We start from the raw sequence: 113,454 nt of genomic DNA, 5'->3' as shown, positions 1-113,454 counted from the left end.
TTCACCCACGCGATGGATCACTGTTATCTGCTGCAATGGCCAGCGCTGCCGGGCAGCCTCAGCGATTTCCGCCAGCGCTTTTTCCGTCATACCCGGATAGTGCTCCAGCGTCAGCGCCGCTACGTCGGCGCCGAGGTTATGATTGCGCACTTTACCGGTGAAGGTAACGATAGCGCCATCCCGATCGTCTGCGGCCAGCAGCCGGTATTCAGCACCGGTATCAAACGGCTCGGGGCCAACGCGAATACGGGTTGTCATGGTTAACCTCCGGTGACCGGCGGGAAAAAAGCCACTTCATCACCCGCCTGCAGCGGATGCGTCATGGGGACCAGCGTCTGATTGACTGCGGCCAGCAGCCTGCCCGATTCCAGCGCCAGCGCCCAGCGGTCGCTGCGCTGCGCCAGTGCAGCACGCAGTGCCGCCACGTCAGGATAGGCTTCCGGCAGCGTCAGTTCGCTGGTGCCGGTCAGCTCACGCACCTGGGCAAAAAACAGGACTTTAATCATGGCTGACCGCCCTGAAGTCACCTGACTTCCCGCCGCTTTTGCTCAGCAGGCGCAGCTGGTCAATCACGATATCTTTCTGCACCGCTTTGCACATGTCATAGATGGTCAGCGCCGCCACGGAGGCGGCCGTCAGCGCCTCCATCTCTACCCCGGTTTTACCGGTCAGGCGGCAGCGCGAAGTAACGCGTACCCGGCTCTGCGCCGGTTCCGCTTCCAGCGTCACTTCCACTTTACTCAGCATCAGCGGATGACAGAGCGGTATCAGCTCCCAGGTGCGCTTCGCCGCCTGAATGCCGGCGATACGGGCCGTGGCAAAGACATCGCCTTTATGATGGCTGCCTTCCATGATCATCTGCAGCGTGGCAGGTGACATTAAAACCAGCGCCTCCGCCTGCGCTTCGCGCACGGTTTCATTTTTGCCGGAGACATCAACCATGTGCGCTTCGCCAGCGGCATTAATATGCGTTAACTGATTCATACAGTGACTTTCTTCAGATGAGAGACAAAATTACAGGGCCGGGTGCGCGCATCCAGCTGATCGGCGATGATGCGTTCCCAGCCGCAGCGGCAGGCGCTGGTAGAGCCTGGCAGGGCAAAAATCAGGGTCTGATTGGCGAGGCCGGCAACGGCGCGCGACTGCAGCGTTGCGCTGCCGATATCTTCATACGAGAACATACGGAACAGTTCGCCAAAGCCGTCAATTTCGCGGTCAAACAGCGGCAGCAGCGCTTCCGGCGTACTGTTTTTACTGTTAAAGCCGGTGCCGCCGTTCACAATCACCACCTGGATATCGTCGCTGGCGATCCAGCGCGACACCGTGGCGCGAATGCGGTAGCGATTGTCAGGCAGAATAGCGTGATCCACCACCTGATGCCCCGCGTCCGCCAGCGCCTCACGCAGATAGTCTCCTGAGGTGTCATTCGCCGCATCGCGGCTGTCGGATATGGTCAGCACCGCGGCAGTCAGAGCGGTAAATTCGCCGGTTGGTTTAGCCATGGCTGTAACTCCTGTGTTTAGCCACCAATGAAAGAGAGATTTTGCGTAATACCGGTCTGGCCCTGATGCAGAAAATGGGTCTGCTTTTTCTGGCCAAGACTATGGGCGATACGCGCCTGCAGCTCGTCCTGCTGTGCATCGGAGGCGAGCAGATCGCGCAGCTCTACCCCACCGTCACCAAACAGGCAGAGGTGCAGTTTACCGGTGGCCGAGACGCGCAGCCGGTTGCAGCTGGCGCAGAAATCTTTTTCATAAGGCATAATCAGACCGACCTCACCCTGATAGTCGGGATGACGAAATACCTGTGCCGGCCCGTCGCTGCGGCCGCGCGGCTGCCGCTGCCAGCCCTGCACGATCAGCCGGTCGCGGATCACCTCACCGGAGATATGGTGACGCCGGAACAGATCGCCCCCTTCACCGGTTTCCATCAGCTCAATAAAACGCAGCTGAATCGGACGCGTGCGGATCCAGGCCAGAAACGTATCCAGACTCTGGCTGTTAACATCACGCATCAGCACGCTGTTAACTTTGACTTTTTCGAATCCGGCGTCAAACGCGGCGTCGATACCGGCCATCACCTCAGCAAATTTGTTCTGCCCGGTGATGGCATGAAACTGCCGCGCATCCAGGCTGTCCACGCTGACGTTAATGTGCGTCAGCCCTGCATCGCGCCATGACTGTACGTCACGCGCCATGCGATAGCCGTTGGTGGTCACCGCAATCTGTCGCAGCGCGGCGTTTTCACGCACGGCAGCGATGATGTCGGTAAAGTCGCGACGCATCGAGGGTTCACCGCCGGTAAGCCGGATCTTCTCCGTTCCCGCCGCGGTAAAGGCGCGGGTCACCCGGCGGATCTCATCCAGCGAGAGAAAGCTTTTGTTGCGGGTACTGCCAGGCTTGTAGCCGTCCGGCAGACAGTAAGTACAACGGAAATTACATACATCCGTGATCGACAGGCGCAAATAGTAGAAGCTGCGCGCCCAGGCATCTGTAAATTGTGGCACCTTAACACCTTTCCAAAGTCGGGAGATGCAGGCATTTCTTTCTGCACCCTGGCAGCATGACGCTGCGGCCAGGCGGCCCTATCATTTGACTTAGGCGCGCAAGGCTTGGGAGTTTGTTGTCATTGAGGACAACTCGGTCTCTGGATGGTAGCGCGCTTTGCGTCAGTCAGCCAGTCACTGCGTGCGTTGTATAACATGATATATAACGATTTTTCGCGGCATTATCGCAGCAGAATAGGCTAAACTGCGCCACATGACGCTGCCCCCGGCAGCAAAGAATTGGCTTTCAGCGCAGTGGACCGATAAGGAGTAGCATGAATCGAACGCTGGCAGATTTAGATCGCGTGGTGGCACTGGGCGGCGGACACGGCCTGGGCCGCGTCATGTCAGCGCTGGCGCCGCTGGGCTCGCGACTCACCGGTATAGTGACCACCACGGACAATGGCGGCTCCACCGGACGTATCCGCCGTTCAGAGGGGGGGATCGCCTGGGGAGACATGCGCAACTGTCTTAATCAGCTGATCACCGAGCCCAGCGTCGCTTCCGCGATGTTTGAATACCGTTTTGCCGGTAACGGCGAACTGGCGGGCCACAATCTTGGCAACCTGATCCTGAAAGCGCTGGATCATCTCAGCGTGCGTCCGCTGGAAGCGATTAACATTATCCGCAATCTGCTTAAGGTTGATGCGTTTCTCATCCCGATGTCAGAGCAGCCGGTTGATCTGGTCGCGCAGGATGCAGAAGGCAACATGGTGTATGGCGAAACCGCGATTGATGAGATGCGTCAGGCGCCACAGGCGCTGATGCTGCATCCGGCGGTTAATCCCACCCGCGAAGCGCTGGACGCCGTGGCTGAAGCCGATCTGATCCTGATTGGCCCGGGCAGTTTCTATACCAGCCTGATGCCGATTTTGCTGATGGAAGAGATGGCGCGCGCGCTGCGGCGTACGCCCGCTACGATGGTATTTATTGGCAATCTTGGCCGCGAGCTTAGCCCGGCAGCCGCCCGTCTTAGCGTGGCAGATAAGCTGGCCATTATGGAGCAGGCGATTGGTAAACGGGTTATTGATGCCGTAGTGATCAGCCCGACTGCCGACACGCAGGGTCTGGCGCAGCGCATTATTGTGCAGGAGCCGCTGGAAGCTGAAGATATCCGTTATCGCCACGATCGACAGCTGCTGCGCCTGGCGCTGGAGCACGCCATCCAGGCGCTTTAAAGCCGCCAGCCGTATAAATACACCAGGGCCGCATAAATACGCCAGGGCCGCATGAATGCGGCCCCTACAGAGATTTGCGTAGAGGCGCCATTAATGGCGCCCTGGTCACGTATAAACCCGGTGGTGAATGGATGCGCCAGGGCCGCATAAATACGCCAGGGCCGCATAAATGCGGCCCCTACGGGGATTTGCGTAGGGGCGCCATTCATGGCGCCCTGGTTGCGTATAAATTCGCGGAATAAACGTAGGGGCGCCATTAATGGCGCCCTGGTCACGTATAAACCCGGTGGTGAATGGATGCGCCAGGGCCGCATGAATACGCCAGGGCCGCATAAATGCGGCCCCTACAGAGATTTGCGTAGGGGCGCCATTTATAGCGCCCTGGTTGCGTATAAAATCCGGTGGTGAATGGATGCGCCAGGGCCGCATAAATGCGGCCCCTACGGGAATTTGCTTAGGGGCGCCATTTATGGCGCCCTGGTTGCGTATAAATTCGCGGAATAAACGTAGGGGCGCCATTCATGGCGCCCTGGTCACGTATAAAATCCGGTGGTGAATGGATGCGCCAGGGCCGCATAAATACGCCAGGGCCGCATAAATGCGGCCCCTACGGAGATTTGCGTAGGGGCGCCATTCATGGCGCCCTGGTCGCGTATAAATTCGCGGAATAAGCGTAGGGGCGCCATTCATGGCGCCCTGGCCACGTATAAACCCGGTGGTGAATGGATGCGGCCCCTGCGGAATGCAGTACGGGTTGGTGGTTACGAGGCGGCGATAAACAGTTCGCGCAGCTCATGCAGCCGGTCGCGCAGGCTGGCGGCTTCTTCAAACTCCAGGTTTTGCGCATGCTGCTGCATCTGCGCTTCCAGTTCGTGAATTTTCTTCTGCATCGCCTGTGGCGTAAGCGCCAGGTAATCAGCATCATTCTCTGCTGCCGTGCGCGTGGCCGTTTTGCCTTTGCCGCGCGTTTTCACCACGTTTTTGCCCAGCTCAAGAATATCCGTGATCTTCTTATTCAGCCCCTGCGGCACAATGCCGTGCTCGGTGTTGTAGCGCTCCTGCTTCTCGCGACGTCGCTCTGTCTCTTCAATCGCGCGTGCCATAGAGGGCGTGATTTTATCAGCATAAAGAATCGCTTTGCCGTTCACGTTACGCGCTGCACGACCAATCGTCTGGATCAGGGAGCGTTCTGAACGCAGGAAGCCCTCTTTGTCGGCGTCGAGAATCGCCACCAGGGAGACCTCCGGCATATCAAGTCCCTCACGCAGCAGGTTAATCCCTACCAGCACGTCAAACTCGCCCAGGCGCAGGTCGCGAATAATCTCCATGCGCTCAACGGTATCGATATCAGAGTGCAGATAGCGCACCTTCTCACCATGCTCTTCAAGATATTCAGTAAGGTCTTCAGCCATACGCTTGGTCAGCGTCGTCACCAGCACGCGTTCGTTGATCTCCACGCGTTTGCGGATTTCAGAGAGCAGGTCATCCACCTGTGTGCCGACCGGGCGCACCTCAAGGATGGGATCGAGCAGACCTGTCGGACGCACCACCTGATCGATCACTTCCGTGCCCGATTTTTCCAGCTCATATTTACCCGGCGTAGCTGAAACATAAATGGTCTGCGGAGCCAGCGCCTCAAACTCTTCAAACCGAAGCGGACGGTTGTCCAGCGCGGACGGCAGGCGGAAGCCGTACTCCACCAGCGTCTCTTTACGCGCGCGGTCGCCGCGATACATGCCGCCAATCTGCGGAATCGTGACGTGCGACTCATCCACCACCAGCAGACCATCGGCCGGCAGATAGTCAAACAGGGTCGGCGGCGCTTCACCCGGTCCGCGTCCCGAGAGATAGCGGGAGTAGTTCTCAATCCCCGAGCAGTAACCCAGCTCGTTCATCATCTCCAGGTCAAACTGGGTGCGCTGCGTAATGCGCTGCTCTTCCAGCAGCTTGTTGTTTTCCAGCAGCACCTTACGGCGCAGGGCCAGCTCATCTTTGATCTCTTCCATCGCCTGCAGGATGCGCTCGCGCGGCGTAACGTAGTGCGTTTTGGGATAGATGGTAAAGCGCGGGATCACTGACTCAATTTGTCCGGTAAGCGGATCAAATAGTGAGAGCCGCTCAACCTCTTCATCAAACAGCTCCACCCGCAGAGCCATATCGTCGGACTCCGCCGGGAAGATATCGATCACCTCCCCGCGCACGCGGAACGTACCGCGCTGAAACGCCTGATCGTTACGCGCATACTGCAGCTCAGCCAGACGCCGTAAAATACTGCGCTGATCGATGATCATACCGCGCGTCAGATGCAGCATCATTTTCAGATAGAGATCGGGATCGCCCAGACCATAAATTGCCGAGACCGACGCGACCACGATGACATCGCGTCGTTCCAGCATCGCTTTGGTGGCGGAGAGGCGCATCTGCTCAATGTGCTCGTTCACCGCCGCATCTTTTTCGATAAAGGTGTCAGAACTCGGCACATAGGCTTCAGGCTGATAGTAGTCATAGTAAGAGACGAAAAATTCTACCGCGTTGTCCGGAAAAAACTCTTTCATCTCCCCATAGAGCTGCGCCGCCAGCGTTTTATTAGGCGCCAGAACCATCGTCGGCCGGTTGAGATCGGCAATCACATTGGCAACGGTAAAGGTTTTGCCCGATCCCGTTACGCCGAGCAGGGTCTGATGCGCAAGGCCATCTTCCAGCCCCTCCTCCAGACGGCGGATCGCTTCAGGCTGATCGCCTGAAGGCTTAAAGGCGGAGTTGAGTTTAAAGACTTTGCTCATGATTTCAGAATTCCTGCTGAAGAAAAGGGCTGGCAGGCTGATAATTCTACTCTGCTATGGCGATTTTGCCAGAAAAAAACACTGGATATATTTACAGATAAACGCCACGATGGTCCTGCTGCCCGTGGCGCCGCTTCAGAGGCATTAAAGCGGCAGCTGGCTAAAATATGTCGCGCCAGGTTATCCCCAGGCGGGCCGGGCTTTTAACAATTGTCAAGAGAACGTCATTAAAATGCAGCGGTAAACTTCAGCCGGAGTTTTACAGGCTTGCTTTTAGATAACATACTGAATTTAATGAAAATAGACCAAAAGCCCAGTTTCGCAGCATAATGTATCCAGGCCGCGTATTTCCTCGCTTGCGCCCGGTTTTCAGTCGCTAATGCACAAGGTTATCCACAGGAATAGTGGATAAGTGAAGCCAGCCCCGAGCCCGCAGGCTGTGTATAAAAAATCCCGCCCTCTTCTGCGCTAACAAAAAAATTTTTTTTATGATTATTTTTCCAGCAGGGCTGGCGCAATTAACTATTCTTTTTTGATTCCACAGCGCCGCCACGCCTGGGCTGCGCTGTTTTCCTGCACTGGACCGCTGCCTTATTAATGAACAGATGCACCAGAAAAGCTTAGTAATCAGCACCGTCAAAGTGCAGCAGCTTAATCACCCCTTTTCACAGTTAAGATTTCCTGATGTGTAAGGCACAATTACGGGCATTTATTAACGACAGAAACGCAGGATTATCGATCTGGCCCGTTGATTGCATCTCTTTTCCGGCGGCAGAACATTCAGGTTTAACAGGGACGCCCTGATGTCTGATACCACCGCGTTACTTAATCTGTCACTGCATGCCAGACGACACAGAGCGGGTGCATTCAGGCTAACTATCTGTAAGGAGAAGATCAGATGCTGAGTTTACGTTCGGTGAATCAGTTTTATGGCCAGAATCAGATTCTGTGGGATGTCGATCTTGATCTGCCTCCGGGATCCTGCACTGGCGTGCTGGGCAGTCCGGGGATGGGGAAAACCACGCTGGTAAACTGCATTATGGGCCATCTGCCGGTCAACAGCGGCTCTATCTGCTGGCAGGAGGCGGGCTATCCGCCGGAGAACCTGCTGCTGCAGCCCGCCGTGCAGCGGGCGCGGATGGGCATCGGATATGTGCCGCAAAAGCGCCATATCTTTACGCAGATGAGCGTTGAGGACAATCTGCTGATCGCCCTGCTGGCGGCTGAAGATGAGCGCAACCGCGCCATTCCGGAGATGGTGTTTGAGCTGTTTCCCGCGCTCTATTCACTGCGCCATCAGCGCAGCGGTGAGCTGCCGGTTAATCTGCAGCAGCAGCTGGCACTGGCGCGCGCGCTGGTGCTGAAACCGCGCCTGCTGATCCTCGATGAGCCTTCCGGTACGATGTCGCCGTGGCTGGAGGAGGAGACGGGCAACCTGATCCGGCGGCTCAACCGGGAGTATGGCCTGACCATCCTGCTGCTGGAGCAGCACGTCTCGTTTATACGCCGCGTCGCCGACTACTTTCTGCTGCTGCACCGCGGACGTAATGTGGCGCAGGGGCGCGTTGCGCAGCTGGACGATCTTACCGTGAACAAATGGCTGACGCCGGCCTGATCTCTTAAGGGATGCTTATCGCTCAGGGCAGCGTCAGGTAGCGTCCGCAGGTCGCCTGCTCCGTCCCGGACGCCAGCCAGGGGATTTCGCCCAGAAACGGCGCGTCGATGCGCTGGCGCAGCGACGCAATATATTCACGATGCCGCTTGCCCGGCGGCTGAATATCGTTTGCGATCCAGCCTGCCAGTGGTAAGCCGGCTGCCTTGATCGCCGCAGCGGTCAGCATGGCGTGATTAATACAGCCCAGCTTTACGCCCACCACCAGGATCACCGGCAGCTGCTCTGCGATGACCCAGTCCGCATAGGTCTGCGTCTCAGAAAGCGGCGTAAACCAGCCGCCCGCCCCCTCAACCAGCAGCCATTCAGCCTGCGCTTCCACGCTGCGCAGACCCGCCGAGAGCTGTGCAAAGTCGATCGGCCTGCCCTCTTCTGCGCTCACGATATGCGGTGAGGTCGGCTCCATAAATGCCAGCGGGTTAACCTGTTCATAGCGCAGCGGCACGCTGCTGTAGCGCTGCAGCGCCAGCGCATCGCTGTTGCGCACGCCCTCCGCCGTCATCTCACAGCCCGACGCTACCGGTTTATAACCTGCCGTACGCAGCCCGGCAGCGCTGGCCGCCTGCAGCAGCGCGCCGCTGGCAACTGTTTTTCCCACTTCGGTGTCGGTTCCGGTGATAAACCAGCGTTTCATTTTTGCAAAACTCCATACATCAGGTGATAAGTGAGGCGATAGCCCTGTTCATCCTGCGGCCAGTGCCGCTCAAGCTGCGCCAGCTGCTGACGCGTCAGTACGCTGTTGCTGCGTCCGCCGTGCAGGTGGGTCGCGCCAATTCCCTTCAGCGAGCGCATCGCACTCAGCGCATCCGGAAAGTGCAGCGTGATGATCTGCTGCGTGCTGCGCAGCGGCTGCGCCCGCGCGGCAGCGGTAACCTCACCGGCCTGAAGAAAGCGGTTGGCGTGACGACGGGAATCTATCGCTGCCCATGCGCGATCCACCTCCGGCAGCGATCCCGCCAGCAGCGTGGAAAAAAGCGCGGTGCCGCCGGGCCGCAGCACGCGATAAAATTGCTGCAGAGCCACGCTCAGATCGCTGCTCCACTGCACCGCCAGGTTGCTCCAGACGCCATCCACGCTGCCGTCCGCCAGCGGCAGCCGGTCGATATCACCCTGCAGATAATGGTGCGCCGATCGCTGCGCGCGCGCGGCGTCCAGCATCGGCAAAGAGAGATCGAGCGCGGTTACCCGACGGTCGCGATCGCGCCAGTACCGGCTGTACCAGCCGGTGCCGCAGCCGGCATCGAGCAGGTGCGGACCAAATCCGGCTGGCGCACAGGCCAGCAGCGCATCGCCGCTCAGGCGCTGCAGCGCGGCGTGCTGCTCATAGTGTGGCGCGGCGCGGCCAAACGCCTGCGCCACCGCCTGCTTGTTAACCTGCAGCGTCATACAGCGCCTCCAGCAGCGCGTCGATATCTTCCGGCTCATGCGCCGCCGTGAGGGTAATGCGCAGCCGGGCCGTACCGGGCGGCACGGTAGGCGGGCGGATGGCGCTGACCCAGCATCCCGCCTGCGCCAGCCGCTGCGAGAGCGCCAGCGCGGCCGCGTTCTCCCCCACAATCAGCGGCTGAATGGCGCTCTCTGAGGCGGGGAGGCTCCACGGCAGCTGCGCTGCGCCGGCGCGAAAGCGGCTGATATTGGCCCGCAGTCGTGCCCGCAGCGCATCGCCCTGCTGCACCTGCTGCAGCGCCGCCAGCAGCGCGCAGCACTGCGCCGGCGGCATGGCGGTAGAGTAAATAAGGTGGCGCGAGAACTGTTCAACGTAATCGGCGGTCGCATCATCGCACAGCAGCGCTGCGCCGCTGACGCCAAAGCCTTTGCCAAACGTCACCACCAGCAGCTCAGGTTTCACCTGCTGCTGCCAGCAGCTGCCGCGCCCCTGTTCACCGCTCACGCCAATGCCGTGCGCGTCATCGACCAGCAGCCAGCCGTCCGCAGCCCGGGTCGCCGCAGCAATCTCCGCCAGCGGTGCGCTGTCACCATCCATGCTGAAAACGCCTTCGGTGACCACCAGCGTGGCGCCCGCCCCCGGCTGCGCCAGCAGCTTTTGCAGACTTGCCGGCTGATTATGCGCAAAACGCCGCAGCGTGGCCGGGCTGTGACTGGCAGCATCCAGCAGCGACGCGTGCGCCAGTTTGTCCGCCACGATGCGGTCCTGCTTCTGCGCCAGCAGATGAACAATCGCCTGGTTGGCGGCAAAGCCGGAGATAAACAGCAGCGCACGTGAATAGCCGAGCCAGCCTGCCAGCTGCTGCTCCAGCTCTGCATGATAACGGCTATAGCCGGTCACATACGCGGACGCCCCTGCCCCGGCTCCCGCCTGCGCCGCACCCTGCTGCCAGGCCGCAATCACCGCCGGATGCCGGCTCAGCCCGAGATAGTCGTTACCGGAGAAGTGGCGATAGCGCTGACCGTCCAGCGTGATTTCCCGCACGCTGTTCTGCTCAACACAGCGCCGGTAGCGCCAGCCATCCGCGTCCCGGCGCGCCTGCAGCGCCCCGGTAATACGTTCAGCCCACATTTACACCGCCGCGTTGTAAAACTGCGGCGTATCGGCCTCAGCCAGCTGCGCCTGCAGCTGATGCTGCTGTGCGTTATCCCCGCTCGCGGTTGTGGTATGTTCCGGATTCAGCCCCAGCTTGCGGAACAGGATCAGATCTTTATCCTCCTCCGGATTGGGCGTGGTCAGCAGTTTGCAGCCATAGAAAATAGAGTTAGCGCCCGCCATAAAACACATCGCCTGCGTCTGCTCGCTCATCTGCTCACGCCCCGCTGAGAGACGCACGTGCGAAGAGGGCATCATGATGCGCGCTACGGCGATAGTGCGGATAAAATCAAACGGCTCCACGTCAGCGTTATCCGCCATCGGCGTGCCTTTGACTTTTACCAGCATGTTGATCGGCACGCTCTCTGGCGGCACCGGCAGGTTTGCCAGCTGCACCAGCAGTCCGGCGCGATCCGTCACCGTTTCACCCAGACCGACAATGCCGCCGGAGCAAACTTTGATACCGGCATCGCGCACTTTATCCAGCGTATCGAGACGCTCCTGGTAGGTACGGGTCGTGATGACGCTGCCGTAAAATTCCGGTGAGGTGTCGAGGTTATGGTTGTAGAAGTCGAGCCCGGCCTCAGCCAGACGCTGCGCCTGGGTTTGCTCCAGCGTCCCCAGCGTCATGCAGGTTTCCATGCCGAGCGCTTTCACGCCCTGCACCATCTGCTCCAGATAAGGCATATCGCGTTCGTGCGGGTTTTTCCATGCGGCGCCCATGCAGAAACGGCTGGAGCCGGCCGCTTTAGCTTTACGCGCCGAGGCGAGCACCGCCTCCACCTCCATCAGCCGTTCTGACTCCAGTCCGGTTTTGTAGCGCGCGCTCTGCGGGCAATATTTACAATCTTCCGGGCAGGCGCCGGTTTTAATCGACAGCAGCGTGCTGACCTGTACCTGACGTGGGTCAAAATGCTGGCGATGCACCTGCTGCGCCTCAAACATCAGTTCCAGAAAAGGTTTATCAAACAGGGCCTGGGCCTGAGCCAGTGTCCAGCGGTTAGCCATTACATACTCCAAAAAGGGGTTCATCCCGACAATGATCGTGGTTATACTTGTAAACTAAATCTTTTCAAAATGGTTTACAAGACAGATGTTCACGCCTGACGACCTCGATTTTGACCGCCAGCATATCTGGCATCCCTACACCTCAATGCGCGACCCGCTGCCCTGTTATCCGGTGGTGGCCGCCCAGGATTGCCAGCTGCAGCTGGCAGATGGACGCGAGCTGGTTGACGGTATGTCGTCATGGTGGGCGGCGATCCACGGCTACAATCATCCGCGTCTCAACCAGGCACTGCAGCAGCAGATGGCGCAGATGTCACACGTGATGTTCGGCGGTATTACCCATCCGGCAGCAGTCGCGCTGAGCCGTCAGCTGGTGGCGATGACGCCTGAAGCGCTGGAGTGCGTGTTTCTGGCTGACTCCGGATCCATTGCGGTGGAAGTCGCCATGAAAATGGCGCTGCAGTACTGGCTGGGTCGCGGCGAGAGGCGCCAGACATTCCTGACGCTGAAGCGCGGCTATCACGGCGATACCTTTGCGGCGATGGCGGTATGCGATCCGGAAAACTCAATGCACAGCCTGTGGCGTGGCTATCTGCCGGAGCATCTGTTTGCCGCTGCGCCGCAGTGCGGTTTCACTGATGCATGGGATGACGCCGATTTCAGCGACTTTGCCCGGCTGGCGGAGCAGCACCACCGCGACATTGCCGCGGTGATCCTCGAGCCGATTGTGCAGGGCGCGGGCGGGATGCGCTTTTACCATCCGCGCTATCTGCAGCAGGTACGGGCGCTGTGCGATCGCTACGGGCTGCTGCTGATCGCCGATGAGATCGCCACCGGCTTCGGCCGCAGCGGCAAGCTGTTTGCCTGCGAACATGCGGGCGTGACGCCCGATATTTTATGCCTCGGCAAAGCGCTGACCGGCGGGATGATGACGCTCGCCGCCACGCTGACCACGCGCGAGGTGGCTGACACCATCAGCCGCAGCGCCGCTGGCTGCTTTATGCATGGCCCGACCTTTATGGGGAACCCGCTTGCCTGCGCGGTCGCGGCTGAAAGTCTGGCCATGGTGGCGGAAGGCGAGTGGCAGACGCAGGTCGCGGCCATTGAGCAGCAGCTGCAGCGGGAGCTGCTGCCGCTGCAGGCGCATCCCGCCGTGGCGCAGGCGCGCGTGCTGGGTGCCATTGGCGTTATCGAAACGCATCAGCCGGTGAATATGGCCGCGCTGCAGCAGTTCTTTGTTGAGCGCGGCGTCTGGATCCGCCCGTTTGGCCGGCTGATCTATCTGATGCCACCTTATCTGATTTCTGCGCAGGCGCTGAGCCAGCTCACCCGCGCCATTCGGGACGCGCTGGATCACGCTGGCCATTTTCAGCCCTGACGCCGCTGGTATCTGCTGCGCTTTTGCACCATGATGACCTTCCGCGATTAGTAAAAAAGGAGGAGTTATGCGCCTGTTTAGTCAGGATTTTAACGACGGCGATAAGATGCCAGAGCGCCACGTGTTTAACGGCATGGGTTATCAGGGCGATAACCTGTCGCCCCATCTCGCCTGGGATGAGGTGCCGGAAGGGACAAAGAGCTTTGTCGTCACCTGCTACGACCCCGATGCGCCGACCGGTTCCGGCTGGTGGCACTGGGTGGTAGCGAATATTCCGGCTGAGGTCACGGTGCTGCCGCAGGGCGCCGGTTCCGGCGTGGCAGAGCTGCCTGAAAGCGCCATCCAGACCCGTACCGACTTCGGCCAGACCGGCTACGGCGGCGCCGCACCGCCGCAGGGTGAATCACACCGCTACATTTTCAGCGTGCACGCGCTGGACGTGGAGACGCTGGATGTGGATGAAGGCGCCAGCGGCGCAATGGTCGGCTTTAACGTGCATTTCCATGCGCTTGCCAGCGCATCGGTTACGGTAAAATACGCCTGATCGCACCGGGCGCGCTTCGCTGCGCACCCTGATAAAGGTCGCCTCTGAGGGCGACCTTGCGTGACATCATCACGCCAGCGCGAGGATCGCTACCCACATCGGCCCCTGCCCGACCGCATAACGCGCCAGCGGCTGCAGCAGGCCACGCTCCGCAATCCGGTACACTTCAATATGATGCGATTTCTGTCCCGCAGCCACCAGGTAAGCGCCACGGCTATCGATATTAAAACCGCGCGGCTGCGTTTCCGTTGGCTGATGGCCCTCAATGGTCAGCGCATCGCCCGCTTCACTGACGCTGAACACGGTAATCGTGCTGCTGGTGCGATCGCAGGCGTAGAGCGACCGGCCATCCGGTGTGATATGAATATCTGCCGCCCAGCGTGTGCCGCTGAAATCAGCCGGCATCATATCCAGACTCTGTACGCACCTCATCTCGCCCTGCAGTGACCAGACATCCACCGTGCTGTTGAGTTCATTGACCACATAGCCATAAGCGCCGCCGGGATGAAACGCCATATGGCGCGGGCCTGCGCCTGCGGCAGTATTGACGTCTGCCTGCGCGTGCGGCGTCAGCGTGCCATCCTGATGCAGCTGAAAACGGCAGATACGATCCTGCTTCAGCGCCGGCACCAGCAGCGTCTCGTTATCCAGGTCGATGTTGGCGGAGTGGCATCCCTCAAGGCCGTTGATCACCTGCGACGGGGCCTGCGGCAGTCCGTTCTCATCCAGCGGACTGATGCTGACGCAGGCGTCGTTATAGGAGCCGCAGAAGAGAAACCGGCCTTCGCGATCGGTGGAGATATGCGTCGGGCTGCCTGGCAGCGGCGCTTCACCCGCCAGCGTCAGCGTTCCGTCTGCGGCGATGCGGTAGGCGAGCACGCGAAAATCGGGACGTACGCCCACATAAAGAAAATCTTTTTTCGGGCTCACCACCATTGGCTGCACCTGACCGGCCACATCGGTAACCTGCAGTAGCGTCAGCGCGCCATCTTCCTGAAGCTGCCAGGCGTGGATCTGCTGGCTCTCGGGACTGGCGGTATACACGACTTGTTTCATGCGTTTTTCCTTATTCGCTGCCTGATGAAAGGGATAACTGTAGCCTGTTTCAGCCGGCTACGCTGGCGGGATTTTTGCCCGCTTTTTTGTCTCAGCGCGGCTGGCAGGTGTAGACTTGATGCCTGGTTATTCAAAGACGGAACCCGTAATGAGCTATCGCGTAATCGCCCTCGATCTGGATGGCACCCTGCTGACACCCAATAAAACTATTCTGCCTGAATCGCTGGAGGCGCTGGCCCGCGCGCAGCAGGCGGGCGTTAAAGTGCTGATCGTTACCGGTCGCCATCACTGCGCTATCCACCCTTTTTATCAGGCGCTGCAGCTTGATACACCCGCAATCTGCTGTAACGGTACCTATTTGTATGATTATCAGGCAAAAAAAGTGCTGGCCGCCGATCCGCTGGCGAAAAGTCAGGCTGCAAGGGTAATAGAGATGCTTGACGAGGAGAACATTCACGGTCTGCTGTACGTCGACGATGCCATGCTCTACCAGGAGCCGACCGGTCACGTCACCCGCACGCTGAACTGGGCGCAATCGCTGCCGGAAGCGCAGCGCCCGCTGTTCCTGCAGGTGCCCAGCCTGGCGCAGGCGGCGCAGGATGCTGAAGCGATCTGGAAGTTTGCCCTGTCACATCCGGATACCCGCGCATTACAGCAGTTTGCTGAACGCACCGAAGCGGAGCTGGGCCTGGCGTGTGAATGGTCATGGCACGATCAGGTTGATATCGCCCAGGCGGGTAACAGCAAAGGCAAACGCCTGGCGCAGTGGGTGGAGAGCCAGGGCTTCAGCATGCAGGAGGTGCTGGCGTTTGGCGATAACTATAACGACCTTAGCATGCTGGAGCAGGTGGGGCTGGGCGTGGCGATGGGCAACGCCGATGACGCCATCAAAGCGCGCGCGGCAGAGGTAACCGGCACCAACCTTGAGCCGGGCATTGCAGAGATTATTCGCCGGGAAGTGCTGTGACGGCAGCCCTGTTCGTCAGGCGATAACTGAAACGCTTTTGAGCTGGACATAGAGCCACTGATCGACGCGAATGCCCAGCTCATCGCGTGCCCACGGCGTGATGCGTGCCCAGAGCTCGCTGCTGCCGATGCGGACCCTGACTTCGACCTGATCGTCAATATCCAGCAGCTCCATGACCTGCGCAGGCAGAATGTTACGCACGGAGGTATGCTGGGCTGGCTGCAGCGCCAGTGAGACATCGGCTGACGCGATGCGAATGCGCAGCGTGCTTTTTGCTGGCAGGTTAACGCGACTCACCCAGATATGCTGATCGCCCAGCAGCAGTGCGGTCATGGGATAGTAAGGATGCTGCTCCAGCACCTGCACGCGCAGCACGCTGGTGCGTTCGCTGACCGGCAGCCAGGGGCGCATTGCGCTGCTGCTCCAGACTTTCTCCAGCGGGCCTGCCGCTTTAACGCTGCCGTTATCCAGCACCAGCACGTTGTCCGCGAGCTGCACAATCTCATCCAGGCTGTGCGAAACGTAGAGCACCGGCACGGCAATCTGCTTTGTCAGCTGCTGCAGCCACGGCAGCAGCTCACGCTTGCGCGGCAGATCCAGTGACGCCAGGGGTTCATCCATCAGCAGCAGATCGGGCGCACTCAGCAGCGCCCGGCCAATCGCCACGCGCTGTTTTTCACCGCCTGAAAGCGTGGCCGGAAAGCGATCCAGCAGCGCATCCAGTCCCAGCAGCGTCACCAGCTGCGCAAACTGCGGCTTCATTGATGCGGCCATGCTGTACTGCAGATTGCCGCGCACCCGATAGTGCGGAAAGAGTCGCGCGTCCTGAAACACATAGCCGATACGCCGCTGCTCCGGCGGCAGATTGATGCCGCGCGCGCTGTCAAACAGCAGCCGTTCATTGATCTGTATGCGGCCCTGCTGCGGCTGTGTCAGGCCGCTGATAGCGTTGATCAGCGACGTTTTACCCGCGCCCGAGACGCCAAACACGGCGGTAATACCGTGCGCCGGCAGCGTCGTATCCAGCTCCAGCAAATGATCACCCAGCCGCTGGGAAAACTGCAGCGTCAGCATCAGGCGATCCCCCAGCGTTTGCGGCCCCAGCGCGCCAGTAATTCTGACGCCACCAGCGACAGCAGCGCCAGTGCAATAGCCACCGCACAGAGCCGCGCGGCGGTGCTTTCTGCACCCGGCGTTTCAATCAGGGAAAACATCGCGGAAGGAATGGTACGGGTTTCTCCGGGGATATTGGAGACAAAGGTGATCGTGGCGCCAAACTCCCCCAGCGAACGGGCAAACGCCAGCACGGTACCGGCAATAATGCCCGGCAGCGTCAGCGGCAGCGTAATAGTAAAGAAGACCCGCCAGCGCCCCGCTCCCAGCGTTCGCGCGGCCTGCTCCAGCCGGGTATCCACCGCCTCCAGCGCCAGCCGGATGGCGCGCACCATCAGCGGAAATGCCATCACCGCCGCCGCCAGCGCCGCACCGCGCCAGCTGAAGGCGAAGGTAAAGCCAAACCACTCCCAGAGCCAGGCACCGATCGCGCCGCGACGTCCCAGCGCCAGCAGCAGCAGATAGCCCACCACTACCGGCGGCAGCACCAGCGGCAGATGCACCAGGCTATCGAGCAGCGTTTTACCCGGAAAACGGCAGCGTGCCAGAATCCAGGCCATGAGAATGCCAAACGGCAGGCTGCACAGCACCGCCACGCAGGAAACTTTCAGGCTGAGCGCAACAGCCTGCCACTCGGGATCGCTCAGTATCATCTTTTTGGCGTAAATCCATACTGTTTAAAAATAGCCGCGGCCTCGGGCCCCTGCAGATAGTGCCAGAAGGCGGTGACCGCCGCGTTCTGATGCGCGTTAACAATTGCCATAGGATACTCTACCGGCGGATGCGAGTCGGCGGGAAAACGCCCGGCAACCATCACCCCTTTACTTGCCACGGCGTCAGATCCATACACGATGCCATAGGGGGTTTCGTTACGCTCAACCAGCGCCAGCGCGGCGCGCACGTTGCTGGCTGGCGCAAGCTGTGACGCGAGCTGCTGCCAGGCGCCCAGCTTCTGCAGCGCTGCTTTGGCGTAAATCCCGGCGGGCACATGTGCCGGATCGCCCACCGCCAGACGCTGCCCCTGCAGCAGATTTTTCCAGTTGGTGGCGGCAGAGATGGTTACGGGTGCCGCGCCGGCAGCTTTAGGCGCGATCAGCACCAGATCGTTACCCAATAGCGTTACGCGCGTCTCCGCTTCAATGCTCTGCTTTGCCGCCGCGTCATCCATCCACTGCTGATCGGCAGAGATAAAGAGATCGGCCGGCGCGCCCTGTTCAATCTGGCGTGCCAGCGTGGAGGAGGAGGCAAACGAGGAGACCACTTCGGTCCCACTCTGCTGCTGATACCGGGTAGCGATCTCCTGCAGCGCATTGGTCAGTGATGCTGCAGCAAACACCGTAATTTTATCAGCCGCCACCGCCTGGCCCGCCAGCGAAAGGGTCAGCGTAGCCGTAGCCAGCCAGTAAGAAGATTTGTTCAGCATGTCAGACTCCCTGTTTCGTTGTATACCGAATGATACAACGCCTGGGCAGATGCCGCTATGCGCAGCATGCGGATAAATATTATCAGAGTGGGTATCAGCAGGAGCGGGCGGAAATTGATAAAAAAACGCCCGCAGCGTGCGGGCGGGTCAATCAGTGCTGTGAGCTTTTCGCCGGGCGGTCATTGCGGCGGCCAAATTTGGAGATAATGTTAAACACCTCTCCGAGGCCGTAAATCAGACCCAGCATAATCGCCATCACAATCGGCACCATGATGACCGCGACGGCCAGGCTTTTTATCAGTTCCAGCATGGAAACCTCACGCAGAATTTAAAAAAGTGATTGTAGCGGCAGCGGAAAAAAAGGCACTGCCCTTTTCGTGCTTTTACTTTACGCCGTACACTACCCGCTTCCGACTAAAGGAGCTGACATGCAAGCCGATCTCTCACTTCATATTCGTCTTCAGCAGAAACTGTTTGCCGATCCGCGCCGTATTGAACTGCTGCGGCGGGTTGCTGAGACGGGGTCAATCAGTCAGGGTGCCCGGCTGGCGGGCATCAGTTATAAAAGCGCCTGGGACGCCATCAACGAGATGAACCAGCTGGCGGATGAGACGCTGGTTGAGCGGGCTACCGGCGGCAAAGGCGGCGGCGGCGCCCGTCTGACGCGCTATGGCGCACGACTGATCCAGCTGTTCGATCTGCTGGCGCAGATCCAGCAGAAAGCGTTTGATGCCCTGCAGCAGGATAACCTGCCGCTCGACAGCCTGCTGGCTGCGATTGCGCGCTTCTCGCTGCAGACCAGCGCGCGTAATCAGCTGTTTGCTACCGTGCGCAGCCGTGATAACCGGCCGGTGCAGCAGCATATTGAGGTGGTACTGGCCGATGGCGTGACCCCGGTTAACGTGGCGCTGACCGCGCGCAGCGCGCAGCGGCTGCAGCTGGTACCCGGAAAAGAGGTGCTGGTGCTGATTAAAGCGCCGTGGATCCGGCTCGGTGACGAAGGAGAACCCGGCGATAACGCCCTCTCTGCTCAGGTCAGCGCCATTGAAGAGGGAGAAGAGATGAGCGAAGTGCTGCTGACGCTGAGCGGTGGTGAAACGCTGTGCGCTACCCTGAGCGCAGCGCAGCTGGCGCAACAGCCGCTGCGGCCAGGCGACGCAGTCACCGCCTGCTTTAGCGCTGAACAGGCGATTATTGCCACGCTAATCTGACGCCTCTGCCCTGATTGACTTCCGTAGCAGCGGCCGTTACAACAGTAACAACGATGCACAAACCGGAATACATTATGTCTTTATTGCAAATTTCGCAAGGCACATTTCATCTTAGTCACCATCGCGCGCTCAGCATTAACGCGCTGACCGTTCAGCGCGGTGAGAGCTGGGCCTTTGTTGGCGCTAACGGCAGCGGTAAATCTGCCCTGGCCCGGGTGCTGGCAGGTGAACTTAACGCGGGAAAAGGCCACTTCAGCAGCGATTTTCGCCGGCCGATCCGCCTCTCATTTGAGCAGCTGCAGCAGCTGGTGAGTGAGGAGTGGGAGCGCAATAACACCGATATGCTCAGCGAAGGGGAAGAGGATACCGGCCGCACCGCTGCAGAAATCGTCCAGGCGGACGTCAGCGATGAAGCCCGCTGCCGCGCGCTGGCGCAGCAGTTTGGTATCCAGGATTTGCTGGATCGCCACTTTAAATATCTCTCTACCGGTGAAACCCGCAAAACTCTGCTTTGTCAGGCGCTGATGGCAGAGCCGGATCTGCTGATCCTTGATGAGCCGTTTGACGGGCTGGACGTCGCGTCGCGCGCCAGCCTCACCGCGCTGCTGCAGCAGCTGCATACGCAGGGCTATACGCTGGTGCTGGTGCTGAACCGGTTTGAAGATATCCCCGATTTCATTCAGCAGGCGGGCGTGCTGGCAGAGTGCACCCTGACCCACGCCGGTGACCGCAGGACGCTGCTGGCGGAAGCGCTGGTGGCCCAGCTGGCGCACAGCGAACGATTGCAGGGCATGGCGCTGCCGGAGGCAGATCGCCCCGATCTGCTGCCGGCGCTGGCCGTTGACACGCCACGCGTAATACTGCGTCATGGCAGGGTCGCCTATGATGATTGTCCTATCATCGATAACCTCAGCTGGCAGGTTAACGCCGGCGAACACTGGCAGATTACCGGGCCAAACGGCGCCGGCAAATCCACCCTGCTTAGCCTGGTGACCGGCGATCATCCGCAGGGCTACAGCAACGACTTAACGCTGTTTGGCATCCGGCGCGGCAGCGGCGAAACCATCTGGGATATTAAGCAGCATATCGGCTACGTCAGCAGCAGCCTGCACCTTGACTACCGGGTAAGCTGCAGCGTGCGCACCGTGGTGCTCTCCGGCTTTTTTGACTCGATTGGCCTTTACCAGGCCGTTTCAGAGCGGCAGAAAGCGCTGGCGCGTCAGTGGCTGGCGCTGCTCGGCATGGATAACGCGCTGGCAGATGCCCCTTTTCACAGCCTCTCCTGGGGTCAGCAGCGGCTGGTGCTGATTGCGCGCGCGCTGGTTAAACATCCCGCCCTGCTGATTCTGGATGAGCCGCTGCAGGGGCTGGACCCGATTAACCGTCAGCTGGTACGCCGCTTTACGGATGTGCTGATTGGTGAAGGCCGCACCCAGCTGCTGTTCGTCTCGCACCACGCTGAAGATGCGCCGCGCTGTATTACCCATCGCCTCAGCTTTGTCAAAACCCCGCAGGGTTACTGTTATCAGCAGGAGGCGTTGCGCACGCCGCAGCCCTGACCGCGTTCTGCCCCGCTTACTCTGCCTTGCCGATCGCCTGCTCCGTCAGGCAGGCGACCGGTGCCTCACCTGCCAATGTAATCGCTACCACTAATCTGTGCTAAATTTGAATCCATCTGTTTCACAGACCGCAAAATTAAGAATAAGCGACTTGTGTAAACGATACCATTTATCCAGACTTGATCACGCTTTTGCCTGCGGGCATATGCTAGTTTGAGCGCAGAAAACGTTTACTGTTTGCCGTTACCAGGACAAGTTATGCAAAAATTTAATCCGGTGGATCATCCGCATCGCCGCTATAACCCGTTAACCGATCAGTGGGTCCTGGTGTCACCGCACCGGGCGAAACGCCCGTGGCAGGGCGCGCAGGAGACGCCAGCGCGTGAGACGCTGCCGGCGCACGATTCCGACTGCTTTCTGTGCGCGGGCAATACCCGTATCACCGGTGATAAAAACCCTGATTACACCAACACCTATGTCTTCACTAACGACTTTGCTGCGCTGATGGAGGAGACCCCGGATGCGCCGCAGAGCGACGACCTGCTGATGCGCTGTGAAAGCGCCCGCGGCACCAGCCGGGTGATCTGCTTTTCGCCCGATCACAGCAAAACGCTGCCGGAGCTGTCGCTGAGCAACCTCGAAGCCATTGTTGCGACCTGGCAGCAGCAGAGCGCTGAGCTGGGGCAGCACTATCCGTGGGTGCAGGTGTTTGAGAACAAAGGCGCGGCCATGGGCTGCTCCAATCCGCATCCGCACGGTCAGATCTGGGCTAACAGCTTTCTGCCTAATGAAGCGCAGAAAGAGGATGATAACCAGCGCCGTTACTATGCCGAAAAAGGCATGCCGCTGCTGCTGGATTACGCGGCACGCGAGCAGCAGGACGGCAGCCGTACCGTCGTGGAGACGGCACACTGGATCGCCGTGGTACCGTGGTGGGCCGCCTGGCCGTTTGAAACCCTGCTGCTGCCAAAAACGCACGTAAAACGCCTGACCGAACTCAGCGCAGAGCAGAGCAGCGACCTGGCGCGCGCGCTTAAGCTGCTGACCAGCCGCTATGACAATCTGTTCCAGTGCTCATTCCCCTATTCGATGGGCTGGCACGGCGCGCCGTTTACCGAAGAGGCCGGCGATCACTGGCAGCTGCATGCGCACTTCTATCCACCGCTGCTGCGCTCGGCAACGGTGCGTAAATTTATGGTCGGCTATGAGATGCTGGCTGAAACCCAACGTGATTTAACGGCGGAGCAGGCAGCAGAACGTCTGCGCTCTGTCAGCGATATCCATTTTCGTGAGGCGCAATAAATGTCTTTGAAATCGACTACCCGGCAGCTGTTCGCTGACACCTTTGGTTATGCTGCCACCCATACCATTCAGGCGCCGGGCCGCGTCAATCTGATTGGTGAACACACCGATTACAACGACGGCTTTGTGCTGCCGTGCGCTATCGATTATCAGACGGTAATCGCCTGCGCACGCCGCGACGATCGCCAGGTCCGGGTGATCGCCATGGATTATGACAACCAGCAGGATAGCTTCTCGCTGGATGCGCCGATCGAACCGGTAAAAGAGCCGATGTGGGCCAACTATGTGCGCGGCGTGGTGAAACACCTGCAGCAGCGTGACGCCGGCACCGGCGGCGTGGATATGGTGATCAGCGGCAACGTGCCGCAGGGCGCCGGCCTCAGCTCCTCTGCGTCACTGGAAGTGGCCGTCGGCACGGTATTCCGTGAACTCTGGCAGCTGGATCTCGATGGCGCGGCGATTGCGGTCAACGGCCAGGAGGCGGAGAACCAGTTTGTTGGCTGTAACTGCGGCATTATGGATCAGCTGATTTCAGCACTCGGCAAACAGGATCACGCCATGCTGCTCGACTGCCGCACCCTGGCGACCCGTGCGGTGCCGATGCCGGACAACGTCGCCGTGGTTATTATCAACAGCAATTTCCGCCGCTCGCTGGTAGGCAGTGAATATAATACCCGCCGCGAGCAGTGTGAGACCGGCGCGCGCTTCTTTAACAAACCGGCGCTGCGCGACGTCACGCTGGAGGAGTTTGAAGCACGCGAGCATGAGCTGGATAAGCTGGTGGCGAAGCGCGTGCGTCATGTTATTACCGAAAACGCCCGGACGCTGGAAGCGGCCGACGCGCTGAGTCAGGGCGATCTTGAACGCATGGGCGAGCTGATGGCGGCTTCACACGCCTCTATGCGCGACGATTTTGAGATCACCGTGCCGGCAATCGATCAGCTGGTGGCGATTGTTAAACAGGAAGTGGGTCCGCACGGCGGCGTGCGCATGACCGGCGGCGGCTTTGGCGGCTGCATCGTGGCGCTGATGCCGGCAGAGCGGGTAGATCAGGTCAGAGCGGCCGTGGCGGAAAAATATGAAGCGCAGACCGGTATCAAAGAAACCTTCTACGTCTGCAAGGCCTCAGAGGGAGCGGGTCAATGGTAAGCGACGTCAACTCCCATGCGCCAGACGGACAGCCGTGGCGCATCACGGTTCTGCGCAACCGTCACGGCATGGTGGCCACCTTTATGGACTGGGGTGCCACCTGGCTTTCGGCGCGCGTGCCGATGCGGGATGGCAGCGTGCGTGAAGCGCTGCTGGGCTGCGCTACGCCGTCAGATTATCTGCATCAGGACGCCTATCTCGGCGCCACGATTGGCCGCTACGCCAATCGCATCGCGCAGGCTGAGCTAAAGACGCTTAATCTGAAGCTGGCTGCCAATCAGGGGCCGCATCAGCTGCACGGCGGGCCGGAAGGGTTTGACAAACGCCGCTGGCAGATTGTCAGCCAGAGCGACAGCAGCGTGCACTATCGGCTCGACTCGCCGGATGGCGATCAGGGCTATCCGGGTAATCTTATCGCCTCCGTGACCTATGAACTGACGGAGGATAATACGCTGGCGATCCGCTATCAGGCGGAGACCGATCGCGCCTGCCCGGTTAACCTGACTAACCACGCCTACTTTAACCTTGATGCGCATCATGGCGACGCCCGCCAGCATCGGTTACAACTGCAGGCAGATCGTTACCTGCCGGTAGACAGCGCGGGCATCCCCGCTGCGCCGCTGAAAGCCGTTGCGGCGACCAGCTTCGACTTCCGCCAGCCTAAGCGCGTGGCGGACGAGTTTCTGGCTGATGCCGATCAGCAGGCGGTCAAAGGCTACGATCACGCGTTTTTACTGAACGCGGCAGGTGACATCACGCAGTGTGCCGCCGGACTCTGGTCCGCTGACGGCGCGCTGCAGCTCAGCGTGTTTACCACGGCACCTGCGCTGCAGTTCTATACCGGCAACTACCTGGCGGGAACGCGCGCCCGCGAGCAGGAGAGCTATACTGCTTTCCAGGGCATTGCGCTGGAGAGTGAATTTTTACCCGATTCGCCTAACCATAGCGAGTGGCCGCAGCCCGATTGCTGGCTGCAACCCGGTGACATCTGGCGCTCAGAGACGCGGTATCGCTTTACGGCACACTGAGACGACGGCTGAAAAACGCGCACTGCGTATGCGACAGACTTACGCCGTGCGCCGTTTTCCGTTATGGTATGGCGCTATCAGTGTGCCGCCGCTTCAGGCGGCCGCAGCCGGGTTCATTACTAATCTACTTAAGCATTAAGGAGTAAAGCTATGGCCGTAACTAAGCTGGTTCTGGTCCGTCACGGCGAAAGCCAGTGGAATCAGGAAAACCGCTTCACCGGATGGTATGATGTGGATCTCTCTGACAAAGGTCGTACCGAAGCGAAAGCGGCGGGTCAGCTGCTGAAGAAAGAGGGCTTCGTGTTCGATTTCGCCTATACCTCCGTGCTGAAACGTGCCATCCACACCCTGTGGAACGTGCTGGATGAACTGGATCAGGCCTGGCTGCCGGTAGAGAAAACCTGGCGTCTGAATGAGCGTCACTACGGTGCGCTGCAGGGGCTGGATAAAGCAGAAACCGCGGCTAAATATGGTGATGACCAGGTTAAGCAGTGGCGTCGTGGTTTTGCCATTACTCCGCCAGAGCTGGATCGCAGCGATGAGCGTTTCCCCGGCCACGATGCGCGTTACAAATCACTGACCGAGGCGCAGCTGCCTACCACCGAGAGCCTGGCGCTGACCATCGACCGCGTTATCCCTTACTGGAACGAAACCATTCTGCCGCGCATTAAAAGCGGTGAGAAAGTTATCATTGCCGCACACGGTAACTCGCTGCGCGCGCTGGTAAAATATCTCGATAACATGAGCGAAGATGAGATCCTCGAACTGAACATCCCGACCGGCGTGCCGCTGGTGTATGAGTTCGATGAAAACTTCAAGCCAATCAAACACTACTATCTGGGTGATGCCGATGAGATCGCAGCGAAAGCCGCGGCCGTGGCAAACCAGGGTAAAGCGAAGTAAACCTCCGCAGTAAACCTGAAGGCCAGACGTTTGTCTGGCCTTTTTTATGCGTCACGCTCAGCCGCGACGGGTACGGATCGCCTGCGCCAGCTGACGCAGCGCTGTTTCCGTATCTTCCCAGCCAATGCAGGCATCGGTTACGCTCTGGCCGTATACCAGCGGCTTCCCGCTCTCCAGGCTCTGATTGCCTTCCACCAGATGGCTCTCAATCATCACGCCGGTAATCGCCTGCTCGCCGCCGGCAATCTGCTGTGCCACATCTTCCGCCACAACCATCTGCCGCTGGAACTGCTTGCTGCTGTTGGCATGGCTGAAATCGATCATCACCTGCGGACGCAGGCCCGCTTTTTCCAGCCCGCTCTTCACTGCCGCAACGTGCTCAGCGCTGTAGTTTGGCTCTCTGCCGCCGCGCAGGATGATGTGGCAATCTTCATTGCCGCGCGTCTCAACGATAGCCGAGTGCCCATATTTGGTTACTGACAGGAAGCAGTGCGGCGCGCTGGCCGCGCCAATGGCGTCAATAGCGACTTTGATCGTACCGTCGGTGCCATTTTTGAACCCTACCGGACAGGAGAGACCGGAAGAGAGTTCGCGATGCACCTGCGATTCGGTGGTGCGTGCACCGATGGCGCCCCAGCTCATCAGATCGGCCATATATTGCGGCGTGATCATATCCAGAAACTCGCCGGCAGCCGGCAGACCGGTGTCGTTGATATCCACCAGCAGCTTACGCGCCAGACGCAGTCCTTCATTAATCTGAAAGCTGCCATCCATGTGGGGATCGTTAATCAGCCCTTTCCAGCCCACCGTGGTGCGCGGCTTTTCAAAATAGACGCGCATCACCACTTCCAGCTCGCCGCTCAGCTCATCGCGCAGCGTCAGCAGGCGTGCAGCGTACTCTTTCGCCGCTGCCGTGTCGTGGATTGAGCAGGGACCGATCACCACCAGCAGGCGATCGTCCTCGCCATGCAAAATGCGGTGAATGGCCTGACGCGCCTGCGATACGGTCGCCGCCGCGCGCTCCGTTGCCGGATATTTCTCCAGCAGCGCTACCGGGGGAAGTAACTCTTTGATCTCTTTAATGCGTAAATCGTCGTTCTGGTAATCCATACTTATTCCATTCAGATTTTCGCCCTGCGTGCGCCGGACGTAACCCCTTCAATCTATCCCTTCAGCCGGCATGAGTAAATTAAGAGCGTTATGAAAATGCTTTTGTCTCATTTGCATTTATAGAGCCATAGACTAAGCTTTTAAACGTAAGCACTGAGGAACGAGTCGCTTACACTATATATTTTTACGCCGAACACTCCTGACGAAATTTAATTTCGTTACGGCCCGCTTTTTTCGTCACACAGCACCCGTGGGTGTCAAACGGCAACTATCCATTTATTACAGGAGCATAATGATGAATAAGTTTGCAATTGTTTTTCTGACGGCAGCAATGACTCTGGGTAGCGGTGCAGCGATGGCTGCAAACAACAATGGACAGGCCAACGCATCAGCTGAAGCGGGTGCGGCAGCGGGCGGCGCAAAACAGAATCTGCCTCCGCACAATGTTGATAATAGCGATATCAACACCGGCAACACCAATACCAACGGCGCAGCAATGTCAGGCACTGAGTCAGGCGATATGTCTGCCAAAGAGGTGCACAAAAACACCATGTGCAAAGATGGCCGCTGCCCGGACATGAACAAAAAAGTCGAAACCAAATCGGGTAGCGACAACGTGAATACCAAAACCGACGGCACAACTCAGTAAGAGATGTCTCTGCGGTAATCAGGGCGAGCGCAGGCTCGCCCTTTATTTTTGCCGGCCCCGCTTTTCCGCTATGCTAACCGCCATGAAATTCACAGGAACGGTGACATGGCTACCCTACTGCTTATTGACGATCACCCGCTGGTTGAAGTCGCACTTCAGGCTGCCTGCCAGCACGCCCCTATTCCTCTGCAGCTCTATGCCGCCGCTGATGAATCTCAGGCACGCGCCTGCCTGCAGCAGCATAATATTGACGTCATTATTCTTGATATCGGCCTGCCGGATTGTGATGGCTTAGAGCTGCTGCGCCGCCTGCGCGCCCGCGATGCACAGCGCCCGGTGCTGATCTACTCTGCACAGCAGAGCCGCCACACCTTACTGAGCGCCGCTTCGCTGGGGGCGGCAGGCTATGTGGTGAAAAGCCAGAGCATGGCTCAGCTGCTCAGCGCCATCCTTGCAGTGCTGGGGGGACAGCAGGCCTTTCCGCCGCTGCCGGAGCGCCTGGACCTGCCGCTGACGGAGAAAGAGCAGCAGATTGTAGCGCTGCTGGTGCGCGGCCTCTCTAACCTGCAGATTGGTGAGCAGCTGCATATCAGCAATAAAACCGTCAGCACGCATAAAAAAAATATCATGGCCAAGACCGGCGTGACCTCGGTGGTTGAGCTGGCTGAACTGTGGAAAGCGCAGCAGTGAAGCGGCTCTGGCTGCTCTGCTTGCTGCTGGTAGCCGGCGCACGCGCTGAACTGCTGCCCGCCAGCAGCGTCATGCTGCCTGCGGTTATGCCGGTGCCTCACGCTGCGCCACCGCCCGCCACGCAGCTGCGCGTGGCGGTGCCGGTGCAAAATAGCGCGCCCTGGTCGATGCGCATCGGCGATCGCCTGTGGGGCATTGATGCTGACTATCTCAGCGCCCTCAGCCAGCAGAGCGGCGTACGGTTTCAGCTGCAGGGCTACCCTGACCGGAGCGCGCAGCTGCAGGCGCTGAAGCGCGGTGAGGTGGACCTGGTTTTGACGACTGAAAGCGCACCGCTGCCTGCCGGCGCCTCGCTCAGCGCCAGCTGGTTCAGCACGCCGCTCCGTATTTACCGCAACCGTGCAAATCAGCGCGCGGTAATGTTTAACAGCGATAACGCTCAGCTGACGATTGCCGGCAGCACGCTGACGCAGCTGCCGCCGGAGCTGGCAGCGCGCCACCGCTGGCATCCGCTGGCCGGCAACTTACAGGCGCTCTACGCCCTGCTCAATCAGCAGAGTGATTATCTGGTCGCCGATGAAGCCAGCGCCGGCTTTCTGCTCAGCCAGCTGCAGCAGGGAGAGATCTACCAGATCACCGCCGATCCGGATGCGGTACTGACGCTGCGCACGATCGCCCGCGATCCGGCGCTGACAACATGGATCGATGCGCAGCTTCGCCTGCTGCCGGCGGAGTTCAGCCGGCAGGTTGCTCAGCGCTGGAGCCCGCCGCTGCCGCGCTATCAGGATACGCAGACGCTGATGCTCAGCCCGGCAGAGCAGCAGTGGCTGGCGGCGCATCCCGTTGTCACCTACGCCGCCGCGCCAGATAATGCCCCCTGGAGCTACCGGGACGCCAGCGGTAACGCGCGCGGCTTTGGTATTGACCTGCTTAATGCGCTGGGCCAGAGCACCGGCATCCGCTTCACGCCGCGCTGGGTCGCTAACCCGCAGCAGGCGCAGGCGCTGCTGGCACAGCAGGCGGTGATGCTTACGCTGCTGGAGCCTCTGGATACGCCCGATGCGGCCTCCACCACGCTTCCGGTATGGCGTGCTATCTGGGGCGTTTACAGCCGGATGCCGCTTGCGCCTGCCGACTGGTCCTCGCTGCAGGGCAAACGTCTTGGCGTACTGCGCGGCGATCTGGCCCGTCAGCTGCTGCCGCCGGGTATTACGCCACAGTGGTTTGACGACCGCACCCGGCTCTGGCAGGCGCTCGGCAGCGGACAGATTGATGCGCTGGTGGATAATGTGATCTCAGCACGCTGGCGGCTGGCCAGCCGCGATGACAGCGCGCTGCGTCTGGCGTTTGCCGCCAGCGATATCGCCTGGCCGATGGCGCCCCGGGTAACCCCGCAGCAGCCGCAGCTGCGCGCCCTGCTCGATCGCGCGCTGCAACAGATACCGCCAGAAACGCTGAACCAGATGCGGGCAAGCTGGGCGCAGCCGCCGCAGCCCGGCAGCACGATGATGATGCGCAGCATACCAAAACTGCTGCTGTTTGCAGCGGCGCTGATTATTGCAGGGCTGCTGCTGCTGCAGCTGCGTCACGTGCTGCAGCAGCGGCGTGAACGGCGGCAGCGCGCAGAAGCGGAGTGCGCCAGTGCGGCTAAAAGCCAGTTTCTCGCGACCGTCAGTCATGAACTGCGCACGCCGATGCAGGCGATCCTTGGCCTGCTGGAGCTGGAACAGCAGCAGCATGTGCCCTCACGGGTCGCGCTGATGCACAGCAGCGCCCGCTCGCTAATGGCGCTGCTGAACGATTTGCAGGATCATGCGCGGATTGAGAATCAGAGTTTCCGCCTGAATCCGCACCCGCTGAATCTCTCCCGCTGGCTGCAGCAGCAGCGGCAGCTTTACCATCCGCTGATGCGCCCCGGCGGTCCGCAGCTGCGCGTAACGGCCCTGACGCCGCTGCCCGCCAGCGTGCTGCTGGATAGCGATCGCCTGCAGCAGGTCATTAATAACCTGGTGGCTAATGCACTGAAGTTCACCCGTGAAGGCGAAATAAGCCTTACGCTGGCGGCAGAGGAGCAGATTACGCTTGTTGTGACGGACAGCGGCAGCGGCATTCCGCTCAGCGAACAGGCACACCTGTTTGAGCCATGGTATCAGGCGCCGTCTGGCCGGCGTCATGCGGTACAGGGCAGCGGTCTGGGGCTCTTTATCTGCCGGGAAATCGTACAGCGAATGGGCGGTACGCTGCAGCTGAGCTCTGCGCCGGGCCAGGGCACACGCGTCAGCGTAACGCTGCCGCTGACGCCCTGTGACATTGTGGATGCCGGCGACGATCCGGTCTGGCCGCGCTATCCGCAGCTGCGGGTGGCGATTGTTGACGATCATCCCGCTAATCTGCTGGTGCTGCAGCAGCAGCTGGCTGCTTTTGGCATTCAGGCTGAGACCTTTGATGCGGGACGCGCCCTGCTGCTCGCCGATGCCAGGCAGCCGTTTGATGTGCTGTTTATCGATCAGATGATGCCGCATCCCGATGGCCTGACGCTGCTGCGCATTCTGCGCCGCCGCCAGCGGCAACGACCACACCCTGCCCTGCGCGTGATCTGTTCCGCCGACGTGCAGCGCTTGCGCCTGCCTCTGCAGGCGCATGAGGCGCAGCTGGTGAAGCCCGTTACGCTGCAGGCGCTGGCCGCGCTGCTGGCGCAGGCGCAGTCCGATCCGCTGGCGCAGCTGCCGGCAACGCTGCAGCAGCTGGCTCAGCACGACGCCAGCTGGCTGCCGCGCATCTGTGAAACGCTGCAGCGCGCCGTTACGCAGGATCGCGATGCGCTGCTGCAGGCCAGCGGGCAGCGCGACTGGGCGGCGATTGAAAAAGCGGCTCACCGCCTGAAAGGCAGCTGGCTGATGCTGGGCATTGAAGATGCCGCCGGAGCGTGTCAGCAGCTGATTGACGCCGCGAAACAGCAGCAGCTCCATCCTGACACGCTCAATTTACTGATATTATTAACCAACAGGCTACTCAACCAACTGGAACGCTATGGCACACTCTCACTCTCACGGTGACCACAATGCTAATCGCACCCGCCTGGCGGCGGCGTTTAGCGTCACGGCACTGTTTATGCTGGCCGAAGTGATCGGCGGCCTTCTTTCAGGTTCACTGGCGCTGCTGGCCGACGCCGGACATATGCTGACCGACGCCGCCGCCCTGCTGATGGCGCTGCTGGCGGTGCAGTTTGCGCGCCGTAAACCCAATGCGCGGCATACCTTTGGCCTGCTGCGTCTGACCACCCTGGCGGCGTTTGTAAACGCGATTGCGCTGCTGGTGATCACCGTGCTGATTGTCTGGGAGGCGATCCGGCGTTTTACTCATCCGCAGCCGATTGAGGGCGGCCTGATGCTCGGTATCGCTATCGCCGGGCTGTTTGCTAACCTGCTTTCATTCTGGCTGCTGCATCGCGGCAGCGGCGAGAAAAATCTCAACGTGCGCGCCGCCGCGCTGCACGTCATGGGCGATCTGCTTGGTTCGGTGGGCGCCATTGCCGCCGCGGTTATCGTTATGCTTACCGGCTGGACGCCCATCGATCCGATTCTTTCACTGCTGGTTTCCGTGCTGGTGGTGCGCAGCGCCTGGGCGCTGCTGCGTGAAAGCCTGCATGAGCTGCTGGAGGGTGCACCGGTGAATATCAATATTGATAAGCTGGCGCGCGAGCTGAAGCTGAACATCGATGAGGTGCGTAACGTTCACCATATTCACCTGTGGCAGGTGGGAGAGAAGCCAGTGCTTACGCTGCATGTTCAGGTGGTGCCGCCGTACGATCACGACGGCCTGCTGCGAAAAATTCATCACTATCTGCATCAGCACTATCAGATTGAACATGCCACGGTGCAGATGGAGTATCAGGCGTGCAGCCTGCCCGACTGCGCGCTCGGTTCAGAACACGCCGCTGATGACGATCATCATGCGGTGCTGGACGGACACGCGCATCATCATCACTAACCCGCCAGCGCACGTGAGCCCTGCTCGCGTGCGCTCTGTATCCACAGACGCGAGCCGTTCAGCGCAATCAGCGTGAGAATGGCGTACTCCAGCGACATCGCATATACCCCCTGCCGGGCAAAAATCATTACGCTAATGACGTTGATGACCACCCACAGCAGCCAGTTTTCGACATATTTACGCGTCATCAGAATCATTGCCACGACAGAGAGCACCATCATGCAGGAATCCCAGAAGGGAAACGCGTCAGGCTGCAGCTGCGGCATGCTGACCTGCAGGCCGATTCCCTGCATGATCTGCACTGCGCTGCGGGTAAGGAAGCCAAACACCACATCGATATAGCGCGTCATCAGCGCAATCGCAATAACGCAGGCGGCGCCCCATGCCAGCGCTTTCGGCAGCGACAGCCAGCGAATTTTTAACGCGCGCTCATGGTCACTGGTTTGCCGGCTCCATGCGTACCAGCCATAGAGATTGGCGACAAAGAAAAAGAGCTGCAGCAGCAGGCTGGCGTAGAGCTGGATCTGAAAGAAAATCACCGCAAACAGCGTGACGTTGATCAGACCAAACAGGTAGTTACTGATTTTTTCCTGGCTTGCCAGCCAGATACAGAGCAGCCCGGCCAGCGTGCCGAACGCTTCAATCCATGAGAGGTCGTATCCGCCGGCGCCCAGAGGGATATGTACCAGGATATTTTGCGTGCTGAAAATGTCCATTACTGGCTCCTGTGCCTGAAATGCAGGGTGCGTAAAAGAGCGGTTCGCCTGCCGCCGATCCAATGGCGCACTACCGCATCAGTGTTTTATGTAATTAACAACAGAAGCCACGAAAATACTACAAAGCATAATAAATCGCTATTTAGTTTTTTATACTAAACAACCGGCGCACCCGGCTCTTTACCTGCCCGCTCCAGCTCCAGCAAAAACGCCTTAACCGGCAGGCCACCGGCAAAGCCGGTCAGTTTGCCGTTGCTGCCAATGACGCGGTGGCATGGAGCCATAATAGAGAGCGGGTTTTTGCCGTTGGCAGCCCCCACCGCGCGTACGGCTTTGGGATGCCCAATCTGCTCGGCTATCTGCCGGTAGCTGCGCGTCTCTCCAAATGGGATGGTCAGCAGGGCGGCCCATACCTTTTGCTGGAACGGCGTGCCGGACGGGTCGTAGCTCAGGGTAAAACGCTGCCGGGTGCCGGCAAAATACTCCTGCAGCTGACGCTCCGCCTCGCATAGCACCGGGTGCGACTCGTTACGTGACAGCGGCGTCAGCGGCACGCGCTGCGATCCTTCATTTTCCCACAGCACGGCTGCCAGGCCTTTATCGCTGGCAATCAGCGTCAGCTCGCCGACCGGCGTCACGATGGTTTTAGTATGGTACATAACAGATCTCCGCAGTGGATGACTCCCGACTATTATTGCATTAATCGCGCCGCAAACTGGCTGTTTTCGGACAGGCACATAAACTGATTAGCTGTCCGAAAGCAGCGTGTTTCCGCACCCGGACTGCGCCATGATGCCCTTTATTTACCGGAGAAGACGATGCTTGATCCTGAAATTGCTTACCAGGCGCTGACGTCGCGCGACAGTCGCTTTGACGGGCTGCTCTACGTGGGCGTAACCTCAACCGGTATTTACTGTCGTCCTGTCTGTCCGGTGCGCAAACCGCTGCTGAAAAACTGCCGCTTTTTTCATAACGCAGAAGCAGCGGAAAAGGCGCGCTTTCGCCCGTGCCTGCGCTGCCGCCCGGAGCTGGCGCCGGGATTTGCGCCGGTAGATAACCATCACCGCATTGCCGATCGTCTGATCCGTCGCGTTGAAGAGGGCATGCTGGAGGAGCAGACCTCGCTGGCAGATATTGCCGGTGAGTTCTTTCTGAGTGAACGTCAGCTGCGGCGCGTTATTCAGCAGGAGCTGGGCGTTTCGCCGCTGGAGCTGCGTCAGACGCGGCGTATGCTGCTGGCCAAACAGCTGCTGACCGAAACCGCGCTGCCCGTAACGGAGGTCGCTTACGCCAGCGGCTTTCGCAGCCTGCGCCGCTTTAATGATGTGTTTCAGGCGCGCTATCACATGACGCCTTCCGCGCTGCGTAAGCGGAGCCAGCCGGAAGGCGCTGCGCTGCCACAGCAGAGCGCCACCCTGCAGCTGAGCTACCGTCCACCCTATGACTGGGCGGCGATGCTGGAGTTTCTTGAAGCGCACGTCATGAAGCAGGCTGAGTGGGTGGCCGATGGCGCTTATCACCGCACCGTCGCGCTGGGCGGCTGTCGCGGCTGGGTGCGCGTCAGCGCCCTGCCCGATAAGCATGCGCTGCAGGTTGAGTTCACTACCACACTGACGCCGGTGCTGCCTGCCCTGCTGCGCCGGCTGCGCGATCTGTTCGATCTGGATGCTCAGCCGCAGGCGGTGAGCGAGCTACTGGGCCGCGATCCGCTGCTGGCAGAGAGCCTGGCGCGCCACCCGGGCCTGCGCGTGCCCGGCGCGTTCGATGCGTTTGAGTTAAGCGTGCGCGCGATTCTCGGCCAGCAGGTTACGGTAAAAGCGGCTGTAACGCTCAGCAGCCGTCTGACGGAGCGCTTTGGCGAGCCGCTGGAGACGCCCTGGCCGGCGCTCTCCCGCCTCTCTCCGGACGCGGCCACGCTGGCAGCAGCAACGGTCGATGATATTGCGGTGCTCGGCATAGTCAGCGCCCGTTCAAATGCGATTATCGCACTGGCCCACGCCTGCGCCAGCGGCGCGCTGCGCTTTAACGGATCTCTGCCGCCGGATACCGTACAGCAGCAGCTGCTGGCGCTGAAGGGGGTCGGCCCGTGGACCGCCAGCTATATCGCCATGCGGGCGCTACGCTGGCCTGATGCTTTCCCGAAAGAGGATATCGCTATCCGTAATAATCTCGGTGGCGTAACGGCCAGAGAGGCAGAGCAGCTATCGCAGGTCTGGCGGCCATGGCGCAGCTATGCCGTGCAGCATATCTGGAAAAGCCTGATGCCCGAAAAAGCCTCCCGGAAAAAGCCGGCACGGTAGCGGCCAGGGCGCCATAAATGGCGCCCCTGCGGATAGATGGGCATATTCCGTCAACGCAAACGCATTACCGCTCCTCATACCCGTAGGGGTCGCATTAATGCGACCCTGGCGTGTTAATGCGACCCTGACGCGTTCATTAACCATCGGGGTTTATACGCGGCCAGGACGCCATAAATGGCGCCCCTACGTATGGATGGGCATATTCCGTCAACGCAAACGCATTACCGCTCCTCATACCCGTAGGGGTCGCATTAATGCGACCCTGGTGTATTAATGCGCGTCTGTGGGGGGGCATTACCGTACTGCGGAAAACGAAAAAAGCGCCCGTTGGGCGCTTTTTTCTGAATCTGGTGGGTCGTGCAGGATTCGAACCTGCGACCAATTGATTAAAAGTCAACTGCTCTACCAACTGAGCTAACGACCCGCTGTGGAAGCGGCTTACAACTTTAAACTTGATGGTGGGTCGTGCAGGATTCGAACCTGCGACCAATTGATTAAAAGTCAACTGCTCTACCAACTGAGCTAACGACCCATCAAGGTTGTGAAGCTAACTGAAGAACCCGCCTGAACCTGTGGTTGAGATGGTGGGTCGTGCAGGATTCGAACCTGCGACCAATTGATTAAAAGTCAACTGCTCTACCAACTGAGCTAACGACCCATCTTCAGCGTCGCCGATACGCATTTACATATGTCCCGGCAACGGCGGCATATATTACTGATTTAGCGGGAGGGCGCAACCCTTATTTTCCCGCAGATAGCTCAACTGCTTACCTTTCAGGCGGCAAGACCAGAAATCAGGCGAAATCTGGTCTTTTTCGTACAAATTACAATCCGGCCAGCCGCTTTTGCGCCTGCTTTGCTGACTCACTATCCGGGAACTGCTTGATCACCTGCTGATAAACCGCTTTGGCTTTTGCCGTGTCTTTTTTATCCTGCATGATCACGCCAACCTTAAACAGCGCTTCCGCCGCTTTCGGTGATTTGGGATAGTTCTTCACCACCGTGGCAAAATAGTAAGCCGCATCATCCTTCTTGCCTTTGTTGTAATGCAGCTGCCCCAGCCAGTAGTTGGCATTTGGCTGATAGGTAGAGTCAGGATACTTCTTCACCCATGCCTGCAGTGCAGAGATAGCCTGATCGTACTGCTTCTTCTCCAGAATCAGCGCGACGGCAGCGTTGTAATCGGTATTTGCATCGCCGGTTTGTGCAGGTGCGGCAGCCGTATTACTGCTACCCGCATCAGCGTTTCCCGCTGCGGCACCGGCAGCATCAGCGTTACCGCCGCTCTGTGCAGCGGACTGGCTGCTGCTTAACGTGTCGAGCTGCTGGTAAAGCTGCTTCTGACGCTCAACCGCCTGGTTAAGCTGATAGCTGTTCTGCTGGATCTGCCCGCGCAGGGAATCGATGTCGCTCTGATTATCGCTCATCTGCTGCTGTAACTGCTGCAGCAGCTGCGCCTGAGCATTGGAGATACGTTCAAGAGTGGTGACACGGTCTTCGACCGAGCCTGAGCCAACGCTACTGATTGACGCCTGGGCATTAGCGGCCCAGGGGGCCGCTACGCCAACCAGTAACGACAGACCCGCAAGGGATAGTCTGAAGTTACTAATCATATGATTCTCTTAGTAAACCAGTACGGCACGACGGTTTTTAGCATACGCTGATTCGTCATGGCCCAGTACGGCTGGTTTCTCTTTACCGTAAGATACGATAGACATCTGATCGGCAGAGACGCCTTTGCCCTGCAGATACATTTTCACTGCGTTAGCACGACGCTCGCCCAGCGCGATGTTGTACTCTGGCGTGCCACGCTCATCCGCATGACCTTCGATAGTCACTTTGTAAGACGGGTTGCCGCGCAGGAAAGCTGCGTGCTGATCCAGCATCTGAGCATAGTCAGACTGCACGTCATACTTGTCCAGACCGAAGTAAACGATGTTGTTCTGCTGCAGCTGCTGCATCTGCAGACGCGCCTGCTCGTCAGAAGACATGTTGCCGCCGTTCATGCCAGCGCCAGAGCCCGCACCGTACGCACCATCAGCACCCATACCGGACTGATCGTTGTTGTTGTTTTTGTGTGAGCTACAAGCAGCGACTGCAATCACTGGCAGAGCCAGCATTAAACCCTTCAGCATTTTGTTCAGTTGCATTTCTTTATCCTATTATTTTGTTTGCCATACATAGACTCTCCCGCCGACGAGGCAAGGGAGCGATGCATCACAGATACGGCGACCAGGCAGGTGATTTTACCTGTCCATCAGTTGCCGGAAGACGCGCTTTGAAACGCCCGTCAGTTGAAACCAGCTGCAGCACGGATCCCATCCCCTGAGTAGAGCTGTAGATAACCATGGTGCCGTTTGGTGCCAGACTTGGCGTTTCATCCAGGAACGTGTCCGTTAACGTCTGAACGGCTCCCGTTTCCAGATCCTGTTTGGCGACGTGCTGCGCGCCACCGGCGCTGCTGATCATCACCATGGTTTTACCGTCGGTCGACACATCCGCATCCTGGTTCTGTTTGCCTTCCCAGGTAATACGCTGTGGCGCGCCGCCGTTAACACCGACTTTATAAATCTGCGGTGCACCCGCCTGATCCGAGGTATACGCCAGGGTCTGGCTATCCGGGAACCAGGTTGGCTCAGTGCTGTTATAGCGGCCGTCTGTTACCTGACGGATCTGACCTGAGCCCAGGTCCATTACATAGAGATTCAGGCTGCCCGTTTTAGAGAGGGCGAAAGCCAGCTTAGAACCATCCGGTGAGAACGATGGTGCACCGTTGTGACGCGGGAAGGAGGCAACCTGACGAATAGCGCCATTTGCCAGCGTCTGGATCACCAGCGCTGATTTGCCACTCTCAAACGTAACGTAGGCCAGTTTGCTGCCGTCAGGTGACCAGGCCGGTGACATCAGCGGCTGCGGTGAACGGTGTACCACAAACTGGTTGTAACCATCGTAGTCAGACACGCGCAGCTCATACGGGAACTGGCCGCCGTTGGTCTGCACAACATAAGCGATACGGGTGCGGAATGCGCCTTTAATGCCGGTCAGCTTCTCAAAGACTTCGTCACTGGCGGTATGCGCCGCATAGCGCAGCCACTGTTTTGTTACTTTGAAGGAGTTTTGTGCCAGTACGCTGCCCGGTGCACCACCGGTGTCGACCAGCTGATAGGCGACCTGATAGCTGCCATCGGCGTTAGGTGAGACCTGACCGACCACCACAGCATCAATACCCAGCGCGCTCCATGCGGCAGGCTGAACTTCCTGCGCACTGCCGGGCTGCTGCGGCAGACGTGAGCGATCCAGCGGATTGAATTTACCACTGTTGCGCACGTCAGCTGCCACAATACCGCCGACATCTTCTGGCGCCGCGCCAGGTCCGGCCCATTTAAACGGTACTACACCAATCGGACGGGCAGTGTTAACGCCCTGCGTAATTTCAATGCGTACTTCTGCGTGCAGCACAGCGGCCCACAGCAGTACAAAAAAACCTAAGGTTACACGAAGTGCCTGCTTCATCTTATCTCCCTTACCTGAACCTGAGTTCACGATAATTCGCACAGTTCCTGAAAAAACACGAGTATTTTATAGAATACGGCAAGCTAACCTTAGTTCAACCTGCCGTACGTTACTGCATTATTGCGGCCTGAAACGCATTGGTGCGTTTTTAAACACTTCATACACCGCCTGCGAAGGTGGCTTAGGAATACGCGCCTGCTTCGCAGCGGCAATGGCAGCCTGGCAAAGTGCCGGATCGCCCCCTTCCGATTTCACATCAATCAGCAGCCCATCGGGTGCCAGCTTAATACGTAAATCGCAGCTCTTACCGCGATAGAGATCGGCATCATAGAAGCGGCTTTGGATGGCGCTGGTGATCTGGCCCAGATAGGCGTTGACCTCAGCACCCGATGCACCCGCTTTCTTCTGATTGCCCTGCCCTGCTGCACCACCGCCGCCGGCTGCAGCGCCACTCTTCGGCGCGTTTTTACCGGAGGAGAGGCCGCCCAGCAGATCGTCAACATCGCTTTCGCCCTGCGCGGCTTCAGCAGCAGCCTTTTTCTTCGCGTCCGCGGCTGCTTTGGCTTTCGCCGCTGCATCTGCTTTTGCTTTAGCGGCTGCATCCGCTTTCGCTTTGGCAGCGGCGTCTGCTTTCGCTTTTGCCTCAGCGGCCGCCTTCTCTTTAGCCGCTTCAGCTGCTTTCTCTTTAGCCGCTTCCGCAGCTTTCTCCTTCGCCGCCTCTGCTGCTTTCTCTTTGGCTTCCTGCGCAGCTTTGGCTTTCGCCTCTGCCGCTGCTTTAGCTTTGGCATCGGCCGCTGCCTGCGCTTTCGCTTCCGCCTGCGCTTTGGCTTTCGCCTCAGCTGCCGCTTTCGCCTGCTCTGCCGCTTTCTCTTTTGCAGCATCCGCTGCCGCTGCTTTCGCCTGCTCTTCTGCCTGTTTCTTCGCCTCGGCAGCAGCCTGCTTCGCTTCAGCCGCTGCGGTTGCTTTCGCTTCTGCTGCTGCTTTAGCGCGCGCGTCTGCTTCTGCTTTCGCATCCGCTTTCGCCTGTGCGGCAGCGGCTTCAGCCGCTTTTTGCTGCTCCTGAGCCTGCTTTGCAGCCGTTTCGGCCGCTTTCTGCTGCTCAGCCTGCTGTTTAGCCTGCTCTTTCGCTTCCTGCTGCGCCTGCAGCCGCTCTTTTTCCAGCGCTTTCAGACGCTGCTGCTCAGCGGCCTGTTTTTGCTGTAGCTCTTCTGCCTGCTGCTGCGCCTGCTTTTTCCGCTGCTGTTCTGCACGCTGGCTGTCGCTCTGCTGATTTTGCTGACGATTATATTGTTCAACCACAGCACCGGGATCGACCATGACGGCATCAATATCGCTACCGCCGCCGCCGCCGCTCGCTTCAATATGTTCGTTGAACGAGCTCCAGATCAGCAGCGCAATCAGCACGATGTGCAGCGCCACCGAAACGATGATTGCGCGTTTCAACTTCTGGTTCTGTTCGGTTGCCTTCGACACTCTCGGTTCCCAAAAACAAGTCGCGTTAAATCGGCTGCGTCATCAGACCGACTGATTTGACGCCAGCCTGATGAAGCAGGTTCAGCGCTTTAATGATTTCGTCGTAAGGCACATCTTTGGCCCCGCCAATCAGAAACACGGTTTTAGGATTGGCTTCAATACGACGCTGCGCCTCACTGACCACCTGCTCTGGCGGCAGCTGGGTCATACGATCGTGATCCACCACCAGGCTATATTGTCCTACACCGGCCACTTCAACAATCACCGGTGGATTATCATCGCTGGCAACCGTTTTAGAGTCAGTGGCGTCCGGCAGATCAACCTCCACGCTCTGCGTAATGATTGGCGCGGTTGCCATAAAGATAAGCAGCAGCACCAGCAGTACATCGAGCAGCGGAACAATGTTGATTTCCGACTTAAGATCGCGGCGTCCGCGACCACGGGTTCTGGCCATCGTAAACCTCGACTTACTTCGTATTGTCGCTAGAGAAAGCCTGACGATGCAGGATAGCCGTGAACTCTTCCATAAAGTTATCGTAACCCTGCTCCAGCTTGTTAACGCGCTGGTTCAGACGGTTATAGGCCATGACCGCCGGGATCGCGGCAAACAGGCCGATCGCAGTGGCGATCAGCGCTTCTGCGATACCCGGTGCCACCATCTGCAGCGTGGCCTGCTTGACTGCGCCCAGCGCGATGAAAGCGTGCATGATCCCCCATACGGTACCAAACAGACCGATATAGGGACTGATTGAACCCACGGTACCGAGGAAAGGAATGTGGGTTTCCAGCGCTTCCAGCTCGCGGTTCATGGAGATACGCATAGCACGGCTTGCCCCCTCAACCACCGCTTCCGGCGCATGGCTGTTTACGCGGTGCAGGCGGGCAAACTCTTTGAAGCCGGCGTAGAAAATTTGTTCAGATCCGCCCAGCTCATCACGGCGTCCCTGGCTCTCCTGATAGAGACGCGAGAGTTCGATACCGGACCAGAACTTATCTTCAAACGCGTCCGCTTCGCGTCCTGCCGCATTCAGAATGCGCGTACGCTGGATAATGATTGCCCAGGAGGCAATAGAAAAGCCGATCAAAATCAACATGATAAGTTTGACCAGAAGGCTCGCCTTCAGGAACAAATCAAGAACATTCATGTCAGTCACTGCTTGAACTCCGCGACAATAGACTTGGGAAGCGCAATCGGCTTCATCAGGTGTGGGTTAATGCAGGCGATCAGGACATCCGCCTCGTTGAGCACCCTGCCTTCAGCATTGACGATACGCTGGGTGAAGGTCATGGTTGCGCGGGTCATTGAGGTCACTTCGGTCTGTATCTCCAGAAGGTCGTCAAGGCGAGCCGCGGCGATGAACTCCACCGTCATGCGCCGTACCACAAATGCGACCTGCTCTTCTAACAGGACGTGTTGATTGAAATGGCGCTGACGCAGCATTTCGGTACGTGCTCGTTCATAAAAAGCAAGATAGCTGGCGTGGTAAACCACACCTCCGGCATCGGTATCTTCATAGTAGACCCGCACCGGCCAGCGAAACAGCGTTGTACTCACTCTACATCCCGGTCTCATTTTTAAACGTTGCTACTATACGCAAGAGCGATCCGCTTGGGAATGGTCCGCCAGAGCCAGAAGAAAATAATTATCTGACGGTAACAACCAGAAGGAATTACTCAACATTTCCTGACCTGATGCTGACAAAAGTCCTGGTCTGCAGTCAGGCGAGTGTGCCGTTAACAGGCACAAAAAAAGGGCCCGTCCGGACCCCTTTATTACCTCATGCTACCGGCCAGCATGCTGACCGATCAGGCGTTGTCATCCTGTGCACGGTTTGCATCTCTCTGCTCCAGCGCCAGGGCGGTGATCACACCTAATGCGCAGGCCAGCAGCGTGCCGAGGATCCAGGCAAAATACCACATGCAAAAGCTCCTTAATCAGTAGAGAGAGTGCGTGTTGCGTTCAATATCATCTTGGGTAATGCGACCGAACATTTTGTAGTAGCACCAGCTGGTGTAGGCCAGAATGATCGGCACAAAGATGAGTGCGGCGATGGTCATAATCTTCAGCGTCAGCAGGCTGGAGGTGGCATCCCAGAGGGTCAGGCTGCTACCCGGCACGGTGCTGGAGGGCATGATAAACGGGAACAGCGCAATACCGGCGGTCATGATGACGCAGGCCAGCGTCAGGGAAGAGAAGATGAATGCCCAGGCACCCCGCTCGCCGCGCGAACAAAGTAGTGTAAGCAGCGGCAGAACAGCGCCCAGCAGCGGAAACGCCCACAGCAGCGGCATCTGCTCAAAATTACGCAGCCAGGCACCCGCCTCGCGCACCACCTCTTTGCCCAGTGGATTAGAGGCTGCGTGGTGATCGATAACGCTTTTCACTACATAGCCGTCAAGGCCATATTTTACCCACAAGCCCGCCAGCACAAAGGCGATGAGCATCACCAGCGCCCCCGCCTGCGCCGCGCTGCGCGCACGTAAATGCAGCTCACCGCAGGTGCGCATCTGCAGATAGGTGGCGCCCTGGGTCAGGATCATCGCCACGCTGATGACTCCCGCCAGCAGGCCAAATGGATTGAGCAGCTGGAAGAAATTGCCGGTATAGAACAGACGCAGATAGCTATCTGCATGAAACGGCACCCCCTGCAGCAGATTGCCAAAGGCAACGCCTATCACCAGCGGCGGAACAAAACTGCCGGCAAAGATGCCCCAGTCCCACACGGCACGCCAGCGCCTGTCTTCAATTTTGGATCGATAATCAAAACCCACCGGGCGAAAAAAGAGCGAGGCGAGCACCAGAATCATGGCGACATAGAAACCAGAGAAGGCGGCGGCATAGACCATGGGCCAGGCGGCAAACAGCGCACCGCCAGCCGTGATCAGCCAGACCTGATTGCCGTCCCAGTGCGGTGCAATCGTGTTGATCATAATACGGCGCTCGGTGTCGCTGCGTCCGAGCACGGGGGTCAGCATACCGACCCCCATATCAAAACCGTCCGCCACGGCAAAGCCGATCAGCAGTATGCCAATCAGCAGCCACCAGACAAAACGTAACACTTCGTAGTCAAACATGGTTGCTCTCCTTTAGCCGCGCTCTGGCTGCGTAGCGATCTGCACTGATTCATTGTGATAGCGGCCGGTTTTCAGGCTGCCCGGCCCCAGGCGGGCAAACCGGAACATCAGATACATCTCTGCCACCAGAAACAGCGTGTATAGTCCGCAAATCAGCGTCATCGAAAACAGCACGTCTCCCACGGTCAGCGAAGAGTTCGCTACGGCGGTGGGTAACACTTCACCGATTGCCCACGGCTGACGCCCGTACTCCGCAACAAACCAGCCCGCCTCGATAGCGATCCACGGCAGCGGAATGCCATACAGTGCGGCTTTCAGCAGCCAGCGCTGCTGACCGATCCGGTCGCGGACTACGCTCCAGAATGAGAGGGCAATAATCGCCAGCAACAGCGCGCCGCACAGCACCATGATACGGAAGGCAAAATAGAGCGGCGCCACGCGCGGAATGGCGTCTTTCACCGCCTGTTGTATCTGCGCTTCGCTGGCATCGGTGACCGTCGGGGTGTAGCGCTTAAGCAGCAGGCCGTAGCCAAGATCCTGCTTGCTGGCTTCAAACGCGCGGCGGACTTCCGGGTCCTGATTGCCGCTGCGCAGCGCATTGAGCAGGCCATACGCTTTGATGCCGTTACGGATCCGCACCTCATGCTGAGCCTGCAGTTCTTTCAGGCCGGTAACGGGTTTATCCACTGAGCGCGTGGCGATAAGGCCAAGCAGATACGGAATCTGAATCGCATATTTGTTCTCCTGCGTCTCCTGATTCGGTATACCAAATAACGTAAAGGCGGCGGGTGCCGGCTGGGTCTCCCACTCCGCCTCAATTGCGGCCAGTTTGGTTTTCTGGACATCCCCCATCTCGTAGCCCGACTCATCGCCGAGCACAATCACCGAGAGCACTGCCGCCATGCCGAAACTGGCCGCAATAGCAAAGGAGCGGCGGGCAAACGCCACATCGCGCCCTTTAAGCAGATACCAGCCGCTGATCCCCAGAACAAACATAGCGCCAGCGGTATAGCCCGCCGCCACGGTATGTACAAATTTCACCTGTGCGACCGGGTTAAGCACCAGCTCTGAAAAGCTCAGCATTTCCATACGCATGGTTTCAGCGTTGAATGCTGCGGCGATGGGATTTTGCATCCAGCCATTGGCCACCAGGATCCAGAGCGCAGAGAGGTTGGATCCCAGCGCCACCAACCAGGTGACCGCCAGATGCTGAACTTTGCCCAGCCGGTCCCAGCCAAAGAAAAACAGGCCTACAAAGGTGGATTCAAGAAAGAACGCCATTAATCCTTCAATGGCCAGCGGCGCCCCGAAAATATCGCCGACGTAATGGGAGTAATAGGACCAGTTAGTGCCGAACTGAAACTCCATGGTGAGTCCGGTGGCCACGCCCAGCGCAAAGTTGATGCCAAACAACTTGCCCCAGAATTTGGTCATATCTTTATAAATCTGTTTGCCCGACAGCACGTAGACGGTTTCCATGATCGCCAGCAGAAACGCCATACCCAGCGTTAATGGCACGAACAGAAAGTGGTACATCGCCGTCAGGGCAAACTGTAAGCGCGACAGCTCGACAATATCTAACATGAGAACTCCTTGCTCTTCGCATGCCGCTGTGTTGCCGGACGGTAAACGGCGCAGCAGCGTGCAGGAACGGCTGATTATTAATTCCGGTTTTATTACCCGCAGACAGCGCAATCTGCGGCCCGGAATGAGCGAGTAATAGTGGTGATAATTCCCTGAAAATATCGCCTCACATTTCTGTCATGCAGGCGTCAGCGTCAGATGCCACAATATTTATCCGGGGGCATACGACTCAGACGGCTGTTATCCGTGGCAAAACTGTGATTTGATGCAGCGCAATTTATACCGGCCGGGTTGTTTTTAGCCAGCAGTAAAGTTTGCTATAACACGCTATTATTTGATCTGGATTAAGATATAAAGTTTACGAATATGTAGCCTGAAAGAGTTGTTAAAGCGATGTCAAAAGCTGCCGCGTTTAATTAAAATTACGATTACTTTTTCTGTGAGTTATTAACTTTAAAATCCGCCGCGTCGGATAATAAATGAAAACCGCTACGCTGCAGGCATAAAAAAAGCCACCCGCAGGTGGCTTATGCTTATTCAGTCAGCGCAATCAGTTAGCAGGCAGAACCGCTTTTACCGCATCACCGATATCGGCCAGGCTGCGGACGGTTTTCACACCTGCCGCTTCCAGCGCAGCAAACTTCTCGTCAGCCGTGCCTTTACCGCCGGCAATGATGGCGCCAGCATGGCCCATACGTTTGCCTTTCGGCGCCGTTACGCCTGCGATGTAGCCGACAACCGGCTTGGTGACGTGCTCTTTGATAAAGGCTGCCGCTTCTTCTTCCGCGCTGCCGCCGATTTCACCGATCATCACAATCGCTTCGGTCTGCGGATCGTCCTGGAACATCTGCAGAATATCGATGAAGTTAGAGCCCGGGATCGGGTCGCCACCGATACCGACACAGGTAGACTGGCCATAGCCAATATCTGTGGTCTGCTTAACCGCTTCATAGGTCAGGGTGCCGGAACGTGACACGATGCCCACGCGGCCTGGCTGGTGAATGTGGCCTGGCATAATGCCGATTTTGCATTCGCCTGGGGTGATCACGCCAGGGCAGTTAGGGCCAATCATGCGCACGCCTGCTTCATCCAGCTTCATTTTCACAGTCAGCATATCCAGCGTCGGAATACCTTCAGTGATGGTGATGATCAGCTTGATGCCCGCGTCGATCGCTTCCAGGATACCGTCTTTGCAGAACGGAGCCGGAACGTAGATAACCGTCGCCGTTGCGCCGGTCGCTTCTACCGCTTCACGCACGGTATTGAACACCGGCAGGCCCAGATGGGTAGTGCCGCCTTTACCTGGCGTTACGCCGCCAACCAGCTGCGTGCCATAGGCCAGCGCCTGCTCAGAGTGAAAAGTCCCCTGGCCACCGGTGAAACCCTGGCAGATGACTTTGGTGTTCTTGTCGATCAGAATGGACATTATTTACCCTCCGCTGCAGCAACAACACGCTGTGCCGCGTCTGTCAGGCTGGTTGCTGCAATGATGTTCAGACCGCTGTCCGCCAGTTTCTTAGCGCCCAGCTCAGCATTGTTACCTTCCAGACGTACCACTACCGGCACGTTGACACCCACTTCTGCCACTGCGCCGATGATGCCATCAGCGATCAGATCGCAACGGACAATACCGCCGAAGATGTTAACGAATACCGCTTTTACCGCGTCGTCAGAGAGGATGATTTTGAAGGCTTCGGTTACGCGCTCTTTAGTTGCGCCGCCGCCGACATCAAGGAAGTTTGCAGGCTGGCCACCGTGATGCTTCACGATATCCATTGTGCCCATCGCCAGACCCGCACCGTTGACCATACAGCCAATGTTGCCTTCCAGCGCGACATAGTTCAGCTCCCACTGCGTTGCGTGCGCTTCGCGTGGATCTTCCTGGCTTGGATCGCGCATTTCGCGCAGTTCAGGCTGGCGGAACAGCGCGTTGCCGTCTGCGCCCAGCTTGCCATCCAGGCAGATCAGGTCGCCCTGTTTGGTGATCACCAGCGGGTTGATCTCAACCATCGCCAGATCGCGCTCCAGGAACATGGTAGCCAGACCCATAAAGATTTTGGTGAACTGGCTGACCTGCTTACCGGTCAGACCCAGTTTGAACGCCAGTTCGCGGCCCTGGTATGGCTGCGGTCCCGCTAACGGGTCGAGCGCCATTTTGTGGATCAGGTGCGGAGTCTCTTCCGCCACCTTTTCAATTTCCACACCGCCTTCGGTTGATGCCATGAAGATCACGCGGCGCGTAGCGCGATCGACGACCGCACCCAGATAGAGTTCCTGATCGATATCGGTTGCCGCTTCAACCAGAATCTGGTTAACCGGCTGGCCCAGCGCATCTGTCTGATAGGTCACCAGACGTTTACCCAGCCAGTGCTCAGCAAATGCACGGATCTCTTCTTTACTTTTCACTACCTTCACGCCGCCCGCTTTACCACGGCCACCGGCATGAACCTGACATTTCACTACCCACGGGCCTGCGCCAATTTTTGAGGCGGCTTCTTCGGCTTCACGTGGCGTGGTGCAGGCATAACCAGTCGGTGCTGGCATACCATACCGTGCAAACAGCTGCTTCGCCTGGTATTCGTGTAAGTTCATGATGTTCTATCCATTCAGATCTGAAACATTTAAATGTGGGCGCGCATCGCTGCGCGCCCGGCGAAAATCAGACATCCAGCAGCAGACGAGCCGGATCTTCCAGCATCTCTTTCACTGCGACCAGATAGCCTACCGATTCACGGCCATCGATCAGACGGTGATCGTAAGAGAGCGCCAGATACATCATCGGCAGGATCACCACCTGACCATTGACCGCCATTGGACGATCTTTAATGGCGTGCATGCCCAGAATGGCGCTCTGCGGCGGGTTAATGATTGGCGTTGACATCAGCGAACCAAACACGCCGCCGTTGGTGATGGTGAAGTTACCGCCGGTCAGCTCTTCAACTGTCAGCTTGCCATCACGGCCTTTCACCGCCAGCTCTTTAATTTTCTTCTCGATATCCGCCATGCTCAGCGCATCCACATCTTTCAGCACTGGCGTCACCAGACCGCGCGGCGTAGAAACGGCGATGCTGACATCGAAGTAGTTGTGGTACACCACATCTTCGCCATCGATAGAGGCGTTCACTTCCGGGAAGCGCTTCAGGGCTTCAACGACCGCTTTGATGTAGAAGGACATAAAGCCCAGGCGTACACCGTGACGTTTTTCAAACGCCTCACCATACTGCTTGCGCAGATCCATGATGGGCTTCATGTTGATTTCGTTGAACGTGGTCAGCATGGCGGTGCTGTTTTTCGCTTCCAGCAGACGCTCAGCCACGCGTTTGCGCAGGCGGGTCATCGGCACGCGCTTCTCGCTGCGGTTAGCAACCGGAGCCGGAGCCGCCGCTTCAGCAGCCGGAGCCGCTTTCGCTTCCGGCTTTTTCGCCAGGTGCTTTTCAATATCTTCGCGCGTCAGTCGGCCACCCACGCCGGTGCCTTTGATCTGGCTGGCGTCGAGATTGTTTTCCGCGATCAGACGGCGTACAGCAGGGCTCAGCGCGTCGCTGCTCTCTTCTTCCAGCGACGCGGACTGGCGCTGTGCCGGTGCAGATTCATTGCTCTCAACTTTCGCTGAGGTCTCTTTCCCGCCGCTGTTGCCCTCTTTCAGGCGACCAAGCAGCTGGCGCGAGGTGACGGTAGCACCCTCTTCTTCCAGCACGGCTTCCAGAATACCATCAGCAGCAGCAGGAACTTCCAGCACCACTTTATCGGTTTCAATTTCGACCAGCACTTCATCACGGCTGACTGCATCGCCAGGTTTTTTGTGCCAGGTTGCAACCGTTGCGTCCGCTACGGATTCAGGTAAATCGGGAACGAGAATTTCTACGCTACTCATTTTCTTTCCTTTTTATTAACCAAGGTTCAGCGCGTCGTTGACCAAGTCTTGCTGCTGTTGTTGATGTACGGACATATAGCCCACGGCCGGTGAAGCAGATGCCGGACGGCCTGCGTAACGCAGCGACGCACCAAAGGGAACCACTTCGCGGAAATGATGCTGACTGCAATACCATGCGCCCTGATTGAGCGGCTCTTCCTGACACCAGACGAAATCCTGGACATGGGCGTAATCTTTTAACGCTTCCTGTACCGCTTTGTGCGGGAAAGGATAGAGCTGCTCGATGCGCACAATGGCAACATCGCTCTGCTCGTTTTTGCGACGCTGTTCCAGCAGATCGTAGTAGACCTTACCTGAACAGAGCACCACGCGTTTAACCTGCTGCGGATCGAGCGCATCGATCTCGCCAATCGCCGGCTGGAAGCTGCCGTTTGCCAGATCGTCCAGGCTGGAGATCGCCAGCGGATGACGCAGCAGCGACTTCGGCGACATCACAATCAGCGGACGGCGCATACCGCGCAGCGCCTGACGACGCAGCATGTGGTAAACCTGAGCCGGGGTAGATGGCACGCAAACCTGCATATTCTGCTCAGCGCAGAGCTGCAGATAACGCTCCAGGCGCGCTGAGGAGTGCTCCGGACCCTGACCTTCATAGCCGTGCGGCAGCAGCATCACCAGGCCACACATGCGGCCCCACTTCTGCTCGCCCGAGCTGATGAACTGATCGATAACCACCTGTGCGCCGTTGGCAAAGTCACCAAACTGCGCTTCCCAGATGGTCAGCACGCGCGGCTCTGCGGTGGCGTAGCCATATTCAAACGCCAGTACCGCCTCTTCCGACAGCACGGAGTCCCAGACTTTGAACTCTCCCTGACCATTATGAATATGGTGCAGCGGCGTATAGGTAGAGCCATTCAGCTGGTTGTGGATCACCGCATGGCGGTGGAAGAAGGTGCCGCGTCCGGAATCTTCGCCAGAGAGACGCACCGGAATGCCTTCATCCACCAGCGTGGCGTAGGCCAGATTCTCTGCCCCGCCCCAGTCAAACGGCTTGTTGCCTTCCGCCATCTCTTTGCGGTCGTTGTAAATTTTGGCCACGCGCGACTGCACTTCAACCGCTTCCGGAACCGTGCTGATACGGCGCGCCAGCTCCTGCAGGCGTTTCAGCTCAACCGTTTCCGGGTAGCTCTCATCCCACTCGTGGTTGAGATAAGGGGACCAGGTAAACGAGTGCAGGCTCATCGGGCGCCATTCCGGCACCACGCACTCACCGGCATCCAGCGCATCGCGATAGAGGTTAACCAGTTCAGTGGCATCTTCCTGCGAAGCTACGCCCTGGCTCTGCAGGCGGTCGGCGTAAAGTTTACGCGGCGTCGGATGCTTTTTAATCTTCTGATACATCAGCGGCTGCGTTGCACTTGGCTCATCCGCTTCGTTATGGCCATGACGGCGATAGCAGACCAGATCGATAAAGACATCACGCTTAAAGGTGTTGCGGTAGTCGAGCGCCAGACGGGTAACAAAAGCAACGGCTTCCGGATCGTCCGCGTTCACGTGGAAAATAGGTGCCAGCACCATCTTACCGATATCAGTACAATAAGGCGTGGAGCGCGCATCTCTTGGATTTGACGTGGTAAAGCCAACCTGGTTATTGATCACGATACGCACCGTACCGCCAACTTCATAACCACGCGCCTGCGACATGTTCAGGGTTTCCTGCACCACACCCTGACCAATTACCGCTGCGTCACCGTGAATGGTGATAGGCAGAACTTTGTTACTGCCCGGCTCAGAGAGACGATCGAGGCGGGCGCGTACGGAGCCCATGACAACCGGGCTGACAATCTCCAGATGCGACGGGTTAAACGCCAGTGCCAGATGCACCAGGCCCCCTTCGGTTTCAACATCGGAAGAGAAGCCCATGTGGTATTTCACATCACCGGTACCCAGATGCTCTTTGTGCTTGCCGGCGAACTCATCAAACAGATCCTGCGGCTTTTTGCCCAGTACGTTGATCAGCACGTTCAGACGTCCGCGGTGCGCCATACCCAGCACCACTTCGCGCGTGCCGCTTTTCCCTGCGTGGCGAATCATTTCGCGCAGCATAGGCACCAGCGCATCGCCACCTTCCAGTGAGAAGCGTTTGGCGCCGGGGAATTTCGCCCCAAGATATTTTTCCAGACCTTCGGCTGCGGTCAGCTCTTTCAGGAAGCCTTTTTTCTCTTCCGCGCTGAATGAAGCCTGTCCAGCCACTGATTCAAGACGCTGCTGGATCCAGCGCTTCTCTTCAGTGTTGTTGATGTGCATATACTCTGCGCCAATCGACCCGCAGTAGGTCTGCTGCAGGGCGGCGTAGAGATCGGCCAGCTTCATCGTCTCTTTGCCAATCGCAAATGAGCCTACGTTGAAGCTTTCCTGAAAATCGGCGTCGGTCAGATCGTGAAAGGCCGGGTCGAGATCGGCCACGATATCCTGTTTCCACAGGCCAAGCGGATCAAGATTAGCGTGCTGATGGCCGCGGAAACGGAACGCGTTAATCAGCTGCAGGACTTTAACCTGTTTGGAGTTAGTAGCCGGATCGGTAACGGTAGAGGTGTAGCGGGTAGCATCCTTCGCCAGGCGGCGGAAATAGTCACGCGTCGTGGAGTGAAACTGCTCTGGTTTTACGCCGGTACCTGGCAACTGCTGGAACAGGTCGCGCCACACTTCATCAACAGAGTCAGGATCGGTCAGGAAATCCTCATAGAGTTGCTCTATGTAAGACTGGTTCGCGCCGGCCAGCCAGGAGGAGTCCAGCCAGGGTTTCATCGCGCTGTTCTGCATTGTGATCCCTTAAGCATTAAGCTGCTTTTTATGAGGTTTCATTTGTTGCCGCTTTCACGGCTTGCCGTAGTGAGTTCAGCGATACGAACCTGTGCGCTACCGGCGCCGGGCCCGTAAGGGAACCTTTATAAGCGTGGTCAGCACCGCGCTTATAGAGGCTTCCATACGCTGCCGGGAACCTGAGTTCCCGGCAGGACTTCTTAGCTTTACGCCCCGCGCTGCAGCAGCATCGACTTGATATGGCCGATGGCGCGCGTCGGGTTCAGCCCTTTCGGACATACGCTCACACAGTTCATGATGCTGTGACAGCGGAATACGCTGAAAGCATCACTCAGATTGTCGAGACGCGCATCCGTTTCCGTGTCGCGGCTGTCAATCAGGAAGCGATAGGCAGCCAGCAGACCGGCCGGACCGATAAACTTATCCGGGTTCCACCAGAACGACGGGCAGGAGGTTGAGCAGCAGGCGCAGAGAATACACTCATACAGGCCATCAAGGTGCTCACGCTCCGACGGGCTCTGCAGATGCTCACGCGCCGGCGGATTCTCACCATTGTTCAGCAGGAACGGTTTGATTTTCTCATACTGCGTATAGAACTGGCTCATGTCGACCACCAGATCGCGCACAACCGGCAAACCTGGCAGCGGGCGAATCACGATCTTTTTACTGCCGTTACCCAGTGCTGAGACCGGAGTAATGCAGGCCAGACCATTTTTGCCGTTCATGTTCAGACCATCTGAGCCGCAGACACCCTCGCGGCACGAGCGACGAAACGCCAGCGTTGGATCCTGCTCTTTCAGCCGAATCAGCGCATCCAGCAGCATCATGTCGCGCCCGTCTTCCGACTCCAGGGTGTAATCCTGCATGCGCGGCTTGTCATCGACGTCCGGGTTATAACGGTAGATTGAAAATTCGAGTTTCATCATGACCTCCGCAATTAATAGGTACGCGCTTTCGGCGGGAAGGCCGCGCGCAGTTTCGGCTGCATGTTCACCTCACGGCGCGTCATGCTTTCCGTTTGCGGAACATAGAGACTGTGACACAGCCAGTTTGCATCATCACGCTCCGGATAGTCGAAGCGGCTATGTGCGCCACGGCTTTCAGTGCGGAAGTTTGCGGCAACCGCGGTTGCATAAGCGGTTTCCATCAGGTTATCCAGCTCCAGACATTCGATACGCTGCGTATTGAAATCGGGTGAGCGGTCATCCAGACGCGCACTCTTCAGACGCTCGCGAATCGCTTTCAGCTCGGCCAGGCCTTCACGCATGGCGTCACCTTCGCGGAACACCGAGAAGTTGTTCTGCATGCAGCGCTGCAGCGCTTTGCGGATTTCCACCGGATCTTCACCCGTGGTGTTATTTTCCCAGCGATTGAAGCGCGCCATCGCCGCATCGATCTCTTCCGCGGTAGCATCGCGCAGCTCGCCCTGCTCAGCGATACACTCCATCAGGTGCACCCCTGCCGCGCGACCAAATACCACCAGATCCAGCAGTGAGTTACCGCCCAGACGGTTAGCACCGTGCACCGATACGCAGGCGATCTCGCCAACCGCAAACAGGCCCGGGATCACTTCATCTTCGCCCTGTTCATTCACGCGCAGCGCCTGTCCGGTGACGCGGGTCGGAATACCGCCCATCATGTAGTGACAGGTTGGAATAACCGGAATCGGCTCTTTAACCGGATCGACATGCGCAAAGGTGCGCGACAGCTCAAGAATGCCAGGCAGGCGCGACTCAAGCACCTCAGCCCCAAGATGATCGAGCTTCAGTTTGATATGCGGACCCCACGGGCCATCGCAGCCGCGACCTTCACGGATCTCAACCATCATTGAACGCGCAACAACGTCACGGCCCGCCAGATCTTTGGCGTTTGGCGCATAGCGCTCCATGAAGCGTTCGCCATGTTTGTTCAGCAGATAGCCGCCTTCACCACGGCAGCCCTCGGTGACGAGTACGCCCGCGCCAGCAATGCCGGTCGGGTGGAACTGCCACATCTCCATATCCTGCATCGGAACACCCGCACGAATTGCCATGCCGACGCCGTCGCCGGTATTGATGTGCGCGTTGGTGGTGGACTGGTAGATACGTCCCGCGCCGCCGGTTGCCAGAATAGTCGCTTTGGCTTTGAAGTAGACGGTTTCACCGGTTTCAATGCAGATAGCGGTACAACCCACAATCGCACCATCTGCGTTTTTCACCAAATCCAGCGCATACCATTCGGAGAAGATGGTGGTTTTGTTTTTCAGGTTCTGCTGATACAGCGTATGCAGCAGCGCGTGACCGGTACGGTCAGCGGCCGCAGCGGTACGTGCGGCCTGCTCGCCGCCAAAGTTTTTGGACTGGCCACCAAACGGACGCTGATAAACGCGGCCATCTTCTAAACGGGAGAACGGCAGGCCCATATGCTCCAGCTCCAGAATCGCTTCCGGACCGGTTTTACACATATATTCGATCGCGTCCTGGTCCCCGATGTAATCGGAGCCTTTAACGGTATCGTACATGTGCCATTCCCAGTTATCGTCATGGGTGTTACCCAGCGCAACGGTAATGCCGCCCTGCGCCGATACGGTATGGGAACGGGTTGGAAAAACTTTCGATAACAGGGCACAGCTCTGGCCCGACTGGGAGATTTGCAGTGCCGCGCGCATACCCGCGCCACCTGCGCCGATCACCACGGCATCAAATTCTCTGACTGGCAAATTCATTTACACACCCCACACAACAACAGTGCCATAAACGGCATACGACAACAGCGCGACCACAATAACCAGCTGCAGCAACAAACGCGGCGCCAGCGCTTTCACGTAGTCAGTCAGTACCTGCCACATACCGATCCAGCCGTGAACCAGAATGGAGAACAGGGTCAGCAGCGTAAACACTTTGGTGAAGGAGGAGGCGAAAAAGCCGCGCCAGACATCATAGGTCAGCGTATCGGTCATGACGACGAAACCGAGCAGATAGATGATGTAGAGCGTAATCAGGATTGCGGAAGCACGGACCAGAAGCCAGTCGTGGATACCGTTGCGTCCTAAAGCAGAAGCATTGCTTACCATACGAGGACTCCAGCCAGAATTGAGAGCACGACAGTGATAACAAAAACCGCCTGCGCGGTACGGGTTCCCACCTGCAGGGTCTCTGCGGTAAAGCCAAAATCTGCCAGCATATGACGGATACCGCTTGCCGCATGATAGGCCAGCGCGGTCAGAATGCCCCACATAATGAATTTGGCAAAGAAGCTATCCATGATGGATGCCGCTTGCTGAAAACCTTCGGGAGAGGAGAGAGAGAGACCCAGCAACCAGAGCAGAATTCCGAGAGCGACAAACGTAATCACGCCGGAGACGCGGTGGAGAATGGACGATATTGCAGTAACGGGAAACCGGATCGTCGTGAGATCCAAGTTAACAGGTCTTTGTTTTTTCACGGTTTTGCCCACACAGCTCTTTTTTATTTTGCTTCCTCCGGTCCTGAGTTGCAGCAGAGCACTGAGCGTGTTCAGACAACAACCGCCACCAAAATAGCAACATCCAGTGTTAAATGAAGCGGGTAAAACGCTGGGTGGCTCCTGGTGTCAGGGTATTCCGGAGACCTGGCGGCAGTATAGGACGATCACATTCTGATTACAATTCCCCTACAATCTGTTTGGTCACATTTAAGCTGAACAGTGATCAGGGTCACGATTTTCACAAAATATACATTTTTAATTATCTGATTTGACAATAGATCAACATTTCAGTTACAAACAATCGCACTAAAGCCCTATGATGCACAAAAGTTATGGGGATACACTTTCCCCTAAGCTCAAGTTATGTAACATTGCCCTAACGAGCAACATAAACCGTCAGGTTATTGGTTACCAAGAAGTTATGTCGTGACAGGATCTTTAACATCTGCGATGAGCGCCATGTCATGTCCGAATATCCTTGCCCCGGATGCCTTAGTACTGCGTAACCTCATTACGTGCAGGTTATTGCCAGGTGATAATCTGAAGCGAGTGGTGTTACGCAACATGCGAACTATTCTGGTGTCTAAAGATCCTTACTTACCCAGGCGCTATGGAGACGAAAAATGACAGATAAAAAAGTGACGCTGACCCTACAAGACAACAACACGCTTGAACTGGATGTGATGCAAGGCACGCTGGGACAGGATGTTGTTGACGTCCGCGCCCTTGGCTCACAAGGCCTGTTTACATTTGACCCCGGCTTTACCTCTACCGCGTCGTGTGAATCCAAAATAACGTTTATTGATGGTGATGAAGGCATTCTGCTGCATCGCGGTTTCCCGATTGACCAGCTGGCGACCCACTCAAATTATCTGGAAGTCTGTTATATCCTGCTGTACGGCGAAGCGCCTACTCAGGAGCAGTTCAAAGAGTTCTGCACGACCGTTACCCGTCACACCATGATTCACGAGCAGATCACCCGTCTGTTCCACGGTTTCCGTCGTGACTCACACCCGATGGCCGTTATGTGCGGCGTAACCGGTGCGCTGGCCGCGTTCTATCACGACTCGCTGGATGTAAACATTGAGCGCCATCGCGAAATCGCTGCGTTCCGCCTGCTGTCGAAAATGCCTACCATGGCAGCCATGTGTTACAAATATTCTATCGGTCAGCCTTTTGTTTATCCGCGTAACGACCTCTCCTATGCCGGCAACTTCCTGCATATGATGTTTGCCACACCGTGTGAAGAGTACAAAGTGAATCCGGTGCTTGAGCGCGCGATGGATCGTATTCTGATCCTGCACGCCGATCACGAACAGAACGCCTCTACCTCTACCGTACGTACCGCAGGGTCATCCGGGGCTAACCCGTTTGCCTGTATCGCGGCCGGTATCGCTTCACTCTGGGGGCCGGCACATGGCGGCGCCAACGAAGCTACCCTGCGTATGCTGGAAGAGATCAGCACCGTAGAGCACATTCCGGAGTTTGTGCGCCGTGCTAAAGATAAGAATGACTCGTTCCGCCTGATGGGCTTTGGTCACCGCGTTTACAAGAACTACGATCCGCGCGCCACCGTGATGCGTGAGACCTGCCATGAAGTGCTCAATGAGCTGGGTATGAAAGATGACCTGCTGGAAGTGGCGATGGAGCTGGAACACATTGCGCTGAACGACCCCTACTTTATCGAGCGTAAACTCTATCCAAACGTCGATTTCTACTCCGGCATCATTCTGAAAGCGATGGGCATCCCTTCTTCAATGTTTACCGTAATCTTTGCGATGGCGCGTACCGTTGGCTGGATTGCACACTGGAAAGAGATGCACGATGAAGGCATGAAAATTGCCCGTCCGCGTCAGCTCTATACCGGTTATACCGAGCGTCCGTTTGAGTCAGCGCTGAAAAAATAAGCGCCGTCACGCCATAAAAAAGGGCAGATTCTTCTGCCCTTTTCTTTTGCCCGCAATCTGCCCACGTCTGGCTACAGCTGGCACCCCGGACACCAGTAAAAAGGACGTGATGAGAGCACGCCTTTCTCAATCAGCGTACCGCAGCGCCGGCACTTTTTGCCCTGCCGGTGAAAGACTTCAAAGCGAAACGCCGCCTCTTCATGATACTTCTTCATGCTGCCACGCATTTTGTAAGAGAGACGCGGGATCGCCAGCAGCGCGTCACTGAGCCTGTCGAGCTGAGCGTCATCCAGATCCTGCGCCCGGTGCTGCGCGCGCAGTCCGGCGTGCCACAGGATCTCCACCCGCAGATAGTTACCCAGCCCGGCCAGAAAAGCCTGATCCAGCAGCAGGCCGCTGAACTGCCGGCGCCGGAACCGCGGCGAAAGCAGGCGTTCGCGCACCTCCGCGACGGTCAGCGTGGCATCCAGCACATCCGGCCCGACGCGCTGCAGAAACGGGTGTGCACCGAGCGTGTCCGCATTCAGCAGTTCAATATCAGACGCGCTGTAAAGCAGAATGGCTTTATCGGCGCTCTCCAGCCGCACCCGCAGCTGCCGGGTGGTCGCGGGCTGCGTGCCTGCGGCAACGACCCGCCAGACGCCGTAGAGCTGATTGTGACTGTAAAGCGTCAGGCCATTAGAGAAGTGGGTCAGCAGCGCTTTACCGCGCGTTTCAATAGCGTTAACCGTTTCGCCCAGCAAGGCGGGCTCATAGGTTTTCAGCGATGGAAAAGCAAACCACACATCGGTAAGGGGCTTGCCCACGATAGCGGCTTCCAGCTGATCCGCCGCCCGGCGGATCTCCGGTCCCTCTGGCATACAGACTCCTGATTAGTGTGTTGCGCCACCCGCAACACGGATGTCGTCATGGGTGTTCATCATGACCTGAATGGCGATCTCCAGCGCCTGCGTCACGCTGCTAACGGACATGCTCGGCGCGCCAGGATGATTCACCGCCTGCTGCGGCATCCAGGGAATGTGCATAAATCCGCCGCGTGCCGGACTGCCGTGGGTGTGCAGCCAGTGCAGCAGAGAGTACATCACGCTGTTGCAGGTAAAGGTGCCGGCCGTTTGCGAAACCGAGGCGGGAATGCCTGCCTCCCGCAGCGAGGCGACTATCGCTTTAATGGGCAGCGTGGCAAAGTAGGCCGCCGGGCCTCCCGCTACGACCGGCTCATCCACCGGCTGCTGCTGCTGGTTATCGGGGATACGCGCATCGTGAATATTGATCGCTATCCGCTCCAGCGTAATATCGCAGCGACCGCCCGCCTGCCCCACGCAGAGAATGCCATCGGGCTGCAGCGTAGTCAGCGCGTCAGTCAGCACCGCACCGCAGGTTGCAAACACCACCGGCAGCTGGCGTACCACTACCCGCACGCCAGCCAGCATTTTACCGTCAAAGTCGCGCACCGCCTCCCAGGAAGGATTGAGACGCTCACCGCCAAACGGCTCAAAAGCCGTTAACAACACCGTTTTCATTACTGCCTCACAAAAACATCAGGAAGTAGAGCAGGAAAATATTCACTAACAAGAGTAGTACACCGGTAGGAACCTGAGCCTTGATCACCGCATTCCGATCCGGCAGCTCCAGCAGGCGCGCGGGCACGATGTTGAAGTTTGCTGCCATCGGTGTCATCAGCGTCCCGCAGTAGCCGGAAAACATGCCGATCGCCGCCATGACGGCCGGGTTTCCGCCATGCTGTAGCACCAGAATCGGGATGCCGACGCCGGCCGTCACAATCGGGAACGCGGCAAAGGCGTTGCCCATTACCATCGTCAGCAGCGCCATTCCTCCGGCATAGACCGCCACCGCAATCAGCCGGTTATCCACCGCCAGATAGTGTTCAGTGAGATGCGAAATCGCGCTGCCGACGCCGGCGCTGGTAAACAGCAACCCCAGCGTGGCGAGGATCTGCGGCAGAATAAACGCCCAGCCTACCGCATCCAGCAGGCGCCGTGTCTCCTGCATCGACTGCAGCGGCTTTTCCCGCGTAAACGCCAGTGCAATCAGCCAGCCCAGAATACAGCCCACCATCATTGAAAACAGCGTCACCAGCGTAGCGTGGTTGCCCGCGCCAAACACCTGCTCCTGCAGTCCGGGAATATGATTAAACGCCAGTACGCCAATCACCGTAACCAGCGGTATCGCCAGGGCGGGTAAGAACAGCTTATTGCCCAGCCGTCTGGCGCTGGCCTGTTTCTCTTCATCAGTACGCTGATGATAGCGCCCGAGGCGCACCCCACCACAGCCGGCGATCAGCGCCATTACAACCACGACCACCCCGGTGGCAATATGCAGCCAGCGGCGGCCCAGCTCAGCGTCGCCGGCCCACTGCCCTGCCAGCTGATAAGCGCCATCACCAATCAGAAAAATCAGGCCATAGAGCGCCCAGAAGAGACCGGTTGTCAGACGGCGCGGATTGGCGCGGTCTCCCCAGGAGAGCAGCGCAACCACCAGCAGAATCGCCCCTGCCAGCCACATCAGATATTGTTGCTGAAACATTACTTCTCCTCCCTGGCGTGCAGCGCCTGCTGATTCAGCGCACCCAGCTCGCGCGACAGCTGGCGATCCAGCCGCACCAGCCGGGCCGAGTGGATAAGAAAGGCGCACAGCGCGGTCGGGATGCCCCACAGCGCAATATGCAGCGGCTCGGTGGTAATGCCGGCTGATTCCTGCATAAAGTTATGCATAAAGATAATCGCGCCGAACGCGACAAAGATATCCTCACCAAAGAAAAGGCCGACGTTATCCGTTGCGGCAGACATGGCGCGCAGCCGGTGACGTATCTCCGGCGAAACCTCACCGTAGCGGTTTTCCGTCGCCCCTTCCGCCATCGGTGCCAGCAGCGGACGCACCATCTGCGGATGGCCGCCCAGGCTGGTCAGTCCCAGCGCAGCGGTTGCTTCGCGCACAAACAGGTAAACGATAAGCAGACGGCCGGCGGTGGCAGTTTTGATCTGCGCAATCCAGCTCTGGGCACGCTCTTTCAGCCCGTGGCGTTCCAGCAATCCGATTACCGCCAGCGGCAGCAGCAGGATCAGCGGCAGATTGCGCGTATTGAGAAAGCCGGAACCGAGTTTTTCCAGAATGTCGCCGAGCGGCATCTGCGCCGCGAGGCCAGTAACAAAGCCCGCGACGATCACCACCAGCACCGGATTAAAGCGTAATAAAAAGCCAATAATGATGGCCAGGATCCCCAGCAGGGGCCAGAGGTTGACAACGTTTTCCATGATTTTCCTCACTGAAAACAAAAAAGCCCGGCCGTAGCAGGCCGGGCGAAAAAGGGACGTTATGCGCTGCTGACGGCAATCTGCTCAGCAGCAAACGCGGCACGCAGCGTACGGGCAAACTGCAGCGCGTGTGCGCCATCACCGTGCAGGCAGACCGTCTCCGCGTTGACGGCGACCCACTCACCGCTCACGCTTTGCACCTGCTGCTGCTTTACCATAGCCAGCGTCTGCGCCAGCGCCTGGCCGGCATCCTCAATCAGCGCGCCTGGCTGGCTGCGCGGCACCAGCGCCCCGCTCGCCAGATAGCCGCGATCGGCAAACACCTCTTCGCGGGTGCGCAGGCCATACCGGGCACCTGCCGCAATCAACTCGCTGCCCGCCAGGCCAACCAGAATAAGCTGAGCATCCACCGCCCGTACTGCCCGGGCAATCGCGTCAGCGAGCTGCGGATCGGCGGCGGCCTGGTTATAGAGCATGCCGTGCGGCTTAACGTGAAACAGCCGCGCGCCTTCACTTTCCGTCATGCTTTTCAGCGCGCCAATCTGATAGATCATCTGGGCATAGACTGTTTCCGGCGGCAGCTGCATCGCCGTGCGGCCGAAGTTCTCGCGGTCGGGAAAGCCGGGATGAGCGCCAATCGCCACCCCTGACGCATTGGCCCAGCGCACCGATTGCAGCATAGTCTGCGCATCACCGGCGTGAAAACCGCAGGCGATATTGGCAGAGCTTACCAGCGTCAGCAGTTCCCGATCGCTGCTGCTGCCTTCGCCGAGATCGGCATTCAGATCAATTTTCATGCGTAAGCCCCCAGGCTATCTGATCCAGCGCGCGCTGCTGCTGCTGTTTCGCCAGCAGCGCCTCCTCCAGCGTACACGGAATAAAGTGAATCGGTTCGCCGAGCCGGATTTGCGCCAGCTGATAAATATCCGCCTCGATGATGCAGGCGATCCGCGGATAGCCGCCGGTGGTCTGTGCATCCGCCATCAGCACAATAGGCTGGCCGTTTGGCGGCACCTGTACCACGCCAGGCACCAGACCATGTGAGAGCAGATCGCGCGTGGCGGTCCGCTGCAGGCTGTCGCCCTGCAGGCGATATCCCATGCGGTTACTCTGCGGGCTCAGTTTCCACGGGTTACGCCAGAATGCCTCCTGCGCCTCCTGGGTAAATTCGCTATATTCCGGACCCGGCAGCGCACGAATGCGGTTCCCCCACAGCAGCTGGCGCACACCCGCCGGCTGGCTGAAGCGGCGGGTTGGCTCGCCCAGCGGCAGACGATCGCCATCCTGCAGCCTGCGGCCCTGCCAGCCGCCAAATGCAGCTTTCAGATCGGTGCTGTGCGAGCCCAGCATTTCTGCTACCGCAAACCCGCCGTTTACCGCCAGATAACTGCGCATGCCGCTGGTTGGCATGGATAGCGTAAGAACCTGACCACGCCGCACCGGCAGGCGCCATCCGGTCCAGACCGGCTTGCCATCCAGCTCAGCGTTACAGGCGGCTCCCGTCAGCGCAAACCAGCCGTCGCGCTGAAACTCCGCCCTGAACTGACCCAGCACAATCTCCAGTACCGCGCTGTTCTCGCTGTTACCCACCAGCATATTTGCGGTACGCATGGAGGGCTCATCCAGCGCACCGCTCAGGCTGACGCCCAGCTGACGCCAGCCGTGCCGCCCGCGATCCTGTACCGAGGTCATTAACCCGGCGCGTAAAATATTCAGCATATGCCCTCCTTCTGCGGCACAAACCGAACGCGATCGCCGGGGCGCATCAGCGTGGGCGGCTGCTTAAGCGGATCAAACAGGCTGAGTGGCGTATGGCCAATCAGCTGCCAGCCGCCGGGGGCAGCCAGCGGATAGATACCGGTCTGACTGCCGCCAATCCCCACTGAACCAGCCGGGACGGCCACGCGCGGCTCGGCGCGACGCGGCGTATGCAGTCGCGTATCCAGGCCGCCCAGATAGGGGAAACCAGGCTGGAAGCCAAGAAAATAGACAATGTAGTCTGCGCTGCTGTGCAGCTCTACCACCTGCGGCGGCGTCAGCCCGGCGCGATCTGCCACTTCTGACAGATCGGGTCCGGCACTGCCACCATACACCACCGGGATCTCAATCAGCCGGGGATTATTCTGCAGCTGCTCTTCACCCTCTTCCCACCAGCGCTGCAGACGCTCAATGGCGTCCTGCGCATCAATTTGTGACTCGCGCAGTATCAGCGTGAGGTTGTTCATACCGGGGATCACCTCCTGCACCTGCTCATCCTGCTGCAGTCGTTCACATAATCCCCAGATGCGCTGCTGACTGGCGAGCGAAACCGGCGGCGCCAGTTCCAGTACAACCGCCCGCTCTCCCAGTAAATAACAACGTGCCTGTTGCAAAACCCACCTCCCGATCGTGAATAACGCGCGCCGGCAGACGTGCTGCGGCACGATAAACCTTTCACATAGCTGCTCAGGTTCAATAGGTTATGCAAAAGTGGCGGAGATGTGTCAACCAGTTTGCGCCCGGCGAGCGGACGCAGAGAGAGAAAAATCAGGCAGGATTGTCGATATCGATAAAGGTAACATCGAGGTGGTAATGCTGCGCCAGCCACTCACCCAGCGCTTTGATACCGTCGCGCTCGGTCGCGTGATGGCCCGCGGCGAAAAAGTGCAGCCCCTGTTCGCGCGCGCTGTGAATGGTCTGCTCAGAGACTTCGCCCGTAATAAAGGCGTCAACGCCGGCCGCGGCCGCGTTGTCGATAAAGCCCTGACCACCGCCGCTGCACCAGGCCACGCGTTTGATCAGCGCGGGTGCGTTATCACCGCAGTGCAGCGGCGTGCGTCCCAGACGCTGCGCGATTTTTTCTGCCAGGTCGCTGCCGCTGAGCGGCGTGCGCAGCTCACCCCAGGGCAGCAGCGGCTCGATTTCACCCCTGACGTCGATATCAAACAGGCGCGCCAGCTGCGCGTTATTCCCCAGCTGCGGATGCGCATCCAGCGGCAGATGCCAGCCATAGAGATTAATATCGTTAGCCAGCAGCGTGCGCAGACGCTGTCGTTTCATGCCTTTTATTGCCGGGGCTTCGTTTTTCCAGAAATAGCCGTGGTGTACCAGAACGGCATCGGCATTCCGCTTTACCGCTTCATCCAGCAGCGCCTGGCAGGCCGTAACGCCGGTAACCACTCTTCTGACTTCACTGCGTCCCTCAACCTGCAGTCCGTTAGGTGCATAGTCGCTAAACGCGCTGCTGTTTAGCTGCTGGTTAACGATCTTTTCCAGCTCAATGTTATTCATAAAGGCTCCGTCATCGCCTCAGGCCGCGCCGCGTGCGCGTTCAAAGGCGTCTAATGTCTTTTTGCGTGCCGCCTTATGTTCCACGATTGGCAGGGGATAATCGAGTTTCTTGTTATTTTTCTTCGCCCAGACGTGCGGCTGATGAATATCGCTGTCGGGCACATCTTTCAGCTCCGGCAGCCACTGCCGGATAAATGCGCCCTGCTTATCGAACCGTTCACCCTGGGTTGTCGGGTTGAAGATACGGAAATAGGGAACGGGATCGGTGCCGGTAGAGGCTGCCCACTGCCAGCCGCCGTTGTTAGCAGCGAAATCACCGTCAATCAGCTGTTCCATAAAGTAGCGCTCGCCCTGCCGCCAGTCGATAAGCAGATCTTTTACCAGAAAGCTGGCGGTGATCATGCGCAGCCGGTTGTGCATCCAGCCAATGCTGTTCATCTGGCGCATACCTGCATCAACGATGGGATAGCCGGTTTTGCCCGCTTTCCAGGCGTCAAAATGGGCGCTGTCTTTCTGCCAGCTGACGTGATGGGTCCAGTCGATAAACGGCTGATGTTTACAGAGCGCCGGATAGGCCACGATCAGATGGCGATAGAATTCCCGCCAGATCAGCTCACTGATCCAGGTAAAGGCTTTTCCTCCTTTCAGCGCATCAGCATGCTCTTTCACAATCCGATGCAGACACTGCCGGGGTGAGAGTACGCCGGTTGAGAGATAGGCTGACAGCTGGCTGGTCCCGTCGCTGGCAGGTGTATCGCGCTCTAAGGGATAATCCAGTACCGGCTGTCTGGCGAAGGCGCGCAGGCGTTTTAACGCCGCCTGTTCGCCGGCCGGAAACAGCTTTTCATCGGGTTTTTCAGTCGGATAATCAAATGCGGGGATCTTTTTCAGGCTTTTCAGCGGCGCATCACCGCGCGCGGCAGGAGCGCTATGGCACTCTGGCATCCCCTTCTGCAGCCGTTTTACAAACGCTTTGCTGAACGGCGTGAAGACTTTGAACGTCGTATTATTGCCGGTCTGCACGCTACCCGGCGGCAGCAGCAGGCTGTCATCAAATCCTTGACAGGTAATACCCTGCTCATCCAGCTGTTTTTCGACGGCAGCGTCGCGCTCGCGCTCGTTAATTTCATACTGATAGTTGTAAAACAGCGCATCCACCCGATGCGTTTTGCAGAAGTCGCTCAGGTAATTAACCGAAGCAGCAAAATCATCGCACTGATGAAAATGCAGCGGAATGCCGCGTTCCGCCAGCGCCTGCTGCAGCTCACACAGGTTCTGATGAATAAAGGTCGCCTGTTTTGCTGACATGCTATGCTGCCGCCACTGTTTCGGCGTGGCGATAAACAGCGCCATGACGTCAGCCTTTTTATCATGACACGCTGCCGCCAGCGCGCTGTTATCGTTAATACGCAGATCGTTGCGCAGCCAGAGCAGGTGTGTGGTCATGGGGCCTTGTCCTTATTGTCCGTAACGCAGGCGCAGTGCTTCCGGGTAGGGATCGAAATAGCGCTGCTGCGCCAGCCAGGGATGCGGATACTCAGCCATGTAGTGTTTCAGCATAGTAATAGGGGCCAGCAGCGGCTGAACGCCACAGCGATAGCGATCGATCAGCTGCGCCAGTTCCTGACGCTGAGGAGAGCTGAGTTTTGGCCGGAAATAGCCCTGTACATGCATCAGCACATTAGTGTGATTGCGGCGCGATGCGCGATGCGACATTAGCTGCATCAGCCGGTTACGGTACTCAAACGCATACTCTTCCAGCGACGCCCATTTATCCATAGCGGCCACAAAGCGTCCCAGTTCGCGATAGGCGTCCTGCGCGTGCGACAGCAGCAGCAGTTTGTACCGGCTGTGAAAGGCGATCAGTTTGTGCCGCGTCAGTCCGCTGCGCCACATTTCGTTGAACTCATGCAGCGCAAATACGCGCCCGGTGAAGTTTTCGCGCAGAACCGGATCATGCAGGCGGCCATCCTCTTCCAGCGGCAGCCAGGGCATCTCCTGCTGTAAAAAAGAGGTAAAGATGCCGATGCCCGATTTGCGATTATTGTTTGTGGCAGGATCGTAAACGCGCACCCGCTCCAGACCGCAGCTGGGTGATTTGGCGCAGAGAATATAGCCGCAAAGATGGTGCAGCGATTTGACGCGCTCCGCTGACCAGCTGCGCATTTCGCTGGTGACTTCCTGATTGTCATCTTTGCTGAAACAGATATGGATCTGATCGTCGCCCTGCTTCACCAGCCTCAATGCCGGACGCGGTGTGGGCAGGCCGATAGCCATTTCAGGACAGACGGGCTCATAGCGCACAAATTGCGCGAGTTCGTCCGTTGCAAAGGCAAAACGCTTGTGGCCGCCATCAAATCGGACGCTATCCCCGAGCAGGCAGGCACTGATGCCGACAGGAATTTTCTCGCTCATACTTGTACAACCTCCAGAATCTTGTAGAGGTTTAAGTGTAGCGCAAATGGTGATGAATGGCAGGATGTAGCAGGCGCTATAAGGAAAATTTTGTCAAAAAAAGCGGGCGCTTTGGGTAAAAGCGTCCGCCTCAGTCATAAAAAACTCTGTTACCAGTAAATACCGCCTGCCACCTCGGACTGCGCCAGCCATACCGGCTTAGTACTGGTTTTGCACCAGATACGGTGCAGGTAGCTATAAAAACGCGCACGATCGCGGCGAAATAGCATAAAAGGAAGCGCCGCAACGCCTGCAATCAGCACCAGCGTGCGCCGTATAACGATTTTTGGCAGTGAATAGCGTTTATCCATTGCGTTCCTCCTGAGCAATCTGTTGTAAAGTGTGATCTGCCGCAAATATTACTCCTGGCTGCTCACTTTTGCTACTCATCAGACCACTTATTCTGAACTTTTTTTGACCATTTTCCCGCTCCACAGAATGGCGTTACAACGGTGTGAATAACGGGTTATTTTATTGGGGTAAATCGCTGCGCGGACGCCGCTGCGGTTTATTGCTAAAGTAGAGAAAACCGTGTCGCAGGAGCCCACGTGACAACCATTTTGATTGTGGAAGATGAAAAAGAGATCCGCCGTTTTGTACGTCTGGCGTTAGAGAGTGAAGGCGTAAAAATTGTTGAAGCTGAACAGCTGCAGCGTGGTCTGATTGAAGCGGCAACGCGCAAGCCCGATCTGGCGATCCTCGATCTCGGCCTGCCTGACGGTGATGGCATCGCGTTTATTCGTGAAGTACGCCAGTGGAGCACTATGCCGGTTATTGTGCTTTCAGCCCGCAGTGACGAGCAGGATAAGATCGCAGCGCTGGACGCGGGTGCGGATGATTATCTGACAAAACCGTTTGGCATTGGCGAACTGCTGGCCAGGGTGCGGGTGGCTTTACGTCGTCATCAGGGCAGTCAGCCCGATGCGCGCGTGCTGTTTGGTGAAGTCTGCGTTGACCTGGCTGCACGCCGTATCACCCGCAGCGGTCAGGAAGTGCATCTGACGCCAACCGAGTTTCGCCTGCTCAGTCTGCTGCTGAATAACGCCGGCAAGGTGCTGACGCAGCGCCAGCTGCTGAATCAGGTCTGGGGCCCCAATGCGGTGGAACACAGCCACTATCTGCGCATCTATATGGGCCACCTGCGTCAGAAGCTCGAAGAAAACCCGACGCAGCCTGCTCACCTGCTGACGGAAACCGGTATCGGCTACCGTTTTATGCCATAAAAAAAGGCCGCAGCAGCGGCCCTTTTCACTGTATCACCCTCAGGCGTTCTTCAGAACTTCGCTGACAATTTCCACCGCTTCTTTCTCAATCAGCTCGCGATGCTCAGCGCCAAGGAAGCTTTCGCAGTAAATCTTGTAAGCATCTTCAGTGCCGGACGGACGCGCGGCAAACCAGCCGTTCTCCGTCATGACTTTCAGTCCGCCAATAGATGCGCCGTTACCCGGAGCAGCCGTCAGGCGTGCGGTAATCGGATCGCCCGCCAGCGTATCAGCGCTGACCATCTCTGGTGACAGCTTTGACAGCGCGGCTTTCTGTGCCGAGGTCGCAGACGCCTGCAGACGATTGTAGCTTGGCGCACCAAAGCGCTCCGCCAGCTCATCATAGTGCTGCTGCGGATTTTTACCGGTCACCGCCGTGATTTCAGCGGCCAGCAGGCAGAGAATAATGCCATCTTTATCCGTTGACCAGGCTGAACCATCAAAACGCAGGAAGGAAGCCCCCGCGCTCTCTTCGCCGCCAAAGCCAAAGCTGCCGTCGAACAGGCCATCAACGAACCACTTAAAGCCCACCGGTACTTCTACCAGCTTGCGCCCGATATCATTAACCACGCGGTCGATCATCGCACTGGAGACCAGCGTTTTGCCCACGGCAACATCACTACCCCACTGCGGACGATGCTGGAAAAGATAGTTGATAGCGACGGCCAGGTAGTGGTTTGGATTCATCAGGCCAGCTGGCGTGACAATACCGTGACGGTCATAATCGGGATCGTTGCCGAAGGCCAGATCAAACTTGTCTTTATACGCCAGCAGACCCGCCATCGCGCACTCTGATGAACAGTCCATGCGCACCACGCCATCTTTATCCAGATGCATGAAGCGGAAGGTCTGGTCGATAGCGTCATTAACGATGGTCAGATCGAGGTTGTAATGCTCAGCGATACGCTGCCAGTAAGCCATACCTGAGCCGCCAAGCGGATCTACGCCAATTTTCAGTCCCGCTTTCTGAATCGCCGGGAAGTCGATAACCTGCGCCAGTCCTTCAACATAAGGCTGAATCAGATCCTGCTCAACAATGTGGCCGCTCTGCCACGCCTGATCCAGCGGCAGACGTTTCACATCCTGCAGACCGCCTTTGATCAACTGGTTAGCGCGATCTTCCACCACTTTTGTGACGTTGGTATCAGCCGGTCCACCGTTTGGCGGATTGTATTTAATGCCGCCATCTTCCGGTGGATTGTGTGAAGGGGTGATCACAATGCCGTCAGCCTGCGCGCCGCCGCGTTTGTTATGCTCCAGAATAGCATTGGAGATAGCGGGCGTTGGCGTGTAGCCGTTATCCTGCTGCACGATGACATCCACACCGTTCGCCGCCAGCACTTCCAGTACTGACAGAATAGCGGGCTCAGAAAGCGCGTGCGTATCTTTGCCCACGTAGCATGGACCCGTAATACCGTTCTTTTTGCGCTCTTCGGCGATCGCCTGTGCGATAGCCAGAATGTGCTCTTCATTGAAGCTGTGACGTCCCGCGCTGCCGCGGTGGCCAGATGTGCCAAATTTCACCGCATGGTCCGGGTTAGCCGCATCCGGCTTCAGGACGTAATACTGCGAGGTTAATTGTGCAACGTTAATCAAATCGCTCTGCTGGGCAGGCTGCCCGGCACGGGGGTGATTGGCCATTGGCGCTTCTCCCTGACGCTTCAGTTTAAATGGTGCCGCAAACTTTCTCTGTCAGCTCCGGAGGGAACTGCATAGCCAGCATGATGTGCTCCACCATGCTGCATTTACGGCCTGTATTGGTGTTTGTGATGACCCAGTAAGGTGTACCTGGCACATGCTTAGGTTTGGTATGCGTGCCATTTTGCAGCAGCGTATGCTCATCACCGGCAAAATAGACGCGCGTACGTCCCTGCAGCGATGCGGTTGCATCGGCAAATGCATCAGGATCGAGACGATAGAGCGTTGACAAAATCAGCATAAAGCGGTTAACCGCTTTTTTCTGCTCGGCATACTCATCTGACAGCATCAGCTCGCGCATGGCACGCACGCGGTCCTGCGGACGCGCTTCAGGCTCTGCTGCTGCTGTCGCCTCTTTTACCGGGGCCGTTACTGCTGGCGCTGCTGCAGCGCGCGAGCTGGCGGTAAATTTCAGCATGCGACGCAGTATGTCTGAGGCGCTTTCACCGATGTGCTGCGTGTGGCTGGCAATATAACGGTAGAGTTCTTCGTCAACTTCAATCGTTTTCATCTTATTCCGTACGAGTCTGGCAACTAGCAGAATCCCGCATTCTGCAACGCCCTTACCGGTAGCGGGCACGCAGAGAGCCTGGGATCTGACATATTGATTATAAAGTTAAATCCGCAATAGCTGATAGCGCTGGCAACGTTTACGGGCAAAAGTCAGAATATGCCCTAATACCTGGCGACCGCCACCCGGACAGGTAGAATCATGATACCCTAACCCACGCTCTCAACTGTAAGAACTTTAGCCATGATTTTGAATACCCGTCTGCAAACTGCACAATCTGATTCTCACAGCGCACCGGTTTTGCTTATCCATGGCCTGTTCGGCAGCCTGGATAACCTTGGCGGGCTGGCGCGTGGCGTAGCCGATGCGCGTACTACGCTGCAGGTGGATGTGCGCAACCACGGTTTATCGGCGCGCAGCAACAGCATGAGCTATGCTGCAATGGCGCAGGATATGGTTGATACGCTGGATGCGCGGCAGATCACGCAGGTTGATGTGATTGGCCACTCGATGGGGGGCAAAATCGCTATGGCACTGAGTGCGCTGGCGCCTGAACGCGTTGGCAAGCTGGTGCTGATTGATATCGCTCCCGTTGACTATCAGACGCGCCGGCACGATGAGATCTTTGCGGCGATTCGCGCGGTATCCGCAGCCGGCGTGACGCGCCGCAGTGAAGCCGCAGCGGTGATGCGACAGTTTATCCCTGAAGAGGGGATCATTCAGTTTATCCTGAAGTCCTTTGCTGAAGAAGAATGGCGGTTTAACGTGCCGGTATTATGGGATAACTACGCGACGATATCGGGCTGGGAACCTATTCCCGCCTCGGCTCATCCGGCGCTGTTTATTCGCGGCGGCGACTCTCCTTATCTGGATAATCACTATCGGGCCGCGCTGCTGGCCCAGTTTCCTGAGGCGCGGGCGCAGGTCATTGCCGGTGCCGGGCACTGGGTGCATGCAGAGAAGCCTGATGCCGTGTTACGTGCCGTGCGGCGCTTTTTTACGCTCTGAAAGCAAAAGCTTACTGCGCTATGTTTAAGATTGGCGTCGCGTCTGACGCTGGAGTATGATGTCGCGCTAAAATTTTGCCACGGTGGTCAGACACTGTGGCTGGCCGATAATGTGTTTAATCGCGCGGCGCCGTTCGCGCCCACTCAGTTTCGCAAATCATGGCAAAAGAACAGACAGACCGTACCACGCTTGATCTCTTTGCAGACGAGCGACGACCGGGCCGCCCGAAAACCAGCCCGCTGTCGCGCGATGAGCAGCTGCGCATTAATAAGCGCAATCAGCTTAAACGCGATAAGGTTCGTGGGCTACGGCGCGTGGAGCTCAAAATGTCCGGCGAAGCGGTTGACGCGCTCAATACGCTGGCTGAGCAGCAAAATATCAGCCGCAGCGAGCTGATTGAGCAGATGCTGCTGACGCAGCTCAAACTCATATAATTTATGCAGACCGCACACTGGAACACAAACTCTGCGCTTTGCGCGTTCCGCGCTTTTTCAGGGTCTGCTATCATTCGCTTATCTGTATAGTCTGTTGACTTACTCTCACATTCAGGATTTAAGAGGCTACCTAACCCATGGCAATCGTAGGCATTTTCTTCGGCAGCGATACCGGCAACACTGAAAACATTGCAAAGATGATCCAGAAACAACTGGGTAAAGATGTCGCCGAAGTGCATGACATTGCTAAGAGCACGAAAGAAGATCTGGAAGCGTTTGATATTCTGCTGCTGGGTATTCCTACCTGGTATTATGGTGAGGCGCAGTGCGACTGGGATGACTTTTTCCCGACGCTGGAAGAGATTGACTTCAATGGCAAGCTGGTTGCACTGTTTGGCTGTGGCGACCAGGAAGATTATGCCGAGTACTTCTGCGATGCGCTGGGTACGATTCGCGACATTATTGAGCCAAATGGCGCAATCATCGTGGGCCACTGGCCTGTTGAAGGTTACCACTTTGAAGCCTCCAAAGGTCTGGCCGATGAGAAGCATTTCCTCGGGCTCGCCATCGATGAAGATCGTCAGCCAGAGCTGACGAATGCGCGCGTCGAGGGCTGGGTGAAGCAGATTTTTGATGAGCTGCAGCTTAAAGAAATTATTGAGGCATAATGTGTTGCCGTTACCCGATGCAGGCACGGTTAACATCGGGTAACGGAATTGCCTATAAAAATAATAGCTACGCTTTTTTAACTTTTCCCTGCAATTCTGTAGAATACCCGCAACGGTTAACGGCTTATTCCTCTGTCAGCAGGCTGAGGCTGAGTGAACTGAGAACCCAGCACTGTATAATCCCGCCGGCGACAGCAAGAGCGTTACTCCCGCCTCTGGTGATTTCTTTAGCATTTGCCTGGTTTCTATTCGCCTGCCCCGGTTCTATAATGAGACGCAAATGAGAATGCGCGTTAACCACACATTCAAGGCTGTTAAGCCGCAAATGACTAGCAAAGTAACAGGACAATATCCGCATGACTGACAACAATTCCGCATTGAAAAAGGCTGGCCTGAAAGTCACGCTGCCCAGATTAAAGATTCTGGAAGTGCTTCAGGAACCCCAGTGCCATCACGTCAGCGCGGAAGATTTGTACAAACGCCTGATCGATATGGGCGAAGAGATTGGTCTGGCCACGGTATATCGCGTTCTGAACCAGTTTGACGACGCGGGCATTGTAACCCGTCATAACTTCGAAGGCGGCAAGTCCGTTTTTGAATTAACGCAGCAGCAGCATCACGATCATCTTATCTGCCTGGACTGCGGTAAAGTGATTGAGTTCAGCGATGAGTCGATCGAAACCCGCCAGCGCGAAATCGCGACCCGCCACGGCATTAAGCTTACTAACCATAGCCTCTATCTGTATGGTCACTGCGAAGTGGGTGACTGCCGGGAAGATGAAACGCTGCATAACGATAAATAACGTCAGCTACGCTGTAAAATAAAAAAACCGGTGCAGGCACCGGTTTTTTTGTTGCTGCAGTTCAGGCGACCAGTGTCTCCTGCAGATAGCGCCAGCGCGGATTTTCCGTTGTGCAGTCCAGCACCGCCAGCGAAATACGGCTGTGGCTCTCGCCGTTCAGTATCTGCAGTTCGCGATACTGAATGGTGACCTCTTTTTGCTGCTCAGAAATGATTGCATGTTCGCTGGTCGCGATGCGCACTCCTTCACGCTGTCCGCACAGGCGGCGAAAAAGATCTTCAACGTCATTCAGATTCAGCTGTCTGCCCTGTGGCGTAACCATCCGGAAATCAGGATGGAAATGCGACAGCAGCAGCCCCATGGTATCGTTGCTGACATCCGCATGATTAAAAATACGTTCAATGAGCTGATGTAAAACCACAACGCTATGTTTGGCTTCCTGAGCGAGGCTTGTCATTATTTTTCCCTTTTTGCTAGCCACAGACCAAGTCCGGAGTGCGCATAGCCTACCTGAAAAAAAGGATTTAACACGGTCAAATGCGTTAATTTTTTTAAAGTCAGACAAGTCGTAAACCCGCATACCAGCTCGATTTTATTTAACGCAGAATAAATGGTTGCCGGGAAGCAAAAGAGGATAATAAAAAAGGGCGAATGCTCGCCCTTATATAATTTTATGATGCCGGAAGCGGTTATTATTCGCTGCCGATCTTCGCCCAGGTATCACGCAGGCCTACCGTGCGGTTAAATACCAGCGCTGATGGCTGCGAGTAGACGCTGTCCGCGCAGAAGTAGCCCTCACGCTCGAACTGGTATGGCGAGGTTGCTGCCGCTTCGCGCAGTCCTGGCTCCACAAAGCCCTGCTTGATCTGCAGCGAGTCCGGATTCAGGGTCGCGAGGAAATCCTCTGCCGCGCCCGGGTTAGGCACGCTGAACAGACGATCATAGAGGCGGAACTCAGCGGGCAGCGCATGAATTGCGGAGACCCAGTGGATCACCCCTTTTACTTTGCGGCCATCAGCCGGGTCTTTGCTCAGCGTATCCACATCGCAGGTTGCATAGATGCAGGTGATGTTGCCCGCCTCATCTTTTGCCACGCGCTCAGCGCGAATCACATAAGCGTTACGCAGGCGCACTTCTTTACCCAGTACCAGACGCTTATACTGCTTGTTAGCTTCTTCACGGAAATCTGCGCGATCGATCCACACTTCGCGGCTGAAAGGCACGTCGCGCGTTCCCATCTCCGGCCGGTTGGGATGGTTTGGCATGGTGATGATCTCATCATGCCCGGCAGGCAGGTTTTCAATCACGACTTTAAGCGGGTCGAGCACGGCCATAGCACGCGGCGCATTTTCGTTGAGGTCGTCACGAATGCATGACTCCAGCGAAGCCATCTCAACGATATTGTCCTGTTTGGTGATACCGATGCGGCGGCAGAACTCACGAATTGATGCCGCGCTGTAACCACGACGGCGCAGGCCTGAAACGGTCAGCATGCGCGGATCGTCCCAGCCTTCAACCCGCTTCTCGCTCACCAGCTGCGTCAGCTTGCGCTTCGACATCACCGCATATTCCAGATTCAGGCGCGAAAATTCATACTGCCGCGGATGCACCGGAATCGTGATGTTATCCAGCACCCAGTCATACAGGCGACGGTTATCCTGAAACTCCAGCGTACAGAGCGAATGCGTGATCCCTTCCAGCGCATCGGAGATGCAGTGCGTGAAATCGTACATCGGATAGATGCACCACTTGTTACCGGTCTGATGGTGCTCGGCAAACTTAATGCGGTAGAGCACCGGATCGCGCATCACAATAAAGCTGGAGGCCATATCGATTTTGGCACGCAGGCACGCCTTACCCTCTTCAAAGCCACCATCGCGCATTTTCCGGAACAGCGCCAGGTTCTCTTCGACGCTGCGATCGCGATACGGGCTGTTTTTGCCCGGCGCCGTCAGCGTGCCGCGATACTCGCGGATCTGCTCGGGTGACAGTTCGTCAACGTACGCCAGTCCTTTGTTGATCAGCTCGACAGCATAATTAAACAGCTGATCAAAATAGTCGGATGAGTAACGAATGTTGCCACTCCACTCAAAGCCCAGCCATTGCACATCATTTTTGATCGACTCGACGAACTCCATATCCTCTTTAACCGGATTGGTATCATCGAAACGCAGATTGCATTCCCCCTGATAATCCTGTGCGATTCCAAAGTTCAGGCAGATCGATTTTGCATGGCCAATATGCAGATAACCATTGGGCTCTGGCGGGAAACGGGTATGCACACTACTGTGCTTACCGCTCGCCAAATCTTCGTCGATGATCTGACGAATAAAGTTCGTTGGGCGGGCTTCAGCCTCACTCATCTCAAAATCCTCAAACAATAACGGGTGATTTTACCTCGAAGTAACGGAGTATGATCCACAAAGCGCTGAAGGGAAACAACCGTTTGTTGGCGCTTTTAAAACAAAAAAGGCAGGAATCGCTTCCTGCCTTATCGGTTAGACGCCCGGGGTTAGTTTTTCACCTCATAGAGCGGCGTTTCGCCGGCAACGACCGTGCCGGTTGCCAGCAGCGTAAGACCTGCGAAGTCGTCGCTGTTGCTGACCACCACCGGACTGATCATCGAGCGCGCGTGAGCGTTCAGATAGTCCAGATCCATCTCCAGGATCGGCTCGCCAGCGGTAACGGTCGCGCCCTCTTCCACCAGCCGGGTAAAACCGCGCCCTGCCAGCGCAACGGTGTCCAGCCCCATATGCACCACTATCTCAACGCCGCTCTCTGTTTCCAGACAGAAGGCGTGATTGGTATTGAAGATTTTCACTATGGTACCGGCAATCGGTGCCACCACGCGGCTATCCGACGGCTGAATGGCCAGGCCATCACCTACCGCTTTGCTGGCGAACGCTTCATCCGGCACCTTATCCAGCGCCACTACATGACCTGATACCGGTGCCAGCAGCGTGGCAATCGCCTTATGTGTAGCCGCGGGCGCAGGCGCTGCTGCTGCCACAACCGGTTTAGCCACAGGCGCAGCGCTGGCGGCCGCCACCGGGCCTTTGGTCAATACGGACTTCATCGCAGTAGCGATACTCTCCGCCTGCGTACCCACAATAATCTGCACGCTCTGCTTATTAAGACGAATAACGCCTGAAGCGCCGATACGTTTTGCCACACCTTCGCTGACCTGTGCGGAATCTTTCACGTTCAGGCGCAGGCGCGTGATACAGGCATCAATATGCGTCAGGTTTTCAGAGCCGCCGACGGCAGCAATATAGCGACGCGCCAGCGATTCAGTCGCCGTTTCACCGCTACTTTCAGGCGTGACATTCACATCATAACCATCGGTTTCATCATCCGCTGCCAGCTCGCGGCCCGGCGTCAGCAGATTAAATTTGCGGATAGTGAAACGGAAGACGACGTAATAGATCACGAAGAAGACCAGGCCCTGCGGGATCAGCATCCACCAGTGCACCGCCAGCGGGTTACGCGACGAGAGCACCATATCTACCAGGCCGGCGCTGAAGCCAAAGCCGGCAATCCACTGCATGCTGGCCGCAATAAACACGGAAATACCGGTGAGTACCGCGTGGATCACATAGAGCACCGGGGCCACGAACATAAAGGAGAATTCCAGCGGCTCAGTGATACCGGTAAAGAATGCGGCAAAAGCGGCTGCCAGCATAATGCCGCCCACTTTTGCCCGATTCTCAGGACGCGAGCAGTGATAGATAGCCAGTGCCGCACCCGGCAGGCCAAACATCATGATCGGGAAGAAGCCTGCCTGGTAGCGACCCGTAATACCCGGAATGCCGCTGCCGTTAGCAATAGACTGCGCGCCGCCGAGGAATTTTGGAATGTCGTTAATACCCGCAACATCAAACCAGAACACGGAATTGAGCGCGTGGTGCAGGCCAACCGGGATCAGCAGTCGGTTAAAGAAGGCGTATACCCCCGCCCCGACAGAACCCAGTTTCTGGATATGTTCCCCAAAGCTTACCAGACCACCGAAGATCACCGGCCAGACGTACATCAGGATAAACGCCACGACAATCATCAGGAAGGAGACCAGAATCGGTACCAGGCGACGCCCGCTGAAGAAAGAGAGCGCTTTAGGCAGTTCGACATGGCTGAAGCGGTTATACATCTCCGCCGAAAGGATACCCACCATGATACCGACAAATTGGTTTTCAATTTTGCCAAACGCCGCAGGCACCTGCTCAAGCGGCATTTTCTGGATCATAGCGACTGCAGCAGGCGAACAGAGCGTGGTCACCACAAGAAAGCCAACAAAGCCGGTCAGGGCCGCTGCGCCATCTTTATCCTTAGACATACCGTACGCGACACCAATCGCAAACAGTACCGACATATGGTCGATAATCGCGGAGCCTGACTTTATCAGCAGTGCCGCCAGTGCGTTACCTGCCCCCCAGCTGTCGGGATCGATCCAGTAGCCTACCCCCATCAGGATAGCGGCCGCCGGCAGCGTGGCCACCGGCACCATCAGCGCACGGCCGACTTTTTGTAAATAGCCTAATATACTCACCTTGTTCTCCCCCTATGAGACTGGCGTATCCCCTGGTACGGGTTGGTTTTATTATCCCGGCACCTGGCGTGTTGATAAGACGATTCTCTGCGAGATGCAGTGTAAAGATAAATTAATTCGCCTCGCAAATTAAAACCGCTCCAGTTGTGACTTTTATCACCTTAATAGCCAATATAAGTCGCTTAATACTGGTCACTGCCACAAACTTATTTTATGATAAAAAATATCAACCGCTCTTTTTCGCTGTAGCCTGCTGATAAACGCGTTAACCTCATTCACACTTGATCACGGCTGCTACAGCATATTCTTTTTATCTGTTTAACCGAGGTGCACTATGAGACTGATTCCGCTGGCTACACCTGCTCAGGTTGGCAAATGGGCAGCCCGCCATATCGTCAACCGGATTAACGCCTTTAACCCAGGCCCTGAGCGTCCCTTTGTTCTGGGATTGCCTACGGGCGGCACGCCGCTGGAAGCTTACAAGCATCTGATTGAGATGCACAAAGCGGGCCAGGTCAGCTTTAAGCATGTTGTCACATTCAATATGGATGAGTATGTCGGTCTGCCGAAAGCGCACCCGGAAAGCTATCACAGCTTTATGTATCGCAACTTTTTCGATCACGTTGATATTCCGTCAGAAAACATCAATCTTCTGAATGGCAATGCGGAAGATATTGACGCAGAATGTCGCCAGTATGAAGAGAAGATTCGTGCGTTTGGTAAAATCCACCTGTTTATGGGTGGTGTAGGCAATGATGGCCATATTGCGTTTAATGAACCCGCCTCCTCGCTCTCATCGCGTACACGTATAAAAACGCTGACGCATGATACGCGTGTCGCTAATTCACGCTTTTTCGATGGCGATGTCAGCCAGGTCCCTAAATATGCGCTGACCGTTGGCGTGGGTACGCTGCTTGATGCCGAAGAGGTAATGATCCTGGTGACAGGCCACGTCAAAGCGCTGGCGCTTCAGGCCGCGGTAGAAGGCAACGTAAACCATATGTGGACCATCAGCTGTCTGCAGCTGCATCCAAAAGCGGTTGTGGTATGTGATGAGCCAGCGACAATGGAACTGAAAATTAAAACGGTAAAATATTTCCGCGAGCTTGAAGCGGAAAATATGCAGGGCGTCTGAGAGCACGATGTAGAAGCCTGCTGTCGTTGACAGCTGGCGCAGCCGGGAGAGAGATAATGTACGCATTAGTAAACGGTCGGATTTTTACCGGCTATGACATTCTGGACGATCACGCGGTAGTTATCGCGGACGGTATTATTGATCGGGTTTGCCCGCGCGCCATGCTGGATGCAGCGCTACCGCAACAGGATATGGCCGGCGCGTTTATCGCTCCCGGCTTTATCGACCTGCAGCTCAACGGCTGCGGCGGTGTGCAATTCAACGATTCGCCTGAAGCGCTGAGCGTGGAAACGCTGGAGATAATGCAGCGTGCTAATGAAAAGTCAGGCTGTACCAGCTTTCTTCCAACGCTGATTACCAGCAGTGATGAACTGATGAAGCAGGCGGTGGAAACCATGCGCGCCTGGCTGACAACGCGCCAGAATCAGGCGCTGGGTTTGCACCTTGAAGGTCCGTGGCTCAACCGGGAGAAAAAAGGAACGCACAATCCGGCTCTGATACGCCAGCCCGATCCCGCACTGGTCGACTACCTTTGTGCCAACGCGGATGTCATTACTAAAGTCACGCTGGCGCCTGAACAGGCAGGCAGCGAGGTTATTCGTCAGCTCAGCGCAGCCGGTATCATCGTTTCTGCCGGTCACTCTAATGCGACCTATGCCGAGGCAAAAGCCGGCTTCAGCGCCGGCATTACCTTTGCGACCCATCTTTATAATGCGATGAGTCCTTTTAGCGGCCGTGAACCTGGACTGGTCGGTGCGCTGTTTGATTCGCCTGATGTATACTGCGGCATCATTGCAGATGGCTTACATGTCAATTACGCTAACGTGCGCATGGCAAAACGTCTCAAAGGCGAACGGCTGATTCTGGTTACTGACGCGACTGCGCCGGCAGGTGCTGCGATTGATAAATTCATTTTTGCAGGTAAAACAATATACTATCGCAATGGTCTGTGCGTGGATGAGCATGGAACCCTGAGCGGTTCAGCACTGACAATGATTGAAGCAGTGCAGAACAGCGTAGAGTATTGCGGCATTGCCCTGGATGAGGCGTTACGTATGGCAACGCTTTATCCGGCAAGAGCCATGGGCGTGGAGAAACAGCTGGGCACGGTAGCAGCAGGAAAAGCCGCCAACCTCACTGTTTTTACCCGCGATTATCAAATCATCAAGACGTTCGTCAATGGAGAGAGCGTCCTCAGCGAGTAAGCATTGAATGACCACTGGCGGCCAGACTCAAATAGGAAATGTCGATCTTGTCAAACAACTCAATAGCGCAGCCGTTTATCGGTTGATCGATCAACAGGGGCCGATTTCGCGCATTCAGATTGCCGATCTCAGCCAGCTTGCGCCCGCCAGTGTCACTAAAATTACCCGTCAGCTGATTGAACGCGGTTTGATCAAAGAGGTCGAGCAGCAGGCCTCTACCGGCGGTCGCCGCGCCATCTCCATTATCACGGAAACCCGTCATTTCCATACCATCGGCGTCCGTCTCGGACGCAACGACGCCACGCTTACCCTGTTTGATCTAAGCGGCAAATCGCTGGCGCAGGAAGATTATCCGCTACCGGAGCGCACGCAGGAGACGCTGGAGAACGCGCTGTTTAACGCTATCAGCGCGTTTATTAACGTGCATCAGCGGAAAATTCATGAGCTGATCGCTATTGCCGTCATCCTGCCCGGGCTGGTCGATCCGGTTAAAGGGATTATCCGCTATATGCCGCACATTGCCGTCAGCCACTGGCCGCTGGTTGCCAGCCTGCAGCAGCGGTTCAGCGTGACCAGCTTTGTAGGGCATGATATCCGCAGTCTGGCGCTGGCTGAGCACTACTTCGGTGCAAGCCGCGACTGCGCTGACTCGATTCTGGTGCGGCTGCATCGTGGAACCGGTGCCGGCATTATTGCTAACGGACAGATTTTTCTCGGCAGTAACGGTAACGTGGGTGAAATTGGCCATATCCAGGTCGATCCGTTAGGCGAACGCTGCCACTGCGGCAACTTCGGCTGTCTGGAAACCATCGCCGCAAATGGCGCGATTGAAAACCGCGTACGCCATCTGCTGAATCAGGGATATCCAAGTACGCTGTCGCTGGATAACTGCCTGATGCCGCAAATCTGTCACGCTGCTAATCAGGGCGACGCGCTGGCGTGTGAAGTGATTGAGTATGTGGGGCGTTATCTCGGCAAAGCGATTGCCATTGCAATCAACCTTTTTAACCCGCAAAAGGTGGTGCTGGCGGGCGAAATCACCGACGCCGACAAAGTGTTGTTTCCCGCCATCGAGAGCTGTATCAATACGCAGGTGCTGCGTGAGTTTCGTAAAAACCTGCCGGTGGTGCGCTCACAGTTGGATCATCGCTCCGCGATTGGGGCGTTTGCGCTGGCAAAACGCGCTATGCTGAATGGCATTCTGCTGCAGCATCTGCTGGAAGATTAATTGTAACCTGCCTGAGCAGGCCTGACGGGATCTTGTATGACCATTAAAAGCGTAATCTGTGATATCGATGGCGTGTTGATGCATGACAACACGGCCGTGAAAGGGGCTAATGAATTTCTGCAGCGTATCCTGGAAAAAGGCATGCCGCTGGTTGTGCTGACTAACTATCCGTCGCAGACTGCTCAGGATCTGGCCAACCGTTTCTCCAACGCCGGCGTCGACATTCCTGACTCAGTGTTTTATACCTCAGCCATGGCCACCGCTGATTTCCTGCGGCGTCAGGAGGGGAAAAAAGCGTATGTGATCGGAGAAGGTGCGCTGGTTCATGAACTCTACAACGCCGGCTTTACCATTACTGACGTCAATCCTGATTTTGTTATCGTCGGTGAAACCCGCTCGTTTAACTGGGATATGATGCATAAAGCCGCGTTTTTTGTGGCTAACGGCGCGCGCTTTATTGCGACCAATCCGGATACCCACGCGCGTGGATTTATTCCCGCCTGCGGCGCCCTCTGTGCCGGTATCGAAACCATTTCGGGCCGTAAGCCTTTTTATGTTGGCAAGCCCAGCCCCTACATTATGCGGGCGGCGCTGAACAAAATGCATGCGCACTCTGAAGAGACAGTGATCGTGGGTGATAACCTGCGCACCGATATTCTGGCGGGCTTCCAGGCGGGACTGGAAACTATTCTGGTGCTCTCTGGTGTTTCCACCCTGAGCGATATCGACGCAATGCCATTCCGCCCCGACTGGATTTTCCCTTCCGTCGCCGATATCGATCTGTTCTGACCGGCGCCGTGCACCTGCTGACGCCCTGCCCACCTGCCGGTGTGCGGGGCGTTACTGTTTTTGGCGCCTGATGATAAAAAGAGCTAAACCGGCAAATTATTAGATACCATCTAAAAAAACAGCCTTTATTTTGGTGTATATTCAATTTATTCACCTGTGCAACACTCTATTTATCATAAAAACGTTATTTTGCTTGCGCAACCACCATCAATTAGCGCATTTTCTTATACATCACGCAGCGCAGGCTGCCGGACAAATGCAAAATAACATCGCCACAGGGTGAGATCAGGAGTCAGTTATGTGTTCGATTTTTGGTGTGCTGGATCTGAAAAGCGATCCTGTTGAACTGCGCAAGAAAGCGCTGGAGTCTTCCCGTCTGATGCGTCACCGCGGCCCGGACTGGTCCGGGGTGTTTGCAGATGATAAGGCTATCCTGGTGCATGAGCGCCTCTCAATCGTTGACGTTAACAACGGCGCGCAGCCGCTGTATAACGCTGACCACACTCACGTACTGGCCGTGAACGGCGAAATTTATAACCATCAGGCGCTGCGCGCTGAGCTGAGCGATCGTTATGCGTTTCAAACCGGCTCCGACTGCGAAGTGATTCTGGCGCTCTATCAGGAAAAAGGCGTCGATTTCCTTGATGACCTGCAGGGTATGTTCGCTTTCATCCTGTGGGACAGCGTTAAACAGCAGTACCTGATTGGTCGCGATCATATCGGTATCATTCCGCTCTATATGGGCAATGATGAGCACGGTAACCTTTACGTGGCGTCTGAAATGAAAGCGCTGGTTCCGGTCTGCCGCTCTATTAAAGAATTCCCGCCGGGAAGCTTCCTCTCCAGCACTGATGGTGAAATCCGTCGTTACTGGCAGCGCGACTGGATGGATTTTGCGGCGGTTGCGCAGAACACCACCGATGCTGCAGGCCTGAAACATGCGCTGGAAGAGTCAGTAAAAAGCCATCTGATGTCTGATGTCCCTTACGGCGTGCTGCTCTCAGGCGGACTCGACTCTTCAATCATTTCGGCCGTTACCAAGCGTTTTGCGGCTAAACGGGTGGAAGATGCTGATAAGAGCGACGCCTGGTGGCCACAGCTGCACTCGTTTGCTGTGGGCCTGGAGGGTTCACCCGATCTGAAAGCTGCGCAGGCGGTCGCCGATCATCTCGGTACCGTACACCACGAAATTCATTTCACGGTACAGGAAGGCCTGGACGCGATCCGTGACGTGATTTACCACATCGAAACGTATGATGTCACCACGATTCGCGCCTCAACGCCGATGTATCTGATGTCACGCAAAATCAAGGCGATGGGTATCAAGATGGTGCTTTCTGGTGAGGGCGCAGATGAAGTATTTGGCGGCTATCTCTACTTCCATAAAGCACCAAACGCCCGTGAGTTCCATGAGGAGAACGTGCGTAAGCTGCTGGCGCTGCATATGTTTGACTGCGCGCGTGCGAACAAAGCGATGTCAGCCTGGGGCGTAGAGGCACGCGTGCCGTTCCTGGATAAAAAATTCCTGGATGTGGCAATGCGCATCAACCCGGAAGATAAACTGTGCGGCAGCAACGGGAAGATGGAAAAGCACATTCTGCGTGAATGCTTCTCATCGTATCTGCCGGAGAGCGTGGCGTGGCGTCAAAAAGAGCAATTTTCTGATGGGGTCGGTTACAGCTGGATCGATACGCTGAAAGAAGTGGCGGCGAAGCAGGTCAGCGATCAGCAGCTGGCAACCGCACATTTCCGCTTCCCGCACAACACGCCTGGCTCAAAAGAAGCGTATCTCTATCGCGAAATCTTTGAGGAGCTGTTCCCGCTGCCGAGCGCAGCAGAGTGCGTGCCTGGCGGACCTTCTGTGGCCTGCTCTTCTGCTAAAGCGATTGAGTGGGATGAGGCGTTCAAATCCATGGACGATCCTTCCGGCCGTGCCGTTGGCGTACATCAGTCCGCTTACAAATAAGCGCATCGCCGGATAGAGTAAGGGACCCGCTGCGGTCCCTTTTTAGTTGCAACTGACGCGGATGTGATCGAAAATTGCTGAATAAAGCGCCAGCCTGGTTACAAGCCAGACAAACAGGCGCCGCAAGGTAAAAAACGGCAAAAAAACTGTTGACGCTACAAAGCTCAATACGCATAATGCGCCCCGCAACGCCGTTGAAGGTAACGCGAAAAAAGATGGCTACGTAGCTCAGTCGGTTAGAGCACATCACTCATAATGATGGGGTCACAGGTTCGATTCCCGTCGTAGCCACCATCTTTTTTGCGGGAGTGGCGAAATTGGTAGACGCACCAGATTTAGGTTCTGGCGCCGCAAGGTGTGCGAGTTCAAGTCTCGCCTCCCGCACCATTTCAGTCTTCGGCAGCCGGATGGGGTATCGCCAAGCGGTAAGGCACCGGTTTTTGATACCGGCATTCCCTGGTTCGAATCCAGGTACCCCAGCCAATCCGATATGTTTTCGTGGATACGCGTTAACAGATGGGATATCGCCAAGCGGTAAGGCACCGGTTTTTGATACCGGCATTCCCTGGTTCGAATCCAGGTATCCCAGCCAGCATCGGGAAAAGCAGTAAAGCAGTATTATGGCTACGTAGCTCAGTCGGTTAGAGCACATCACTCATAATGATGGGGTCACAGGTTCGATTCCCGTCGTAGCCACCAGATAATTGGGGTGTCGCCAAGCGGTAAGGCACTGGTTTCTGATACCAGCATTCCGGGGTTCGAATCCCTGCACCCCAGCCATACAAAGACAATTTGATCAAACACCTATTGGGGTGTCGCCAAGCGGTAAGGCACTGGTTTCTGATACCAGCATTCCGGGGTTCGAATCCCTGCACCCCAGCCAAATTGCACAACAGGCCCGCTTTTGCGGGCTTTGTTGTTTCTGACGTTCTGAAACGGCAGGGCTTTCTGCCAGCGCGCCGCGCCAGCAGTAAGCGTGGGTGAGGTCAGAGTCCCAGCGCGTAGCGCAGCGCACGACGCTTCAGGCCGCCGGCACGCTCTGCCGCCATCAACCCCAGATTACGCGCCAGGCGCAGCGGCGGCAGTGAGTTGCTGAACGCAAAATAGAACAGATCCATGCCACCCTGCATCAGCAGATTATCGCGATAGCGTTCACGCTGATAGCGCTGCAGCACCGCCATTCCTGACCACGTCTGCGCCTGACTGCGCGCCTCAGTCAGCACGGTAATCAGCGCATCCACGTCGCGATAGCCCAGGTTAACGCCCTGCCCCGCCAGCGGATTAATCGTATGCGCAGCATCGCCCACCAGCGCCAGCCCCGGCATGACGTAGCGCGTGGCATGACGCCGGACCAGCGGAAACGACGCCGCGCTCTTTATCTGAAAACGGCCGAGACGGGCCGGGAAATTCAGCTTTACCTCTTTCTCCAGCTGGCTCAGCGGCAGCGCCTGCAGCTGACGGATACGCGCGGGTGCGTCATACCACACCAGCGATGCATGCTGGTCAAAAAGCGGCAGAAAAGCTCGCGGCCCCTGCGGCGTAAACTGCTGCCAGGTAGCATCACCCGCCGGATGCTCACACTCGGTACTGATAAGCATGCAGGATTGCGCATAGTTCCAGCCGTGCACGCCAATGCCTGCCAGCTGCCGCACCCGCGAGTTAGCGCCATCCGCGCCAACCACCAGCCGGGCATCAAGCGGTGCGCCCTGGTCCAGGGTGATGTGCCAGCCGCCGCTATGCGGCTGCAGATCCTGCAGCGTTGCCGGGCACAGCAGCGCGACGCCATCCTGCTGCATCTGCTCCCACAGCGCCCGCTGCAACACGCGGTTTTCTACCATATAGCCAAGCACCGGCAGCCCCAGCGATGCTGCATCAAACGTGACGTGCGCGCTCTGCCACTCCCAGGTTTCCAGTTTGCGATAGGGCGCACTGCGCATCGTCTCTACGCGCGCCCAGGCGCCCAGCTGCTGCAGTAACGCAACTGAAGAAGCACCAATCGCGGAGATGCGGATATCAGGCTCGCAGCTGCTATCAAACGGCTCAGGTTCTGCACGCTCAATGACAGCGACGCGGAACTGCTGCTGCGCCAGCCCGCACGCCAGCGCCGCCCCCACCATGCCACCTCCGACGATGACCACGTCATACTGTCTCTCCTGCATCAATCCTCACCTTTCCTGTTGCCCTGACGCCCCACGGCGTTTGCTGATAAACAAAGTGTACCGGAAATCATCCGGAAGGGGGCTGAGCCGCTGCCACATCTTTTTGTGTCCGCGCTGCCTGCAGCAGCCTGGCTGTCACGCTGGTGCGCGAAGTATGACAGGTACGCTGGTCACATCCCCCCCAAAGCATTACACTATGCCCCCTGCACTTCCCTGCTCAGATTCAATGGCTGGTTCAATGACCAAAAAACTGCATATCAAAACCTGGGGCTGTCAGATGAATGAGTATGATTCATCCAAGATGGCTGACCTGCTGAACAGCACGCACGGCTACACTCTGACGGAGGAAGCCGAAGACGCAGATGTTCTGCTGCTTAATACCTGCTCTATCCGTGAGAAAGCGCAGGAGAAAGTCTTTCACCTGTTAGGGCGCTGGAAAAAGCTCAAAGCGGCCAATCCCGATCTTATCATCGGCGTGGGCGGCTGCGTGGCGTCGCAGGAAGGCGATAAACTGCGCCAGCGTGCACAGTGTGTTGATATCGTCTTTGGACCACAGACGCTGCATCGCCTGCCGGAAATGATCAATCAGGTACGCGGGAATAAAAGCCCGGTAGTTGACGTCAGCTTCCCGGAAATTGAAAAATTTGACCGTCTGCCGGAACCGCGCGCTGAAGGCCCGACGGCTTTTGTCTCCATCATGGAAGGCTGCAATAAATATTGCACTTTCTGCGTGGTGCCGTATACCCGCGGCGAAGAAGTCAGCCGTCCCTGCGACGATATCCTGCTGGAAATCGCTCAGCTGGCCGCTCAGGGTGTGCGCGAGGTCAACTTGCTGGGTCAGAACGTCAACGCCTATCGCGGCGCAACCTTTGATGACCAGATCTGCACGTTTGCTGAGCTGCTGCGCCTCGTCGCCGCCATTGATGGTATCGACCGCATCCGCTTTACCACCAGCCATCCGATTGAGTTCACCGATGACATCATTGATGTCTATCGTGATACGCCAGAGCTGGTGAGCTTCCTGCATCTGCCGGTCCAGAGCGGCGCTGACCGTATTCTGACGCTGATGAAGCGGGCGCACACTGCGCTGGAGTACAAAGCGATTATTCGCAAGCTGCGCGCAGCACGTCCTGATATCGAAATCAGCTCTGATTTTATCATCGGTTTCCCGGGTGAAACTCAGCACGACTTCGAACAGACCATGAAGCTGATCCACGACGTTAACTTTGACACCAGCTACAGCTTTATCTACTCCGCCCGTCCGGGTACGCCTGCGGCTGACCTGCCAGACGACGTGCCGGAAGAGGAGAAAAAGCAGCGCCTTTATATTCTGCAGGATCGTATCCAGCAGCAGGCGATGGCGATCAGCCGCCGTATGGTGGGTACCGTTCAGCGTATTCTGGTTGAGGGTACATCACGTAAAAATGTGATGGAACTGACCGGCCGTACTGAAAATAACCGCGTGGTAAACTTTGAAGGCTCGGTGAACATGATTGGCAAATTTGTCGATGTTGAAATCGTTGATGTCTATGCCAACTCACTGCGCGGCGTGGTCGTACGCACTGAAGATCGCATGGGACTGCGCGTGGCGCAGAGTCCGGCGGCCGTCATTGCCCGTACCCGCAAAGAGGATGAAACCGGCGTCGGCCTGTATCAACCCTGACAGTTAATCACTGTGCGGCAGCACGCAGCGTGCTGCCGCCTGTTTCATCCGCCACCCCTTGCATTCTGCAGCGGTCGCCCAAATATCTTTCCCTGCGCTTGCGTCCTGGTGCTGTCCCATAAATAATTTTGTCATACGCTTATGACGCGCACGCGCGGCATCTATACACCTTTTCAACTGGCCCTGTGTGACCCAAAGGATTCAATTGAATATCGAAACTCGTGAAATCGCCCTGGAACCCGCCGATAACCAGCGTCTGATGAGCCTGTGCGGTCCGTTTGATGACAATGTGAAGCAGCTGGAACGCCGTCTGGGCATCGAAATCAACCGCCGCGACAACCATTTCAAACTGGTGGGCCGCGCGCTCAGCGTGGAGGCCGCCGCGCATATTCTGCGTACGCTGTACGTGGATACTGCCCCGGTACGCGGTCATATTCCGGATATCGAACCGGATCACATCCATCTGGCCATTAAAGAGAGCCGGGTGCTGGAGCAGACCGCTGAAAGTGTGCCGGAGTATGGCAAAGCGGTAAACATTAAAACCAAACGCGGTGTGATTAAGCCGCGCACGCCGAATCAGGCGCAGTACATCGCCAACATCCTCGACCACGATATCACCTTTGGTATCGGCCCGGCGGGTACCGGTAAAACCTATCTTGCGGTTGCCGCCGCGGTTGATGCGCTGGAGCGCCAGGAGATTCGTCGTATCCTGCTGACCCGCCCGGCGGTAGAAGCGGGTGAAAAACTGGGCTTTCTGCCTGGCGATCTGAGCCAGAAGGTTGATCCCTATCTGCGCCCGCTTTATGACGCGCTGTTTGAGATGCTCGGCTTTGAACGGGTTGAGAAGCTGATGGAGCGCAACGTGATTGAGGTCGCACCGCTCGCCTATATGCGCGGTCGTACGCTGAATGATGCGTTTGTGATCCTTGATGAAAGCCAGAACACCACCATTGAACAGATGAAGATGTTCCTGACGCGCATCGGCTTTAACTCCAAAGCGGTGATCACCGGTGACGTGACGCAGATTGACCTGCCGCGCAGCACCAAGTCGGGTCTGCGCCACGCGATTGAAGTGCTGGCTGACGTCGAAGAGATCAGCTTTAACTTCTTCCACAGCGAAGATGTGGTACGCCATCCGGTAGTGGCACGTATTGTGAACGCTTATGAAGCCTGGGAAGAGGCGGATCAGAAGCGTCGTGATAAACTGGCGGAAGAGCGTAAACGGGAGTCGCTGGCCGCACAAGCTGTGCACTCCACACCACCACAGGAGCCGTCATGAGTACGGTAGTACTGGATTTACAGCAGGCCTGCGCCGACGCGCACGGCCTGCCGGAAGAAACCGCTTTTCAGCGCTGGCTGGAAGCGGCCGTTACCCCCTTTCAGCCAGAAAGTGAGGTCACGATTCGCCTGGTTGATGAAGCGGAGAGTCACGAGCTAAACCTGACTTATCGCGGCAAAGACAAGCCGACCAACGTGCTCTCTTTTCCTTTTGAAGCGCCGCCAGGAATTGAGCTGCCGCTGCTGGGTGATTTAATTATCTGTCGCCAGGTGGTTGAGCAGGAAGCGGCTGAACAGGGTAAAAGCACTGAAGCACATTGGGCACACATGGTCGTACACGGCACGCTGCATCTGCTGGGCTATGACCATATTGAAGACAGTGAAGCCGAAGAGATGGAGGCGCTGGAGACTGAGATAATGCTTGCTCTTGGTTATCCTGACCCGTACATTTCGGAGAAAGAAGACGCCTGAGCCGTGGGTTCAGGCTACTGTGCTGCCGGCGGGACGCGGGCAGCTATCCTTATCTAACAGCGAGATCGTAATTAAAACGCCATGAGCGACGACCATTCTCAAAACAACGACGCCCCCAGTAGTAAAAAGGGCTTCTTTTCCCTGCTGCTTAGCCAGCTGTTTCACGGTGAACCTAAAAATCGTGATGAACTGCTGGGTCTGATCCGTGATTCTGAACAAAAAGAGCTGATTGACCAGGATACCCGCGACATGCTGGAAGGGGTGCTCGACATCGCCGAACAGCGCGTACGCGATATCATGATCCCACGCTCACAGATGATCACCCTGAAGCGCAATCAGAGTCTGGAAGAGTGCCTGGCCGTGATTATTGAATCTGCGCACTCCCGTTTTCCGGTCATCAGCGAAGATAAAGATCACGTTGAAGGCATTCTGATGGCGAAAGATCTGCTGCCGTTTATGAGCAGCAGCGCTGAGCCCTTCAGTATGGAAAAGGTGCTGCGTCCTGCGGTAGTGGTGCCGGAAAGCAAGCGCGTTGACCGCATGCTGAAAGAGTTCCGCTCGCAGCGCTATCATATGGCGATTGTTATTGATGAATTTGGTGGCGTATCCGGCCTGGTGACCATCGAAGATATTCTGGAGCTGATTGTCGGCGAAATCGAAGATGAGTATGACGACGAAGAAGATCGCGACATCCGTCAGCTGAATCGCCATACCTACACGGTACGCGCGCTGACGCCGATTGAAGATTTCAACGAGGCGTTCGGCACCGATTTCAGCGATGACGAAGTGGATACGATTGGCGGTCTGGTTATGCAGGGCTTTGGCCACCTTCCGGCTCGCGGCGAGAGTATCACTATTGATGGCTACCACTTCAAAGTCGCTATGGCGGACAGCCGTCGTATTATTCAGGTGCATGTGAAAATTCCGGAAGATTCTCCACAACCGCAACTCGAAGACGAATAACTTTATGGCATCTGCCTCTCTTTTTTCCCGGCAGCGGGTGCGTCTGCTGCTGGCGCTGATAGCGGGTGCCACCGGCACCCTCGCCTTTTCTCCTTACGATTTCTGGCCTGCGGCGCTTATCTCCCTGGCGGGTTTGCAGGTATTACTGCTAAACCGTCGTCCTGCCCAGGCTGCAGCGCTTGGCTTTACATGGGGCTTTGGCCTGTTTGGCAGCGGCATTAACTGGGTCTATGTTAGCATCGCTACCTTTGGCGGTATGCCCGGGCCGGTAAACGTCTTTCTGGTGCTGCTGCTGGCAGCATATCTGGCGCTCTATCCGCTGCTGTTTGCCGTGGTGCTCAACCGCTTCTGGCCGCGCGCTACTCTATGGCGGCTGGCGCTGGCGGCGCCGGCGTTATGGCAAATCAGTGAGTTTCTGCGCGGCTGGGTCCTGACGGGTTTCCCCTGGCTGCAGTTTGGCTACAGCCAGATTGACGGTCCGCTGAAAGGTATTGCGCCGCTTGCGGGCGTAGAGACCATTACCTTCCTGCTGATGATGATTGCCGGCCTGCTGGTCTTTGCCCTGCATCAGCGCAGTCTGAAAAGCCTGATTGTTGCCGCAGCCCTGCTGCTGCTGCCGTGGCCGCTGCGTATGCTGCACTGGTATCAGCCGCTGCCGGCACGCAGTGTGGACGTGGCGATGGTACAGGGTAATATCCCGCAATCGATGAAGTGGGATCCGCAGCAGCTGCGCGACACGCTGCGCGTCTATACCAGCTACAGTCAGCCCTATATCGGCAGTGCGCCGCTGATTATCTGGCCTGAATCAGCTATTACCGATCTTGAAAGTAACCAGCAGCCCTTTTTACAGGCGCTGGACGCGGAACTGCGCGCGCGCGGCAGCAGTTTGATCACCGGCATTGTTGACTCACGCGTTGAGGGTGATAACCGCTATCACGACTATAACTCCGTCATCGTGCTCGGTGGCAAACAGCCTTATAACTACCAGAGCCGTAACCGCTATCAGAAAAATCACCTGGTGCCGTTCGGCGAGTTTGTGCCGCTGGAGAGCCTGCTTCGTCCGCTGGCGCCGTTCTTCGATCTGCCCATGTCCTCTTTCAGCCGCGGTGCTTACATCCAGCCACAGCTGAACGTGGCGGGTTATAACCTCACCAGCGCCATCTGCTATGAAATCGTTCTGGGCGAACAGGTACGTGCCAACTTCCGGCCAGATACCAACTTCCTGCTGACGGTTTCAAATGATGCCTGGTTCGGCCACTCGATCGGTCCGTGGCAGCATTTTCAGATGGCGCGCATGCGTGCGCTTGAGCTGGGACGCCCGCTGCTGCGCTCGACAAACAATGGCGTTACGGCCGTGGTCAACGCCGACGGCGACGTTGAAAAGATGATCCCGCAGTTTACCCGCCGGGTACTGGAGGCGCGCGTAACGCCTGCTGCAGGCGAAACGCCCTATGCGCGCAGCGGTATCTGGCCGGTCTGGTTACTGACGCTGGCAGCGATCACCGCCGCCATTGCACGCCGGCGCGTCTGACGCTCGCGTCTCCCTGAAAGCGAAGCCACGGCTTCGCTTTTTTTTTGTCTTTCCGCTGAAACATTCTCCTGCAATGCTGCGTAATGTGGCACAAAGCTTGCTGTTATCCATAACGACAGCGGCGAATCCCGGCAGCAGGCTTGCTGTCGTGAATTTCACGCACTGTTAACGGGCATGATTGCGCACTGAAACAGCGCAAGGCAGCTACATTGCCTTGTAATGGTGCGGAGCGGCTCGCAAAAAACAAACTTTTTTGTTTCATTGCGTTAACATTTCGCTATGTTAGTCCCCTATCCTGCGCGCAGTTGCGCTAAAGGATTATTAAAAAAGCAACAGGACACAGACATAACATCACGCTCTGCGCAGTTTTATTCTGCGCGACATTCACACGAAGGAGTTGGAACATGCAAATGCGCAAAGTGGCCTTATCACTTCTGCTGTTGGGAGCAGCAGCGGGCGCGGCTCAGGCAGAAGATTTCACCGGCACGCTGAAAAAGATTAACGACAGCGGCGTTATTGTCGTCGGCCATCGTGAGTCATCCGTTCCCTTTTCTTATTATGACAACCAGCAAAAAGTCGTCGGCTATTCGCAGGACTACTCCAGCGCCATTGTGGCAGCGATCAAAACCAGACTGAATAAACCCGATCTGCAGATCAAGATGCTGCCAATTACCTCGCAGAACCGTATTCCTCTGCTGCAGAACGGCACCTACGATTTTGAATGTGGTTCCACGACAAACAACGTTGAGCGTCAGCAGCAGGCGGCCTTCTCTGACACCATCTTTATCATCGGCACCCGTTTACTGGTGAAAAAAGGCGGTGACATTAAAGATTTCACCGATCTGAAAGGCAAAACGGTTGTGGTCACCTCCGGTACCACCTCTGAAATTCTGCTGCGCAAGCTGAATGATGAGAAAAAGCTCGATATGCGCATTATCAGCGCTAAAGATCATGGCGATTCGTTCCGCACGCTGGAAACCGGACGTGCCGTCGCCTTTATGATGGATGATGCCCTGCTGGCCGGTGAGCGCGCCAAGGCGAAGAAGCCTGATAACTGGGAGATTACGGGTACCGCGCAATCCAAAGAGGCTTACGGCTGCATGCTGCGTAAAGACGATCCACAGTTCAAACAGCTGCTGGATGAAACCATTGCTAAGGCACAGACCTCCGGTGAAGCGACCAAATGGTTTGATAAATGGTTTAAACAGCCTATTCCGCCAAAAAACCTCAATCTGAATTTTGAACTCTCCTCCGATATGCAGGCCCTGTTTAAATCACCTAACGACAAGGCGCTGTAACGTAACAACGATAACAAGGGCGGCCAGGCTGCCCTCCTGATTGCTGAACATGCGGTACGGACAGACAGACTGCTGCGGGTCGTTCCCCTGCGGCAGGAAAAAAGAGACCGCTCAACAATCTTATGGGTAGCCTGGCTACCCTTTTTTACCGGAGCTCGTTATGGGTATCGACTGGAACTGGGGCATCTTTTTACAGCAGGCTCCGTTCGGCAATACGACCTACCTTGGCTGGCTGTGGTCCGGATTTCAGGTGACCGTCGCGGTCTCCTGCTGCGCCTGGATTATCGCCTTCCTGGTGGGATCGCTGTTTGGCATTCTGCGTACCGTACCGAATCGCCTGCTGGCTGCGATTGGCACCTGCTATGTAGAGCTGTTTCGTAATATCCCGCTGATTGTGCAGTTTTTCTTCTGGTATCTGGTGGCGCCGGAACTGGTTGGTGAGAAGCTCGGCATGTGGTTTAAGGCGGAGCTTGATCCAAACATTCAGTTCTTCCTCTCCTCCATGATCTGTCTCGGACTTTTTACCGCAGCGCGCGTCTGCGAGCAGGTGCGGGCGGCGATTCAGTCGCTGCCGCGCGGACAGAAAAATGCCGGACTGGCTATGGGGCTGACGCTGCCACAAACCTATCGTTATGTGCTGCTGCCTAACGCCTACCGGGTGATTGTGCCGCCGATGACCTCGGAAATGCTGAACCTGGTCAAGAACTCCGCCATCGCCTCCACGATTGGCCTGGTCGACCTGGCTGCCCAGGCGGGCAAGCTGCTCGACTACTCGGCGCACGCCTATGAGTCCTTTACTGCGATTACGCTCGCCTATGTCGGCATCAATCTGGTGATTATGCTGGTCATGGGTCTGGTAGAACGCAAAATTCGCCTGCCCGGCAACCTGGGAGGGAAATAATGTACGATTTTGACTGGAGCTCTATTCCGCCCAGCCTGCCCTACCTGCTTAATGGCATGGTGATTACGCTTAAAATTACCGCCGTCGCGGTGGTGTTCGGCATTATCTGGGGCACCATTCTGGCCGTTATGCGCCTCTCAACGTTTGCCCCGGTACGCTGGTTTGCAAAACTCTACGTCAACCTGTTCCGTTCAGTCCCTTTGGTGATGGTACTGCTGTGGTTCTATCTGGTTGTGCCGAGTTTTCTGCAGCAGGTGCTGGGCCTGTCGCCGCAGACGGATATTCGTCTTATCTCTGCCATGGTGGCCTTTGCGCTGTTTGAGGCTGCTTATTATTCGGAAATTATTCGCGCCGGTATCCAGAGCATCTCTCGCGGACAATCAAATGCCGCACTGGCGCTCGGCATGACGCAGTGGCAATCAATGAAGCTGATTATTCTGCCGCAGGCGTTTCGCGCCATGGTGCCGCTGCTGCTTACTCAGGGCATTGTGCTGTTCCAGGATACCTCACTGGTCTATGTACTGAGCCTGGCTGATTTTTTCCGCACCGCCTCTACCATTGGCGAGCGCGATGGTACCCAGGTAGAAATGGTTCTGTTTGCCGGTCTGGTCTATTTCGCGATCAGCCTGAGCGCGTCGTTGCTGGTTAGCTATCTGAAAAGAAAAAGGACAGTTTAAATGATTAGCCTGAAAAATGTTTCTAAGTGGTATGGGCACTTTCAGGTGCTGACCGACTGCTCAACCGAGGTAAAAAAAGGAGAAGTGGTGGTGGTCTGCGGGCCCTCGGGCTCGGGCAAATCCACGCTGATTAAAACCGTCAACGGACTGGAGCCGGTTCAGCAGGGCAGCATTCAGGTCAACGGCACTGAAGTGAACAATAAAAAGACTAATCTGGCCAAACTGCGCAGTCAGGTCGGCATGGTGTTTCAGCACTTTGAGCTGTTTCCTCATCTGAGCATTATCGATAACCTGGTGCTGGCGCAGGTAAAAGTACTGAAGCGCGATAAAACGGCGGCGCGAGATAAAGGACAAGCCCTGCTGAAGCGCGTGGGGCTCTCTGCCCACGCGGAGAAGTTTCCGGGGCAGCTTTCAGGAGGCCAGCAACAGCGTGTGGCCATCGCCCGTGCGCTCTGCATGGACCCGATCGCCATGCTGTTTGATGAGCCCACCTCCGCGCTCGATCCGGAGATGATCAATGAAGTGCTGGATGTCATGGTTGAACTGGCAAACGAAGGCATGACGATGATGGTGGTGACGCACGAAATGGGCTTTGCGCGTAAGGTGGCTAATCGCGTTATCTTTATGGATGAAGGAAAAATTGTCGAAGATACCCGCAAAGATGACTTCTTTAATAATCCGCAGTCCGGGCGCGCGAAAGAGTTCCTGGCAAAAATTCTGCACTAAACGCTGAACCATGCGCGCCGCCTGCACACACGCAGCGGCGCGCTGTTAGCGCAATCTGTCAGGGTTCAAACGGCTGGCGCTGAAACTGATCGTGATTGCACTCAGGGCAGCGCGTCAGGCTTTCAGGCGTATAGATAGCGCGCGTAAAGCCGCAGTTTTCGCACACCAGATTACCCAGCCCCACCACCTCACCGCTCTGATAAACGCCGTGATGATGCAGGTCTTTAAACACCTCACGCCACTCCAGCTGACTCTTATCTGTGATATCCGCCAGCTCTTTCCACAGGCTCTCACGGATCACACGTAAAAAGACCGAATCTTCCAGCGCGCTTTCCGCTTCGGGATAGCTGCGGGAGAATTCGTAAAGATCGCGTCGCACCGCACGCATTACTTCATCCACTTCAGAAGATGAGAGACTCTCGTCGGTCAGCAGATCCTGACGCGCTTCCGCGACCAGCGCGTCGATATCGCGTTCACCGTGCTCCAGTCGCTGGGTTAACGTTGCTACCGTGGTTCGATACGCCTGCGCCACGTTATTCATTTTATTCTCCTTTCTGCTGTGAGGGCTGCTGTAAGTTTAGCCGCTTTATCGCAAAAGCTCTGACGGTCATCGCGGAAATTGCAAAAGCGCGGAAGCCGCAACGCATTCCGCAGAAAAGCGGCGGAGAGGGACGGTGAAATGTTGTTGAGGGCGGGGCTTATGGGTATGCTATGCGGATCATAAGTAGACAAACCCGGCCTGTCCGATGCGGCGGTCAAGCCATCAGGCGACGATGTCAGCGGCTCTGCTGCTGCACCAGACGGTCCGGGAAAACGATTTTTACTAAGGATCACAGGCAGCCATGCAAGAGCAATACCGCCCGGAAGAGATAGAATCCCGCGTCCAGCAGCACTGGGACGAAAATGAAACCTTCAAAGTCACCGAGCAGGAAGGCAAAGAGAAATATTACTGCCTGTCGATGCTGCCCTATCCTTCTGGCCGCCTGCACATGGGCCACGTGCGTAACTACACCATTGGCGATGTTATTGCCCGCTATCAGCGCATGCTGGGCAAAAACGTTCTGCAGCCGATTGGCTGGGACGCTTTTGGTCTGCCAGCTGAAGGCGCTGCGGTAAAAAATAATACTGCACCGGCGCCATGGACCTACGACAACATCGACTACATGAAGAACCAGCTGAAGCTGCTGGGCTTTGGCTACGACTGGAGCCGCGAACTGGCGACCTGTCAGCCAGAGTACTACCGCTGGGAACAGTGGTTCTTCACCAAACTCTACGAAAAAGGCCTGGTGTACAAAAAGACCTCGGCGGTGAACTGGTGCCCGAACGATCAGACCGTGCTGGCTAATGAGCAGGTAATCGATGGCTGCTGCTGGCGCTGCGACACCAAAGTTGAGCGCAAAGAGATCCCGCAGTGGTTTATCAAAATCACCGACTACGCTGAAGAACTGCTTAACGACCTCGACAAGCTGGATGAGTGGCCGGAGCAGGTTAAAACCATGCAGCGCAACTGGATCGGCCGTTCAGAAGGGGTTGAAATCACCTTTGACGTTGCGCACAGCGACGAAAAGGTCACGGTTTACACCACCCGTCCCGATACCTTTATGGGCGCGACCTACGTCGCCGTGGCGGCGGGTCATCCGCTGGCGCGACAGGCTGCCGCAGGCAATCCGGTGCTGGCTGATTTCATTGCCGAGTGCAGTACGACTAAAGTCGCAGAAGCGGATATGGCCACGATGGAGAAAAAAGGCATGGCGACCGGCCTGTCTGCTATCCATCCGCTGACCGGTGAAGCCATTCCGGTATGGGTCGCAAACTTTGTACTGATGGAATATGGCACCGGTGCGGTGATGGCGGTACCTGGTCATGACCAGCGCGACTGGGAGTTTGCGACTAAATATGGCCTGAACATCAAGCCTGTTATCCGCAACCTCGATGGCACAGAACCCGATCTGAGCAGCGGTGCCATGACCGAAAAAGGCACGCTGTTTAATTCCGGTGAGTTTGACGGTCTGGATCACCAGGCGGGCTTTAACGCAATCGCCGACGCGCTGACGGCAAAAGGCGTTGGCGTACGCAAAGTTAACTACCGTCTGCGCGACTGGGGCGTTTCGCGTCAGCGCTACTGGGGTGCACCTATTCCGATGGTCACGCTGGAAGATGGCACGGTCGTCCCTGCGCCAGAAGATCAGCTGCCGGTTATCCTGCCGGAAGATGTGGTCATGGATGGTATCACCAGCCCGATCAAAGCGGACCCGGAGTGGGCTAAAACTACCGTGAATGGTCAGCCAGCACTGCGCGAAACTGATACCTTTGACACCTTTATGGAATCTTCCTGGTACTACGCGCGCTATACCTGCGCTAACTACAACGAAGGCATGCTGGATCCGGCGGCGGCCAACTACTGGCTGCCGGTAGACCAGTACGTAGGCGGTATCGAACACGCCATCATGCACCTGATGTACTTCCGCTTTTATCACAAGCTGCTGCGTGACGCGGGCCTGGTTAACTCCGATGAGCCAGCAAAACGCCTGCTGTGTCAGGGCATGGTGCTGGCGGACGCGTTCTACTATGTTGGCGTTAACGGCGAGCGCAACTGGGTCTCTCCGGTTGATGTTACCGTTGAGCGCGATGATAAAGGACGTATTACCAAAGCAGTGGACAATCAGGGCCGCGACGTTATCTACGCCGGCATGAGCAAAATGTCGAAGTCGAAAAACAACGGCATCGATCCACAGCTGATGGTTGAGCGTTACGGCGCCGATACCGTACGCCTGTTTATGATGTTTGCATCGCCGGCAGATATGACCCTGGAGTGGCAGGAGTCTGGTGTGGAAGGCGCTAACCGCTTCCTGAAACGCGTCTGGAAACTGGCTTACGATCACGTAGCGAAAGGCGCAACTGTCGCGCTGGATGTCAGCGCACTGAATGATGAACAGAAAGCGCTGCGTCGCGATCTGCATAAAACCATTGCGAAAGTCGCAGATGACATTGGTCGTCGCCAGACCTTTAACACCGCTATCGCTGCTATCATGGAGCTGATGAACAAGCTGCTGCGCGCGCCGCAGGAGAGCGAACAGGATCGCGCACTGATGCAGGAAGCGCTGGTCGCCGTTACGCGCCTGCTCTATCCGTTCACGCCGCACGCCAGCTATGTCCTGTGGCAGGCGCTGGGTGGCGAAGGCAGCATTGATAATGCGCCGTGGCCGGTAGCGGATGAAGCCGCAATGGTCGACGATTCAATGCTGGTTGTCGTTCAGGTTAACGGTAAAGTACGCGGTAAAGTCACCGTGGCAGCAGATGCCACTCAGGAGCAGGTGCAGGCGCGAGCCGCACAGGAGCCACTGGTGGCAAAATATCTGGACGGCGTCACCCTGCGAAAAGTGATTTATGTCCCTGGCAAACTGCTTAACCTGGTCGTGGGTTAAGTTCAGGAGGAACTGTGCGACAACTAGTTATCAGGCTGTTTGTCCTGTTTGCGGTGCTGGTCACCGCAGGCTGTGGATTTCATCCGCGCGGCACCACTCAGGTGCCACCGGAGATGAAAACGCTGATTGTACAGAGTGGCGATCCTTACGGCCCGCTGGCGCGTACCGTGCGTCAGCAGCTGCGCATCAACGATGTAAACATCATTGAGGACAGCAAAGAGGCCAGCGCAACCTACCCGACGCTGCGTCTGGGAGGCGTGCGGCAGGCGCGTGACACGGCTTCAGTGTTTATCAGCGGTACCACGGCAGAATATTCGCTGGTGATGACGCTGACCGCACAGGTCGTGCTGCCCGGCAAAGGGATTTACCCTATCAGCACCACGGTCTACCGCTCGTTCTTCGACAACCCTAACGCCGCACTGGCAAAGGATGCGGAACAGGATATGATCCTGCAGGAGATGCGTCAGCGTGGAGCAGAGCAGCTGGTGCGTAAACTGCTGACGGTCCATGCCGCGCAGCTCAATAATAAAGAGACGCTGCCGGAGCCGGAGATCATCGCCCCGGGTTCTGATTCACCGGAAGTGCCCTCCTCTTCCGCCACCAGTCTGCAATGATCAGGATTTATCCTGAGCAACTGCGCGCGCAGCTTCGTGAGGGGCTGCGCGCCTGCTATTTTCTCGCCGGTAATGAACCCCTGCTGATCCAGGAGAGTGCGGATGCTATCCGCGCTGCTGCCGGCAGTCAGGGATTTGAAGAGCACTTTTCGGTCACGCTGGATGCCCAGACTGACTGGCAGGCGCTTTTTGCCAGCTGTCAGGCGCTGAGCCTGTTCACCCTGCGCCAGACGCTGACGCTGACGCTGCCGGAAAACGGCCCGAATGCTGCGATGGCTGAGCAGCTGGTTACCCTCTCTGCCCTGCTGCATAGCGATATCCTGCTGGTGCTGCGTATGACAAAGCTGACCAAAGCGCAGGAAAACAGCGCCTGGTACAAAGCGCTGAGTCCGCAGGCGGTGCTGGTGCCGTGTCAGACGCCGGAACAGGCACAGCTGCCGCGCTGGGTCGCCGCGCGGGCCAAAGCGATGCAGCTCAGCGTCGATGAGGCAGCGGTTCAGCTGCTGTGCTACTGCTATGAAGGCAATCTGCTGGCGCTGGCTCAGGCGCTGGAGCGGCTGTCGCTGCTCTGGCCTGACGGCAAACTGACGCTGCCGCGCGTGGAAGCAGCAGTCAATGATGCGGCCCATTTTACGCCATTTCACTGGGTGGATGCGCTGCTGGCGGGGAAAGGCAAGCGGGCGCTGCATATCCTGCATCAGCTGCAGAAAGAGGAGAGCGAACCGGTGATCCTGCTGCGCACCCTGCAGCGCGATCTGCTGACGCTGCTGCATCTGCAGCGCAATCAGGCTAAGCAGCCTCTGCGCACGCTGATGGATCAGCAGCGCATCTGGCAAAACCGGCGCGCGCTCTTCACCGGGGCGCTGCAGCGGCTGGACGCCGAACGACTGCATCAGGCGGTACACCTGCTGGCTGAGCTGGAGCTCACCATGAAGCAGGATTATGGCCAGAACCTCTGGCCGCAGCTGGAAACGCTCTCGCTGCTGCTCTGTCAGCGTCACTTTCCGTCAGGATTACATTATGTCTGAACTCTGCGCCCTGTTTGGCGGCACGTTTGATCCGGTGCATTATGGTCATCTGCGTCCGGCAGAGGCGCTGGCGCAGCAGGTCGGACTGAAAAAAGTCACGCTGATGCCCAACAATGTTCCCCCCCACCGGCCACAGCCGGAAGCGAGTGCCGCACAGCGGGTGGCGATGCTGCAGTGTGCGATTGCCGACCGGCCGCTGTTTGATATCGACACGCGCGAACTGCAGCGTCAGACCCCTTCCTGGACAGTGACTACGCTGGAAGCACTGCGCCAGGAGCGCGGCCCGCGGCAGCCGCTGGGCTTTATCATCGGTCAGGATTCGCTGCTGTCGCTGCATAAATGGCATCGCTGGCAGGAACTGCTGTCACTCTCCCATCTGCTGGTTTGCAAACGGCCGGGCTATGCGACGGAAATGGGTTCGCCTGAGATGCAGCGGTGGCTGGAGCAGCATCAGACGCAGGACAGTGCGGCGCTGCATCAGGCACCGGCAGGCCATATCTGGCTGGCGGAGACGCCGCTTTATGCGATTTCTGCCACCGAGATCCGCCAGCGGCGCCATCAGGGAGAATCCTGCAGCACGCTGCTGCCGCCAGCGGTGATCGACTATATTGATCGCGCTGGCCTCTATCTGGATGCTCCGCCCGCCGGCGCGGGTAAATAACCCGGATATATATCTCCTCCGGTTGTAGCATGCTATACTGCGCCGCTTAATTTTTGGCTGCATTTCCGGGCATTCAGCCAGCCCGCATTACCTGTTTTTAAGGGGAACCTTTTGCAAGGCAAAGCACTCCAAGAGTTCGTTATTGATAAGATTGATGATCTGAAAGGCCAGGATATCATTGCGATTGATGTCCAGGGCAAATCCAGCATCACCGATTACATGATCATCTGCACCGGCACCTCAACCCGCCACGTCTCCGCTATTGCCGATCACGTTATGCAGGAGTCCCGCGTAGCTGGCCTGACTCCGCTGGGCGTGGAAGGTAAAGCAGCGGCAGACTGGGTTGTCGTCGATCTCGGTGACGTCATTGTGCATGTAATGCAGGAAGAGAGCCGTCAGCTTTATGAGCTGGAAAAGCTCTGGAGCTAAGCAGTGAAACTGCAACTTGTAGCCGTTGGCACCAAAATGCCCGACTGGGTTCAGACCGGTTTTATGGAGTATCTGCGGCGCTTTCCGAAAGATATGCCGTTTGAGCTGACTGAAGTTCCGGCCGGGAAACGCGGCAAAAACGCTGACATCAAACGCATTCTGGAAAAAGAAGGTGAAGCGATGCTGGCGGCAACAGGCAAAGGCAACCGTATTGTCACGCTCGACATTCCCGGACAGCCGTGGGAGACCCCGCAGCTGGCGCAGCAGCTGGAGCGCTGGAAGCTGGATGGTCGTGATGTCAGCCTGCTGATTGGTGGTCCTGAAGGCCTGGCTCCGGCGTGTAAAGCCGCTGCTGAACAGAGCTGGTCGCTGTCGGCGCTGACGCTGCCTCATCCGCTGGTACGCGTGCTGGTTGCTGAGAGCCTATACCGCGCCTGGAGTATCACCACGAATCACCCTTATCATCGTGAATAAACGCCCGACAACCTCCAGATAAAAACGCAGCGGATGAAACTACAGAGCAACGCTTTTCGCGATTACACTGCCGAACAAAAACTGTTTGTCCGCCGCGCCCTTGTGGCGTTCATCGGCATTCTGCTGCTCTCCTGCGTGCTGGTTTTCAACCTCTATCATCTGCAGATCCTGCGCTTTGATGATTACAGCACCCGCTCAAATGAAAACCGTATCAAGCTGGTGCCGGTCGCCCCGAGTCGCGGCATCATCTACGATCGCAACGGCGTTCCGCTGGCGCTGAACCGCACGATTTACCAGGCTGAACTGGTGCCGGAAAAAGTTGACGACCTTAAGCAGACGCTGCAGGCGCTGCGACCAGTGCTGGATCTGACTGACGACGATATCGACGCTTTTGAAAAAGAGCGCAAGCGCTCGCGTCGCTTTACCTCTATTCCGGTAAAAACCGGCCTGAATGAAGTACAGGTCGCACGTTTTGCCGTAAATCAATACCGCTTTCCCGGCGTGGAAGTTAAAGGCTACCAGCGCCGCTATTATCCTTATGGTCAGACGCTGACCCACGTTGTGGGATACGTATCGAAAATCAACGATCGTGACGTAAAACGCCTTGATGAAGAGGGCAAGTGGCCTAACTATGCCGCCACGCATGATATTGGCAAGCTCGGTATCGAAAACTACTACGAAGATGTGCTGCATGGCAAAACCGGCTATGAAGAGGTTGAGGTCAATAACCGCGGACGCGTGATACGCCAGCTGCATGAGCAATCCCCGCAGGCGGGCCGCGATATCTGGCTGACCGTTGACCTGCGGCTGCAGCAGTACATTGAAACGCTGCTGACCGGCAGCCGGGCGGCGGTAGTCGTCAGCGATCCGCGCACCGGTGAGATCCTGGCGCTGGTCTCCACGCCAAGCTACGACCCCAACCTGTTTGTCGATGGGATCTCCAGTAAAGATTACAAGGCGCTGCTCAGTGATGAAAACCGGCCGCTCTATAACCGTGCGCTGCAGGCTGCCTATCCGCCCGCCTCAACGGTAAAACCTTACGTAGCGGTATCAGCGCTGAGCGCGGGGGTCATTAACCGTAATACCAGCCTGTTTGATCCTGGCTGGTGGCAGCTGCCCGGTTCTGAAAAGCGTTATCGCGACTGGAAAAAGTGGGGCCACGGCCGTCTCAACGTGACCAAATCGCTGGAAGAGTCAGCCGATACGTTCTTCTATCAGGTCGCCTACGATATGGGCATCGATCGCCTCTCCGAGTGGATGACTAAATTTGGCTATGGTCATCGCACCGGTATCGACCTGCCGCAGGAGAGCGCCGGTAACATGCCGACGCGCGACTGGAAAATGAAGCGTTTTAAAAAGCCCTGGTATCAGGGTGACACCATTCCGGTCGGCATCGGACAGGGTTACTGGACCGCTACGCCGGTACAGATGAACAAAGCGATGATGATCCTGATTAATGACGGCGTGATCAAAGTGCCGCATCTGCTGCGCGCTACGCGTGAGGGCAGCGCCATGGTGCCTTATCGTCAGCCGCCTGATGCGCCGATTGGCGATATTCACTCCGGGTACTGGGAGATTGCCAAAGATGGCATGTATGGCGTCGCCAACCGGCCTAACGGGACTGCGCACAAAAGCTTTGCTGATGCGCCCTATAAGATTGCTGCCAAATCAGGTACCGCCCAGGTATTCGGTCTGAAAGAGAATGAGACCTATAACGCGCATAAAATTGCCGAGCGCCTGCGCGATCACAAACTTATGACCGCGTTTGCGCCGTACGACAAACCGCGGGTGGCCGTGACCATCATTCTGGAGAACGGCGGTGCCGGTCCGGCGGTGGGAACCGTGATGCGCCAGATCCTCGATCACATAATGCTGGGTGACAATAATACGGTGCTGCCTGAAGCCGCCCCGACGCCGCCCGGCTACGAAGGTGAATAATCATGTCGATGAACGATAGTCCGCAGAAAAGGACGATCTGGACGCGTATCCATATCGACCCGCTGTTTATGTTAATTATTCTCGCGCTGCTGACCTACAGCGCCATTGTGATCTGGAGCGCCAGCGGGCAGGATCCGGGCATGATGGAGCGTAAGCTGGGTCAGATTGCCATGGGCACGGTGATTATGCTGGTCATGGCGCAGGTTCCGCCGCGCGTTTATGAGAGCTGGGCGCCCTATCTCTATATTGTCTGCGTGATTTTGCTGATAGCCGTTGACGCCTTTGGTCATATCAGTAAAGGCGCACAGCGCTGGCTGGATCTTGGATTCGTCCGCTTTCAGCCGTCAGAGATCGCCAAAATTGCCGTGCCGCTGATGGTTGCGCGCTTTATTAACCGCGACGTCTGTCCGCCCACGCTGAAAAATACCGGCATCGCGCTGGTGCTGATCTTTATGCCCACGCTGCTGGTGGCCGCACAGCCCGACCTCGGCACCTCTATTCTGATCGCCGCTTCCGGCCTGTTTGTGCTCTTCCTGTCCGGTATGAGCTGGAAACTGATTGGCGTTGCGGTGCTGCTGGTTGCGGCCTTTATTCCGGTGCTGTGGTTTTTCCTGATGCATGACTACCAGCGCGATCGCGTGATGATGCTGCTCGATCCCGAAAGCGACCCGCTCGGCGCGGGGTATCACATTATTCAGTCCAAAATAGCTATCGGCTCAGGTGGGCTGCGCGGTAAAGGCTGGCTGCACGGCACGCAGTCACAGCTGGAGTTTCTGCCGGAGCGCCATACCGACTTTATCTTTGCCGTGCTGGCAGAGGAGCTGGGCCTGGTCGGCGTGCTGCTGCTGCTGCTGCTCTATCTGCTGCTGATTATGCGCGGCCTGATCATCGCCGCACGGGCGCAAACCACGTTTGGTCGCGTGATGTCAGGCGGATTAATGCTGATTCTGTTTGTTTATGTTTTCGTTAATATTGGCATGGTAAGTGGTATCTTACCGGTGGTTGGCGTACCGCTGCCGCTGGTCAGTTACGGCGGGTCGGCGCTGATCGTATTAATGGCGGGGTTCGGCATTGTCATGTCGATCCATACTCATCGAAAAATGTTGTCTAAAAGCGTTTAAGAGGCTGCACATGCGTAAGGACTGGCTTGGGGTTGCACTGGCGTCACTGGTATTAAGTGCCTGTACCACACAGGAACCGCAAACAAATACGCCGCCGCCACAGCCGGCGTATAACGGTCCGGTAGTGGAGATCCCGGGCGTTGAGCCGCGTTATGAACCGATTAATCCGGCTACCAGCCAGGATTACAGCGTGAATGGCAAAACCTGGCGCGTGGTCAAAAATCCATCTGACTTCAGCGAAGTGGGCCTGGCAACCTGGTATGGCGATGAGGCTAAAGGCAACCGTACCGCTATCGGTGAAACTTACGATCCTGATGCACTGACCGCTGCGCACCCTACCCTGCCGCTGCCGAGCTACGTACGCGTTACCAATATGGCGAACGGCCGGCAGATTGTGGTGCGCGTTAACGATCGCGGTCCCTACATGCCCGGGCGCATTATCGATCTGTCACGCGCCGCCGGCGATCGTCTGAACATTTCCAATAATACCCGTGTGCGGGTCGATTTTATCAACGTTGCGCCTGATGGCTCACTCTCCGGCCCTGGTACAATTGGCACCAGGGTGGCGAAGCAGAGCTATGCGCTGCCTGCCCGTCCCGATCTCAGCGGCGGCAATGTGATGAACGGCGGCAGTGCGCCGCAGCCGACAGAATCAGACGTACGCGAGGTTGATAACCGTTCGCTGCAGGGCGACGACAGCCTGGGTGCGCCGGTACAGAGCAGCGGCTTTCTGGGCGCGCCGCAGCCGTTAGCAACCGGCGTGCTGGAGGACAGCGAGCCGTCGCCGGCCCCTGCGCCAGCACCCGCGGTAGCGGCACCTGCTGCTACCGCGGCCGCGGCCAGCGCGGGCGCACCGGCCAGCGGCAGCTTTGTTGTTCAGGCTGGCGCGCTGAACGATGCGGGTCGCGCGCAGCAGCTGGCCAGCACGCTCGGTAAGCGCTTCGGCGTGCCGGGTAAGGTTGAGACCAGCGGTAATGTCTATCGTGTTCAGCTTGGCAGCTTTGCCCGTCGGGCTGACGCCGCAGCGCTGCAGCAGCGCCTCAGTACCGAAGCGCAGATTAACGCCTTTATTACCACAGCCCGTCCCTGATAGTGACGGACAGTAACATTTACGGCTAAAACTGACCGGCAATGCGGGATGCTGCCCGATCCCGCATTTGCTATAGTAAGGCACTTTTTTCACCCTAACCCCACGGATGTTGTAGTCCTTAACATGAATACGCTGAAACCTTCTCGTTTGCTGAAACGCCTGACAGTGGGATCACTGGTCGCCCTCTCTCTCAGCCATGTTGCCTTTGCTGATGATATCAATCTCAAAACTATGATTCCGGGCGTGCCGGACATTGATGCTGAGGCTTATGTACTAATCGACTATAACTCCGGTAAGGTGCTGGCCGAAAAGAACGCCGATGCGCGCCGCGATCCCGCCAGCCTGACGAAAATGATGACCAGCTACGTCATTGGTCAGGCGGTTAAAGCCGGTAAAATCCATCAGGATGACATTGTTACCGTGGGTAAAGACGCCTGGGCTACCGGCAACCCGGTATTCAGAGGCTCATCGCTGATGTTCCTTAAGCCAGGCGATCGCGTGCCGGTCTCCCAGCTGACACGCGGCATCGTGCTGCAGTCCGGTAACGACGCCTGTGTCGCAATGGCGGATTATGTGGCTGGCAGTCAGGACGCGTTTGTTAACCTGATGAATAACTATGTCGGAGCGCTGGGTCTGAAAAACACCCATTTCCAGACGGTACATGGGCTGGATGCTGACGGCCAGTACAGCTCCGCGCGCGATATGGCGCTGATTGGTCAGGCGCTGATCCGCGACGTGCCGGATGAGTATGCTATCTATCGTGAAAAAGAGTTCACCTTTAACAATATTCGTCAGATGAACCGCAACGGCCTGTTGTGGGACAGCAGTCTGGCGGTGGACGGCATCAAGACCGGCCATACTGAAGCCGCGGGCTACAATCTGGTGGCGTCTGCCACCGAAGGCCAGATGCGCCTGATCTCCGCCGTAATGGGCGGTCACACCTTTAAAGGACGCGAGACCGAAAGCAAAAAGCTGCTGACCTGGGGCTTCCGCTTCTTTGAAACCGTGGCACCCCTGAAAGCGGGTAAAGAGTTTGCTTCTGAACCGGTCTGGTTCGGTAATACCGATCGCGTTCAGCTGGGCGTGGAGAAAGATGCCTATCTGACTATCCCGCGCGGCCGGATGAAAGATCTGAAAGCGAGCTATGTGCTGAACAACACCGAACTGCACGCGCCGCTGAAGAAAAACCAGGTGGTTGGCAGCATTAACTTCCAGCTGGATGGTAAAACGGTTGAACAGCGTCCGCTGGTTGTACTGAATGAAGTTGAGGAAGGCGGTTTCTTTGGCCGTATCATCGACTACATCAAACTGATGTTCCATCACTGGTTTGGCTGATTTACGGTTGAAAAACCACCAGCTCGCCCATAAATAAGATATGATCAAGGCTCTCGCCCAGGCGGGAGCCTGTTTTTTTAAGCACCGGAGCCAATATGAAAACCAAACTGAATGAACTGCTCGAATTCCCTACCCCGTTTACCTATAAAGTTATGGGACTGGCGCAGCCAGAGCTGGTTGATCAAGTGGTTGAAGTGGTGCAGCGGCATGCGCCTGGCGACTATACACCTGATGTAAAGCCCAGCAGCAAAGGCAACTATCACTCTGTATCCATTACTATTAACGCGACCCATATTGAGCAGGTTGAAACGCTCTATGAAGAGCTGGGTAACATCGATATCGTGCGCATGGTACTGTAACACCGGCGCTGGCAAAGCCCGCTTTGCCAGCGTTATACTCAGGCTTTCCCTCTTTACCGGACCTCCGCTGTGTCTGCAAATACGCTTCTTGTACGCAACCTCGGCCTGCGCGACTGGCAGCCCGTCTCCGATGCCATGCATCACTTCACCGATACCCGCAATGCGGAAACGCCCGATGAGCTCTGGCTGGTTGAGCACGCGCCGGTCTTTACGCAGGGACAGGCTGGTAAAGCTGAACATCTGCTGATGCCGGGCGATATCCCGGTGGTGCAGAGCGATCGCGGCGGTCAGGTGACGTATCACGGCCCGGGGCAGCAAATCATGTACGTGCTGGTGGATATTAAGCGGCGCAGGCTGGGCGTGCGCGAGCTGGTTACGGCACTGGAAGAGACCGTCATTGCCACCCTGGCAGAGTACGGCGTGACGGCGCGCGCGCGCGCAGATGCGCCCGGCGTCTATGTGGGTGATGACAAAATCTGTTCACTCGGACTACGTATCCGTAAAGGCTGTTCATTCCACGGGCTGGCGCTGAATATCGCAATGGATCTGGCTCCGTTCCTGCGTATCAATCCATGCGGCTATGCCGGGATGAAGATGACGCAGCTGAGCCGGTTCCGGCCTGACGCTATGCCAGCTGATGTGCGTCCGCGTCTGGTGGCACACTTCGCACATCTGACGGGATTTGAAGAGATGGCGTGGCAGGATGAAAGCGCGGACTGACCTTGTCTGTGCGTGCGTATTTACAAAATTGTAACCTTTCTCACCGCATAGCGGCTGCTTATGCAGCGGCGAGATGATATAATTTTTGCAAATTTTTCAAAAAAAGTTGAAAGCCTGGTTCTCAGTTTGAGTGAGGAAGCTTTCAAATCGCAATCCCGATCGGAACCTGCAGATTTATGAGTAAACCAATTCAGATGGAACGCGGCGTCAAGTATCGCGATGCCGACAAAATGGCGCTGATTCCGGTGAAAACCGTGGTCACCGAGCGCGACGAAATTCTGCGTAAGCCGGAGTGGATGAAGATCAAGCTGCCGGCTGACTCCAGCCGCATCCAGGGCATTAAAGCTGCGATGCGCAAAAATGGCCTGCACTCTGTTTGCGAAGAAGCGTCCTGCCCTAACCTGGCAGAGTGTTTCAACCACGGCACCGCCACCTTTATGATCCTTGGCGCCATCTGTACCCGCCGCTGCCCGTTCTGCGACGTGGCACACGGTCGTCCTAACGCCCCTGATGCGAACGAGCCGCTGAAGCTGGCGCAGACCATTGCCGATATGGCGCTGCGGTACGTGGTTATCACCTCTGTCGATCGTGACGATCTGCGTGACGGCGGCGCACAGCACTTTGCTGACTGCATCACGGCTATTCGTGAGAAGAGTCCCAGCATCAAAATTGAAACGCTGGTCCCTGATTTCCGCGGGCGTATGGATCGTGCGCTGGAGATCCTCACCGCCACGCCGCCTGACGTGTTTAACCACAACCTGGAAAACGTGCCGCGCGTTTACCGTCAGGTGCGTCCCGGCGCTAACTATGAGTGGTCACTTAAGCTGCTGGAGCGCTTTAAAGAGGCGCATCCTGATATTCCGACCAAATCGGGCCTGATGGTGGGCCTGGGCGAAACCAACGCGGAGATCGTGGAAGTGATGCGCGATTTGCGCCGCCACGGTGTGACCATGCTGACGCTGGGGCAATATCTGCAGCCGAGCCGCCATCATCTGCCGGTACAGCGCTATGTCAGCCCGGCGGAATTTGATGAGATGAAAGAAGAAGCGATGGCGATGGGCTTCACTCACGCCGCCTGCGGCCCGTTTGTGCGCTCTTCTTACCATGCGGATATGCAGGCTAAAGGACTGGAAGTAAAATAATCCTCTGCTGACATCCTCCTGATACAAAAAAACCAGCCTCTGTGAGTCTGGTTTTTTTTCATCACAACTTGTTACAGTTGTGCGGCCCGGGCACGCCTTTACTCTTTATGGCTGACGCGCTCTGCCGGGATCTCATCTGCACTGCTCTTTGCAACGGTGCTGTCGTCGTCCTTCATGGCTTTTTTAAAGCCCTTGATCGCCGATCCTAAATCACCGCCCAGCGAACGCAGCTTATTGGTACCAAATAACAGAACAATAAGTGCACCGATAATCAGCAGCTTGGCAATACTGATACCTTCCATACTCTACCTTCAGCTCTCACGTATAACGGACAGCCTTTATTAACGCGCACTCTGCGCCGGCACTCAACAGAATTCTGTAACAGAGTAAGATCGGATCGGTCACTCCTGACGCAGCTGCGGCGTGGCAAAGCGACGGTTCTCCAGCACCGGCAAAATGCGGCGTGCGTAAGCGAGTCGCTCCGCCTCAAGATCGGCGAAGATCAGCGTGGCAGATTCAGCAGCCTGCGCGATCGTCACCCCCAGCGGATCGATCGTCATGCTGTTGCCAATATTACGCGGCCCGCATTCACCAGTGGCGACCAGATAACAGGTGTTTTCCAGCGCCCGGGTCGCCGTCAGTAGCGCCCAGTGACGCTCTTTTTGCGGGCCTCTGACCCACGCAGCGGGCAGAACCAGTACCTCTGCCCCATCCAGCGCCAGGCGTCGCGCCAGCTCAGGAAAACGGATATCGTAGCAGGTCATCAGCCCGACCTTCATGCCGGCGACCTCAATCAGCGGCGGGATAGTGCTGCCTGCCGTAACGCGCTGTGATTCCTGCATCGCAAAGGCGTCATAGAGATGCAGCTTGGCGTAGTGCGCAATGATCCTGCCATTACGCAGGGCGACCAGCACATTTTGCGTTTTTCCTGCGGCAGCCGGTACGTGCACGCTCATAATCGTGGTGAGGCTGTTCTCTGCGCTTTCAGCCAGCAGCGCGCTGACAAACGGCCCATCAAGCGGCTGGGCCGCCTGCAGAATACGATCGGGATGCTCTCTGTCCTGCATCAGTACCGCTTCCGGCAGCACCAGCAGATCGGCTCCTCCTGCCCGCGCACGCTGCATCAAATCGCGACAGGTGACGATATTCTCCTGCCATTCGCTGCTGACGGCGAACTGCCCCATTGCCGCTCTCATTGTCTCTCCTCCGATACCGGTGCGCTAACAGAGATCTTTTGTATGGTAGCGCGGTGACTCCACATAGCCTTCACGTGCGTAAAACTGATTAGCTTTAAGCCGCGAAGCGTGACAGTGCACCTCCATACGATCGCAACCTCGCTGCCGCGCCAGCTGTTCAGCGTGGGACAGCAGCTGCTGGCCGCTGCCTTTACTGCGTTCACCTTCAGCAATGCAAAAGTAGCTGATGCGGGCAAAATCACCTGCCAGCGCCAGCTGCGGAATAAAATGCAGCGACAAAAATCCCAGTACCTGCGTTCCGTGTTCAGCCACCAGCAGGATCTCATCCTGATGAGTACAAAGCTGCGCCAGCCGCGCTTCAATAAAGTGCTCAGTGCCACTATAGCCAAGCTCAGCCAGCAGCGCGCTCAGGGCGAAACAGTCATCAGGCCGCGCCTCACGTATATGCATAGTGCTTCTCCTTGTATCGGGCTGATGTTTATATAGCCTGTGAACGGGAAAAGCTGCAAGCGGCAGTGGTTAAAACTCTGGTTTGTGAAGCATTAAGCGCACTCTGTGGCGTCATATTTCTGTCATCTGAGCTTAAGGCTGACTTAATCTTGCTTTGGCATGCTGAGGGAAATCACATCTGAGGCGAGTAGAATGAAAAACTGGATCCCACGTTCTTCGGAAGAGATGCTGGCACTGACTTTTGCTGCGGTAGTGGTAGCCGCCTGGCTGATCACCTGGTGGCATAACTGAAAAAAGAATAAAAAAAACCCGCCATCAGGCGGGTTTTTAAAATTCTGACTGTTAACTTACAGAGCGGTAACGTTAGCAGCAGATGGGCCTTTAGCGCCGTCGGTGATTTCAAACTCTACACGCTGACCTTCAGCCAGAGTTTTGAAGCCGTTGCTCTGGATAGCAGAGAAGTGTACGAATACATCTTTGCTGCCATCTTCTGGAGTAATGAAACCGAATCCTTTGGACTCATTAAACCACTTAACGTTACCTTTGATCTTGGACATCTATATTACCTTTACATGAAAAATGGACACTAAACTGTGTCGTCATCTAGTACAGCAATTGCAGTGGCATTTGTCCAGTCCGAATTGATGAAAAAGTGATAAATATCGGATTTTTGTCTTTGCATCACACTTTTGCACTTATGTGCTCGCTTAAAACTGGAATCTGAGCCAGGCAAAATAGACGTTGCCGTTGTTATAAGTACCGGGAATGTAAGTCATTTGAAACGTGGCGGGTCCGTAGCCTACGGATGCCAGCGGCAGCACCAGCGGCACCGGAATATATTTCCAGTTATCGCGCGCGGTGAAGCCAGCCGTATAGCCAGCTCCCAGATGAAAACGCTGATCCTGCAGCGGACGCCACGTCGCTTCCCAGCCATAGCCGGCAATCGGTTCCCACTTGTTGAAGGAGTCTTTAAACGCCATCACGTAGAGCCCGTTCCAGTTACCCTTATCGTCCCAGCGCGAGATGCCGCCCCCTGCCCCCCACGGCCGTTCGTTATATTTTCTGATGTGCGCATCATCATACGTCCAGCGGTTGTGCCAGGTGATGGCAGGCACATAAAGATCGTAATGCTGCGGCGCAGACCAGGTCTGAGCCACACTGTCGCTGAAACTATTCCATCCCGCTTTAAGCGCGGCGCCTGCCGTAGCGGCTGAGGCAGAAAATGAGACCAGTAAGGTCAACACGCAGCCCGACATGGCTGCTGAAACGTGTCGATTCACGGATAAAACCCTGTTATTACAAAATTTAATAGCGTGCAGAACCTCTGTAGCCAGCTCTGCAAAAGTGATTGCTGCATTTTTGCGTCTGAAATTGCCAAAAGTAGCGGTAATCCTTTTCAGATATAGCCTGAAATAACGCGCATGCAAGGGCCTATTGTACCTGCGAAGGCCGTTACGAATAAAACCGCAGTTAAACGAATCAGAAAAAGTGCTTTTGTGACATAAAGTGCAATTTTGAAAATCGGCTAAAAGCAAAAAAATGTTATTTATCATAAAATAACGTAAATTTTGTCTGCCACCACACAGGTAAACAGAATTAATCATTTGAAGCCAGGGTCTGATTGCGATATTTCTTATTTTCCGGGAGGGAACAGGGAGAGAAACGGTGACGATTTGTTGCAGCCAGTGCGGCAGTAAAAAATTCTTTTATACGTGCCAGCGGAGTGAAGCTTCAGAGCCGGCAGCTCATCACGGCGCACGCTGTGCCGTATGCAGAAAGCCGCTAAACAGTTCGGATGTTAAACCGCCTGAAATAGCCGTCAGAGAGGCTATTGTACGTTATGCGCGATAACAATTTCAGGCACCCGCAGGTGCCTGAATACGTCAGAAAATCAGCTTGAATACACCAGTAATAGTCAGCAGCCCGACAATAAAGACAATCGCAATGATCCACAGAAATATTTTCATTATTCGCTCCTTCAGTTTGAAAATTTATGCATCCGCCGATGAGTATAGCTGAATATCCTGAACGCGCCGCACGCTGCCGATACGCGTTTCGCTTCACCGGCCAGGTGAATAAGCCCGTGCTATTTCTGCGAGCAGGGTCGCAGCTCAGCCATTAACTGGCCCTGCAGGCGCTCTTTACAGATTTCGACGCGCTAAACTTAAAGCGCCTGTGACGGGCCTCAATGGTTATCTCTGTTAGCGAAACGAGGAGAAATTATGAGTACGATTAATACCAGCATGGGACGTTATAGCCTGAAGGCGAAGGAGGTCGGCAGCCATATTAAAGGGAGTATCGCTATTAACGACGAAGGCGGTACGCAGCTGACCATGCAGGAGTTTGATGAACACTATCTGGATGATGTGGTAAACAATGTCATCTACCCGGTAACGGGGGGCAATCGTGAAATTACCCGTGCACTGCGCGAGCAGATGGTAAAAGCGGGTTTTGAGCAGCCACATTAAGGCTGTCGGGCCACAATTCTGTGGCCCGTTATAAGCTGATTACAGCGCAGCAGAGAGCAGCAGACAGCCTGCCAGACCGCATACGGAAATAATCGTCTCCAGCGCCGACCACGATCGGATAGTCTCACCGATGGTGAGATTAAAATACTCTTTAAACAGCCAGAAGCCGGGATCGTTAACGTGCGAGAAGATAACGCTGCCGGAGCCTACTGCTATCACCATCAGCTCAGGGCTGGCACCACTGGTCACGATCAGCGGTGCAACAATCCCGCCAGCCGTAATGGCGGCAACCGTGGCTGAACCCAGCGCAATACGCAGGATCGCCGCAATCGACCAGGCCATAAAAATCGGCGACAGATTGGTCGCATGCATCATGCCCGCAATATATTTATCCACGCCGCTGTCTACCAGCACCTGTTTAAAGGCTCCGCCACCGCCAATAATCAGCAGCATCATTGCAATGATTTTGATGGAGTCGGTGATGGTGCCCATCACCTCATCCATGCTGCGTCCGCGATTCAGACCGAAGGTAAAAATAGCGATAAGAACGGCGATCAGCGTTGCCATAATCGGGTCGCCAAA

Annotated in this window: 110 protein-coding genes, 10 tRNA genes and 1 riboswitch (2 of these 121 running past the window's edge); of the genes, 57 read left to right on the top strand and 63 right to left on the bottom strand. The window is 56.9% G+C overall.

Annotation, left to right across the window (positions count from 1 at the left end):
* From moaE to moaA, 5 genes are all read right to left on the bottom strand, one after another.
* Positions 1-258, bottom strand: partial view of a molybdopterin synthase catalytic subunit MoaE gene (moaE, locus tag B4056_RS04720; RefSeq protein WP_039383330.1) — the 5' portion only. The gene continues 195 nt to the left of window position 1, outside the view; the window shows 258 of its 453 coding nt (coding positions 1-258); it begins with the start codon at positions 256-258; the stop codon falls past the left edge of the window.
* A gap of 2 nt (positions 259-260) precedes the next feature.
* Positions 261-506: a molybdopterin synthase sulfur carrier subunit gene (moaD, locus tag B4056_RS04715; RefSeq protein ID WP_094112270.1), complete on the bottom strand. Its 246-nt coding sequence runs from the start codon at positions 504-506 to the stop codon at positions 261-263.
* Positions 499-984: a cyclic pyranopterin monophosphate synthase MoaC gene (gene moaC, locus B4056_RS04710; protein ID WP_094112269.1), complete on the bottom strand. Its 486-nt coding sequence runs from the start codon at positions 982-984 to the stop codon at positions 499-501. Before moaC ends, moaD begins: the two co-directional genes overlap by 8 nt.
* Positions 981-1,502 (bottom strand): molybdenum cofactor biosynthesis protein B, encoded by a 522-nt coding sequence (gene moaB / locus B4056_RS04705; RefSeq protein ID WP_094112268.1) that lies wholly within the window; start codon positions 1,500-1,502, stop codon positions 981-983. The genes moaC and moaB overlap by 4 nt, the downstream gene beginning before the upstream one ends.
* Before the next feature lie 17 nt (positions 1,503-1,519).
* Positions 1,520-2,506, bottom strand: coding sequence for a GTP 3',8-cyclase MoaA (gene moaA, locus B4056_RS04700; protein WP_039383320.1), 987 nt, complete (start codon positions 2,504-2,506; stop codon positions 1,520-1,522).
* Positions 2,495-2,630: riboswitch (molybdenum cofactor riboswitch) on the bottom strand. Its footprint overlaps the gene before it by 12 nt.
* A gap of 190 nt (positions 2,631-2,820) precedes the next feature.
* On the opposite strand from moaA, the gene B4056_RS04695 reads away from it, so the two are divergent.
* Complete coding sequence (locus tag B4056_RS04695; RefSeq protein WP_039383318.1) at positions 2,821-3,723, top strand: gluconeogenesis factor YvcK family protein; 903 nt, start codon at positions 2,821-2,823, stop codon at positions 3,721-3,723.
* 761 nt (positions 3,724-4,484) lie between these two features.
* On the opposite strand, the gene uvrB is transcribed toward B4056_RS04695, so the two are convergent.
* Positions 4,485-6,506: an excinuclease ABC subunit UvrB gene (gene uvrB, locus B4056_RS04690; RefSeq protein ID WP_039383316.1), complete on the bottom strand. Its 2,022-nt coding sequence runs from the start codon at positions 6,504-6,506 to the stop codon at positions 4,485-4,487.
* A gap of 898 nt (positions 6,507-7,404) precedes the next feature.
* Between uvrB and B4056_RS04685 the strand changes: the two genes are divergently transcribed.
* Positions 7,405-8,121 carry an ABC transporter ATP-binding protein gene (locus B4056_RS04685; protein WP_094112315.1) on the top strand — a complete coding sequence of 239 codons (717 nt, stop codon included), beginning with the start codon at positions 7,405-7,407 and terminating at the stop codon, positions 8,119-8,121.
* A 22-nt stretch (positions 8,122-8,143) separates the two neighbouring features.
* On the opposite strand, the gene bioD is transcribed toward B4056_RS04685, so the two are convergent.
* From bioD to bioB, 4 genes are read right to left on the bottom strand one after another with little or no spacing between them, the layout of a single operon-like run.
* Positions 8,144-8,812 (bottom strand): dethiobiotin synthase, encoded by a 669-nt coding sequence (bioD, locus tag B4056_RS04680; RefSeq protein ID WP_071669003.1) that lies wholly within the window; start codon positions 8,810-8,812, stop codon positions 8,144-8,146.
* Positions 8,809-9,564 (bottom strand): malonyl-ACP O-methyltransferase BioC, encoded by a 756-nt coding sequence (gene bioC, locus B4056_RS04675; RefSeq protein WP_150034523.1) that lies wholly within the window; start codon positions 9,562-9,564, stop codon positions 8,809-8,811. The genes bioD and bioC overlap by 4 nt, the downstream gene beginning before the upstream one ends.
* Entirely contained in the window at positions 9,548-10,696 is a 1,149-nt protein-coding gene (gene bioF / locus B4056_RS04670; RefSeq protein ID WP_150034522.1) for an 8-amino-7-oxononanoate synthase, read from the bottom strand. The genes bioC and bioF overlap by 17 nt, the downstream gene beginning before the upstream one ends.
* On the bottom strand, positions 10,697-11,728 hold the full coding sequence (gene bioB, locus B4056_RS04665; protein ID WP_094112175.1) for a biotin synthase BioB: 1,032 nt from the start codon (positions 11,726-11,728) through the stop codon (positions 10,697-10,699).
* An 85-nt stretch (positions 11,729-11,813) separates the two neighbouring features.
* Between bioB and bioA the strand changes: the two genes are divergently transcribed.
* Entirely contained in the window at positions 11,814-13,106 is a 1,293-nt protein-coding gene (bioA, locus tag B4056_RS04660) for an adenosylmethionine--8-amino-7-oxononanoate transaminase (protein WP_094112176.1), read from the top strand.
* 67 nt (positions 13,107-13,173) lie between these two features.
* Positions 13,174-13,650 carry a kinase inhibitor gene (locus tag B4056_RS04655; protein WP_065649814.1) on the top strand — a complete coding sequence of 159 codons (477 nt, stop codon included), beginning with the start codon at positions 13,174-13,176 and terminating at the stop codon, positions 13,648-13,650.
* 69 nt (positions 13,651-13,719) lie between these two features.
* Here the strand turns inward: B4056_RS04655 and pgl are convergent, their stop codons facing one another.
* On the bottom strand, positions 13,720-14,706 hold the full coding sequence (pgl, locus tag B4056_RS04650) for a 6-phosphogluconolactonase (protein ID WP_039383299.1): 987 nt from the start codon (positions 14,704-14,706) through the stop codon (positions 13,720-13,722).
* Positions 14,707-14,854: 148 nt separating this feature from the next.
* On the opposite strand from pgl, the gene B4056_RS04645 reads away from it, so the two are divergent.
* On the top strand, positions 14,855-15,673 hold the full coding sequence (locus tag B4056_RS04645) for a pyridoxal phosphatase (RefSeq protein ID WP_039383296.1): 819 nt from the start codon (positions 14,855-14,857) through the stop codon (positions 15,671-15,673).
* Positions 15,674-15,688: 15 nt separating this feature from the next.
* Here B4056_RS04645 and modC read toward each other — a convergent pair whose 3' ends face one another.
* The 4 genes from modC to B4056_RS04625 form a co-directional block, all read right to left on the bottom strand.
* Positions 15,689-16,747 (bottom strand): molybdenum ABC transporter ATP-binding protein ModC, encoded by a 1,059-nt coding sequence (gene modC / locus B4056_RS04640; protein WP_094112177.1) that lies wholly within the window; start codon positions 16,745-16,747, stop codon positions 15,689-15,691.
* Positions 16,747-17,439 carry a molybdate ABC transporter permease subunit gene (gene modB / locus B4056_RS04635; RefSeq protein ID WP_039383292.1) on the bottom strand — a complete coding sequence of 231 codons (693 nt, stop codon included), beginning with the start codon at positions 17,437-17,439 and terminating at the stop codon, positions 16,747-16,749. Before modB ends, modC begins: the two co-directional genes overlap by 1 nt.
* On the bottom strand, positions 17,436-18,209 hold the full coding sequence (gene modA / locus B4056_RS04630) for a molybdate ABC transporter substrate-binding protein (protein WP_094112178.1): 774 nt from the start codon (positions 18,207-18,209) through the stop codon (positions 17,436-17,438). The genes modB and modA overlap by 4 nt, the downstream gene beginning before the upstream one ends.
* A gap of 151 nt (positions 18,210-18,360) precedes the next feature.
* Entirely contained in the window at positions 18,361-18,519 is a 159-nt protein-coding gene (locus B4056_RS04625) for an AcrZ family multidrug efflux pump-associated protein (protein WP_039383289.1), read from the bottom strand.
* Positions 18,520-18,637: 118 nt separating this feature from the next.
* Here B4056_RS04625 and modE point away from each other — a divergent pair, with 118 nt between their 5' ends.
* The 6 genes from modE (at position 18,638) to gpmA (ending at position 25,361) form a co-directional block, all read left to right on the top strand.
* Positions 18,638-19,420, top strand: coding sequence for a molybdenum-dependent transcriptional regulator (gene modE, locus B4056_RS04620; RefSeq protein ID WP_039383286.1), 783 nt, complete (start codon positions 18,638-18,640; stop codon positions 19,418-19,420).
* A 74-nt stretch (positions 19,421-19,494) separates the two neighbouring features.
* Complete coding sequence (gene modF / locus B4056_RS04615; RefSeq protein ID WP_288653951.1) at positions 19,495-20,979, top strand: molybdate ABC transporter ATP-binding protein ModF; 1,485 nt, start codon at positions 19,495-19,497, stop codon at positions 20,977-20,979.
* 258 nt (positions 20,980-21,237) lie between these two features.
* Positions 21,238-22,281, top strand: a complete 1,044-nt coding sequence (galT, locus tag B4056_RS04610; RefSeq protein WP_288653949.1) for a galactose-1-phosphate uridylyltransferase — start codon at positions 21,238-21,240, stop codon at positions 22,279-22,281.
* Positions 22,282-23,430: a galactokinase gene (gene galK / locus B4056_RS04605; protein ID WP_094112180.1), complete on the top strand. Its 1,149-nt coding sequence runs from the start codon at positions 22,282-22,284 to the stop codon at positions 23,428-23,430.
* Entirely contained in the window at positions 23,424-24,458 is a 1,035-nt protein-coding gene (galM, locus tag B4056_RS04600) for a galactose-1-epimerase (protein ID WP_039383276.1), read from the top strand. The genes galK and galM overlap by 7 nt, the downstream gene beginning before the upstream one ends.
* A 150-nt stretch (positions 24,459-24,608) precedes the next feature.
* A complete protein-coding gene (gene gpmA, locus B4056_RS04595) occupies positions 24,609-25,361 on the top strand; it encodes a 2,3-diphosphoglycerate-dependent phosphoglycerate mutase (RefSeq protein WP_039383274.1) in 753 nt (250 codons plus the stop codon).
* Between the two features lie 57 nt (positions 25,362-25,418).
* On the opposite strand, the gene aroG is transcribed toward gpmA, so the two are convergent.
* Positions 25,419-26,471, bottom strand: coding sequence for a 3-deoxy-7-phosphoheptulonate synthase AroG (gene aroG / locus B4056_RS04590; protein ID WP_039383273.1), 1,053 nt, complete (start codon positions 26,469-26,471; stop codon positions 25,419-25,421).
* 295 nt (positions 26,472-26,766) lie between these two features.
* Here aroG and B4056_RS04585 point away from each other — a divergent pair, with 295 nt between their 5' ends.
* From B4056_RS04585 to zitB, 4 genes are all read left to right on the top strand, one after another.
* On the top strand, positions 26,767-27,120 hold the full coding sequence (locus B4056_RS04585) for a YbgS-like family protein (RefSeq protein WP_082032651.1): 354 nt from the start codon (positions 26,767-26,769) through the stop codon (positions 27,118-27,120).
* 105 nt (positions 27,121-27,225) lie between these two features.
* Positions 27,226-27,810: a response regulator transcription factor gene (locus B4056_RS04580; protein ID WP_039383269.1), complete on the top strand. Its 585-nt coding sequence runs from the start codon at positions 27,226-27,228 to the stop codon at positions 27,808-27,810.
* Positions 27,792-30,866 carry a hybrid sensor histidine kinase/response regulator gene (locus B4056_RS04575; protein ID WP_288653944.1) on the top strand — a complete coding sequence of 1,025 codons (3,075 nt, stop codon included), beginning with the start codon at positions 27,792-27,794 and terminating at the stop codon, positions 30,864-30,866. The genes B4056_RS04580 and B4056_RS04575 overlap by 19 nt, the downstream gene beginning before the upstream one ends.
* Positions 30,841-31,800 carry a CDF family zinc transporter ZitB gene (gene zitB / locus B4056_RS04570; protein WP_039383263.1) on the top strand — a complete coding sequence of 320 codons (960 nt, stop codon included), beginning with the start codon at positions 30,841-30,843 and terminating at the stop codon, positions 31,798-31,800. The genes B4056_RS04575 and zitB overlap by 26 nt, the downstream gene beginning before the upstream one ends.
* Here the strand turns inward: zitB and pnuC are convergent.
* Together pnuC and B4056_RS04560 are read right to left on the bottom strand one after the other, a co-directional pair.
* Positions 31,797-32,516 (bottom strand): nicotinamide riboside transporter PnuC, encoded by a 720-nt coding sequence (gene pnuC, locus B4056_RS04565; protein ID WP_071668994.1) that lies wholly within the window; start codon positions 32,514-32,516, stop codon positions 31,797-31,799. The two genes, zitB and pnuC, sit on opposite strands and share 4 nt — an antisense overlap.
* A gap of 155 nt (positions 32,517-32,671) precedes the next feature.
* Entirely contained in the window at positions 32,672-33,175 is a 504-nt protein-coding gene (locus B4056_RS04560; RefSeq protein ID WP_039383258.1) for a methylated-DNA--[protein]-cysteine S-methyltransferase, read from the bottom strand.
* Between the two features lie 159 nt (positions 33,176-33,334).
* Here B4056_RS04560 and B4056_RS04555 point away from each other — a divergent pair, with 159 nt between their 5' ends.
* Positions 33,335-34,816, top strand: coding sequence for an AlkA N-terminal domain-containing protein (locus B4056_RS04555; protein ID WP_288653942.1), 1,482 nt, complete (start codon positions 33,335-33,337; stop codon positions 34,814-34,816).
* A 348-nt stretch (positions 34,817-35,164) separates the two neighbouring features.
* Here the strand turns inward: B4056_RS04555 and B4056_RS04550 are convergent.
* The 21 genes from B4056_RS04550 to sdhC all read right to left on the bottom strand — a co-directional run bounded on the left by B4056_RS04550 (position 35,165) and on the right by sdhC (position 54,593).
* Positions 35,165-35,240, bottom strand: a tRNA-Lys gene (locus B4056_RS04550).
* Between the two features lie 32 nt (positions 35,241-35,272).
* Positions 35,273-35,348: transfer RNA gene (locus tag B4056_RS04545), tRNA-Lys, on the bottom strand.
* A 50-nt stretch (positions 35,349-35,398) separates the two neighbouring features.
* Positions 35,399-35,474, bottom strand: a tRNA-Lys gene (locus B4056_RS04540).
* Positions 35,475-35,640: 166 nt separating this feature from the next.
* Positions 35,641-36,429, bottom strand: coding sequence for a cell division protein CpoB (cpoB, locus tag B4056_RS04535; protein ID WP_071668993.1), 789 nt, complete (start codon positions 36,427-36,429; stop codon positions 35,641-35,643).
* Between the two features lie 9 nt (positions 36,430-36,438).
* Complete coding sequence (gene pal, locus B4056_RS04530) at positions 36,439-36,966, bottom strand: peptidoglycan-associated lipoprotein Pal (protein ID WP_039383250.1); 528 nt, start codon at positions 36,964-36,966, stop codon at positions 36,439-36,441.
* Positions 36,967-37,033: 67 nt separating this feature from the next.
* A complete protein-coding gene (gene tolB / locus B4056_RS04525; protein ID WP_039383247.1) occupies positions 37,034-38,329 on the bottom strand; it encodes a Tol-Pal system beta propeller repeat protein TolB in 1,296 nt (431 codons plus the stop codon).
* 117 nt (positions 38,330-38,446) lie between these two features.
* A complete protein-coding gene (gene tolA / locus B4056_RS04520) occupies positions 38,447-39,802 on the bottom strand; it encodes a cell envelope integrity protein TolA (RefSeq protein WP_039383246.1) in 1,356 nt (451 codons plus the stop codon).
* A gap of 25 nt (positions 39,803-39,827) precedes the next feature.
* Positions 39,828-40,256 (bottom strand): colicin uptake protein TolR, encoded by a 429-nt coding sequence (gene tolR, locus B4056_RS04515; RefSeq protein WP_039383244.1) that lies wholly within the window; start codon positions 40,254-40,256, stop codon positions 39,828-39,830.
* A gap of 13 nt (positions 40,257-40,269) precedes the next feature.
* Positions 40,270-40,956: a Tol-Pal system protein TolQ gene (tolQ, locus tag B4056_RS04510; protein ID WP_039383242.1), complete on the bottom strand. Its 687-nt coding sequence runs from the start codon at positions 40,954-40,956 to the stop codon at positions 40,270-40,272.
* Positions 40,953-41,357 (bottom strand): tol-pal system-associated acyl-CoA thioesterase, encoded by a 405-nt coding sequence (ybgC, locus tag B4056_RS04505; RefSeq protein WP_039383240.1) that lies wholly within the window; start codon positions 41,355-41,357, stop codon positions 40,953-40,955. The genes tolQ and ybgC overlap by 4 nt, the downstream gene beginning before the upstream one ends.
* A 251-nt stretch (positions 41,358-41,608) precedes the next feature.
* A complete protein-coding gene (gene cydX, locus B4056_RS04500; protein WP_071668990.1) occupies positions 41,609-41,722 on the bottom strand; it encodes a cytochrome bd-I oxidase subunit CydX in 114 nt (37 codons plus the stop codon).
* A gap of 15 nt (positions 41,723-41,737) precedes the next feature.
* A complete protein-coding gene (gene cydB / locus B4056_RS04495; RefSeq protein ID WP_039383238.1) occupies positions 41,738-42,877 on the bottom strand; it encodes a cytochrome d ubiquinol oxidase subunit II in 1,140 nt (379 codons plus the stop codon).
* A gap of 12 nt (positions 42,878-42,889) precedes the next feature.
* The gene (gene cydA / locus B4056_RS04490) at positions 42,890-44,461 is read right to left on the bottom strand and encodes a cytochrome ubiquinol oxidase subunit I (RefSeq protein ID WP_094111659.1); all 1,572 of its coding nucleotides are present in this window, start codon (positions 44,459-44,461) and stop codon (positions 42,890-42,892) included.
* 550 nt (positions 44,462-45,011) lie between these two features.
* Positions 45,012-45,887, bottom strand: a complete 876-nt coding sequence (gene sucD / locus B4056_RS04485) for a succinate--CoA ligase subunit alpha (RefSeq protein WP_039383236.1) — start codon at positions 45,885-45,887, stop codon at positions 45,012-45,014.
* Positions 45,887-47,053, bottom strand: coding sequence for an ADP-forming succinate--CoA ligase subunit beta (sucC, locus tag B4056_RS04480; protein WP_039383235.1), 1,167 nt, complete (start codon positions 47,051-47,053; stop codon positions 45,887-45,889). Before sucC ends, sucD begins: the two co-directional genes overlap by 1 nt.
* 67 nt (positions 47,054-47,120) lie before the next feature.
* On the bottom strand, positions 47,121-48,335 hold the full coding sequence (odhB, locus tag B4056_RS04475) for a 2-oxoglutarate dehydrogenase complex dihydrolipoyllysine-residue succinyltransferase (protein WP_039383234.1): 1,215 nt from the start codon (positions 48,333-48,335) through the stop codon (positions 47,121-47,123).
* A 15-nt stretch (positions 48,336-48,350) separates the two neighbouring features.
* On the bottom strand, positions 48,351-51,158 hold the full coding sequence (gene sucA / locus B4056_RS04470) for a 2-oxoglutarate dehydrogenase E1 component (RefSeq protein WP_039383231.1): 2,808 nt from the start codon (positions 51,156-51,158) through the stop codon (positions 48,351-48,353).
* Positions 51,159-51,364: 206 nt separating this feature from the next.
* Entirely contained in the window at positions 51,365-52,081 is a 717-nt protein-coding gene (locus tag B4056_RS04465; protein WP_039383229.1) for a succinate dehydrogenase iron-sulfur subunit, read from the bottom strand.
* A 14-nt stretch (positions 52,082-52,095) separates the two neighbouring features.
* On the bottom strand, positions 52,096-53,862 hold the full coding sequence (gene sdhA, locus B4056_RS04460) for a succinate dehydrogenase flavoprotein subunit (protein WP_039383226.1): 1,767 nt from the start codon (positions 53,860-53,862) through the stop codon (positions 52,096-52,098).
* Positions 53,863-54,210, bottom strand: a complete 348-nt coding sequence (gene sdhD, locus B4056_RS04455; protein ID WP_071668989.1) for a succinate dehydrogenase membrane anchor subunit — start codon at positions 54,208-54,210, stop codon at positions 53,863-53,865.
* On the bottom strand, positions 54,204-54,593 hold the full coding sequence (gene sdhC, locus B4056_RS04450; RefSeq protein ID WP_039383221.1) for a succinate dehydrogenase cytochrome b556 subunit: 390 nt from the start codon (positions 54,591-54,593) through the stop codon (positions 54,204-54,206). Before sdhC ends, sdhD begins: the two co-directional genes overlap by 7 nt.
* A gap of 632 nt (positions 54,594-55,225) precedes the next feature.
* On the opposite strand from sdhC, the gene B4056_RS04445 reads away from it, so the two are divergent.
* A complete protein-coding gene (locus tag B4056_RS04445; protein WP_039383219.1) occupies positions 55,226-56,509 on the top strand; it encodes a citrate synthase in 1,284 nt (427 codons plus the stop codon).
* A 71-nt stretch (positions 56,510-56,580) separates the two neighbouring features.
* Here B4056_RS04445 and nei read toward each other — a convergent pair whose 3' ends face one another.
* The 11 genes from nei to B4056_RS04390 form a co-directional block, all read right to left on the bottom strand.
* The gene (gene nei, locus B4056_RS04440; protein WP_094111658.1) at positions 56,581-57,369 is read right to left on the bottom strand and encodes an endonuclease VIII; all 789 of its coding nucleotides are present in this window, start codon (positions 57,367-57,369) and stop codon (positions 56,581-56,583) included.
* Positions 57,370-57,381: 12 nt separating this feature from the next.
* Entirely contained in the window at positions 57,382-58,029 is a 648-nt protein-coding gene (gene pcp / locus B4056_RS04435) for a pyroglutamyl-peptidase I (RefSeq protein WP_094111657.1), read from the bottom strand.
* Positions 58,030-58,036: 7 nt separating this feature from the next.
* Entirely contained in the window at positions 58,037-59,053 is a 1,017-nt protein-coding gene (locus tag B4056_RS04430; RefSeq protein ID WP_039383212.1) for a DUF979 domain-containing protein, read from the bottom strand.
* Positions 59,053-59,781, bottom strand: a complete 729-nt coding sequence (locus B4056_RS04425) for a DUF969 domain-containing protein (RefSeq protein ID WP_039383210.1) — start codon at positions 59,779-59,781, stop codon at positions 59,053-59,055. Before B4056_RS04425 ends, B4056_RS04430 begins: the two co-directional genes overlap by 1 nt.
* A gap of 59 nt (positions 59,782-59,840) precedes the next feature.
* Entirely contained in the window at positions 59,841-60,578 is a 738-nt protein-coding gene (pxpA, locus tag B4056_RS04420) for a 5-oxoprolinase subunit PxpA (RefSeq protein WP_094111655.1), read from the bottom strand.
* On the bottom strand, positions 60,568-61,500 hold the full coding sequence (gene pxpC, locus B4056_RS04415) for a 5-oxoprolinase subunit PxpC (RefSeq protein ID WP_039383205.1): 933 nt from the start codon (positions 61,498-61,500) through the stop codon (positions 60,568-60,570). Before pxpC ends, pxpA begins: the two co-directional genes overlap by 11 nt.
* Positions 61,494-62,153, bottom strand: a complete 660-nt coding sequence (pxpB, locus tag B4056_RS04410; RefSeq protein ID WP_039383204.1) for a 5-oxoprolinase subunit PxpB — start codon at positions 62,151-62,153, stop codon at positions 61,494-61,496. The genes pxpC and pxpB overlap by 7 nt, the downstream gene beginning before the upstream one ends.
* A gap of 154 nt (positions 62,154-62,307) precedes the next feature.
* Positions 62,308-63,051, bottom strand: a complete 744-nt coding sequence (locus tag B4056_RS04405) for a type 2 GTP cyclohydrolase I (protein ID WP_039383201.1) — start codon at positions 63,049-63,051, stop codon at positions 62,308-62,310.
* An 18-nt stretch (positions 63,052-63,069) separates the two neighbouring features.
* Positions 63,070-64,497, bottom strand: a complete 1,428-nt coding sequence (phrB, locus tag B4056_RS04400) for a deoxyribodipyrimidine photo-lyase (RefSeq protein ID WP_288653935.1) — start codon at positions 64,495-64,497, stop codon at positions 63,070-63,072.
* 12 nt (positions 64,498-64,509) lie between these two features.
* Positions 64,510-65,466 carry a YbgA family protein gene (locus B4056_RS04395; protein ID WP_039383196.1) on the bottom strand — a complete coding sequence of 319 codons (957 nt, stop codon included), beginning with the start codon at positions 65,464-65,466 and terminating at the stop codon, positions 64,510-64,512.
* A 149-nt stretch (positions 65,467-65,615) separates the two neighbouring features.
* Positions 65,616-65,816 (bottom strand): YbfA family protein, encoded by a 201-nt coding sequence (locus tag B4056_RS04390; RefSeq protein WP_094111652.1) that lies wholly within the window; start codon positions 65,814-65,816, stop codon positions 65,616-65,618.
* 237 nt (positions 65,817-66,053) lie between these two features.
* On the opposite strand from B4056_RS04390, the gene kdpE reads away from it, so the two are divergent.
* A complete protein-coding gene (kdpE, locus tag B4056_RS04385; RefSeq protein ID WP_039383191.1) occupies positions 66,054-66,728 on the top strand; it encodes a two-component system response regulator KdpE in 675 nt (224 codons plus the stop codon).
* 39 nt (positions 66,729-66,767) lie between these two features.
* Here kdpE and pgm read toward each other — a convergent pair whose 3' ends face one another.
* Both pgm and seqA read right to left on the bottom strand, forming a co-directional pair.
* Entirely contained in the window at positions 66,768-68,408 is a 1,641-nt protein-coding gene (gene pgm / locus B4056_RS04380; protein ID WP_039383189.1) for a phosphoglucomutase (alpha-D-glucose-1,6-bisphosphate-dependent), read from the bottom strand.
* Positions 68,409-68,433: 25 nt separating this feature from the next.
* Positions 68,434-68,976: a replication initiation negative regulator SeqA gene (gene seqA, locus B4056_RS04375; protein WP_039383187.1), complete on the bottom strand. Its 543-nt coding sequence runs from the start codon at positions 68,974-68,976 to the stop codon at positions 68,434-68,436.
* A gap of 243 nt (positions 68,977-69,219) precedes the next feature.
* On the opposite strand from seqA, the gene ybfF reads away from it, so the two are divergent.
* The 4 genes from ybfF to fur all read left to right on the top strand — a co-directional run bounded on the left by ybfF (position 69,220) and on the right by fur (position 71,889).
* On the top strand, positions 69,220-69,984 hold the full coding sequence (ybfF, locus tag B4056_RS04370; protein ID WP_113654903.1) for an esterase: 765 nt from the start codon (positions 69,220-69,222) through the stop codon (positions 69,982-69,984).
* A 158-nt stretch (positions 69,985-70,142) separates the two neighbouring features.
* Positions 70,143-70,418, top strand: a complete 276-nt coding sequence (gene ybfE / locus B4056_RS04365) for a LexA regulated protein (protein ID WP_039383184.1) — start codon at positions 70,143-70,145, stop codon at positions 70,416-70,418.
* Between the two features lie 137 nt (positions 70,419-70,555).
* On the top strand, positions 70,556-71,086 hold the full coding sequence (fldA, locus tag B4056_RS04360) for a flavodoxin FldA (protein ID WP_039383182.1): 531 nt from the start codon (positions 70,556-70,558) through the stop codon (positions 71,084-71,086).
* Between the two features lie 356 nt (positions 71,087-71,442).
* Positions 71,443-71,889 (top strand): ferric iron uptake transcriptional regulator, encoded by a 447-nt coding sequence (gene fur / locus B4056_RS04355; protein ID WP_039383181.1) that lies wholly within the window; start codon positions 71,443-71,445, stop codon positions 71,887-71,889.
* A gap of 61 nt (positions 71,890-71,950) precedes the next feature.
* On the opposite strand, the gene B4056_RS04350 is transcribed toward fur, so the two are convergent.
* From B4056_RS04350 to nagE, 3 genes are all read right to left on the bottom strand, one after another.
* Entirely contained in the window at positions 71,951-72,346 is a 396-nt protein-coding gene (locus B4056_RS04350; RefSeq protein ID WP_094111649.1) for a hypothetical protein, read from the bottom strand.
* Positions 72,347-72,581: 235 nt separating this feature from the next.
* Positions 72,582-74,252 (bottom strand): glutamine--tRNA ligase, encoded by a 1,671-nt coding sequence (gene glnS / locus B4056_RS04345; RefSeq protein ID WP_039383178.1) that lies wholly within the window; start codon positions 74,250-74,252, stop codon positions 72,582-72,584.
* A 149-nt stretch (positions 74,253-74,401) separates the two neighbouring features.
* On the bottom strand, positions 74,402-76,426 hold the full coding sequence (nagE, locus tag B4056_RS04340) for an N-acetylglucosamine-specific PTS transporter subunit IIBC (RefSeq protein WP_039385758.1): 2,025 nt from the start codon (positions 76,424-76,426) through the stop codon (positions 74,402-74,404).
* A gap of 340 nt (positions 76,427-76,766) precedes the next feature.
* Here nagE and nagB point away from each other — a divergent pair, with 340 nt between their 5' ends.
* From nagB to B4056_RS04280, 12 genes are all read left to right on the top strand, one after another.
* On the top strand, positions 76,767-77,567 hold the full coding sequence (gene nagB, locus B4056_RS04335; protein WP_071668986.1) for a glucosamine-6-phosphate deaminase: 801 nt from the start codon (positions 76,767-76,769) through the stop codon (positions 77,565-77,567).
* A 56-nt stretch (positions 77,568-77,623) separates the two neighbouring features.
* Complete coding sequence (nagA, locus tag B4056_RS04330; RefSeq protein WP_039383172.1) at positions 77,624-78,772, top strand: N-acetylglucosamine-6-phosphate deacetylase; 1,149 nt, start codon at positions 77,624-77,626, stop codon at positions 78,770-78,772.
* Positions 78,773-78,779: 7 nt separating this feature from the next.
* Positions 78,780-80,000: a DNA-binding transcriptional regulator NagC gene (gene nagC / locus B4056_RS04325; RefSeq protein ID WP_039383170.1), complete on the top strand. Its 1,221-nt coding sequence runs from the start codon at positions 78,780-78,782 to the stop codon at positions 79,998-80,000.
* 36 nt (positions 80,001-80,036) lie between these two features.
* Complete coding sequence (locus B4056_RS04320; RefSeq protein ID WP_039383168.1) at positions 80,037-80,789, top strand: HAD-IIA family hydrolase; 753 nt, start codon at positions 80,037-80,039, stop codon at positions 80,787-80,789.
* A 298-nt stretch (positions 80,790-81,087) separates the two neighbouring features.
* Complete coding sequence (gene asnB, locus B4056_RS04315) at positions 81,088-82,755, top strand: asparagine synthase B (protein ID WP_039383166.1); 1,668 nt, start codon at positions 81,088-81,090, stop codon at positions 82,753-82,755.
* A 217-nt stretch (positions 82,756-82,972) separates the two neighbouring features.
* Positions 82,973-83,049 (top strand) — tRNA-Met (locus tag B4056_RS04310).
* A gap of 8 nt (positions 83,050-83,057) precedes the next feature.
* Positions 83,058-83,142 (top strand) — tRNA-Leu (locus tag B4056_RS04305).
* A 21-nt stretch (positions 83,143-83,163) separates the two neighbouring features.
* Positions 83,164-83,238 (top strand) — tRNA-Gln (locus B4056_RS04300).
* Between the two features lie 34 nt (positions 83,239-83,272).
* Positions 83,273-83,347: transfer RNA gene (locus tag B4056_RS04295), tRNA-Gln, on the top strand.
* Positions 83,348-83,377: 30 nt separating this feature from the next.
* Positions 83,378-83,454 (top strand) — tRNA-Met (locus B4056_RS04290).
* Between the two features lie 6 nt (positions 83,455-83,460).
* A tRNA-Gln gene (locus B4056_RS04285) sits at positions 83,461-83,535 on the top strand.
* A 28-nt stretch (positions 83,536-83,563) separates the two neighbouring features.
* A tRNA-Gln gene (locus B4056_RS04280) sits at positions 83,564-83,638 on the top strand.
* A gap of 103 nt (positions 83,639-83,741) precedes the next feature.
* Here the strand turns inward: B4056_RS04280 and ubiF are convergent.
* Complete coding sequence (gene ubiF / locus B4056_RS04275; protein WP_039383164.1) at positions 83,742-84,914, bottom strand: 3-demethoxyubiquinol 3-hydroxylase; 1,173 nt, start codon at positions 84,912-84,914, stop codon at positions 83,742-83,744.
* Positions 84,915-85,152: 238 nt separating this feature from the next.
* Here ubiF and miaB point away from each other — a divergent pair, with 238 nt between their 5' ends.
* The 9 genes from miaB to B4056_RS04230 all read left to right on the top strand — a co-directional run bounded on the left by miaB (position 85,153) and on the right by B4056_RS04230 (position 94,422).
* A complete protein-coding gene (miaB, locus tag B4056_RS04270) occupies positions 85,153-86,577 on the top strand; it encodes a tRNA (N6-isopentenyl adenosine(37)-C2)-methylthiotransferase MiaB (protein ID WP_071668984.1) in 1,425 nt (474 codons plus the stop codon).
* Positions 86,578-86,782: 205 nt separating this feature from the next.
* Positions 86,783-87,856, top strand: a complete 1,074-nt coding sequence (locus tag B4056_RS04265) for a PhoH family protein (protein WP_094111648.1) — start codon at positions 86,783-86,785, stop codon at positions 87,854-87,856.
* The gene (gene ybeY, locus B4056_RS04260; protein ID WP_071668982.1) at positions 87,853-88,326 is read left to right on the top strand and encodes an rRNA maturation RNase YbeY; all 474 of its coding nucleotides are present in this window, start codon (positions 87,853-87,855) and stop codon (positions 88,324-88,326) included. The genes B4056_RS04265 and ybeY overlap by 4 nt, the downstream gene beginning before the upstream one ends.
* An 81-nt stretch (positions 88,327-88,407) precedes the next feature.
* Positions 88,408-89,289: a CNNM family magnesium/cobalt transport protein CorC gene (corC, locus tag B4056_RS04255; RefSeq protein WP_094111647.1), complete on the top strand. Its 882-nt coding sequence runs from the start codon at positions 88,408-88,410 to the stop codon at positions 89,287-89,289.
* Between the two features lie 4 nt (positions 89,290-89,293).
* Positions 89,294-90,820 carry an apolipoprotein N-acyltransferase gene (lnt, locus tag B4056_RS04250; protein ID WP_039383154.1) on the top strand — a complete coding sequence of 509 codons (1,527 nt, stop codon included), beginning with the start codon at positions 89,294-89,296 and terminating at the stop codon, positions 90,818-90,820.
* Between the two features lie 404 nt (positions 90,821-91,224).
* On the top strand, positions 91,225-92,118 hold the full coding sequence (locus B4056_RS04245; protein ID WP_039383153.1) for a glutamate/aspartate ABC transporter substrate-binding protein: 894 nt from the start codon (positions 91,225-91,227) through the stop codon (positions 92,116-92,118).
* 160 nt (positions 92,119-92,278) lie between these two features.
* Positions 92,279-93,019 carry an amino acid ABC transporter permease gene (locus B4056_RS04240; RefSeq protein ID WP_039383152.1) on the top strand — a complete coding sequence of 247 codons (741 nt, stop codon included), beginning with the start codon at positions 92,279-92,281 and terminating at the stop codon, positions 93,017-93,019.
* Positions 93,019-93,696, top strand: coding sequence for a glutamate/aspartate ABC transporter permease GltK (gene gltK / locus B4056_RS04235; RefSeq protein ID WP_039383151.1), 678 nt, complete (start codon positions 93,019-93,021; stop codon positions 93,694-93,696). The genes B4056_RS04240 and gltK overlap by 1 nt, the downstream gene beginning before the upstream one ends.
* On the top strand, positions 93,697-94,422 hold the full coding sequence (locus B4056_RS04230; protein WP_039383149.1) for an amino acid ABC transporter ATP-binding protein: 726 nt from the start codon (positions 93,697-93,699) through the stop codon (positions 94,420-94,422).
* 58 nt (positions 94,423-94,480) lie between these two features.
* On the opposite strand, the gene B4056_RS04225 is transcribed toward B4056_RS04230, so the two are convergent.
* Positions 94,481-94,963: a zinc ribbon-containing protein gene (locus B4056_RS04225; protein ID WP_039383147.1), complete on the bottom strand. Its 483-nt coding sequence runs from the start codon at positions 94,961-94,963 to the stop codon at positions 94,481-94,483.
* Between the two features lie 301 nt (positions 94,964-95,264).
* Here B4056_RS04225 and leuS point away from each other — a divergent pair, with 301 nt between their 5' ends.
* From leuS to lipA, 13 genes are all read left to right on the top strand, one after another.
* On the top strand, positions 95,265-97,847 hold the full coding sequence (gene leuS / locus B4056_RS04220) for a leucine--tRNA ligase (RefSeq protein ID WP_113654904.1): 2,583 nt from the start codon (positions 95,265-95,267) through the stop codon (positions 97,845-97,847).
* Positions 97,848-97,861: 14 nt separating this feature from the next.
* Positions 97,862-98,461, top strand: coding sequence for an LPS assembly lipoprotein LptE (gene lptE / locus B4056_RS04215; RefSeq protein ID WP_039383142.1), 600 nt, complete (start codon positions 97,862-97,864; stop codon positions 98,459-98,461).
* Positions 98,458-99,489, top strand: a complete 1,032-nt coding sequence (gene holA / locus B4056_RS04210; protein WP_039383140.1) for a DNA polymerase III subunit delta — start codon at positions 98,458-98,460, stop codon at positions 99,487-99,489. The genes lptE and holA overlap by 4 nt, the downstream gene beginning before the upstream one ends.
* On the top strand, positions 99,482-100,150 hold the full coding sequence (gene nadD / locus B4056_RS04205; RefSeq protein ID WP_094111645.1) for a nicotinate-nucleotide adenylyltransferase: 669 nt from the start codon (positions 99,482-99,484) through the stop codon (positions 100,148-100,150). Before holA ends, nadD begins: the two co-directional genes overlap by 8 nt.
* Positions 100,151-100,261: 111 nt before the next feature.
* Positions 100,262-100,579 (top strand): ribosome silencing factor, encoded by a 318-nt coding sequence (gene rsfS / locus B4056_RS04200; RefSeq protein ID WP_071668979.1) that lies wholly within the window; start codon positions 100,262-100,264, stop codon positions 100,577-100,579.
* Between the two features lie 3 nt (positions 100,580-100,582).
* On the top strand, positions 100,583-101,053 hold the full coding sequence (gene rlmH, locus B4056_RS04195) for a 23S rRNA (pseudouridine(1915)-N(3))-methyltransferase RlmH (protein WP_071668978.1): 471 nt from the start codon (positions 100,583-100,585) through the stop codon (positions 101,051-101,053).
* Between the two features lie 33 nt (positions 101,054-101,086).
* Positions 101,087-102,991 (top strand): peptidoglycan DD-transpeptidase MrdA, encoded by a 1,905-nt coding sequence (gene mrdA / locus B4056_RS04190; RefSeq protein WP_071668977.1) that lies wholly within the window; start codon positions 101,087-101,089, stop codon positions 102,989-102,991.
* Between the two features lie 8 nt (positions 102,992-102,999).
* A complete protein-coding gene (gene mrdB / locus B4056_RS04185; RefSeq protein ID WP_039385756.1) occupies positions 103,000-104,112 on the top strand; it encodes a peptidoglycan glycosyltransferase MrdB in 1,113 nt (370 codons plus the stop codon).
* A gap of 10 nt (positions 104,113-104,122) precedes the next feature.
* Positions 104,123-105,202, top strand: coding sequence for an endolytic peptidoglycan transglycosylase RlpA (gene rlpA, locus B4056_RS04180; protein WP_288653930.1), 1,080 nt, complete (start codon positions 104,123-104,125; stop codon positions 105,200-105,202).
* A gap of 123 nt (positions 105,203-105,325) precedes the next feature.
* The gene (gene dacA, locus B4056_RS04175; RefSeq protein WP_039383127.1) at positions 105,326-106,537 is read left to right on the top strand and encodes a D-alanyl-D-alanine carboxypeptidase DacA; all 1,212 of its coding nucleotides are present in this window, start codon (positions 105,326-105,328) and stop codon (positions 106,535-106,537) included.
* Positions 106,538-106,632: 95 nt separating this feature from the next.
* The gene (gene ybeD, locus B4056_RS04170) at positions 106,633-106,896 is read left to right on the top strand and encodes a DUF493 family protein YbeD (RefSeq protein ID WP_039383125.1); all 264 of its coding nucleotides are present in this window, start codon (positions 106,633-106,635) and stop codon (positions 106,894-106,896) included.
* 69 nt (positions 106,897-106,965) lie between these two features.
* Complete coding sequence (lipB, locus tag B4056_RS04165) at positions 106,966-107,616, top strand: lipoyl(octanoyl) transferase LipB (protein ID WP_094112227.1); 651 nt, start codon at positions 106,966-106,968, stop codon at positions 107,614-107,616.
* A 176-nt stretch (positions 107,617-107,792) separates the two neighbouring features.
* On the top strand, positions 107,793-108,758 hold the full coding sequence (gene lipA, locus B4056_RS04160) for a lipoyl synthase (RefSeq protein WP_039383121.1): 966 nt from the start codon (positions 107,793-107,795) through the stop codon (positions 108,756-108,758).
* 98 nt (positions 108,759-108,856) lie between these two features.
* Here the strand turns inward: lipA and tatE are convergent, their stop codons facing one another.
* The 5 genes from tatE to pagP form a co-directional block, all read right to left on the bottom strand.
* On the bottom strand, positions 108,857-109,060 hold the full coding sequence (gene tatE, locus B4056_RS04155; protein ID WP_039383119.1) for a twin-arginine translocase subunit TatE: 204 nt from the start codon (positions 109,058-109,060) through the stop codon (positions 108,857-108,859).
* 99 nt (positions 109,061-109,159) lie between these two features.
* Complete coding sequence (locus tag B4056_RS04150) at positions 109,160-109,954, bottom strand: deaminated glutathione amidase (RefSeq protein WP_094112226.1); 795 nt, start codon at positions 109,952-109,954, stop codon at positions 109,160-109,162.
* Positions 109,955-109,978: 24 nt separating this feature from the next.
* Positions 109,979-110,404: a GNAT family N-acetyltransferase gene (locus B4056_RS04145; RefSeq protein ID WP_094112225.1), complete on the bottom strand. Its 426-nt coding sequence runs from the start codon at positions 110,402-110,404 to the stop codon at positions 109,979-109,981.
* A gap of 347 nt (positions 110,405-110,751) precedes the next feature.
* Positions 110,752-110,961: a transcription antiterminator/RNA stability regulator CspE gene (gene cspE / locus B4056_RS04140; RefSeq protein WP_010615627.1), complete on the bottom strand. Its 210-nt coding sequence runs from the start codon at positions 110,959-110,961 to the stop codon at positions 110,752-110,754.
* 150 nt (positions 110,962-111,111) lie between these two features.
* Entirely contained in the window at positions 111,112-111,684 is a 573-nt protein-coding gene (pagP, locus tag B4056_RS04135) for a lipid IV(A) palmitoyltransferase PagP (RefSeq protein WP_342039323.1), read from the bottom strand.
* 942 nt (positions 111,685-112,626) lie between these two features.
* Between pagP and B4056_RS04130 the strand changes: the two genes are divergently transcribed.
* The gene (locus B4056_RS04130; protein WP_039383108.1) at positions 112,627-112,872 is read left to right on the top strand and encodes a hypothetical protein; all 246 of its coding nucleotides are present in this window, start codon (positions 112,627-112,629) and stop codon (positions 112,870-112,872) included.
* Between the two features lie 39 nt (positions 112,873-112,911).
* Here B4056_RS04130 and gntT read toward each other — a convergent pair whose 3' ends face one another.
* On the bottom strand, positions 112,912-113,454 hold the 3' portion of the coding sequence (gene gntT / locus B4056_RS04125; RefSeq protein WP_039383106.1) for a gluconate transporter. It continues 774 nt past the right edge of the window; only the last 543 of its 1,317 coding nucleotides appear in the window; its start codon lies beyond the right edge, outside the window; its stop codon occupies positions 112,912-112,914.

The sequence above is a fragment of the Pantoea sp. UBA7232 genome, assembly GCF_002473195.1.
Classification (GTDB): domain Bacteria; phylum Pseudomonadota; class Gammaproteobacteria; order Enterobacterales; family Enterobacteriaceae; genus Pantoea; species Pantoea eucrina.
This window is presented reverse-complemented; position numbering and strand designations above follow the sequence as displayed.

Bases quoted from the DNA above. Each gene is read 5' to 3' on its own strand.
- moaD (WP_094112270.1), bottom strand. From the start codon at position 506: ATGATTAAAGTCCTGTTTTTTGCCCAGGTGCGTGAGCTGACCGGCACC.
- moaC (WP_094112269.1), bottom strand. From the start codon at position 984: ATGAATCAGTTAACGCATATTAATGCCGCTGGCGAAGCGCACATGGTT.
- moaB (WP_094112268.1), bottom strand. From the start codon at position 1,502: ATGGCTAAACCAACCGGCGAATTTACCGCTCTGACTGCCGCGGTGCTG.
- B4056_RS04695 (WP_039383318.1), top strand. From the start codon at position 2,821: ATGAATCGAACGCTGGCAGATTTAGATCGCGTGGTGGCACTGGGCGGC.
- uvrB (WP_039383316.1), bottom strand. From the start codon at position 6,506: ATGAGCAAAGTCTTTAAACTCAACTCCGCCTTTAAGCCTTCAGGCGAT.
- B4056_RS04685 (WP_094112315.1), top strand. From the start codon at position 7,405: ATGCTGAGTTTACGTTCGGTGAATCAGTTTTATGGCCAGAATCAGATT.
- bioD (WP_071669003.1), bottom strand. From the start codon at position 8,812: ATGAAACGCTGGTTTATCACCGGAACCGACACCGAAGTGGGAAAAACA.
- bioC (WP_150034523.1), bottom strand. From the start codon at position 9,564: ATGACGCTGCAGGTTAACAAGCAGGCGGTGGCGCAGGCGTTTGGCCGC.
- bioF (WP_150034522.1), bottom strand. From the start codon at position 10,696: ATGTGGGCTGAACGTATTACCGGGGCGCTGCAGGCGCGCCGGGACGCG.
- bioB (WP_094112175.1), bottom strand. From the start codon at position 11,728: ATGGCTAACCGCTGGACACTGGCTCAGGCCCAGGCCCTGTTTGATAAA.
- bioA (WP_094112176.1), top strand. From the start codon at position 11,814: ATGTTCACGCCTGACGACCTCGATTTTGACCGCCAGCATATCTGGCAT.
- B4056_RS04655 (WP_065649814.1), top strand. From the start codon at position 13,174: ATGCGCCTGTTTAGTCAGGATTTTAACGACGGCGATAAGATGCCAGAG.
- pgl (WP_039383299.1), bottom strand. From the start codon at position 14,706: ATGAAACAAGTCGTGTATACCGCCAGTCCCGAGAGCCAGCAGATCCAC.
- B4056_RS04645 (WP_039383296.1), top strand. From the start codon at position 14,855: ATGAGCTATCGCGTAATCGCCCTCGATCTGGATGGCACCCTGCTGACA.
- modC (WP_094112177.1), bottom strand. From the start codon at position 16,747: ATGCTGACGCTGCAGTTTTCCCAGCGGCTGGGTGATCATTTGCTGGAG.
- modB (WP_039383292.1), bottom strand. From the start codon at position 17,439: ATGATACTGAGCGATCCCGAGTGGCAGGCTGTTGCGCTCAGCCTGAAA.
- modA (WP_094112178.1), bottom strand. From the start codon at position 18,209: ATGCTGAACAAATCTTCTTACTGGCTGGCTACGGCTACGCTGACCCTT.
- B4056_RS04625 (WP_039383289.1), bottom strand. From the start codon at position 18,519: ATGCTGGAACTGATAAAAAGCCTGGCCGTCGCGGTCATCATGGTGCCG.
- modE (WP_039383286.1), top strand. From the start codon at position 18,638: ATGCAAGCCGATCTCTCACTTCATATTCGTCTTCAGCAGAAACTGTTT.
- modF (WP_288653951.1), top strand. From the start codon at position 19,495: ATGTCTTTATTGCAAATTTCGCAAGGCACATTTCATCTTAGTCACCAT.
- galT (WP_288653949.1), top strand. From the start codon at position 21,238: ATGCAAAAATTTAATCCGGTGGATCATCCGCATCGCCGCTATAACCCG.
- galK (WP_094112180.1), top strand. From the start codon at position 22,282: ATGTCTTTGAAATCGACTACCCGGCAGCTGTTCGCTGACACCTTTGGT.
- galM (WP_039383276.1), top strand. From the start codon at position 23,424: ATGGTAAGCGACGTCAACTCCCATGCGCCAGACGGACAGCCGTGGCGC.
- gpmA (WP_039383274.1), top strand. From the start codon at position 24,609: ATGGCCGTAACTAAGCTGGTTCTGGTCCGTCACGGCGAAAGCCAGTGG.
- aroG (WP_039383273.1), bottom strand. From the start codon at position 26,471: ATGGATTACCAGAACGACGATTTACGCATTAAAGAGATCAAAGAGTTA.
- B4056_RS04585 (WP_082032651.1), top strand. From the start codon at position 26,767: ATGAATAAGTTTGCAATTGTTTTTCTGACGGCAGCAATGACTCTGGGT.
- B4056_RS04580 (WP_039383269.1), top strand. From the start codon at position 27,226: ATGGCTACCCTACTGCTTATTGACGATCACCCGCTGGTTGAAGTCGCA.
- zitB (WP_039383263.1), top strand. From the start codon at position 30,841: ATGGCACACTCTCACTCTCACGGTGACCACAATGCTAATCGCACCCGC.
- pnuC (WP_071668994.1), bottom strand. From the start codon at position 32,516: ATGGACATTTTCAGCACGCAAAATATCCTGGTACATATCCCTCTGGGC.
- B4056_RS04560 (WP_039383258.1), bottom strand. From the start codon at position 33,175: ATGTACCATACTAAAACCATCGTGACGCCGGTCGGCGAGCTGACGCTG.
- B4056_RS04555 (WP_288653942.1), top strand. From the start codon at position 33,335: ATGCTTGATCCTGAAATTGCTTACCAGGCGCTGACGTCGCGCGACAGT.
- cpoB (WP_071668993.1), bottom strand. From the start codon at position 36,429: ATGATTAGTAACTTCAGACTATCCCTTGCGGGTCTGTCGTTACTGGTT.
- pal (WP_039383250.1), bottom strand. From the start codon at position 36,966: ATGCAACTGAACAAAATGCTGAAGGGTTTAATGCTGGCTCTGCCAGTG.
- tolB (WP_039383247.1), bottom strand. From the start codon at position 38,329: ATGAAGCAGGCACTTCGTGTAACCTTAGGTTTTTTTGTACTGCTGTGG.
- tolR (WP_039383244.1), bottom strand. From the start codon at position 40,256: ATGGCCAGAACCCGTGGTCGCGGACGCCGCGATCTTAAGTCGGAAATC.
- cydX (WP_071668990.1), bottom strand. From the start codon at position 41,722: ATGTGGTATTTTGCCTGGATCCTCGGCACGCTGCTGGCCTGCGCATTA.
- cydB (WP_039383238.1), bottom strand. From the start codon at position 42,877: ATGTTTGACTACGAAGTGTTACGTTTTGTCTGGTGGCTGCTGATTGGC.
- cydA (WP_094111659.1), bottom strand. From the start codon at position 44,461: ATGTTAGATATTGTCGAGCTGTCGCGCTTACAGTTTGCCCTGACGGCG.
- sucD (WP_039383236.1), bottom strand. From the start codon at position 45,887: ATGTCCATTCTGATCGACAAGAACACCAAAGTCATCTGCCAGGGTTTC.
- sucC (WP_039383235.1), bottom strand. From the start codon at position 47,053: ATGAACTTACACGAATACCAGGCGAAGCAGCTGTTTGCACGGTATGGT.
- odhB (WP_039383234.1), bottom strand. From the start codon at position 48,335: ATGAGTAGCGTAGAAATTCTCGTTCCCGATTTACCTGAATCCGTAGCG.
- sucA (WP_039383231.1), bottom strand. From the start codon at position 51,158: ATGCAGAACAGCGCGATGAAACCCTGGCTGGACTCCTCCTGGCTGGCC.
- B4056_RS04465 (WP_039383229.1), bottom strand. From the start codon at position 52,081: ATGAAACTCGAATTTTCAATCTACCGTTATAACCCGGACGTCGATGAC.
- sdhA (WP_039383226.1), bottom strand. From the start codon at position 53,862: ATGAATTTGCCAGTCAGAGAATTTGATGCCGTGGTGATCGGCGCAGGT.
- sdhD (WP_071668989.1), bottom strand. From the start codon at position 54,210: ATGGTAAGCAATGCTTCTGCTTTAGGACGCAACGGTATCCACGACTGG.
- B4056_RS04445 (WP_039383219.1), top strand. From the start codon at position 55,226: ATGACAGATAAAAAAGTGACGCTGACCCTACAAGACAACAACACGCTT.
- nei (WP_094111658.1), bottom strand. From the start codon at position 57,369: ATGCCAGAGGGACCGGAGATCCGCCGGGCGGCGGATCAGCTGGAAGCC.
- pcp (WP_094111657.1), bottom strand. From the start codon at position 58,029: ATGAAAACGGTGTTGTTAACGGCTTTTGAGCCGTTTGGCGGTGAGCGT.
- B4056_RS04430 (WP_039383212.1), bottom strand. From the start codon at position 59,053: ATGTTTCAGCAACAATATCTGATGTGGCTGGCAGGGGCGATTCTGCTG.
- B4056_RS04425 (WP_039383210.1), bottom strand. From the start codon at position 59,781: ATGGAAAACGTTGTCAACCTCTGGCCCCTGCTGGGGATCCTGGCCATC.
- pxpA (WP_094111655.1), bottom strand. From the start codon at position 60,578: ATGAAAATTGATCTGAATGCCGATCTCGGCGAAGGCAGCAGCAGCGAT.
- pxpC (WP_039383205.1), bottom strand. From the start codon at position 61,500: ATGCTGAATATTTTACGCGCCGGGTTAATGACCTCGGTACAGGATCGC.
- B4056_RS04405 (WP_039383201.1), bottom strand. From the start codon at position 63,051: ATGAATAACATTGAGCTGGAAAAGATCGTTAACCAGCAGCTAAACAGC.
- phrB (WP_288653935.1), bottom strand. From the start codon at position 64,497: ATGACCACACACCTGCTCTGGCTGCGCAACGATCTGCGTATTAACGAT.
- B4056_RS04395 (WP_039383196.1), bottom strand. From the start codon at position 65,466: ATGAGCGAGAAAATTCCTGTCGGCATCAGTGCCTGCCTGCTCGGGGAT.
- B4056_RS04390 (WP_094111652.1), bottom strand. From the start codon at position 65,816: ATGGATAAACGCTATTCACTGCCAAAAATCGTTATACGGCGCACGCTG.
- pgm (WP_039383189.1), bottom strand. From the start codon at position 68,408: ATGGCCAATCACCCCCGTGCCGGGCAGCCTGCCCAGCAGAGCGATTTG.
- seqA (WP_039383187.1), bottom strand. From the start codon at position 68,976: ATGAAAACGATTGAAGTTGACGAAGAACTCTACCGTTATATTGCCAGC.
- ybfF (WP_113654903.1), top strand. From the start codon at position 69,220: ATGATTTTGAATACCCGTCTGCAAACTGCACAATCTGATTCTCACAGC.
- ybfE (WP_039383184.1), top strand. From the start codon at position 70,143: ATGGCAAAAGAACAGACAGACCGTACCACGCTTGATCTCTTTGCAGAC.
- fldA (WP_039383182.1), top strand. From the start codon at position 70,556: ATGGCAATCGTAGGCATTTTCTTCGGCAGCGATACCGGCAACACTGAA.
- fur (WP_039383181.1), top strand. From the start codon at position 71,443: ATGACTGACAACAATTCCGCATTGAAAAAGGCTGGCCTGAAAGTCACG.
- B4056_RS04350 (WP_094111649.1), bottom strand. From the start codon at position 72,346: ATGACAAGCCTCGCTCAGGAAGCCAAACATAGCGTTGTGGTTTTACAT.
- glnS (WP_039383178.1), bottom strand. From the start codon at position 74,252: ATGAGTGAGGCTGAAGCCCGCCCAACGAACTTTATTCGTCAGATCATC.
- nagB (WP_071668986.1), top strand. From the start codon at position 76,767: ATGAGACTGATTCCGCTGGCTACACCTGCTCAGGTTGGCAAATGGGCA.
- nagA (WP_039383172.1), top strand. From the start codon at position 77,624: ATGTACGCATTAGTAAACGGTCGGATTTTTACCGGCTATGACATTCTG.
- nagC (WP_039383170.1), top strand. From the start codon at position 78,780: ATGACCACTGGCGGCCAGACTCAAATAGGAAATGTCGATCTTGTCAAA.
- B4056_RS04320 (WP_039383168.1), top strand. From the start codon at position 80,037: ATGACCATTAAAAGCGTAATCTGTGATATCGATGGCGTGTTGATGCAT.
- asnB (WP_039383166.1), top strand. From the start codon at position 81,088: ATGTGTTCGATTTTTGGTGTGCTGGATCTGAAAAGCGATCCTGTTGAA.
- ubiF (WP_039383164.1), bottom strand. From the start codon at position 84,914: ATGCAGGAGAGACAGTATGACGTGGTCATCGTCGGAGGTGGCATGGTG.
- miaB (WP_071668984.1), top strand. From the start codon at position 85,153: ATGACCAAAAAACTGCATATCAAAACCTGGGGCTGTCAGATGAATGAG.
- ybeY (WP_071668982.1), top strand. From the start codon at position 87,853: ATGAGTACGGTAGTACTGGATTTACAGCAGGCCTGCGCCGACGCGCAC.
- corC (WP_094111647.1), top strand. From the start codon at position 88,408: ATGAGCGACGACCATTCTCAAAACAACGACGCCCCCAGTAGTAAAAAG.
- lnt (WP_039383154.1), top strand. From the start codon at position 89,294: ATGGCATCTGCCTCTCTTTTTTCCCGGCAGCGGGTGCGTCTGCTGCTG.
- B4056_RS04245 (WP_039383153.1), top strand. From the start codon at position 91,225: ATGCAAATGCGCAAAGTGGCCTTATCACTTCTGCTGTTGGGAGCAGCA.
- B4056_RS04240 (WP_039383152.1), top strand. From the start codon at position 92,279: ATGGGTATCGACTGGAACTGGGGCATCTTTTTACAGCAGGCTCCGTTC.
- gltK (WP_039383151.1), top strand. From the start codon at position 93,019: ATGTACGATTTTGACTGGAGCTCTATTCCGCCCAGCCTGCCCTACCTG.
- B4056_RS04230 (WP_039383149.1), top strand. From the start codon at position 93,697: ATGATTAGCCTGAAAAATGTTTCTAAGTGGTATGGGCACTTTCAGGTG.
- B4056_RS04225 (WP_039383147.1), bottom strand. From the start codon at position 94,963: ATGAATAACGTGGCGCAGGCGTATCGAACCACGGTAGCAACGTTAACC.
- leuS (WP_113654904.1), top strand. From the start codon at position 95,265: ATGCAAGAGCAATACCGCCCGGAAGAGATAGAATCCCGCGTCCAGCAG.
- holA (WP_039383140.1), top strand. From the start codon at position 98,458: ATGATCAGGATTTATCCTGAGCAACTGCGCGCGCAGCTTCGTGAGGGG.
- nadD (WP_094111645.1), top strand. From the start codon at position 99,482: ATGTCTGAACTCTGCGCCCTGTTTGGCGGCACGTTTGATCCGGTGCAT.
- mrdA (WP_071668977.1), top strand. From the start codon at position 101,087: ATGAAACTACAGAGCAACGCTTTTCGCGATTACACTGCCGAACAAAAA.
- mrdB (WP_039385756.1), top strand. From the start codon at position 103,000: ATGAACGATAGTCCGCAGAAAAGGACGATCTGGACGCGTATCCATATC.
- rlpA (WP_288653930.1), top strand. From the start codon at position 104,123: ATGCGTAAGGACTGGCTTGGGGTTGCACTGGCGTCACTGGTATTAAGT.
- dacA (WP_039383127.1), top strand. From the start codon at position 105,326: ATGAATACGCTGAAACCTTCTCGTTTGCTGAAACGCCTGACAGTGGGA.
- ybeD (WP_039383125.1), top strand. From the start codon at position 106,633: ATGAAAACCAAACTGAATGAACTGCTCGAATTCCCTACCCCGTTTACC.
- lipA (WP_039383121.1), top strand. From the start codon at position 107,793: ATGAGTAAACCAATTCAGATGGAACGCGGCGTCAAGTATCGCGATGCC.
- tatE (WP_039383119.1), bottom strand. From the start codon at position 109,060: ATGGAAGGTATCAGTATTGCCAAGCTGCTGATTATCGGTGCACTTATT.
- B4056_RS04150 (WP_094112226.1), bottom strand. From the start codon at position 109,954: ATGAGAGCGGCAATGGGGCAGTTCGCCGTCAGCAGCGAATGGCAGGAG.
- B4056_RS04145 (WP_094112225.1), bottom strand. From the start codon at position 110,404: ATGCATATACGTGAGGCGCGGCCTGATGACTGTTTCGCCCTGAGCGCG.
- cspE (WP_010615627.1), bottom strand. From the start codon at position 110,961: ATGTCCAAGATCAAAGGTAACGTTAAGTGGTTTAATGAGTCCAAAGGA.
- B4056_RS04130 (WP_039383108.1), top strand. From the start codon at position 112,627: ATGAGTACGATTAATACCAGCATGGGACGTTATAGCCTGAAGGCGAAG.